This is a genomic window from Streptomyces pactum (genome assembly GCF_002005225.1).
Taxonomy (GTDB): Bacteria; Actinomycetota; Actinomycetes; order Streptomycetales; family Streptomycetaceae; genus Streptomyces; species Streptomyces pactum_A.
The window spans coordinates 6506837-6619993 of record NZ_CP019724.1 but is presented as its reverse complement, the minus strand read 5'-3'; the positions used below and the strand labels follow the sequence as shown (position 1 = coordinate 6619993).

The following is a 113157-nucleotide window of genomic DNA, read 5'->3' as shown; positions in this document are numbered from 1 at the left end:
GGGCGGTGGCGGCCAGGAAGCCCGCCGTACCGCCCGCGTACGGGCGTATGAGCAGGCCCGCGGTGATGGCGACCATGCCCGCGCAGACCACCGCACCGGGTCCGAAGCGGCGGGCCAGCCGCGGGGCGGTGACCCCGAAGACGGCGAAGCAGAGCGGGGGCACGGACGTGAGCAGCCCGGCCACGCTGCCGCTCATGCCGAGCCCGTCGCGGACCTCTTCCAGGAGCGCGCCCAGGCTCGTGATGGCGGGGCGCAGGTTGAACGCGGCCAGGACGATGCCGAGGAGGAGCAGGCGGGTCGTCCACGTCGTCCACGCGCGCGTGCCGGGCGTTGCGGGCGCGCTGCCGGGCACCCGGGCACCGGGCGCGGCCGGCTCGCCGGGGGTCGCGGACTCCGGGGATCCGGTCCGGGTGTCCGTCCGGGTGTCCGTCCGGGTGTCCGTACGAGTCTCCGTCCGGGTTTCGTCACTAGCCATGAGATCCATCATAGAATCATGGGATGATTGATTGTCCACTCGCGTGCGAAGGTGAGCCATGCCCCTGAGTCACCCGCGTCGTTCGGCGCTGTCCGAGCAGGTCATCGCGGCGCTGCGCCAGCAGATCGCCTCGGGTGAGTGGCCGGTCGGCTCCCGCATCCCGACCGAGCCCGAGCTGGTCGAGCAGCTCGGTGTCGCCCGGAACACGGTCCGCGAGGCGGTTCGCGCGCTGGCCCACAACGGCCTGCTGGACATCCGCCAGGGTTCCGGTACGTACGTCGTGGCCACCAGCGAGCTGGCGGGCGTGATGCAGCGCCGCTTCGCCGACGCCGACCCCCGGCACATCGCCGAGCTGCGTTCGACCCTGGAGTCCGCCGCCGCCCGGCTCGCCGCCGAGCGGCGCACGGAGAGGGACCTCAAGCAGCTCGACGCGCTGCTGGTACGCCGCGAGGAGGCCTGGGAGTCGGGCGACACGGAGACGTTCGTGACGGCGGACGCGACCTTTCACCTGGCCGTCGTGGCCGCCTCGCACAACGACGTGATGACCGCGATGTACGCGGACCTGGGCGAGGTGATGCGGGACTGGTTGCGCGTGGACGTCGGCAGCGTGCTGACGCCGGAGACGCACATGGACCACACGCGGCTGGTCGACGCGATCCGCGCGGGGGACGCCGTGACGGCCGCGGAGGAGGCGGCCGGCTATCCGTTCCAGTGCCGCCCGGGCAGGCTCAGCGCGCCCGCTGGTGGCTGACCCACGCCGCCTGGACGTCCTTCCAGCAGCGTCCGTCCAGCCGTACGGTCTGCGCGGGCCCGGCCACGACCGCCGGACCGTCGCCGTCTAGGTCCCACCAGCGGGCGCACTCGACGTGCAGACGCACGTGGTCGGTCTCGGGATACGGGTTGTGGCAGTAGGCGGTCACGTCGGACGCGTCGACGCGCACCCTGCACTCGGCGCCGAAGAGCCCTCCCGACGCGGCGCCCGCGGCGGGCACGCGCGCGTGGGACATCGCTTCGTTCGGCAGGATCAGCACGCACGCGAGGGCGACGGTCGCCGAGGCCAGGCGGGGAAACGGACGCACAAGGGACCTCCTCGGCCGTACTGGGGAGGAAAGCGCGTGGTGGAGACGTACTTCAGCGTGCGCCGCCGGTCGCCCCGCCGCCCGGCCGGCTGGGCCGAACGGGTGACACGCCAAGGGCCCGCGCCCGTGCGGGACGCGGGCCCCGAGAAGGCCGGCGGTCAGGCGCCGACGGCGTGCAGACCACCGTCGACGTGGACGATCTCGCCCGTGGTCTTCGGGAACCAGTCGCTCAGCAGCGCGACGACACCGCGGCCGGCGGGCTCCGGGTCCTTCAGGTCCCACTCCAGCGGGGCGCGGTTGTCCCACACGGAGGCCAGCTCGGCGAAGCCCGGGATGGACTTGGCGGCCATCGAGCCGATCGGGCCCGCGGAGACGAGGTTGCAGCGGATGTTCTGCTTGCCCAGGTCACGCGCCATGTAGCGGCTGGTGGCCTCCAGGGCGGCCTTGGCCGGGCCCATCCAGTCGTACTGCGGCCAGGCGTACTGGGCGTCGAAGGTGAGGCCGACGACCGAGCCGCCGTTCTGCATCAGCGGCAGGCAGGCCATGGTCAGCGACTTCAGGGAGTACGCCGAGACGTGCATGGCGGTGGCGACCGACTCGAAAGGCGTGTTCAGGAAGTTGCCGCCGAGCGCGTCCTGCGGCGCGAAGCCGATGGAGTGCACGACGCCGTCGAGGCCGCCCAGCTCCTCGCCGACGATGTCGGCCAGGCGCCCGAGGTGCTCGTCGTTGGTGACGTCCAGCTCGATGACCTTGGTGGGCTTGGGCAGCTTCTTGGCGATGCGCTCGGTCAGCGTGGGCCGCGGGAACGCGGTCAGGATGATCTCGGCGCCCTGCTCCTGGGCCAGCTTGGCGGTGTGGAAGGCGATGGACGACTCCATCAGCACACCGGTGATCAGGACGCGCTTGCCCTCGAGGATTCCGCTCATGGTGATCAGTGACCCATTCCCAGTCCGCCGTCAACGGGAATGACGGCTCCAGTGATGTACGAGGCGTCGTCCGAGGCGAGGAACCGCACCGTCGCGGCGATCTCCTCGGGCTGCGCGTACCGGCCCAGCGGCACCTGCGACACGATGTTCGACCGCTGCTCGTCGGTGAGCGCCTTGGTCATGTCCGTGTCGACGAAGCCCGGCGCGACGACGTTGAAGGTGAGGTTGCGCGAGCCCAGCTCACGGGCGAGGGAGCGCGCGAACCCGACCAGGGCGGCCTTGGACGCGGCGTAGTTCGCCTGCCCAGCGGAGCCGAGCAGCCCGACCACCGACGAGATGAGGACGACGCGGCCCTTCTTGGCGCGCAGCATGCCACGGTTGGCGCGCTTGACGACGCGGAAGGTGCCGGTGAGGTTGGTGTCGACGACGGAGGTGAAGTCCTCCTCCGACATGCGCATCAGGAGCTGGTCCTTGGTCACGCCGGCGTTGGCGACCAGGACCTCGACGGGGCCGTGCGCTTCCTCGACCTCCTTGTAGGCCTGCTCCACCTGCTCGCTGTCGGTGATGTCGCACTTGACGGCGAGGCAGCCCAAGTCGGTCAGGGCCGTCGGCGGCTCACCCGAGCGGTACGTGATCGCGACCTTGTCACCGGCGTCGGCGAAAGCGCGGGCGATGGCGAGGCCGATGCCCCGGTTGCCTCCGGTGACGAGAACCGAGCGGCTCAACGGATCACCCTTTCGATAGCGGTCTTGTACCCGCCCGAACACCCGGTTGACAGGCGGCGATGACAGGCGGCTTCCTCGAAAACCTATCGGTCCCCGCCCGTCCGCAGAGACTCGGGCACCCACAGTGGCTTACGGGACTGACTGTCGGGTCCCTACAGAAAGAGCCCGGCCGCGAGAGCCCGCTCGCGGCCCGAAAGGTGTGGTCCCCGTCCGGCCCGACGCGACATGATGCGGCGCAGCCCCCGGTGTCGCGGCAGACGACCGGTCACGTCGACAGAAAGAGACGCAGGTGCCTCATAGCATCGACGAAGCCTTCACGGCACTGCCCCTACGCGCCCTCGCCGACGCCGCCCTGGCCCGGGCGCGTGCGCTCGGTGCCGAGCACGCGGACTTCCGGCTGGAGCGGGTGCGAGGCGCCTCCTGGCGCCTCAGGGACGCCAAGCCCGCCGGGTCCTCGGACACCACCGGCCTCGGGTACGCGGTACGCGTGGTGCACGGCGGTACGTGGGGCTTCGCGTCCGGTGTGGACCTCACCATGGACGCCGCCGCCAAGGTGGCCTCACAGGCGGTGGCGATGGCGAAGCTGTCCGCGCGGGTGATCGCGGCGGCGGGGTCCGACGAGCGCGTGGAGCTGGCCGACGAGCCCGTGCACGCCGACCGGACGTGGATCTCGTCGTACGAGATCGATCCCTTCACCGTGCCGGACGCGGAGAAGTCGGCCCTGCTGGCCGACTGGAGCGCTCGGCTGCTGGCGGCCGACGGCGTCGACCACGTGGACGCCTCGCTGCTCACCGTGCACGAGAACAAGTTCTACGCCGACACGGCCGGGACCGTGACCACGCAGCAGCGGGTGCGGCTGCATCCGGTGCTCACCGCCGTTTCGGTGGACGACTCCAGCGGCGAGTTCGACTCCATGCGCACCCTCGCGCCGCCCGCCGGGCGCGGCTGGGAGTACCTGACGGGCACCGGCTGGGACTGGGACGCGGAGCTGGCCGCGATTCCCGGGCTGCTGGCCGAGAAGATGCGGGCGCCGAGCGTCGAGGCGGGCCTGTACGACCTCGTCGTGGACCCGTCGAACCTGTGGCTGACCATCCACGAGTCGATCGGGCACGCCACCGAGCTGGACCGCGCCCTCGGCTACGAGGCCGCCTACGCCGGCACCTCCTTCGCCACCTTCGACCAGCTCGGCAAGCTGCGCTACGGCTCCGAGCTGATGAACGTCACCGGCGACCGCACCGCCGAGCACGGGCTGGCGACCATCGGGTACGACGACGAGGGTGTCGAGGGCCAGTCCTGGGACCTGGTGAAGGACGGCACGCTCGTGGGCTACCAGCTCGACCGGCGCATCGCGCGGCTCACCGGGTTCGAGCGGTCCAACGGCTGCGCCTACGCCGACTCCCCCGCGCACGTGCCGGTGCAGCGCATGGCCAACGTGTCGCTGCGACCGGATCCCGGCGGGCTGTCCACCGAGGACCTGATCGGGGGCGTGGAGCGCGGGATCTACGTCGTCGGGGACCGGTCCTGGTCCATCGACATGCAGCGCTACAACTTCCAGTTCACCGGGCAGCGGTTCTTCCGGATCGAGAACGGGCGGCTCGCCGGTCAGCTACGGGACGTCGCCTACCAGGCGACGACCACCGACTTCTGGGGGTCCATGGCGGCCGTCGGCGGCCCCCAGACGTACGTCCTGGGCGGCGCCTTCAACTGCGGCAAGGCCCAGCCGGGCCAGGTCGCGGCCGTCTCGCACGGCTGCCCGTCCGCCCTCTTCAGGGGAGTCAACATTCTGAACACCACGCAGGAGGCCGGCCGATGAGCGCGCGTACGAGCAGGCCGCACGAGATCGTCGAGCGGGCACTGGAGCTGTCCCGGGCCGACGGTTGTGTGGTCATCGCCGACGAGGAGTCCACCGCCAACCTGCGCTGGGCGGGCAACGCGCTCACCACCAACGGCGTCACGCGCGGGCGCACACTCACCGTCGTGGCCACCGTGGACGGGCGGGAGGGCACGGCGTCCGGGGTCGTGTCGCGTTCGGCGGTGACCGTGGACGAGCTGGAGCCCCTGGTCCGCGCCGCGGAGGCCGCCGCGCGCGGCGCCGGACCGGCCGAGGACGCGCAGCCGCTGGTCACCGGCGTACCGGCCGCGCCGGACTACACCGACGCGCCCGCGGAGACCTCGTCCGAGGTGTTCGCCGACTTCGCGCCGGCCCTCGGGGAGGCGTTCGCACGCGCGCGGGCGGGCGGGCGGGAACTGTACGGCTTCGCCAACCACGAGCTGACGTCGACGTACATGGGTACGTCCACGGGGCTGCGGCTGCGGCACGACCAGCCGAGCGGGACGGTGGAGCTGAACGCCAAGTCACCGGACCGCACCCGGTCGGCGTGGGCGGGGCGCGCCACGCGGGACTTCAAGGACGTCGATCCGGCGGCGCTCGACGCCGAGCTGGCCGTACGGCTGGGCTGGGCCGAGCGGCGGGTGGAGCTGCCCGCGGGCCGGTACGAGACGCTGCTGCCGCCGACCGCGGTCGCGGACCTGCTGATCTACCAGTTGTGGTCGGCCTCGGGGCGGGACGCGGCCGAGGGGCGCACGGTGTTCTCCAAGCCGGGCGGCGGCACGCGCGTCGGCGAGCGGCTCGGCGAGCTGCCGCTGACCCTGCGCGGCGATCCGCACGAGCCGGGTCTTCAGTGCGCGCCCTTCGTGGTCGCGCACTCCTCGGGCGGTGACCAGTCGGTGTTCGACAACGGGCTGCCGGTCGGGGCCACCGACTGGATCCGTGCGGGCGAGCTGAACCGGCTGACGACCACCCGGCACAGCGCCGGGCTCACGGGACTGCCGGTGGCACCGGCGATCGGCAACCTGATCCTGGACGGCGGCACCGACCGCTCCCTGGAGGAGATGGTCGCGTCCACCGGGCGCGGGCTGCTGCTGACCTGTCTCTGGTACATCCGCGAGGTCGATCCGGCGACGCTGCTGCTGACCGGGCTGACCCGGGACGGTGTCTACCTCGTCGAGAACGGCGAGGTCGTCGGCGAGGTGAACAACTTCCGGTTCAACGAGTCACCGGTGAGTCTGCTGGGGCGGGCCACGGAGGCCGGGCGCACGGAGAAGACGCTGCCCAGGGAATGGGGCGACTGGTTCACCAGGGCGGCGATGCCCGCGCTGCGGGTCCCCGATTTCAAGATGAGCTCTGTCAGCCAGGGCGTATAACCTCGTAGTCGGCTGTCACCCGACTGCCCGAAGATCATGAGTACGTAGGAGACACGAGAACCGTGACGGACATCGTCGACGAGCTGCAGTGGCGCGGGCTGTTCGCCCAGTCCACCGACGAGGACGCTTTGCGCAAGGCTCTCGCGGACGGTCCCGTCACGTTCTATTGCGGTTTCGACCCGACCGCGCCGTCCCTGCACGTCGGGCACCTGGTGCAGGTGCTCACCGTGCGCCGGCTCCAGCAGGCCGGTCACCGGCCGCTGGCGCTGGTCGGCGGGGCCACGGGCCAGATCGGCGACCCGCGCCCGACCGCCGAGCGGACGCTGAACTCGCCGGAGACCGTCGCGGGCTGGGTCCAGCGGCTGCGCGGCCAGATCGAGCCGTTCCTGTCCTTCGAGGGTGAGAACGCGGCCGTGCTGGTCAACAACCTCGACTGGACCGAGGGGCTCTCCGCGATCGAGTTCCTGCGGGACGTCGGCAAGCACTTCCGGGTCAACAAGATGCTGACCAAGGACTCCGTCGCCCGGCGGTTGGAGTCCTCCGAAGGCATCAGCTACACGGAGTTCAGCTACCAGTTGCTGCAGGCCATGGACTTCCTCCAGCTCTACCGGAGGTACGGCTGCACGCTCCAGGGCGGTGGCAGCGACCAGTGGGGCAACCTCACGGCCGGCCTGGACCTGCTGCACCGGCTGGAGCCGGACGCCACCGTGCACGCCTACGCGACGCCGCTGATGACGAAGGCGGACGGCACCAAGTTCGGCAAGACCGAGGGCGGCGCCGTCTGGCTGGACCCGGAGATGACCACGCCGTACGCGTTCTACCAGTTCTGGCTGAACGCGGACGACCGGGACATCTCCAAGTACCTGCGCATCCTGTCCTTCCGGTCCCGCGAGGAGCTGGAGGAGCTGGAGCGGCAGACCGAGGAGCGTCCGCAGGCCCGGGCCGCCCAGCGCGCGCTGGCCGAGGAGCTGACGACGCTGGTGCACGGCGCCGATCAGACGGCCGCCGTGATCGCCGCGTCCAAGGCCCTCTTCGGCCAGGGTGACCTGACGGAGCTGGACGACCGGACGCTGGCCGCGGCCCTCTCCGAGCTGCCGCACGTCAAGGTCGCCGGGCTGGGCCCGGTCGTGGACCTGTTCGCCGAGGTCGGCCTGGTCGCCAGCAAGTCGGCCGCGCGCCGCACGGTCAGGGAGGGCGGCGCCTACGTGAACAACGCCAAGGTGACCGGCGAGGACGCGGTCCCCGCCGAGACCGACCTGCTGCACGGGCGCTGGCTGGTGCTGCGCCGCGGCAAGAAGAACCTGGCCGCGGTGGAGGTCACCGGCGCCTGAGCGCGCGTACGAGGGGTGGTCCCCGGTGCCTCACGGCCACCGGGGACCGCCCCTTCGCCGTGCGGGTCCGGGAGGGCGGTCAGGCCCGCTCGCGCATCTTCCTCTTACCGCGCACCGACATGTAGATCGCGTCACCGACGGCGACGATGATGACCGCGGCCACCAACTGGAACAGGTGCCGCCACCAGTCGATGCCGGAGGTCGACTCGACTCCGACGCCGCGCGCGACGGCGTTGCCCGCGATGGCGCCGAGTATGCCGAAGATGGTGGTCAGCCACAGGGGACTGTGCTGCTTGCCGGGAATGATCGCCTTGGCGATCAGACCGAGCACGAATCCGACGATGATCGCCCACAACCAGCCCATGACTGCCTCCTCGTACGGCTCCACGCGAGCATTACCGCAAGTGTTCGGCCGTACCGCGTACGGCGCATGCCGGGTACGGCCTAACGAGGTACCCGACTACGCGGTGCGGCGCACGCCGTGCGCGCGGCCCGGGGGTGCCCCGGTCTCGTAGCAGGCGCAGGTGCGGCGTAACGTGGAGAGTTGTCCGGGACCGGAGTCCCCGAGCGGCCGCGGACGAAAGCGGGGCGGGGACAGTCCGATGCGGGCGGATGGTGGAACGAGATGCGGAAGCAGAGTACCGGCGGCAACGTCGAGGTGTTCCGGATCACCGGGGCCCGGACGGGTCTCCAGGAGGATGTGCGCGGGCGCCAGCGCCGGTACATCATCTCGATGTCGGTCCGTACGGTGTCGGTGGTCCTCGCGGCCTGCCTGTGGAACGTGGAACGGCACGTCGCGATCGTGGCCCTGGTCCTCGGTGCGGTCCTGCCGTACATCGCGGTGGTGATCGCCAACGCCGGGCGGGAGAACGCGCCGTCGTTGCCGTCGACGTTCGTCACGACGCCGACTCCGCCGATGATCATGCCGCCGCGGGCCGACGACGGGTCCGCGGAATCCGTCCCGGACGATGTCGTGTCCGGCCCGGCGCCGGGTGGGGCGGGCGAGCCGCGCGGCAGATCGTGACCGCGGACGCCCCGCCGGAGCGGGCGTCGATTCCGCGCCAGGCCTGAGAAATCCTCAGATCAATCATGTTGTTCCGGTGCCGGGCCGCGGGTGACCCGTGACATACTTCGTACGCGCTCCGCATCCCCCGTCGGAGCGACGGACCGACGCCGGGCAGCTCCCCCCGTGGCTGCTCGGCGTCGCCTTGTTTGTGGACCTGTGAGACGAACCTGTGAGTGACGAGACCACCCCGATCTGCTCCGCCAAGGGCTGCCGTACCGCCGCCGTGTGGGTGCTGGCGTGGAACAACCCGAAGATCCACACGCCGGAGCGCCGCAAGACGTGGATCGCGTGCGAGGAGCACCGGGAGCACCTGTCCCAGTTCCTCGGCGTACGGGGTTTCCTCAAGGACGTGGTCCCGCTGGCGGACTGGGAGTCCGCCGGCAACGCCTAGGCCGCCCGGGCCCGGCCGGCCGTGGCGGCCGGGGCCTGTCGGCGGCTAGGCCCGTCGGCCCTAGCCGCCGATCGCCGACATCGGCCGGTCCGGCTGGACGAAGGCCGGGTCGTCGAGGCCGGCGCCGGCCTTCTTGCCCCACATGGCCAGCCGCCAGATGCGCGCGATCTCCTCGTCGGGGGCGTCGGAGCGCAGGGCGGCGCGCAGGTCGGTCTCCTCGCGGGCGAACAGGCAGGTGCGCACCTGACCGTCGGCGGTCAGGCGGGTGCGGTCGCAGGCCGAGCAGAACGGGCGGGTGACGGAGGCGATGACGCCGACGCGGTGCGGGCCGCCGTCCACGAGCCAGCGCTCGGCGGGGGCCGAGCCGCGCTCCTCGGAGCCCTCGGCGGTCAGCTCGAAGCGGGTGCGCAGGGAGGCCAGGATGTCACCGGCGGTGACCATGCCCTCGCGCTTCCAGCCGTGCTGGGCGTCCAGCGGCATCTGCTCGATGAAGCGAAGCTCGTAGTCGTGCTCGACGGCCCAGGCCAGGAGGTCGGGTGCCTCGTCGTCGTTGAGCTCCGGCATCAGGACGGAGTTGACCTTCACCGGGGTCAGTCCGGCCTCGCGGGCGGCCTCCAGGCCTTCCAGGACGTCCTTGTGGCGGTCCCGGCGGGTGAGGGTCTTGAACACGTCCGGGCGGAGGGTGTCCAGCGAGACGTTGACCCGGTCCAGGCCCGCGGCCTTCAGGGCCGGTGCCGTGCGCCTGAGGCCGATGCCGTTGGTCGTGAGGGACATCTGGGGGCGCGGCTCCAGGGCGGCGACGCGCTCGACGATGCCGGCCAGGCCGGGGCGCAGCAGGGGCTCGCCGCCGGTGAAGCGGACCTCCTCGATGCCGAGCGAGGTGACGGCGATGCCGATGAGGCGGACGATCTCGTCGTCCGTGAGCAGGTCGGGCTTGGCTAGCCACTGGAGACCCTCTTCGGGCATGCAGTAGGTGCAGCGCAGGTTGCAACGGTCGGTGAGCGAGACCCTCAGGTCGGTGGCCACTCGGCCGTAGGTGTCGATGAGCACGTGGGCCCCCTCCCTCGACGCGGATCGGTGGAGCACTTCTCTCCTCCGACACCTGCGAGCCTACGTGACCGGACCGACATCGACAGCGGCCCGATCCCACGACGGGCGACGCGGCCGCGTCGTAGGGATCTACGAGCGGCCGCGTCGCGGGGGCCTCAGCGGGTGGCCCCGGTATGGTCCGGCGCGTGGCTCAGTGCGCTCCGGTGCCGGTCAGGGACCGGACCTCCAGTTCCGCGTACTTCTTCACGTTGGGCTCCTCCTTCGACAGGACCGTGCCGAGCCAGCCCATGAGGAAGCCGAACGGGATGGAGATGATGCCCGGGTTCTTCAGCGGGAACCAGGCGAAGTCGACGTCCGGGAACATCGCCTTCGGGTCGCCGGAGACCACCGGCGAGAACAGCACGAGGCCGACGGCGACGATCAGGCCGCCGTAGATCGACCACAGGGCGCCCTGGGTGGTGAACCGCTTCCAGAAGAGGCTGTACAGGATGGTCGGGAGGTTGGCGGACGCGGCGACCGCGAAGGCCAGGGCGACCAGGCCCGCCACGTTCAGGTCCCGGGCGAGGGCACCGAGCGCGATGGAGACGATGCCGATGAGGACGGTCGCCCAGCGGGCCGCCCGCATCTCCTCCTTCTCGGTGGCCTTGCCCTTGCGGATGACGTTGGCGTAGATGTCGTGCGCGAAGGACGAGGACGAGGCGAGGGTGAGGCCGGCGACCACGGCGAGGATGGTCGCGAAGGCCACCGCCGAGATCGTGGCGAGCAGGATCGCGCCCCAGGCCGAGTCGACGCCGCCCACGTGCAGGGCGAGCAGCGGTGCGGCCGTGTTGCCGGAGGGGTTGGACGCGATGATCTCTTTCTGCCCGACCAGCGCGGCGGCGCCGAAACCGAGCGCGATGGTCATCAGGTAGAAGGCGCCGATGATGCCGATCGCCCAGTTCACGGACTTACGGGCGGCCTTGGCGTTGGGCACCGTGTAGAAGCGGATCAGGATGTGCGGCAGGCCGGCCGTGCCGAGCACCAGGGCGATGCCCAGGGAGATGAAGTCGAGCTTGGTGGTGCCGCTGGCGCCGTACTGGAGGCCGGGCTCCAGGAAGGCGGCGCCCTTGCCGCTGTTCTCGGCCGCCGTGCCCAGCAGGTCGGAGATGTTGAAGTTGAACTTCAGCAGCACCAGGAAGGTGATCAGGATGGTGCCGCCGATCAGCAGCACGGCCTTGACCATCTGGACCCAGGTGGTGCCCTTCATGCCGCCGATGGAGACGTACACGATCATCAGGAGACCGACGAGGGCGACGATCAGGATCTTGCCCGCGTCGGAGGTGATGCCGAGCAGCAGCGAGACGAGGATGCCCGCGCCCGCCATCTGGGCCAGCAGGTAGAAGATCGACACGACGATCGTGGAGGTGCCGGCGGCCGTGCGCACGGGACGCTGGCGCATCCGGTACGCGAGGACGTCGCCCATCGTGTAGCGGCCGGAGTTCCGCAGCGGCTCGGCCACCAGCAGCAGGGCGACCAGCCAGGCGACCAGGAAGCCGATGGAGTAGAGGAAGCCGTCGTAGCCGAAGAGGGCGATGGCGCCGGCGATGCCGAGGAAGGACGCGGCCGACATGTAGTCGCCGGAGACGGCGAGTCCGTTCTGGAAGGCGCTGAACTGGCGGCCGCCCGCGTAGAAGTCGGCGGCGTCCTTGGTCTGGCGGCCCGCCCAGACGGTGATGCCGAGCGTCGCGAGGACGAAGAGGGCGAAGAGCGTGATGATCAGCGGGCGGTGCTCGCTGGCCTCGTTGGCGGCGAGCTCGGCGGCGAGAACAGTCTGTGCGGGGCTCATGCGCCGCCCTCCATCCGGGACTTGATGGCCTCCGCCTTGGGGTCGAGCTTCGCGGCGGCGTACCGCGAGTACCACCAGGCGATGAGGAACGTGGTGACGAACTGGGCGATGCCGAAGACGAAGGCGACGTTGATGTTGCCGAACAGCTTGGTGCCCATGAAGCCGCCGGCGTAGTTCGACAGCAGCACGTACAGCAGGTACCAGGACACGAAGGCGATCGTCAGCGGGAAGGCGAAGGAGCGGAAGGAGCGGCGCAGTTCGGCGAACTCAGCGCTCTGCTGCACTTCGGAGAACTCCTCGGCGGACGGAAGTGGGCGTTCCTCTTTCGAGGGGGGCGGTGCGTCGGTGGCCACGGAGTCTCCTCGTACTACGGACATGACGGCTTGGACCTCGGTGTTCTCACAGGGGGCTGATCGGGCTCGGGCTCCCTGTCCAACGACACGGCGCCTCGCGGGCACCGGTTCAACTCCCGGGGCACTTTCCGAAGTCACCCGTGGCGGGTCATTGCTGGCCAGGGAGTGCGGGGGATAGCTTCGCCCTGCACCACTCCGTCATGTACCTGCCCGACCACCACCTGTGAGTCGGGCAGATCTCGGTTCCGGATGATGTGGAGACCCCATGGATCATCTGCACGCGCCGCGTTCGTCGCGGTCCCCGCGCTCCAGACGGCGGCTCGCCCTCGCCGTACCCGTCGTCCTGTCGCTGACCGCGTCGCTGGGCTTCCTGCCGGCGGCCGCCTCGGCCGCCCCTCGCGCGGACTCCGCCCAGGAAGCGGCACGGGCCGGCGGGGCCGCGGACGCGCCCCGCCTGGCCTACGTCGTCAACACGAGGACGGACCACCGCACGATCGCGTCGGTGCAGCGGGCGATAGCCGAGGCCGGCGGCAGTGTCGTCACCACGTACCGGAAGATCGGCGTGATCGTCGTCCACTCGTCGAACCCGGAGTTCGGTGAGCGGATACGCGAGGCGCGCGGGGTGCGATCGGCGGGCGCGACCCGTACCGCGCCGCTGACCGCCGCCGGCACGACGGACCAGGGCGCCGCCGAGATGCTCTCCGCCGAGCAGGCCGCGCGGACCGCGAAGGCGTCCGAGGCGGCGGGGGCCGGCGAACCGCTGGAAGCGGACCAGTGGGACCTGCGCGCGATCGGCGCCGACCGGGCCGCGGAGATCAATCCGGGCAGCTCCCGGGTCACCGTCGCCGTGATCGACACCGGCGTCGACGACACCCACCCCGACCTCGCCCCGAACTTCTCCGCCTCGCAGTCCGCCAACTGCGTCGGCGGCAAGGCGGACACCAGCGAGGGCGCCTGGCGGCCGTACACCGCCGACGACTACCACGGCACCCACGTGGCCGGGGAGATAGCCGCCGCCCGCAACGGCATCGGCGTCGCGGGCGTCGCGCCGGGCGTGAAGGTGTCGAGCATCAAGGTGAGCGACCCGGACAACGGGCTCTTCTACCCGGAGAACGTCGTGTGCGCGTTCATGTTCGCCGCCGACCACGGCGTGGAGATCACGAACAACAGCTACTACGTGGACCCCTGGCTGTACAACTGCATGGACGACCCGGACCAGCGCGCGATCGTCGACGCGGTCAACCGGGCCCAGTTGTACGCCCAGCGCAAGGGCACCCTGCACCTCGCCTCCGCCGGCAACTCCAACCACGACCTGGACTCCGACGCGATCGTCGACGACTCCAGCCCCGACGACTCCACGCCGGTGACGCGGACCATCGACCCGCACGAGTGCTTCGACGTGCCGACCCAGCTACCGGGCATCGTCACCGTCAGCGCCACGGGCGTCGACGAGGAGAAGTCCTACTACTCCTCGTACGGCAAGGGTGTGGTCGACGTCGCGGCGCCGGGCGGCGACGGGCGCTACCAGATCCCGGACACGCCGTCGAAGAACGGCCGCATCCTGTCGACCATGCCGAACAACGAGTACGCCTGGCTCCAGGGCACCTCGATGGCCTCGCCGCACGCCGCGGGCGTCGCCGCGCTGCTGAAGTCGAAGTACCGGCACGCCTCCCCGGCGATGCTCCAGGCACTGCTGAAGGCCCAGGCGGACAACCCGGGTTGCCCCGCCTCCTACGACCAGGACGGCGACGGGGCGCAGGACGCCACGTGCGAGGGCGGCGAGCGGAACAACGGCTTCTACGGCTTCGGCGTCGTCAACGCCCTGCGCGCGGTGAAGTGACCGGCACGTCCGGCTCCGGACGCCGCTCCTCCTTTCCCGAAGCCCTCGGACCGCTCGAACCACTCGAACCACTCCGACCACTCACCGCTGGAACCGCTGGAACCACTGGAACCACTGGAACCGCTGGAACCACTCGGTCCACTCACCGCTGGAACCACTCGAACCAACTGGAGACATCGCACATGACAGCGCCCCACCCGCGTCACCGTCGTGCCCTGGCGATCCCGGCCGGCATGGCCGTGGCAGCGTCCCTCGCCTTCCTGCCGGGCGTCCCGGCCTCCGCCGCGGAGGCCTCGGGGGCCGCTCAGGCCGCCCCCGCCGTCTCGGCCGACTCGGCGTCCTCGCTCAGCTACGTCGTCAACGTCCGCCCCGGGCACCGCCCTTCGGCGCACGTGAAGCGGGCGATAGCCAAGGCGGGCGGCGCGATCGTGACGTCGTACGACCGGATCGGCGTGATCGTCGTCCACTCCTCGGACCCGGACTTCGCCAAGAACGTCCGCAAGGTGCACGGCGTGCAGTCGGCCGGTGCCACCCGCACCGCGCCGCTGCCCTCGGCCGCCACGACCGACACCGGCGCGCCGAAGGTGCTCAGCAGCCGGGAGATCGCCGCCGCCCAGGCGGCCGAGGGGCAGGACCCGCTGCAGCCCCTCCAGTGGGACCTGCCCGCCATCAAGGCGGACCAGGCGCACGAGAAGTCGCTGGGCAGCAGCAAGGTCACGGTCGCGGTCATCGACACCGGTGTGGACGACACCCACCCGGACATCGCCCCGAACTTCGACCGGGACGCCTCCGTCAACTGCGTCTCGGGCAAGCCGGACACCACCGACGGCGCCTGGCGGCCGAGCGCGGCGGAGAGCCCGCACGGCACGCACGTGGCCGGGGAGATCGCCGCCGCCAAGAACGGCGTCGGCATGACCGGCGTGGCGCCCGGGGTGAAGGTCGCCGGCATCAAGGTGTCCAACCCCGACGGCTTCTTCTACACCGAGGCCGTGGTCTGCAGCTTCATGTGGGCGGCCGAGCACGGCGTCGACGTGACCAACAACAGCTATTACACCGATCCCTGGTACTTCAACTGCAAGGACGACCCGGACCAGAAGGCGCTCCTGGAGGCGGTCACCCGGGCCTCGCGGTACGCGGAGCGCAAGGGCGCGGTCAACGTCGCCGCGGCAGGCAACGAGAACTACGACCTGGCGGCCGACGAGATCACCGACCCGGTCTCCCCGAACGACTCCACGCCCTCGGACCGGGTGATCGACCCGTCCGAGTGCCTCGACATCCCGACCCAGTTGCCGGGTGTCGTGACGGTCGCGTCGACCGGCGCCAAGGACCTCAAGTCGTCCTTCTCCAACCACGGACTCGGCGTCATCGACATCGCCGCGCCCGGCGGCGACTCGACGGCCTACCAGAAGCCGGAGCCGCCCGCGACCAGCGGACTGATCCTGGGCACGCTGCCCGGTGGCAAGTGGGGCTACATGGCCGGTACGTCGATGGCGTCGCCGCACGTCGCGGGCGTCGCCGCCCTGATCAAGTCGACGCACCCGTACGCCTCCCCGGCCATGGTCAAGGCCCTGCTGTACGCCCAGGCCGACGCCACGCCGTGCACCAAGCCGTACGACATCGACGGCGACGGCAAGGTCGACGCGGTGTGCGAGGGCTCGAAGAACCGCAACGGCTTCTACGGCTGGGGCATGGCCGACGCGCTGGACGCGGTGACCTGGTAACCGCGGTCCCGGTGAACGCCGGCACTCACAAGCGCGCGTGAAGCGGGCCGGGAGCGACCTCCCGGCCCGCTTCCGCTTGCCGCCCGCGGCGGGACCCGCCACGCACGCGTACGGCACCCGCCCCGGACGCCGGAACCGGTCCGGCCGCGGTGGCGGCCGGCCCCTGCCGGGAGCACGCCGGGCGCGGCACGGCGCGGTGGTCGTGACGCGTTCCTCATCCTCCCTGGGGCCTTCCCGAACCGTACGGCGGCCGAGAACGTCCTCATGTGCGGAATGCCGGACCGCCAGTCGTTCTCCGGAACTTGCCCGGACCTGGGGAGCTGGTGAAGATCTCGAGGTGACCTTGACAAGACCCCCGTCCCGGGCCGCCGACACCGGACGGCACCCGCGGCCCGCCGGTACCGGCCGGACCGTGGCCGTGCTCGTGCTGGTGGTGCTGGCCGCGCTGATACCCCTCCTCGGCCCGTCCCCCGCCCTGCACGGCACCGGGGAGGCCGAGGCACCCGGCACCGGCGGCATAGCGTTGCTGCGTGCGGTGCTTTTCGCGGCGCTGAGCGTTCCGGTCGGCGAGCTCTTCGTGAACCGGCTGGCCCGGTCGCTCCCCGGCGCTCCCCCGGACCGGCCCCGCGACTGGTCGCCGTACGCGGCCGCCGCCGGTTTCGTCGCCGCGCTGGGTCTGGCGTCGGTCGTGGCCACGGGCAATCTGGTGCCGGACAGCGTCGCCGACATCGACGTCGGCGGCCTCTACGAATCCCGTGACGGCAAGCTCGCGCTCCTGGAGGTCAACGGCTTCCTCGCGGCCGGCCTGTGCGCCACCTCGCGCCGGCCGGGCCTCCAGATCCTGCCGCTGGGCGCCGTGATCGTCGCGGAGGCGCTGCGCGCGCACCCCACGACCGAGTACAGCCCGCTGATCGGCTCCGGTCTGACCCTCGTCCATCTGACGTGCGCTTCGCTGTGGGTGGGCGGCCTCCTGTACGCGCTGCGGACCCTGCGTCGGTGGCGGGGCACCGAGGCGGGTCCGGCGCTGCTGGGCCTCTACGCGCGCGTGGCGGCCGTTCTGCTCGCCGCCGTCACGGCGACGGGGGTGTGCAGTTCGCTGCGCCGGATGCCGGCGGGCACGATCCTGGACCAGTTGACGGACACGGCGTACGGGCGGGTCCTGCTCGCCAAGGTGATCCTCGTGGCCGCGGTCGCCGCGCTCGCCCTGTGGGCCAGGGTCCGGCTGAGCCGCGCGGCCGACCCGCTGACCGCCTGCCCGCCCGCGCGCGCGGAGGTCGTCTCCCTGGGCGTGGTGGTCGCGGTCTCGGGCCTCCTGACGGCCCTTCCGGTACCGATCCGGTGGTGACCCCTCGACCCCGTCCGAGCCAGTCCGGCCGCGTCCGAGCCCACCCCACCGCGTCCGCCCGTGCTCGTCCGCGCCCGCCTGTGTTCCTCCGTATCCGTCCGCTTCCGTCCGCGTGGCACCGCTACGCCCCGGCGACGTCCAGCAGGGAACCCGTCGCGTAGGTGACCGCCATGGCCAGGGCGCCGCCGGCCGTGTTGCGCAGGACCGCCCGGCCCGGTGGGGCCGCGCCCAGGCGGGCGCTGCCCCACCCCGTGAGGACGAGCGCGCCCAGCACGCAGCAGACGGTGACCGTCAGCCGCAGGCCGGCCGGGGGCAGCACGATCGCCAGCAGCGGCAGCAACGCGCCGACGGTGAACGCCAGGAAACTGGCCCAGGCCGCGTGCCAGGGGTTGGCCAGCTCGTCGGGGTCGATGCCGAGCTCCACGCGCGCGTGGGCCCGCAGCGCGTCCCGCCGGGTGAGCTGCTCGGCCGCCTCCCTGGCGACGGCACGGCTCAGCCCTCGGTCCGCCAGGAGGCCGACCAGTTCCTCGAACTCGGCCTCCGGCTGCTCGCGCAGCTCCCGTTTCTCCACCGCGAGCGCGGCCTTCTCGGAGTCCCGCTGGGTGGAGACGGACACGTACTCCCCCGCCGCCATCGACAGCGAACCGGCGAGCAGCCCCGCCAGGCCGGCCGTCAGCAGGGCGGAGCGGTCGTCCGTCGCGCCGGCCACACCCACGACCAGCCCCGCGGTGGACACGATGCCGTCGTTGGCGCCCAGGACCGCCGCCCGCAGCCAGTTGAGCCGGGTGCCGAGGGCACCGCCGTGGGCCTCGTCGTGCGTGGGTTGCGTCACGTGGCGGAGGATGCCACCCGGGGAGCGGGATGCCCCGGACCGACGCACCGCCGCCCTCTCCTCACGCCTCACCGCCGCAATCCCGCCCCGCCGCGCGGAACTTGACGGCAGGACCGTTTCACCGGGCGTCACGGGGCACCTGCGGGTCCGCGGTGTCAGTCGCGACCCGTATCCTCATGGACCATGCTCGAAGACCAGACGACCGCAGCGCCGTCCGCCACGGCGTGGCCGACCGCGTATCCGCAGGGATACGCGGTCGTTGACGTGGAGACCACCGGCCTGGCCCGCGACGACCGCATCATCTCCGCGGCCGTCTACCGGCTGGACGCCCGCGGTGAGGTCGAGGACCACTGGTACACGCTGGTCAATCCGCAGCGGGACCCCGGCCCCGTGTGGATACACGGCCTGACGAGCGACGCGCTGCGGGGAGCGCCGCTCTTCCCGGACGTCGCCGAGGAGTTCGCGGCCCGGCTGGACGGGCGGGTGCTCGTCGCGCACAACGCCGTCTTCGACTGGCAGATGATCGCCCGCGAGTACGCGCGCGCGAAGCGCGAGGCGCCGGTGCGGCAACGGCTGTGCACCATCGCGCTCTCCAAGGAGCTGGGCCTGCCGCTGCCCAACCACAAGCTGGAGTCGCTGGCCGCCCACTTCGGCGTCGTACAGCAGCGTGCGCACCACGCGCTGGACGACGCGCGCGTGCTGGCGGAGGCGTTCCGGCCGAGCCTGCTCGCCGCGGCGGCGGGCGGCGTGCGGCTGCCGCTGCACGAGTGCCGGCCGCTGACCGAGTGGTCGGACCGGCCCGCGCCCCGGATCGGGCAGCAGGCGGGCTACGGCGGTTACCGGCAGACCAGTTGGCGCCCCTCCCGCAAAAGGCCCGCATGCCCCTATCCCAACCCCGGTCGGTACGAAGAGGGCAAACGACTCAAGCAGGGCATGCGGGTCGCCTTCTCGGGTGACACCTCCGTCGAGCGGGACCTGCTGGAGGACCGTGCGACCGACGCCGGACTGCATGTCGCCACCAGCCTCTCCCGGCTGACCAGCCTGCTGGTCACCAACGACCCGGACTCCGGCACGTCGAAGGTGGTCAAGGCCCGCCAGTACGGCACGCCGGTGGTGGACGAGGCCGCGTTCGGGCAACTGCTCGCGGATGTCGAGCCCGCGGACGGCTGAGCCGTGGGTGAGTCGAGGCGCGGGTGGGCCGAGACGTACGCGGGCTGAGCCGTACGTGAGCCTACGGACGGGTGATTCCGGGCGACTCGCCCGCCGCCCGCTCGCCCGCGCCGCGGTGACGGCTCACCCTGTGGCGCATGGCGACATGTGAAGTCTGCGGCAACAACTACGGAATGACCTTCGAGATCCACGCCCAGGGAGCGGTGCACGTCTTCGACTGCTTCTCCTGCGCGATCCACCGGATGGCCCCCATCTGCGAGCACTGCCGGGTGCAGATCATCGGCCAGGGCGTCGAGGTCGAGGGCCACTGGTACTGCGGCGCCCACTGCGCCCGTGCGGAGGGAAGGGCGGGGATCGTCGACAAGGTCTAGAACCAATGCCGGTGACTTAAGTTCTGTCCTGCCGAGTGATGGTGACGGTGTCCGGTGCGGGTGGTGTCCAGTTGGAGTGCTCGGCCCGTTTGAGCGGCCAGTTGGACATCTTGCGTTTGATCACTCGGGGGCAGGTGCGGTGGCGGCGTGGGGGCAGGAGGCGTTCGGCGATCTCAGCCAGGGTGCGGGCCAGTGCCCGGGCGAGTCGGCCGGGGGGAAAACGCCGCCTGGGCCGGGACCTGGCGGCGCACGATCCGCAGGGACCGGGTGAAGGACAGGCGGTCAGGGTCCAGACCCTCGCGCAGGGCGCTTTGGTGCATCAACTGCCGGACGGCGTGGTGCACCAAGAGGAAGCCGTAGATCTCCTGCTCCACACCCCACGGGTATTTCGAGCGCAGGATGAGCTTCGGGCCGCGTTGGTGAGTCTTGATCTCGTCCAGCGTGGTCTCGATCTCCCACCGCTGGGCGTAGAGCGCGGCCAGCTCCCGCGCGGGTGCTTCCTCTGGATCGAGCAGGCTGGTCAGCAGGCGGTAGACGGTGGCGTCGCCGGTGCGGGCGAGGGTGTACTCGATCACCCGGACCACCACCGGGTTGCGGCGGCTCCTGCGGTCCTTTTCGGCATGGACCGTGCTGAGGTAGGAGCCATCGCCGAGGACCTGGGTGACAGGCAGGACCGCGCTCTTGCGCACGCGCCACAGCAGGTCCGCGCCGCTGTCCCGGGCGGCCTGCCACAACTCGAATCCGTAAAAGCCCCGGTCGGCGAGCAGGAGCATCCCTTCCTGAAGCTGGGGGAACAGCTGCCGGGAGAGTTTCTGCTCGCTCGCCGACTGCGGACCGATGACGGCCCCGAACACCGCGTGGGTGCCGCATTCCGCCAGCGCGACCAGCCGTGCCTGCGGGAACGCGGCTGCTCCGCGCGTCGAGGCATGGCGGCCGAAGAACTCCTCGTTGGCCGCCGTGTCCGCCACGTCCAAGGTCGTGCCGTCCACCGCGACCAGACGCCAGTGCCGGTACCAGGCACCCGCCGTCTCGGGCACGGCCACCGGCCGGCAGACCCGGGCGAACAATGCCCTCAACGGTTCTGTGCCCAGACGCCGGCGTGCCCGCCCGATCGCGGCGGTCGTCGGCACCCGCCACGACCGCCGCCCATCACCGAGCCCCTCGCCCAGCAGCCGGGCGACCTCCTCGTATCCCTGCCCGAAGAACAGGCACATCGCGAGAACGAAGTAGACCACCACCCGCGCCGGCAGCAGACGGCTGCGCTGCTCGGTCCGGCCGCTCTCGGCGATCACCTCATCGACCAGATGAGGCGGAAACGCCTGCGTCAGCACCCCGATCGCGATCCGGTCCGACAACCGCTCATCCGCAGGCGCCCTGACCTGCCCCACCCTCGCCACACAGCAGACAACGAGGCACAGCCGTCTAAGTCACCGGCATTGGGTCTAGAACGGCGGGCCCCGGCAGGACGGCGACACGAGGCCGCCGGACGGCGTCACAAGGCCGTACCCGACGCATCACACCCCACGACCGAGTTGTACCGTCGTGGGGTGTACCGGTTCCTGTTGTCCCGCCAGTGGGTGATCCTCACCCTCGTGGTCCTCGCACTCATCCCGACGATGATCGAGCTGGGTTTCTGGCAGTTGCACCGCCACGAGCGCAGGGTCGAGCTGAACGGGGAGATCGCCGATTCCCTGGCGGCCGCGCCCGTGCCGGTCGAGTCCATGACCTCGCCGGGAGCGAAGGTCGACGACGAGGACCGCTACCGCAGGGTGACCGCGAAGGGGCGCTTCGACCGGGCCGACGAGGTCGTCGTGCGCCGCCGCACCAACGCGGACGACCGGGTCGGCTACCACGTGCTGACCCCGTTCGTCCTGGACGGCGGCAAGGTGCTGATCGTCAACCGGGGCTGGATCCCGTCGAACGGCGCGAGCCAGACCGCCTTCCCGAAGATCCCGGCGCCCCCGGAGGGCGAGATCACCGTCACCGGGCGGCTGATGCCCGACCAGACGACCGAGGGCAGCGGTATCAAGAACGTCGAGGGGCTGCCCGACCGCCAGGTCATGCTGATCAACAGCGAGCAGCAGGCCGAGCGCCTCGGCAAGCCGGTCCTCGGCGGCTACGTCGAGCTGACCGAGCCCAAGCCCTCGGGCGACACCCCCGAGCTGATCGCCGAGCCCGACCACGACAGCATCGGCAACCACATGGCGTACGCCGTCCAGTGGTGGCTGTTCGCGGCCGGCGTCCCGGTCGGCTGGTTCGTCCTGGCCCGCCGCGAGGCCCGGGACCGGGCGACGGAGGACGAGCGGGAGGCCACGGAGGCGGAGCCCGCGGCGGTGTAGACCACGGTGGTGTAGACCACGGTGGGTGGCTCGTAGCGGAGTGGCCCGGAGTGGGTGGCCCGGAGTGGGTGGCCCGTGGCGGACCGGGCCGCGGCGGAGCGGCCCGCGGCGGAGCGGCCCGCGGCGGAGCGGCCCGCGGCGCGGTGGCCGGTACGGGGCCGTTCGGCGGGAGGGCGGCGGCGGATCCGAATCGCTCCGTCCCCACTCGGTCCGATTGCTCCGTCCCCACTCGGGAAGACGGAATCCCGTGCACCCCCAAATCGAGGACTACGCGCTCATCGGCGACCAGCAGACCGCGGCCCTGGTCGGCACGGACGGTTCCGTGGACTGGCTCTGTCTGCCCCGCTTCGACTCCGCCGCCTGCTTCGCCAAGCTGCTCGGCGACGAGGACAACGGCCACTGGCGCATCGCCCCCAAGGGCGCCGAGCGCTGCACTCGGCGCGCCTACCGCCCGGACACCCTCGTCCTGGACACCGAGTGGGAGACCCCGGACGGCGCGGTACGGGTCACCGACCTGATGCCCCAGCGCGACCGCGCCCCGGACCTCGTACGCATCGTGGAGGGCCTGAGCGGTGAGGTCACCGTGCACAGCGTGCTCCGGCTGCGCTTCGACTACGGCTCGATCGTCCCGTGGATGCGCAGGACCGACGGGCACCGCGTGGCCGTCGCCGGACCGGACTCGGCGTGGCTGCGCAGCGAGCCCGAGGTGCGTAGCTGGGGCCAGGATTTCGGGACGCACGCGGAGTTCACGGTCGCCGCGGGCGAGAAGGTCGCCTTCGTCCTGACCTGGCACCCCTCGCACGAGTCCCGCCCACCGCTGGTCGACCCGTACATGTCCTTGGAGCACAGCGTCGAGGACTGGCGCGCCTGGGTCGCGCACTGCCGCTACGACGGTCCGTACCGGGACGCCGTCGTCCGCTCGCTGATCACCCTGAAGGCGCTCACCTACCTGCCGACCGGCGGCATCGTGGCCGCCCCCACCACCTCGCTGCCCGAGGAACCGGGCGGCGTGCGCAACTGGGACTACCGTTTCTGCTGGCTGCGCGACTCCACCCTCACCCTGGGCGCCCTGTTGGCGGCCGGATATCTGGAGGAGGCCGAGGCCTGGCGCGACTGGCTGCTGCGCGCGGTCGCGGGCAACCCGGCGGACCTGCAGATCATGTACGGCCTGGCGGGTGAGCGGCGGCTGCCCGAGTTCGAGCTGCCGTGGCTGTCCGGCTTCGCCGAGTCCACGCCCGTACGGGTCGGCAACGACGCGGTGAACCAGCTCCAGCTTGACGTGTACGGCGAGGTCATGGACTCGCTGTCACTGGCCCGGCTGACGGGCATGCACCCCCGGCCGCAGATGTGGGAGCTGCAGTGCGCCCTGATGGACTTCCTGACCACGGCGTGGCGGCAGCCCGACGAGGGGCTGTGGGAGGTGCGCGGCGGACGCCGGCAGTTCGTGCACTCCAAGGTGATGACGTGGGTGGCCCTGGACCGGGCGGTGCGCACACTGGAGGAGCACCCCGAGCTGGGCGGGGGCGACCCGGACGGCTGGCGCGCGCTGCGCGAGGAGGTGCACCGCGAGGTGTGCGAGAAGGGCTACGACCCGGAGCGCAACACCTTCACCCAGTCCTACGGCTCGCGGGAGCTGGACGCCTCGCTGCTGCTCATCCCGCGCCTGGGCTTCCTGCCGCCGGACGACCCGCGGGTCGTCGGCACGGTCGACGCGATCGGCGAGGAGCTGACCCGGGACGGGCTGGTGCGCCGCTACAGCACCGAGGGGGACCCCGTCGACGGGTTGCCGGGCAGCGAGGGGACCTTCCTGGTGTGTTCGTTCTGGTACGCGGACGCGCTGCACGCGACCGGCCGGACGAAGGAGGCCCGGGAGCTGTTCGAGCGGCTGGTGGGGCTCGCCAACGACGTGGGGCTGCTGGCCGAGGAGTACGACCCGGTGGCCGGCCACCAGCTCGGCAACTTCCCTCAGGCGTTCAGCCACATCGGCCTGGTGAACACGGCCCTCGCCCTGTTCGGGGACCAGGGGGCAGGATAGGGCCATGGATCTTGGACTGAAGGACCGGGTGTACGTCGTCACGGGAGCCACCCGGGGCCTGGGCAACGCCGCCGCGCGCGAGCTGGCCGCCGACGGGGCGAAGGTGCTCGTCACGGGGCGGGACGAGAAGAGCGTCACCGACGCCGCGGCCGCGCTGGGCCCGGACGTGGTGGGGGTGGCCGCCGACAACGCCGACCCCGAGGCCGCCGGCCGGCTGATCGCGACCGCCCGCGAGCGCTTCGGCCGCTTCGACGGCGTACTGATCAGTGTGGGCGGACCGCCGCCCGGGTTCGTCGCCGACAACACGGACGAGCAGTGGCAGGCGGCGTTCGAGTCGGTGTTCCTCGGAGCGGTGCGGCTGGCCCGGACGGCGGCGGCGGAGCTGGAGGACGGCGGCGTCGTCGGCTTCGTGCTGTCGGGCTCGGTGCACGAGCCGATCCCGGGGCTGACCATCTCCAACGGCCTGCGCCCCGGGCTGGCCGGCTTCGCCAAGTCCCTCGCCGACGAGCTGGGGCCGCGCGGCATCCGTGTCGTCGGCCTGCTGCCGGGCCGCGTCGACACCGACCGGGTGCGCGAGCTGGACGGCCTGTCCGCCGACCCGGAGGCGACCAGGGCGGCCGCCGAGTCCCGCATTCCGCTGCGCCGCTACGGCGCCCCGGAGGAATTCGGCCGCGCGGCGGCGTTCCTGCTGTCCCCGGCGGCGTCCTACGTGACGGGCGTGATGCTGCCCGTGGACGGCGGAGTACGGCACGGGTTCTGAGCCCCGCGCTTCGCCGCGCCCCCGCGCTCGCCCCGCCCCCTGCCCCCGCACTCGTCCCGGCCGGGGCGGCGTACCACGTTCAGGCGCCCCGTTCACGCGGAGCCTGTTGGCGGCGGGACCCGCTCGGAGGGCCGCGCCCCGGCCGCGCGCACGGACCTCAGTTGACGGCCTCAGTTGACTCGCTCGGCCCGGTGTTTGACGCCCCAGAGGTGGACCTCCGCGGGAAGGGTCTCGAGGTTCGCCGAGGCACGGGCGTGGGTCAGGGCGCGGGTGGTGAGGTCGTCCAGCGCGGTGCCGGGGTCGACGTGGGGGGCCAGGAGCAGGCGGACGCGGGTCTCCGGGGCGGCGCGGCGGCCGGTGAGGCGGACCTTGGCCCGTTCGACCCCGTCCACCCGGTCCGCCTCCTGGGCGAGGACGGTCTCCAGGGCCCGGCCGCGCAGCACCGCGCCCTCGCCGTCCCCGGTGTCGACGAGGACCTCGGAGAGCCGACGGCGACGCACCACCGCGACCAGCCACCACAGGGCGAGCAGCAGCAGGACGGCGAGTGCCGCGATGACGACCGGCCACCACCACCCGGCGTCCCGCCACCGCGTCCGGTCGGCGGTGCTGAGCAGCACGTCGTCCGGCCCGTCGTGGAGCCACCAGGAGGGCGCCGGGGCGCCGAGCCCGATGGCGAGGACCGAACCGCCGAGGGCGAGCAGGATCAGGCCCACGAGGGCGAGCAGCACACGGTCGACGGTCCTGAGCACCGCCCTCACCCCTTTCGCCCCGGCCGCGCGACCCGCAGCGACACGGCGGGCGGCCGGGCCAGTCCCAGCCCGCGCACCGCGTCGTCGAGCACGCCGTCCAGATCGGTCCGTACGTCGTCCAGTTCACGGAAGTGCGACAGCGCCCGCACGCGGGCCTTCCGCCGGCGCATCCTGACCCGCGCGGACTGCACTCCGGCGACCTCCATGGCCCGGTCGCGCAGCACCGTGGCGGCGGCCTCCCGGTGGAGCCCCGCGCGTACGTCCGGCCGGGTGCGCCGCATCGGGAGCACCTTGCGCAGGCCGGGGGTGAGGGCCAGTGCGAGCAGCCAGAGGCCGAGGGCCGCGGCGACTCCCGCGCCGACCAGGACCCACGTGTCGTCGAGGGGCCGGTCGGCGAGCTGCCGCGCCAGTTCCCGGCGCCAGCCGAGGGCGGTACGGCCGGCCCGCACGGCGACGACGTCGTAGAGGAAGGCGCCCGAGACCAGCAGAATCAGCAGCGCGACGATGCCCGCGGGGACGCGGCGCGCGGACCAGAAGCGGCCGGAGCGCCCGCTGCTCGCGCCGGGGTCGGGCGGCGGCCCGGCGCCGGCCGGCGTCTGCTTCTCCATGGCGGGTTCCATGACGGGCAGGCGCCGCGTGCTGCCTTCGGAGCCCTGGGGCTCGCTCATCGCGTCCTCCCCTGTCTCGCGCCGTACTCCGCCGCCAGGTGCAGCCGCTCCACCTGGACGGCGACCTCCGGCACCGCCATCCCCACCAACGCGCGTACCCGCTGGACGACTTGATGACGCACCCGACCGCAGCGGGCACCGATGTCGCACGGGTAGTCGAGTTCGAGGTGGACCCGGACGTGCGCGGTGTCGTGGTGGACGACGACGGTGGCGTGCGGGCGCTCGGCGTCCGGGTGCAGCGGACCGGCCGCCTCGCGCGCCGCCTGCGCGGCGACCTTGGCCACGACCCGGTCGGCGATGCGCGTGGCACCGCGCTCGCGCGGCGGCACGGCCGGGACTTCGAGGAGCTCACCGGCCCCACTGCTCACGCCGGTCACCGCCGCCGGTCGTCTCGGGTCCGGAAGAAGTCACCGAGGTCCATGTCCCCCTCCACGAAGCGGCCGATGATGAACCCGACCGCTCCCAGGGCCGCCACCAGCAGGAAGGCTCCGAACCCACCGAAGTACCCGGCGAAACCCAGCGCCATGCCGGCGATCATGCCGGCCACGGCCATGCTCATCGTGCGCTCCCCTCAGTCACCGTTCGCCCAGTCACCGTCCGCGTCACTTGATCCGAGGCTCCGGCTCCTCGTCCTCCTCGTCGGGCAGCTTCACGTCGCTCACCGCGATGTTGACCTCGACGACCTCGAGGCCGGTCATCCGCTCCACCGCCGCGACCACGTTCTCCCGTACGTCCCCGGCCACGTCCGAGATCGACACGCCGTACTCGACGACGATCTCCAGGTCGAGCGCGGTCTGCCTCTCGCCGACCTCGGCCTTGACCCCGCGCGTCACCCCGGACTTGGTCCCGCCGGGCACCCGGTCGCGCACGGCGCCGAACGTGCGCGACATCCCGCTGCCCATGGCGTGCACACCGGCGACGTCGCGTGCCGCCATTCCGGTGATCTTCTCCACGACGCCGTCGGCGATGGTGGTGCGGCCGCGGTCGGCGGGGGCACCCCCACCGCGTCGGGCCCCTTGCCCACGCTGTGCGCCGGTCTCGGTTGTTTCCTTCTCCGTCAAGTCACTCATCGCCGCAGTCCCTTCCGGTACGTCCGTCTCCACCACCGTAAGCACGGTTGCGCGATCGCGCGCCGTGGATGCGGCAGGCTGGAGGAATGACGACGGCGGACCGGTGGACACGGACGGTGCGGGAACAGTTGGGGCTCGGCAGGTTGCTGCCGCTGGGCGGGCCACGGGACGGCGCGTGGATCGCCGAACGGGCGGCGCGTGAGGTGCTGCTGGCCGCGGCCCGGGATGTGACCGGCGTGCGTCCGGGCCGCGGCCTGCGTATCGGGCCCGCCGACCCGGACGACGCGCACGAGCCGGCCGTTCCGCCGCCGCCGAGTGCGCTGCCGCCCGGCCCGCTGCGGGTGACGGCCGACTTCGCGGCGACCGTCGGATCCGCGGCGACGGCCGAGCCGCTGCCGGCGACGGCCGCCCGCCTGCGCGCCGCGCTCACGGCGGCGGCGCGAGGGCTCGGCCTGACGGTGACCGACGTGGACCTGCGTGCGACGGCCCTGCTGGACGCGACCACGGATCCGGACACGACCACGGACTCGGACGCGACCCCGGCCGGGGCCGACGCCGGCGCTGGGGCCGCGGACGCGGGCCCGGACTCGGACGCGGGCCCGGACGCCGACGCGGGCCCGGACGCCGACGCGGGCCCGGACTCGGACACGACCCGGGAACCGGGTCCGGCCGCCGAAGGCCGCTCGTGGCGTCCCGCGGCCGTTGAGCCGGGCGACGGCGGCGAAAGTGCCGAGGGGCGCGTGGCCGCCGCCGCGCTGGCGGTTCCCGGCGTGACCCGGCTGACGACGACGCTGGGCCGTTCGGTGACCGTCACGGAGCTGCCGCAGGAGCAGGTCTCCCTGCCGCGCCGCCACGTTCGGGTGGAGCTGGCGGTGGACGCGGACCACCGGGCCGTGGAGGTGGCCCGACAGGTCCGCGCCGCGGTGACGGAGTCCCTGCCGGACCGACCCTCGGTCGCCGTGCTGCTGACGGCGATCACCTGATTCCGGCCGGAGCGCCGCCGGACCCTTCCGGGCCGCGATGTGAGGGTTACTCCCCCAGTCCGGCCAGGTCGCGCAAGCGGCGGGCCTGCGCGGCCCGCTCGGCGGCGCGCTGGGTCTCGTAGTCCCGGGTCTGGGCGCCCTGAAGCAGCGCCTTGGTCTCGATGACCGCGTCGCGCGGCGCCGCCAGGACCGCCGACACCAGGTCGCGTACGGCGCCGTCGAGCTGGTCCGCGGGTACGGCGAGATTGGCCAGCCCGGTGCTCACCGCCTCCTCGGCCGTGACGAAGCGGCCCGTCGCGCAGATCTCCAGCGCGCGGGCGTAGCCGACCAGGGACACCAGGGGGTGCGTGCCCGTCAGGTCCGGCACGAGGCCGAGGCTGGTCTCGCGCATGGCGAACTGGACGTCGTCCGCGACGACCCGCAGGTCACAGGCGAGGGCCAACTGGAAGCCGGCCCCGATGGCGTGCCCCTGCACGGCGGCGACCGACAGGATGTCGCTGCGCCGCCACCAGGTGAACGCCTCCTGGTACTCGGTGATGGTCGCGTCCAGCTCGGCGTCGCCACCCCGCGCGAGGTCGATGAACGACGGTTCGCCGTCGAAGCCCTCGGGCGTGAACGCCTGCCGGTCGAGCCCGGCCGAGAAGGACTTGCCCTCGGCACGGAGCACCACGACCCGGACGGATCCGGGCAGCAGCCGGCCGGCGTCGGTGAGCGCGCGCCACAGAGCGGGGCTCTGCGCGTTGCGCTTGGCCGCGTTGGTCAGCGTCACCGTGGCGATCGCGTCGTCGACGGTGAGCCGCACGCCGTCCTTGTCGAGTACGGGAGCGGGTTCGTGGGCGGGCGAAGCCATGGGGCGCCTCCGAAGGGTGCGGTCGTCGTCCCCGCCGTGCGCCGGCTTCGACGCCGTACGACGGCAGAGCTAAGTGACTGCACAGTAACCACCCGGACGGTCGGACGACCGGCCGGGTGGCCACCTTCACTTTCGGAGTCGAGGGGCCGCCCGGAGCATCAGGCCGATGTGGCCTTTTTGCCCCGGGTAGCCCCGCCACGCCCTCGGAGCGTGACACCCGACTCACTGAGCATGCGGTGCACAAAGCCATACGAGCGGCCGGTTTCCTCGGCCAACGCCCGGATGCTCGCACCGGCGTCGTACTTCTTCTTCAGGTCTGCCGCGAGCTTGTCGCGCGCGGCGCCGGTTACCCGGCTGCCCTTCTTCAGAGTCTCGGCCACCCGTGCCTCCTCATGGGAAGTGCGCTCTGGTCTCCTCATGATCACCCCTCCAGGGCTTCATGGCCACCCATTCGGCAAGGTCGATGAGACAAGGTTGTGACGACAGGAGCGAGTCCCCACATACGGAATCTTTGATTCCAGAGGATCGTGCGCGTACGGCCGAACGGGTTTTTCCGCGAAGTTCCAGGTCAGAAGGGCGTAACGGCCGGGCCCCCGGTGACTGGGGGCCCGGCCGCGAAATCGATGTACGACACACCTCGTGATGAGGAGATCTCACACAGATGGTGGATCACGGATCGGTCGAATGATCCATACCCAGTGGATCATCCATTCGATCAAGCCAGGGCGACGAGGTCCGCGTAGTCGGCGCCCCACAGGTCCTCGACGCCGTCCGGAAGCAGAATGATCCGCTCCGGCTGGAGCGCCTCGACGGCTCCCTCGTCGTGGGTGACCAGGACGACCGCGCCCTTGTAGGTGCGCAGCGCGCCGAGGATCTCCTCGCGGCTGGCGGGGTCGAGGTTGTTGGTCGGCTCGTCCAGCAGCAGCACGTTGGCCGAGGAGACCACGAGGGTGGCCAGTGCGAGGCGGGTCTTCTCGCCGCCGGACAGGACACCGGCGGGCTTGTCGACGTCGTCGCCGGAGAACAGGAACGAGCCCAGCGTCTTGCGGACCTCGACGAGGTCGAGGTCGGGGTTGGCGGAGCGCATGTTCTCCAGGACGGTGCGCTCGGGGTCGAGGGTCTCGTGCTCCTGCGCGTAGTAGCCGAGCTTGAGCCCGTGGCCCTCGACGACCTGGCCGGTGTCGGGCTTCTCGACACCGCCGAGGAGCCGCAGCAGGGTGGTCTTGCCCGCGCCGTTGAGGCCGAGGATGACGACCCGGGAACCCTTGTCGATGGCCAGGTCGACGTCGGTGAAAATCTCCAGGGAGCCGTACGACTTGGACAGGCCCTCGGCGGTCAGCGGGGTCTTGCCGCAGGGCGCCGGCTCGGGGAAGCGGAGCTTGGCGACCTTGTCGGACTTCCGCTCGGCCTCCAGGCCGGCCAGCAGCTTGTCCGCGCGGCGGGCCATGTTCTGCGCGGCGACGGTCTTGGTGGCCTTGGCGCGCATCTTGTCGGCCTGCGAATGGAGGGCGGAGGCCTTCTTCTCCGCGTTCTGCCGTTCGCGCTTGCGGCGCTTCTCGTCGGCCTCGCGCTGCTGCTGGTAGAGCTTCCAGCCCATGTTGTAGACGTCGATCTGCGAGCGGTTGGCGTCCAGGTAGAACACCTTGTTGACGACCGTCTCGACCAGGTCGACGTCGTGGGAGATCACGATGAAGCCGCCGCGGTAGCTCTTCAGGTAGTCGCGCAGCCAGACGATCGAGTCGGCGTCGAGGTGGTTGGTGGGCTCGTCGAGCAGCAGGGTGTCCGCGTCCGAGAACAGGATCCGGGCCAGCTCGATACGGCGGCGCTGACCACCGGAGAGCGTGTGCAGGGGCTGCCCGAGCACGCGGTCGGGCAGATTGAGCGCGGCGGCGATGGTGGCGGCCTCGGCCTCGGCGGCGTACCCGCCCTTGGTGAGGAACTCCGTCTCCTGGCGCTCGTACTGCTTGAGGGCCTTCTCGCGGGTGGCGCCCTGACCGTTGGCGATGCGCTGTTCGTTGTCGCGCATCTTGCGGATCAGGGTGTCCAGGCCGCGCGCGGACAGGACGCGGTCGCGGGCGAGTACGTCGAGGTCGCCGGTGCGCGGGTCCTGCGGGAGGTAGCCGACCTCGCCGGAGCGGGTGACGGCGCCGGCGGCGGGCTGGCCCTCGCCGGCGAGCACCTTGGTGAGGGTGGTCTTGCCGGCGCCGTTGCGGCCGACCAGGCCGATGCGGTCACCCTTGGCGATGCGGAAGGTGGCGCTTTCGATGAGGACGCGGGCACCGGCGCGCAGCTCGATGCCGGAGGCGGAGATCACGGTCAGACTCCTGGGCGGGTGGTTGGCGGGATGGGCGGCGAGGGGGGTGCCGCGCGCAGCGCGCCGTTCAAAGAGTGGTGGCGGGCGACGGGCGGGCGTTCCCGCCGTCTAATGCGCGAGGAGAATGGCCATGGGGGCCATTCTAACGGGGCCGTGCAACCGCTTTTCCCGGGTTCCGGCGTTCGCGGCCCCTTGTTCGGGGGTCCTGTGTTCGCACACGCGGGTCAGGAGCGTTGTCAGTGGTCGGTGCGAGACTGGGCGTCAGGGCTGGATTCCATGATTTTCCGGACTTCGCCGGTCTTCGTGGCGTCCACTCCTCCGGTACCGGCTCACAAAGGAGTGATCGGCATGGCAGGCATGGACGGCGGGCGTCCGAGCGTCTACCCGACGCTGCTGTACGCGGATGCCAAGGCGGCGGTCCGCCAGCTCACCCAGGCCTTCGGCTTCACGGAACTGGCGGTGTACGAGGGCGAGGACGGCTCGGTGGCCCACGCCGAGCTGGCCCAGGGCAACGGCGCGGTCATGCTCGGTTCGAAGGGCACGGGCAGCCGCTTCGACGAGGCGATGAAGAACGCCGGCCCGACGGGGGTGTACGTCGTGGTGGCGGACGTCGACGCCCATCACCGGCGGGCCGTGGAACACGGCGCGGAGATCCTGATGCCCCCGACGGACCAGGACTACGGATCGCGGGACTACATGGCCCGGGACCTGGAGGGAAACGTCTGGAGCTTCGGGACGTACGCGCCGGAGATCCGCGGGTAGCCTCCGGCGGTTCGCGGCCGGCCCGTGGGCGGATCGGTGTGCCGCCGCGGCACCGGACCGGTGTACCGCCGCGAGCGGCGCACCGGGCTGTGCACCGCCTGCTCGTCGCCCGTGCGGAGAGCGTCCGCGGTCGGTCGGGGCTGGTCGTACGCGTCCGGTTGTTCGCGGCCGACCGTGCGCGGTGGGCCGTGCGCGGCGGGCCGTGCGCGGTGGGCCGTGCGCGGTGGGCCGTGCGCGGCGGGCCGTGCGCGGTGGGCCGTGCGCCGCAGGCCGTGCGCGGTGGGCCGTGCGCCGCAGGCCGTGCGCGGTGGGCCGTGCGCGGCGGGCCGTGCGCCGCAGGCCGTGCGCGGTGGGCCGTGCGCGGTGGGCTACGTCGCGTGGGTGGTCCGGAGCCGGGGCCGGACGGGCGGCTGGGCACGGGGCCGGGCACGGGGCTCCGACCGGGCCTCGGGCTCGGATGCCCGGCGTGGTCAGCTACCTCCGGTGTGGACCTGGAAGGCCGCCCTGCGTACGGCCTTGGCCAGGGCGGGGTCGGGGTGCGCCGCGGCGAGGGCGACCAGGACCTGCACGGTGCGGGGATGGCCGACGGCCCGGACCTCGTCCAGCAGGGCCGGGACGGTGGCCTGCACCGCCGACTCCAGGTGCCGGACGAGCAGTGGCGCCTCGCCGTGGTCGGCGACGGCGGCCGCGGTGTCGACCCACAGCCACGTGGCCTCCTGGCGCGTGAGCACCTCGTGGGCGTCCTCGGGGTCGGCGCCGTCGTGCTCGGCCAGCCACAGCAGGGCGTACGGCCGCAGCGTCGGCTCGTCGAGGACGGCGCGGACATCGGGCTCGGCGGGGGCACCGACGACGCGCAGCGCCTCGAAGGCGAGGCCGCGCAGCAGGGCGTCCTCGCCGCGGGCGCCGGCGAGCAGCTCGGCGACGGCGCTGCCGACGGGGCGGGCGGCGAGCCAGGCCCGGTACTCGGCCCGGGCGGCGTTCGGGCGGAGCTGGGCGCAGCCGCGGAGCATGTCCTCGGCCGACTGCTCGATGTTCCCGGCCGGGCTCTGGGCGGCGACGCAGATCTGCTCCAGCTTGACCCAGACCGCCCAGCTCCCGAGCGGCGTGAGCGTGGCGTGGCCGTCGCCGCAAGTGAGGGCGCCGACGGAGGCGAGGGCGTGCAGGGCCCAGTCGAGGAGGGGGGCGAGCGGGGTGTCGGCGGCGGCGTCGGTGAGCGGTGCGGACGGCGGGGACTGCGGCGTGCCGGGCTCGAGACGGGGGCCGTAGGGCACCTCGCAGCGCTCGGTGCGCAGTTCGGTGACGCGCTGCTCCAGCAGGTCCAGGAGCTGCGCCACCGGGACGGGCCCGGCAGACAACTGGAGGAAGGAGAGCACCTGGGGCATCGCGGAGATGACCTCGGCCACGGCGGCGGGCTCCTGCCCGTCGGGCTCGGGGTGGGCCAGCGACCAGGCGTCGAAGAGGGCGACCCAGCCGCGCAGTACGGCGCTGTCGTCGCGGTTCCAGGCGCGCAGCCGCCAGCCGGGGCGGGCGCTGTCGCCGTGCACCTCGACCAGTCCGGCGAGTCGGGCGGTGTCCCAGTCGGCGCGGACCTTGGCCGCGGTCAGGCCCAGCTCCCGGGCCGCCTGGTCGGCGGTCGCGTCGGAGAGGGTGGCCTTGCCGTCCGCGGTCGCGCTGCCGCGGCCGGGGCCCAGGGCGGTGTCGGCCCAGCGGGCGACGCGGGCCGCGTCGGCCAGGCCGGAGCGCGCCATTCTGGCCAGCTCCGACCGGGCCGGTGTGCCCTCCGGAGGTCGCGGCGCGGCGCGGCGCGGTCGCCGCTGGTTCATCGCTTGGGGGGCGGCGGCCAGGGGTCGCGGGCGGACGAGTCGAAGCCTGGAGTCGCGCGGGATACGGGACGTCACGGGTGCAGTCTTCCGGTTGACGGTCCGAAAACCCAAACGGAATGCCACGGCCGGTGCCCGGGACGGTGGACGCGCCGGTCCGGTACGGCGTCGGGGCATCGGAACAGGCCAGTGGTACGACGCTAAACGGAACCGGAGCGGGGGGGGGGTGGGCCGGGGATGCTCGGGGGTCACACCAGTGGGGTCATGAAGCGGCGCAGGATCTCTTCGTAGTGGTCGGGGTCGGCGTTCCACATGGCGCCGTGCGGGGCGCCCTCGACCGTGTGGAGGGCGACCAGGCGCGGGTGGGTGTCGGCGAGGCGGCGGGAGAGCCGCCACGGGGCCACCACGTCGTCGGGGCCGTGGAAGATCAGGGTAGGGACCGCCGGGCGGTAGAGGCCCCCGGTGTGGACGTCGCTGTCGGCGTGCAGGCCGGCGCGGCCCTGGGCGGCGCGGACGGCGAGCGGGAGGAGGGCGCCCGGTGTGCGGCGGGCGGTGGCCAGGGCGCGCAGGGTGGTCTCCCAACTGAGGACCGGGGAGTCCAACACGAGCCCCGCGATGCGCTCGCGTACGCCGGAGAGCGCGGCGGTGCGCAGGGCCATGGTGGCGCCGGTGGACCAGCCGAGCAGAACGACCTGGCGGGCGCCGTGGTCCAGGGCGTAGCGGACGGCCGCGTCCAGGTCGCGCCACTCGGTCTCGCCGAAGTGGTGCAGGCCGTCCGGCGAGGGCGGGGCGCCGACATCGCCGCGGTAGGCGAGGGCGAGCACCGGGACGTGCCGGCGGCGCAGGGGTGCCATGAAGTTCATGGCGTGTTCGCGGGTGGCGCCCAGGCCGTGCACGGCGATGATCCAGGTCGGGCGGGAACCGGGCAGGAACCAGGCGGGCAGCGGGCCGAGTTCGCCGGGGACCTCGACGTCGGCGTACTCGAGGTCGAGGGCGGTGCCCGGGTTCCCGACGTACAGGTTCGGGGTGAACCACGCCCGGTCGCCGGCCGCGAGGGTGCCGTGTGTGACGCGTTCGAGGCGGCGGACGACTGTGTCGGCGTCGTGCTCGGCCGTGCCGAGGACCGGGCCGACCACCGCGTGCGAACCGTCGCCTGCGAGGCCGTAACGGCCGGGGCGCAGTGCGGCCAGATCCCGGGTGAGGGTGATCTGCCCGGCGGCGGTGCCGTGCACGGTGAGCCGGGGTTCGGTGGGCAGGGGCCGGCCGGGAGCCGCCTTGAGCGCGGCGTCGCTGGCGAGCCGGCCGGCGGCGACGCTCGCTGCACCGGCCGCCAGGGCTGCGGTGACGGCGGCGGCCGTTGCTGTGACAGTGCGCATGGGGCCAGTCTCCTGGTGGAGTCCTCGGGCGGCCAGTGGGCGATCGGCGGGGAGTGACGAGCCCCCGCCGGCCGTCCGGTCGGGGCCCGGAGCCATGAGTCGGTCCCGCTGCCGGTACCCCCGAAGCGGCGCGGTACGCGCCGAAGCCGACCGCGGCTTCGGCCGGCTTCCGCCGTCCGGGGCGCCGGTGGCGCGGGGACGCGCTGCCGGACCCGGCCCCCGTCGGCCAGGACGCCGACGGCACGGGCACGCCGGACTCCCGGCGCGCCGCGCCCACGCACCCCGCGCCCACGCACCCCGCGCCCACGCACCCCGCGCCCACGGCTCGAGCCGCACCGGCACCCCCGAGCCCCGAGCCCCGAGCCCCGAGCCCCGACGGCACAAAACCCGCGGGCACAGGTCCAGCACCCGGCACCGGGCGCCCCCGGAGATCCCGGAGGCGCCGAAAGCCCCGGAGATCCCGGAGATCCCGGAGATCCCGGAGATCCCGGAGATCCCGGAGATCCCGGAGATCCCGGAGATCCCGGAGATCCCGGAGATCCCGGAGATCCCGGAGATCCCGGAGATCCCGGAGATCCCGGAGATCCCGGAGATCCCGAAAGCCCCGGAGGCCCTGAAGGCCCCGAAAGCCCCGAAGGCCCCGAAGACCCGGGACGCCACGAGTCCCCGGCCCGGTGGGCAGCCGTTCCTCAGGGCCGCTGCCCGTACCCCCGGAGCCGTTCCGTCACCGCTGCCAACTGGTCGGCCGTCAGCAGGGACGGTGTGCGGCCCGGGACCGAGGCGGCCGTCAGCCAGAGGCGGGACATCCACTCCAGTTGGGCGGTGCGGTCGTAGGCCTGGTCGAGGGATGCGCCGTAGGTGATCGTGCCGTGGTTCTGGAGGAGGCAGCCGGTGCGGCCGGTGAGGGCGTCGAGCATGTTGCGGGCCAGTTCGTCGGTGCCGTAGGCCGCGTAGGGGGCGACCCGGACGGGGCCGCCGAGGGCGGCGGTCATGTAGTGGACCGGCGGCAGTTCGGGGACCAGGAGCGAGACCGCCGTCGCGTGCACGGCGTGGGTGTGGACGACGGCGCGGGCGTCGGTGGCGCGGTACACGGCGAGGTGCATGGGCAGCTCGCTGGTGGGCACCAGCCGGCCGATCACCTGCCGTCCGTCGAGGTCGACGCCGGTGATGTCACCCGGGGCCAGACGGTCGTAGGGCACACCCGAAGGGGTGACCAGCACCGTGTCGCCCACCCGCACCGAGACGTTGCCGGAGGTGCCGACCACCAGCCCCTCCGCCACCGTCCGGCGAGCCGTCGCGACGAGTGCCTCCCAGGCCCCCTCCTCGTCGGCGCCGGCCACCGGTCCGACCCACGAATACGTCACAGTCACCGTCTCCCCTCGGGCAGTTCCACACCCTCACGTCCCGCCGTCGGCCGGCCTCGCGACGATCCTGCCAGGCACGTCTCCGGAGAGCATCGGGCCGGGCACACAGAGGGAGGCGGCGGCACCGGTTCCGGTCACCGTGGCGCCCTGCCCAGTTCATCTTCCGTTCACTCTGGTTACCTACGTTCGTCCAGCCAATGACCTCGAACGATTGCCTGGGTAAATGGAAAGCTTCTCGCTGATCCTCGCGATTGTGGTAGTAACCGCACTCGCGTTCGATTTCACGAACGGTTTCCACGACACCGCGAACGCGATGGCAACGACCATTTCGACCGGTGCGCTCAAGCCCAAGGTGGCGGTGGCGATGTCCGCCGTCCTCAACCTTGTCGGCGCCTTCCTCTCGGTGGAGGTCGCCAACACGATCTCCAAGGGTCTCGTCGACGAGACCGGCATCCGTCCCGAGGTCATCTTCGCCGCACTGGTCGGCGCGATCCTCTGGAACCTGCTGACCTGGCTGGTCGGCCTCCCGTCCAGCTCCTCGCACGCCCTCATGGGCGGCCTGATCGGTGCCGCGGTCGCTTCGGCGGGCGTCGGCGCGGTCAACGGCGACGCCCTCGTCACCAAGGTGCTGATCCCGGCGATCGCCGCCCCGCTCGTCGCGGGCGTCGCGGCGCTGCTCGGCGCACGGCTGACGTACAAGCTCGGCCGCAAGGCCGACGGCAAGGCCGCCGCGAAGGGCTACCGCGCCGGGCAGATCGCCTCCGCCGGCCTGGTCTCGCTGGCCCACGGCACCAACGACGCCCAGAAGACGATGGGCATCATCACCCTCGCCCTGATCGCCGGCGGCGCCCTCGCCCCCGACTCCGACCCGCCCATGTGGGTCATCCTGTCCGCGGGCATCGCCATCGCCCTCGGCACCTACCTCGGCGGCTGGCGCATCATCCGCACCATGGGCAAGGGCCTGACCGACCTCCAGCCGCAGCAGGGCTTCGCCGCCCAGACCAGCGCCGCCACGGTCATCCTCGCCTCCTCCCACCTCGGCTTCTCCCTCTCCACCACGCACTCGGTCTCCGGCGCGGTGATGGGCGCGGGCCTCGGCCGCAAGGGCGGCGTGGTGCGCTGGTCCACGGCCACCCGGATGTTCGTCGCCTGGGGCCTGACCCTGCCGGCCGCGGCCCTGGTCGCCGCGCTCGCCGAGTGGGTGTGCGGCCTGGGCGACTGGGGCACCGCCCTCGTCGCGGTCTTCCTGGTCGCCTCCAGCGCCGCCATCTGGAAGCTCTCCCGGCGCGAGGTCGTCGACCACAACAACGTCGTCGACGAGCCCGAGCCGTCCGGTGTGGTGACCACGGCCATGGCCGCCGTCTCCCCGCCCCCGACGGGCGTGACCGAGGACCTGGCGGCGGCCGCCGCCCCGGGGCCCGGGTCCGGCTCCAAGGCCTCCTCGGCCACCACCTCCGTCTGATCCCGCGCCGCGGTACGAAGGAAAGCGAACCTCCATGAGCATCGACTGGGCAGCTCTCGGCTCCGTCTTCGGGGTCAGCCTCGTGGCCACCGTGGCCCTGGTGGGCCTGTTCACCCTCGGCATCGTCGGACTCTCCCGCCAGGAGCGGGCGACCGCCCAGGGCGGCTCCGCGGCCCTCGCGGTCACCGGCGCGTACGCCTGCTTCGCTGCCTGCGCGGCGGCGGTGGCGTACGGCATCTACCTGATCGTCGCCTGAGCGACCGCGCACACCACGCGCTCCCCTGAAGCGGGGCGCGGGACGGACTCGGACCGTCCCGCGCCCCGCTTCTTCTCGTGTTCTTCGCACGCCGGTGCACACCGCCCGCGTGTGGGCCTTCGCACACTCCCCCGTTGCAGGTCAACGCCAGGTTGACGGGTGTTCGCGGGCCGTGGTGGACTGCCGGAGCCAATGCGGCGGCAGGAGAGGAAGCCCGGTGCGAATCCGGCGCGGTCCCGCCACTGTGACCGGGGTGCAGACCCCGGGAGCCAGGAACTCTCACCGCCGGTCTCTTCCAACCAGGGCGCGGAAACCCTGAGTGAGGACATATCGCCATGCGCGGCCGCCGTTCCAGGTACACCAGCGACACGCTCCCCCGCCCCGCGGCCGGTTGAGCCGTGCGCGCCGAACGCGTCTTCGCGTACGGTGCCGCCGCCGGCCTTCTCGGTGACCTCCTCCTCGGCGATCCGCGCCGCGGACACCCGGTCGCCGCGTTCGGCCGTGCCGCCGGTGCCGTGGAACGGGTGCTGTGGCGGGACCACCGGGGCCGGGGTGCGCTGCACACCGCCGTGTGCGCCGGTGGCGCCGCCGCCCTGGGCACCGCCGCCGCCCGCGCCGTACGCCGCTCCCCCGCCGCCTCCGTCGCACTGACCGGCGCCGCCACCTGGGCCGTCGTCGGCGGCACCTCGCTCGCCCGCGAGGCCCTCGCCATCGGCCGGGCCCTGGACGCCGGGGACGTCGAGGCGGCCCGCGCACGGCTGCCGCACCTGTGCGGACGGGACCCGCAGGCACTGGACGCCGACGGGATCGCCCGGGCCGTCGTGGAGTCCGTCGCCGAGAACACCTCGGACGCGGTGGTGGGCGCCCTGGTGTGGGGCGCGGTCGGCGGAGTGCCCGGGCTGCTCGGCTTCCGGGCCGTGAACACCCTGGACGCCATGGTCGGCCACAAGTCCGCCAGGTACCGGCGGTACGGCTGGGCCTCGGCCCGGCTCGACGACCTCGCGGGCTGGCCGGGCGCCCGCCTGACCGCCGTCCTGGCCACCGTGGCCGGCGGCGATCCGCGCGGCGCCGTACGGGCCTGGCGCGCCGACGCCGTCCGGCACCCGAGCCCCAACGCCGGCCCCGTGGAGGCGTCCTTCGCGGGCGCCCTGGGCGTACGGCTCGGCGGGACGCTCTCCTACGGCGGGCGGGTGGAGCACCGCCCCGTCCTCAACGGGGCCGCGGGGCGCGCCGTCCGGGCCGCTTCCGGCGACATCGACCGGGCCGTCCGGCTCTCCCGGCGCGTGGGCTGGCTGGCGCTCGGCGTGTGCGCGGGCGCTCGGCTGCTCGCACGCGGGGCCCTCAGGAAGGGACGTACGTCATGAACGGTGGCCTTCTCGTCGCCGGAACCACCTCCGACGCCGGCAAGAGCGTCGTCACCGCCGGGATCTGCCGCTGGCTGGTGCGCCAGGGCGTCAAGGTCGCGCCCTTCAAGGCGCAGAACATGTCGCTGAACTCCTTCGTGACCCGCGAGGGCGCCGAGATCGGGCGGGCGCAGGCCATGCAGGCGCAAGCGTGCCGCGTGGAGCCCACCGCGCTGATGAACCCGGTGCTGCTCAAGCCGGGCGGTGAACGCAGCAGCCAGGTCGTGCTGCTCGGCAAGCCGGTCGGCGAGATGAGCGCCCGCGGCTACCACGGCGGGCGGCAGCGGCAGTTGCTCGGCACGGTGCTGGACTGCCTGGCCGAGCTGCGGGGCACGTATGACGCGGTGATCTGTGAGGGGGCGGGCAGTCCGGCCGAGATCAACCTGCGCCGGACCGACATCGTGAACATGGGGATCGCCCGGGGCGCCGGGCTCCCCGTCCTCGTCGTCGGCGACATCGACCGCGGGGGCGTCTTCGCCTCCTTCTTCGGCACGGTGGCGCTGCTGTCGCCCCAGGACCAGGCGCTGGTCGCCGGGTTCCTCGTCAACAAGTTCCGGGGCGACGTGTCGCTGCTGGAGCCCGGACTGGAGATGCTCCAGGGGCTCACCGGGCGGCGGACGTACGGTGTCCTGCCGTTCCGGCACGGGCTCGGCATCGACGAGGAGGACGGGCTGCGGGTCTCGCTCAGGGGGACGGTGCGGGAGTCGGTGGTGGCGCCGCCGGTCGGTGCGGAGGTGCTGCGGGTCGCCGTCTGCGCCGTCCCGTTGATGTCCAACTTCACGGACGTGGACGCGCTGGCCGCCGAACCCGGGGTCGTGGTGCGTTTCGTGGACCGGCCGGAGGAGCTCGCCGACGCCGATCTCGTCATCGTGCCGGGGACGCGCGGGACGGTCCGGGCGCTTCAGTGGCTGCGGGAGCGCGGGCTCGCGGACGCCCTCGCGCGCAGGGCCGCCGACGGCAGGCCCGTACTCGGCGTCTGCGGCGGGTTCCAGCTCCTCGGCGAGCACATCGAGGACGAGGTCGAGTCCCGCGCCGGGCACGTCGACGGGCTCGGGCTGCTCCCCGTGCGGGTGCGGTTCGCCCCCGAGAAGACCCTCACCCGGCCGGTGGGCGAGGCCCTCGGCGAGCGCGTCGAGGGGTACGAGATCCATCACGGGATCGCCGAAGTGACCGGTGGGGAGGCGTTCCTGGACGGCTGCCGGGTCGGACGGACCTGGGGCACGCACTGGCACGGTTCCCTGGAGTCGGACGGCTTCCGGCGGGCGTTCCTGCGCGAGGTGGCCGCCGCCGCGGGCCGCCGCTTCGTTCCGGCCCCCGACACCTCGTTCGCCGCGCTGCGCGAGGAGCAGCTCGACCGGCTCGGCGACCTGATCGAACACCACGCGGACACGGACGCGCTGTGGCGGCTCATCGAGTCCGGCGCGCCACAAGGACTGCCCTTCATTCCACCGGGAGCGCCCGCATGAGCACAGTGTTGTTGTTGTCGACCGCCGACACGGACCTGCTGGCGGCCCGCGCGTCGGACGCCGCCTACCGGATCGGCAACCCGACCCGGGTCGACGTACAGGAGGAGCTGCCGGGGCTCGTCGAGGGCGCGGACGTCGCCGTCGTACGCCTGCTGGGCGGCAAGCGCGCCTGGGAGGACGGGCTCGCCGCGCTCAAGGCCGCCGGCATCCCGACCGTCCTGCTGGGCGGCGAGAGCGTGCCGGACGCGGAGCTGATGGCGGAGTCGTCGGTGCCGGCCGGGGTGGTGGCGGAGGCGCTGCGCTACCTGGTCGAGGGCGGGCCCGCCAACCTCACCCAGCTCGCCCGGTTCCTCTCCGACACCGTGCTGCTGACCGGCGAGGGCTTCGACGAGCCGGAGAAGATGCCGGAGTTCGGCGTCCACGGCTCCCGTGCCGTCGTGGCGGGCCGCCCGACGGTCGGCGTGCTCTTCTACCGCGCCCACCAGCTCAGCGGCAACACCGCCTTCGTCGACACGCTGTGCGAGGCGATCGAGGCGCACGGCGCCAACGCCCTGCCCGTGTACTGCGGTTCGCTGCGCGGCGCGGACCCGGGGCTGTACGAGCTGCTGGGCCGGGCCGACGCCCTGGTCGCCACCGTCCTCGCGGCGGGCGGCACGCACGCCTCGCAGGCGTCGGCGGGCGGTGACGAGGAGGCCTGGGACATCGGCGCGCTGGCCGACCTGAACGTCCCGGTGCTGCAGGGGCTCTGCCTCACCTCCTCCCGCGCCGCCTGGGAGGCGTCCGACGCCGCGCTGTCCCCGATGGACGCGGCGATGCAGGTCGCCATCCCGGAGTTCGACGGGCGGCTGGTCACGGTGCCGTTCTCGTTCAAGGAGCAGGGCCCCGACGACGTCCCGGTCTACGTCGCCGACCCGGAGCGGGCCGGGCGGGTCGCCGGGATCGCCGTACGGCACGCGGCGCTCCGGCACAAGGCGAACGCCGACAAGAAGCTCGCGCTGGTCTTCACCGCGTACCCGACCAAGCACTCCCGCGTCGGCAACGCGGTCGGTCTCGACACCCCGGCTTCGGCGGTGCGGGTCCTGGACGCGCTCAGGGACGCGGGGTACTCGCTCACCGAGTACCCCTCCGGCGGCGACGAGCTGATCCACCGGCTCATCGAGGCGGGCGGCCACGACGTCGAGTGGCTGACGGAGGACCAGCTCTCGGCGGCGCCCGCGCGGGTGCCGCTGGCCGACTACCGGGCGTGGTTCGAGAAGCTGGACCCGGAGCTGCGGGACGCGATGACCGAGGCGTGGGGCGAGCCGCCGGGCTCGCTGTACGTCGACGGGGACGACATCGTGCTCGCGTCCCTGCGGTTCGGGAACGTCGTGGTCATGATCCAGCCGCCGCGCGGTTTCGGCGAGAACCCGATCGCGATCTACCACGATCCCGACATGCCTCCGTCGCACCACTACATGGCGGCCTACCGGTGGCTCGACAACAGCTTCGGCGCCGACGCGATCGTGCACATGGGCAAGCACGGCACGATGGAGTGGCTGCCCGGCAAGGGGCTCGGGCTGAGCGCCGGCTGCGCCCCGGACGCGGTGCTGGGCGACCTGCCGCTGATCTACCCGTTCATCGTCAACGACCCCGGCGAGGGCACCCAGGCCAAGCGGCGCGGGCACGCCACGGTGGTCGACCACCTCGTCCCGCCGATGGCGCGCGCCGACACGTACGGCGACCTGGCCAAGCTGGAGCAGTTGCTCGACGAGTACGCGCTCGTCTCCGACCTGGACCCGGTCAAGGCGCCGGCGGTCCGCGCGCAGATCTGGACGCTGGTCAAGGCGGCCGAGCTCCATCACGACCTGCACGTGGACGACCAGCCGGACGACGACGCGTTCGACGAGTTCGTCATGCACATCGACGGCTACCTGTGCGAGATCAAGGACGTGCAGATCCGCGACGGCCTGCACATCCTGGGCGGCGGCCCGGTCGGCGAGCCGCGCGTGAACCTCGTCCTGGCGGTGCTGCGGGCCTCGCAGGTGTGGGGCGGGCAGGCGAACGCGCTGCCCGGCCTGCGGGCCTCGCTGGCCGAGCACTTCGGGCTGGTGGAGAAGGACCTGCTGGCCGAGCCGGGCGCCCCGGTGAAGGTGCCGGTGGAGCTGACGGACCTGGTCGAGGGGCCGGCCCGCAGCGCCGCCGACGCGATCGACCTGCTGGAGCAGCTCTGCCGGCGGATCGCCGAGGGCATGGAGGAGCGCGGCTGGGCGGTCGCCGAGAGCGCCCCCCTCGTACGGGAGGTGCTGCGCGCCGAACTCCCCGAGGCGGTGGCCGTGCTGGAGTTCGCCTGCACCGAGGTCGTGCCGCGGCTCGCCCGGACGACGGACGAGATCGGGCACATCCTGCGGGCCCTGGACGGCGGTTACGTCCCGGCCGGACCGTCCGGTTCGCCGACGCGCGGTCTGGTCAACGTGCTGCCGACCGGCCGGAACTTCTACTCCGTCGACCCCAAGGCGATCCCGTCCCGGCTGAGCTGGGAGGTCGGCCAGTCCCTCGCGGACTCGCTGATCCAGCGCTATCTGAGCGACACCGGCGAGTACCCGAAGTCCGTCGGCCTCACGGTGTGGGGCACGTCCGCCATGCGCACCCAGGGCGACGACATCGCCGAGATCCTGGCGCTGCTGGGCTGCCGTCCGGTGTGGGACGACGCCTCGCGCCGGGTCACCGGCTTCGAGATCGTGCCCCCGGCCGAGCTGGGCCGGCCGCGCGTCGATGTCACGGTGCGTATCTCGGGCTTCTTCCGGGACGCGTTCCCGCACGTCGTGGGGCTGATCGACGACGCGGTGCGGGCGGTGGCGGAGCTGGACGAGCCCGCCGAGTCCAATTTCGTGAAGGCGCACGCCGACGCGGACACCGCCGAGCACGGCGACCGGCGCCGGGCCACCGCGCGCGTCTTCGGCTCCAAGCCGGGCGCGTACGGCGCCGGTCTGCTGCCGCTGATCGACGCCCGCAACTGGCGCTCCGACGCGGACCTCGCCGAGGTGTACGCGGTGTGGGGCGGCTACGCCTACGGGCGCGGGCTCGACGGGCGCGCCGCGCGCGGGGACATGGAGACGGCCTTCCGGCGGATCGCGGTCGCCGCGAAGAACGTGGACACCCGCGAGCACGACCTCGTCGACGCCGACGACTACTTCCAGTACCACGGCGGCATGGTCGCCATGGTGCGGCACCTGACGGGGGCCTCGCCCGAGGCGTACGTCGGCGACTCGGCCACTCCCGACCAGGTGAAGACCCGGACGCTGGGCGAGGAGACGCACCGGGTGTTCCGCGCGCGGGTGGTCAACCCGCGCTGGATGGCGGCGATGCGGCGGCACGGCTACAAGGGCGCCTTCGAGATGGCGGCCACCGTGGACTACCTCTTCGGGTACGACGCCACGGCCGGGGTCGTGGACGACTGGATGTACGAGAAGTTGTCGGCGGAGTACGTGTTCTCGCCCGAGAACCAGGAGTTCATGCGGAAGTCCAACCCCTGGGCCTTGCGCGGCATCACGGAAAGGCTCCTGGAGGCGGCAGACCGCGGGCTGTGGGCGGAGCCGGACCAGGAAACCCTGGACCGACTCCGGGCGACCTACCTCGAACTCGAGGGAGATCTGGAGGGAGATGCGTGATCTCCCTGGATACCCCCGCGAGTGCGGGAAGCACACCGAGTACGTCTTGGACCCGGAGAAACGGGACGGACCATCCCCGCATCGGCGGGGAGCAGGCATTCACCATCGCTGATCGACATGTGAGTCGCGCGCGTTTCTCGACTGAGCTACCCGAAGGAGTGATCATCGCGTGAGCACGCCCTATCCCTTCACCGCCCTGGTCGGACAGGACGACCTCCGCCTGGCCCTGCTCCTGAACGCGGTGAGCCCGGCCGTCGGCGGTGTGCTGGTGCGCGGCGAGAAGGGCACCGCCAAGTCCACGGCGGTGCGTGCGCTGTCGGCGCTGTTGCCGGAGGTGGACGTCGTCTCCGGGTGCCGGTTCTCCTGCGCCCCGGACGCACCCGACCCCGGCTGCCCGGACGGCCCGCACGAGCCGGGGGCCTTCGCCTCCCGCCCCGCGCGGATGGTGGAGCTGCCCGTCGGTGCCTCCGAGGACCGGCTGGTCGGCGCGCTCGACATCGAGCGGGCACTCGCGGAGGGCGTGAAGGCCTTCGAGCCGGGCCTGCTGGCCGACGCGCACCGCGGGATCCTGTACGTCGACGAGGTCAACCTGCTCCACGACCACCTGGTCGACCTGCTGCTGGACGCCGCCGCGATGGGCGCCTCCTACGTCGAGCGCGAGGGTGTGTCGGTGCGGCACGCCTCGAAGTTCCTGCTGGTCGGGACCATGAACCCGGAGGAGGGCGAGCTGCGTCCGCAGCTCCTGGACCGCTTCGGGCTGACCGTGGAGGTCGCCGCCTCGCGCGAACCCGACCAACGTGTGGAGGTCGTACGGCGCCGGTTGGCGTACGACGACGACCCGGCCGGTTTCGCCGCGCGCTGGGCCGACGAGGAGGCCGCCGTACGGGCGCGGATCGTGGCGGCGCGGCAGTTGTTGCCGTCTGTGTCGCTGGGCGAGGGGGCGTTGCGGCAGATCGCTGCCACATGCAGCGCCTTCGAGGTGGACGGCATGCGGGCCGACATCGTGATGGCGCGGACCGCGACCGCGCTGGCGGCGTGGGCCGGGCGGACGGACGTACTGGCGGAGGACGTGCGGCAGGCGGCGCTGCTGGCGCTGCCGCACCGGCGGCGGCGCAACCCGTTCGACGCGCCGGGGCTGGACGAGGACAAGCTCGACGAGACGCTGGAGGAGTTCGGCGGGCAGGACGGGGACGGCGGCGGGGACGACGATCCGGACCCGGGTCCCGACGGTCCCGGTGGCCCCGGTGGCCCCGGTGGGCAGCCGGAACCCGACGACGCCCCGCAGGGCGACGGGGACGCCGCCGCGCGCCCCGAGGCCGGGGAGGGCGGGGAGCCCCAGCCCACCGGCGGTGCCGGTGAGCAGTCCCCCGCACGGGCGGCCGAGCCGTTCCGCACCAAGGTGCTGAGCGTGCCCGGGCTCGGCGAGGGCGCCGCCGGGCGGCGTTCGCGGGCGCGGACCGAGCACGGGCGGACCACCGGCGCCCGCCGGCCCCGGGGAGCGCTGACCAAGCTGCACCTGGCGGCGACGGTACGGGCGGCGGCGCCGCACCAGCGGGCGCGGGGCCGCTCGGGGCCCGGTCTGGTGGTCCGCCGGGACGACCTGCGGCAGGCGACCCGCGAGGGGCGTGAGGGCAACCTCGTGCTGTTCGTCGTGGACGCCTCCGGGTCGATGGCGGCGCGGCAGCGGATGAGCGCCGTGAAGGGTGCCGTGCTGTCGCTGCTGCTGGACGCCTACCAGCGGCGGGACAAGGTGGGGCTGGTGACCTTCCGGGGTTCGGCCGCCGAGGTCGCGCTGCCGCCGACCTCGTCGGTGGACGCGGCGGCGGTCCGGCTGGAGTCGCTGCCGACGGGCGGGCGGACGCCGCTGGCGGCCGGGCTGCTGAAGGCGCACGAGGTGCTGCGGGTGGAGCGGCTGCGGGACCCGGCGCGGCGGGCGCTGGTCGTGGTGGTGACGGACGGGCGGGCCACCGGGGGCCCCGAGCCGGTGGCGCTCGCGGGGCGTGCGGCGCGGCTGTTCGCGGCCGAGGGCACCGCGTCCGTGGTCGTGGACTGCGAGTCGGGACCGGTGCGACTGGGGCTGGCCGGGCAGCTCGCCGGTGAGCTGGGCGGTACGGCGGTGACGCTGGACGAGCTGCGGGCTGACTCGATCGCCGGTCTGGTGAAGGACGTTCAGGGCAGCAGGAGGGCCGCGTAATGCCGCAGGGCAAGCCGAGTGTCGTACCGGACGACGGACTGACGACGCGTCAGCGACGCAACCGGCCGCTGGTCGTGGTGCACACGGGCATCGGCAAGGGCAAGTCCACCGCCGCCTTCGGGCTGGCGCTGCGGGCCTGGAACCAGGGCTGGCCGATCGGGGTGTTCCAGTTCGTCAAGTCGGCCAAGTGGAAGGTCGGCGAGGAGAACGCGCTGCGGGTGCTGGGCGCCAGCGGCGAGGGCGGGTCCGTCGACTGGCACAAGATGGGCGAGGGCTGGTCCTGGGTCCAGCGCGACGCGCAGATGGACAACGAGGAGAAGGCCCGGGAGGGCTGGGAGCAGGTCAAGCGGGACCTCGCCGCCGAGACGTACAGGCTCTACGTGCTGGACGAGTTCGCCTACCCGATGCACTGGGGATGGGTCGACACCGACGAGGTCGTGTCCGTGCTGCGGGACCGGCCCGGGACCCAGCACGTCGTGATCACCGGGCGGAACGCTCCGGAGAAGCTGGTGGACCTCGCCGACCTGGTGACCGACATGTCCAAGGTCAAGCACCCGATGGACGCGGGGCAGAAGGGGCAGAGGGGAATCGAGTGGTGACCTCCTCCGTCCCCCGGCTGGTCATCGCCGCGCCCTCCTCGGGCAGCGGCAAGACCACCGTCGCCACGGGGCTGATGGCCGCGCTCGCCGCGCGCGGACTCGCCGTGTCGCCGCACAAGGTCGGGCCGGACTACATCGACCCCGGGTACCACGCGCTCGCCACCGGGCGGGTGGGGCGGAACCTGGACGCCTACCTGTGCGGGGCGGAGCTGGTGGCTCCGCTGTTCCTGCACGGGGCGCGCGGATGTGACATCGCGGTCGTCGAGGGCGTGATGGGGCTGTACGACGGGGCCGCCGGGGAAGGTGAGCTGGCGTCCACCGCGCAGGTCGCGAAGCTGCTGCGGGCGCCGGTGGTGCTGGTCGTGGACGCCTCGTCGCAGTCGCGGTCGGTGGCGGCGCTGGTGCACGGGTTCGCGTCCTGGGACCCTCAGGTGCGGGTCGGGGGCGTGATTCTCAACAAGGTGGGGTCGGATCGGCACGAGGCGCTGTTGCGGGAGGCGCTGGAGTCGGCCGGGGTGCCGGTGCTGGGGGTGTTGCGGCGGGCCGCTCAGGTCGAGACGCCGTCGCGGCATCTGGGGCTGGTGCCGGTCGCCGAGCGGGGCGCGCAGGCGGTGGAGGCCGTCGCGGCGATGGCCGCGCAGGTCTCCGGCGGGTGTGATCTGGAGGCGTTGGCCGGGCTGGCGCGGGCTGCCGGGCCGTTGCCGGGTGGCTTGGCCCCCTGGACCCCCGAGCCCCTGCCCGCCGACCGCCCGACCCGGTCGGTCGAGAAGTCGCCGCCGCGCGTCGCCGTCGCCGGTGGGGCCGCGTTCACGTTCTCCTACGCCGAGCACTCCGAGCTGCTCGCCGCCGCCGGGGCAGAGGTCGTCACCTTCGATCCGTTGCGGGACGAGGAGCTGCCGGAAGGCACTCGGGGGCTCGTCGTCGGGGGCGGGTTCCCCGAGGTGTACGCCTGCGAGCTGTCCGCCAACGAGCCGCTGCGCAAGGCGGTCTCCGAGCTGGCCCTCGGCGGGGCGCCCGTCGCCGCCGAGTGTGCCGGGCTGCTGTATCTGTGCCGGGAGCTGGACGGGTTGCCCATGTGCGGGGTGCTGGACGCCTCCGCGCGGATGTCGGAGCGGCTGACGCTGGGCTACCGGGACGCCGTGGCCGTGTCCGACAGTGCGCTGGCCGTCGCGGGGACGCGGATGCGGGGGCACGAGTTCCACCGGACGGCCGTGGAGCCGGGGTCCGGGGCGGCGCCGGCGTGGGGGATGCGGGCGCCCGAGCGGCGCGTCGAGGGATTTGTGGAGCGCGGTGTGCACGCGAGCTATCTGCACACGCACTGGGCGTCCGAGCCCGGTGTCGCCCGTCGGTTCGTGGAGAGGTGCCGGACGTCATGAGCAGCAGGCTGACCGGGGTGGGGGTCGGGCCCGGAGACCCCGAGCTGGTGACGGTCAAGGGGGTCAACGCGCTGCGGGCCGCCGAGGTCGTCGTCGTGCCCGTCATGGACACGGGCGAGCGCGGGCGGGCCGAGGCGACCGTGCTGCACTACGTGGGCGCCGAGAAGGTCGTACGGGTCGTGTTCGCGTTGAACGAGCGCACCGACCGGGTCCGGCGCGAGGCGGCCTGGGACGCGGCCGGGGAGCGGGTGGCCGGGCTGCTGAGGGACCACGGCCACGTCGCCTTCGCCACCATCGGCGATCCCAACGTGTACTCGACCTTCACCTATCTCGCGCAGACCGTCGGCGAACTCGTGCCGGGCACCGCCGTGGAGACCGTGCCGGGCATCACCGCCATGCAGGACCTCGCGGCGCGGTCGGGCGCCGTGCTGACCGAGGGCACCGAGCCGCTGACGCTGGTGCCGGTCACCGCGGGGGCCGCCGTGCTCAAGGACGCGCTGAACGGGCCGGGCACGGTCGTCGCCTACAAGTTCGGCCGGCAGGCGGCCGAGGTCGCCGAGGCGCTGCGGGAGACCGGGCGGCTGGGCGACGCCGTGTGGGGGTCGGCGCTGGGGCTACCGGAGGAGTCCGTGCGGGCGGCGGCGGAGCTGGACGGTGCGCCGCTGCCCTATCTGTCGACGCTCATCGCGCCCGCGCGGCGCGAGGGCGGGCGGGGCGGCAAGTTGTGAGCGGGGGTGCCTCATTCGGCGACGCCCACCACCAGCCAGATGAACGCCGCGCCGGCGACCGTGCACAGCAGGGTCGAGCGGGCGGGGTGCTCGTGGTGGGCCTCGGGGAGGATCTCGGCGGCGGCGAGGTAGAGCAGTACGCCGCCGAACAGGCCGAGATACGCGCCGAGTACGCCCTCCGCGATGGTGAAGAACAGGGTGGACGCGGCCCCGGCCACGGGAGCCAGGGCATCGGCGACCAGCATCGCGATCGCGCGGCGGCGGGCGTTCCCGTACAGGCTGGTGAGCGTGTAGGTGTTGAAGCCGTCCGCGAAGTCGTGGGCGATCACGGCCATCGCGACCGCCACGCCCATGCCGCCGCCGACCTGGAAGGCCGCGCCGATCGCCACGCCGTCCATCGCGCTGTGCCCCACCATCGCGGCGGCGGCCGTCAGGCCCACCTGGGGCGAACGCTGTCCGTGCTCGTCGGCGCCGTGCGCGGCGCGACGGGCGGCCAGCAGCCGCTCCACCATGTGCGCGAGCAGGAATCCGGCGACGAAGAGCAGCAGTGCCTCGGGCACGCCGAACACCTCGTCGCCCGCCGCTTCCAGCGCCTCCGGCAGCAGGTCGAGGCCGACCACGCCCAGCATCAGGCCGCCGGCCAGGCCCAGGACCAGGTGGCGCCGGTCGGTCACGCGCTGTGCCGTCCAGCCGCCGGCCAGCGTCATCAGGAACGCGCCGAGCGCGACGAAGACCGCCATGCGCCCTTGCTATCCGATCCGAGCGCGCATCCGTGCGCACGACAGCGACAACCGCAGTAAATATGCGTAGGAGAGGACCGATTTCCATGGCTTCCGAGGCCCCCGTGGCTCCCGAGGTTTCCGTGGCTTCCGAGGCTTCAGCGGCCGAGGGCCCCGCCGGCAGGGTGACCTTCGTCGGTGCCGGGCCCGGCGCGGCCGACCTGCTGACCTTCCGCGCGGCGCGTGCCATCGGCGAGGCCGACGTCGTGATCTGGGCGGCGAGCCTGGTCCAGGCGGAGGTCCTCCAGCACGCCCGCGAGGACGCGGAGGTCCTGGACTCGGCGACGATGTCGCTGGAGGAAGTCGTCGCCGTCTACCGGCGGGCCCGCCAGGAGGGGCTGCGGGTGGCCCGCATCCACTCCGGCGACCCGGCCCTGTGGGGCGGTACGCAGGAGCAGGTGGACCGGTGCGCGGAGATCGGCATCGCGACCGAGATCGTGCCGGGCGTCTCCGCCTTCTCCGCGGTCGCCGCGCTCGCGCGGCGGGAGCTGACCATCCCGGAGGTCGCGCAGTCCGTCGTGCTGACCCGGCTCGGCGGCGGCAAGACGCCGATGCCGCCCGGGGAGGAGGTCCGCGAGTTCGCGAAGCACGGCACCACCATGGCGATCTTCCTGTCGGCGGCCCGCAGCGGCCAACTGGTGCGGGAGCTGCTGGAGGGCGGCTACCCGACCGAGACGCCGGTCGTCGTCGCCTACCAGGCCACCTGGCCGGAGGAGCTGGTCGTGAGGTGCACGATCGCCACGCTGGAGGAGACGGTCAAGGAGCACAAGCTCTGGAAGCACACCCTCTTCCTGGTCGGCCCGGCCCTCGACGCGCACGGCACCCGTTCGCACCTGTACCACCCGGGGCACTTCCACGGCTATCGCAAGGCCGACCCGAAGGCGCGCCGGGAGCTGCGCACGCGGGGTGCGAGCACGTGATCACGGTGGTGGGCATGGGGGCCGGGACGCCGCCTGCCGAGGACGTCGCCGCCGGTGCCGAGCTGGTCGTCGGCGGACGGCGCCACCTGGACGCCGTACGGCTGCCCCGGGGGGCCGAGCGGATCGTCCTCGGGGCGTTGGCGCCCGCCCTCGACACGGTCGCGGAGTACGTCGCCGAGCAGCGGCGGGTGGTCGTACTGGCCTCCGGTGACCCGGGGTTCTTCGGGATCGTGCGGGTGCTGGCCGAGCGGTTCGGGCCTCGGCGGCTCGACGTCCGGCCCGGCGTCTCCTCCGTCGCCGCCGCCTTCGCGCGGGCCGGGCTGCCGTGGGACGACGCCGTGGTGGCCAGCGCGCACGGGCGGGACCTGCGGACCGCGGTGAACCTGTGCCGGGCGCACCCGAAGGTCGCCGTGCTGACGGGGCCCGGGGCGGGGCCGGCGGAACTGGGGGCCGCGCTGGGGGACGGGCCGAGGGTCCTCGTCGTCGCGTCCGCGCTGGGCTCCGCCGAGGAGCGCGTGGAGCGGGTCACGCCCGCCGAGGCCGCCGTCCGGGACTGGGGGGCGGCGGTGAGCGTGGTGCTGTGCCTGGACGAGGCGCGGGCGCTGGGGCCGGTGCGGACGATCGCCGGACCGCGTCCCGGGCGGGCGGGGCGTGCCCTCTCCGCCGGGCCGGCCGGACATGACCCGCGTGGCGAGCCGGCCCGGTCGGCCACGGCGAGCGGACCCGACGGACGGGCCGGACGCCGCGAGCCGGACGAGTGGGCCGGATGGGCGCTGGACGAGGCCGAGTTCACGCACCGCGACTCGATGATCACGAAGTTCGAGGTGCGGGCGCTGGCGCTGGCCCGGCTCGGGCCCCGCCCCGGTGACCTGGTGTGGGACGTCGGGGCGGGCTCCGGGTCCGTGGCCGTGGAGTGCGCGCGGCTGGGCGCCGCCGTCACCGCCGTCGAGAAGACGCCGGACGGTGTCGAGCGCGTCCGCGCCAACGCCGCCGCGCACGGCGTCGACGTGCGGGTGGTGCAGGGGGCGGCGCCCACGGCGCTGTCCGACCTGGGCGAGGACCCCGACGCCGTGTTCGTCGGCGGTGGCGGGCGCGAACTGCCCGCGATCGTCGCGGGGTGCGCGCGCCGGGCGCGGCGCACCGTGGTCGTCGCCATGGCCGCGCTGGACCGGGTGCCGGCGGCCCGTCAGGCGCTGCTCGACGCCGGGCTGGAGTGCGACGGGGTGCTGCTGCAGTCGTCCCGGCTCGCGCCGCTGCCGGGAGACGTGACCCGGCTCGCGGCCACCAATCCCGTCTTCCTGCTGTGGGGCGTGAGGCCGCACAGCCGTACCGAAGGAGTTGCCCCTTGATCGGCCTCATTTCCGCCACCGCGGCGGGAGCGGCCGCGCGGGACCGGCTGGCCACGGCGTGGCCCGACCGCACGCGCGTGTACGAGGGTCCCGTCGCGGACGCCGTGCGGACCGCGTTCGCCGAGTGCGAGCAGCTCGTCTGCTTCCTCGCCACGGGGGCCGTGGTACGGCTCGTCGCGCCGCTGCTGGACGACAAGCGGACCGATCCCGGTGTGGTCTGCGTCGACGAGGGCGGGCGGTTCGCCGTGTCGCTGGTCGGCGGCCACGGGGGCGGCGCCAACGACCTCGCCCTCGCGGTCGGTGGGGTGCTGGGAGCCGAGCCGGTGGTGACGACGGCGACGGACGCCGTGGGCCTGGCCGGCCTGGACACGCTCGGGCTGCCCGTGGAGGGCGATGTCGCCGGGGTCTCGCGGGCCCTGCTGGACGGCGAGCCGGTGGCGCTGCGGGCGGAGGTGAGCTGGCCGCTGCCGCCGCTGCCCGTCACCGGGGAAGGGGCGTACACGGTACGGCTGACCGACCGCCTGGTGGAGCCGGCCGAACGTGAGGCCGTGCTGCGTCCGCCGTCCCTGGTCGTCGGCGTCGGCGCCTCCAGGGGCGCGCCGCTCGACGAGGTGCTCGGGCTGGTGGAGGGGGCCCTGCGGGACGCCGGGCTGTCCGCCGCGTCGGTCGCCGAGCTGGCCACCGTGGACGCCAAGGCCGAGGAGCCCGGCATCGTCGGGGCGGCCGAGCGGCTCGGCGTGCCCCTCGTGACGTACTCCGCCGGGGAGCTGGCGGACGTCGCGGTGCCCAACCCCTCGGACGCCCCGCTCGCGGCCGTGGGCACCCCGTCGGTCGCGGAGGCGGCGGCGCTCGTGCGCGGCGGTGAACTCCTCGTGCCCAAGCGCAAGTCGGCGGCGCGTCCCGCGATGGCGACGTGTGCCGTCGTGCGGCGGCCGGGGCGCGGGCGGCTCGCGGTGGTCGGGCTCGGGCCGGGCGCCCGGGACCTGGTCACGCCGCGCGCGCGGGCGGAGCTGCGGCGGGCCTCGGTGCTGGTCGGTCTCGACCAGTACGTCGACCAGATCCGCGACCTGCTGCGGCCGGGCACACGGGTCCTGGAGTCGGGGCTCGGCGCGGAGGAGGAGCGCGCGCGGACCGCGGTCGAGGAGGCCCGGCGCGGACACGCCGTCGCGCTCATCGGCAGCGGGGACGCGGGGGTGTACGCGATGGCCTCCCCCGCGCTGGCGGAGGCGTCCGACGACATCGACGTGGTCGGCGTGCCCGGGGTGACGGCGGCCCTGGCGGCCGGCGCGATCCTGGGGGCACCGCTCGGCCACGACCACGTGTCGATCAGCCTGTCCGACCTGCACACGCCGTGGGAGGTCATCGAGCGCCGGGTGCGGGCGGCGGCCGAGGCGGACATCGTCGTGACGTTCTACAACCCGCGCAGCCAAGGCCGCGACTGGCAGTTGCCCAAGGCGCTGGCGATCCTCGCGGAGCACCGGGAGCCGGCGACGCCGGTCGGGGTCGTACGCAACGCGTCGCGGGCCGACGAGTCCAGCCGCCTGACCACGCTCGCCGCTCTCGACCCGGCGACGGTCGACATGATGACGGTCGTGACGGTGGGCAACACCGCGACCCGTCAAATCGCCGGGCGCATGGTGACGCCGCGCGGCTACCGCTGGCAGGAGGAGCCGAAGTGAGCCGTGTCGTGCACCCCATCGAGCAGGAGTCCTTCCGGCGGCTGCGCGCCCGGCTGGACACCTCGCGCTTCCCGCCGCTGACCCGGGCGGTGGTGGAGCGGGTCATCCACTCCGCCGCCGACCTGGAGTACGCGTCCGACCTCGTCATGGACGAGGACGAGCTGGCGGCGGCGCATGCCGCGCTGCACGCCGGGGCGCCGGTCGTCGTGGACGTGGAGATGGTCGCGGCCGGGATCACCCGGCGGCCGACCGTCTGCCGGCTGAAGGACGCCGTCGCCGGTCCCGGGCTGACGCGTTCGGCGCACGCCGTGCGGCTCGCCTACGAGCAGGTCGGGCCCGGTGCGCTCTGGGTGATCGGCTGTGCGCCGACCGCCCTGGAGGAGCTGCTCACCCTGGACGCCTCCCCCGCGCTCGTCGTCGGGCTGCCCGTCGGCTTCGTCGGGGCGGCCGAGTCCAAGGCCGCGCTGCGGGAGAGCGGGCTGCCCGCCGTGAGCAACGTGTCCGAGAAGGGCGGGTCGGCGGTGGCCGCGGCCGCGCTGAACGCCCTGCTGTACCACCACCCCGAGAACCACGCCGTGCCCGAGAACCACGCCGTGCCCGAGAACCACGCCGTGCCCGAGAACCACGCCGTGCCCGAGAACCACGCCGTGTACGAGGACGACGCCGTGTCCGAGAACGCCGTGTCCCAGAAACCCGAGGAGAACCTGTGACGACCCCGCCCGCCCTGCTCATCGCCGGACACGGCACCCGGGACGAGGCCGGAGCCGAGGCCTTCCGCGACTTCGTGCGCGAACTGGGCCGCCGCCACCCCGCACTGCCCGTCGCGGGCGGCTTCATCGAGCTGTCCCCGCCGCCGCTGGGCGAGGCGGTCGCCGAACTGGTCGAGCGCGGTGTGCGCCGGTTCGCCGCGGTGCCGCTGATGCTGGTGTCCGCCGGGCACGCCAAGGGCGACATCCCGGCGGCGCTGTCCCGCGAGAAGGAGCGGCACCCCGGCATCACGTACACCTACGGGCGCCCGCTCGGCCCGCACCCGGCACTGCTGCGGGTGCTGGAGCGGCGGCTGGCGGAGGCGGTCGACCCGTCCTGGGACCCCTCCGAGGTGACCGTGCTGCTGGTCGGGCGCGGGTCGACGGACCCGGACGCCAACGCCGAGGTGTTCAAGGCGGCGCGGCTGCTGTGGGAGGGGCGCGGTTACGCGGCCGTGGAGACGGCGTTCGTGTCGCTGGCGAAGCCGGACGTGCCGGGCGGCCTGGACCGGTGCGTGCGGCTGGGGGCGCGGCGGGTGGTGGTCCTGCCGTACTTCCTGTTCACCGGCATCCTCCCGGACCGCGTCCGGCACCAGACCGAGGAGTGGGCGGCGGCGCATCCGGAGACCGGGGTGCGGTCGGCGGACGTCATCGGGCCCGAGCCGGAGCTGCTCGACCTGGTGTGGGAGCGGTACGAGGAGGCCGTCAAGGGCGATCTCCGGATGAACTGCGACTCGTGCGTGTACCGGATCGCGCTGCCCGGCTTCGAGGACAAGGTGGGGCTGCCGCAGCAGCCGCACTTCCACCCCGACGACGACGGCGATCACCACCACGGGCACCATCACGGGCATGGACACGCACACTCCCATGCACACTGAGGCCGGGGGGCACGGCCCCGACCTGCGGCATCACGGGGACGCCGAGGTCCGCGACGACGGCTCGGCGCTGGTGGACCTCGCGGTGAACGTCCGAGCGGACACGCCCCCGGCCTGGTTGCGCGAGCACGTCGCCGCCTCGCTCGGCTCCCTCGCGGCCTACCCGGACGGGCGGGCCGCGCGGGCGGCGGTGGCGGCGCGGCACGGCCTGCCGGTGGAGCGGGTGCTGCTGACGGCGGGCGCGGCGGAGGCGTTCGTGCTGCTGGCGCGGGCGCTGAAGGTGTGCCGGCCGGTCGTGGTGCACCCGCAGTTCACCGAGCCGGAGGCGGCGCTGCGGGACGCGGGGCACCCGGTCGACCGGGTGCTGCTGCGGGAGGCGGACGGCTTCCGGCTGGACCCGGCGGCCGTCCCGGAGGACGCCGACCTGGTGGTGCTCGGCAACCCGACGAACCCCACCTCGGTGCTGCACCCGGCGGCCGCGCTCACGGAACTGGCGCGCCCCGGGCGCACGCTGGTCGTGGACGAGGCCTTCATGGACGCGGTACCGGGCGAGCGGGAGGCGCTGGCCGGGCGGACGGACGTACCGGGGCTGGTCGTCCTGCGCAGCCTCACCAAGACGTGGGGGCTGGCCGGGCTGCGCGTCGGTTACGTGCTGGCGGCCCCGGAGACGATCGCGGAACTGGAGCGCGCCCAGCCGCTGTGGCCCGTGTCCACGCCCGCGCTGGCGGCCGCCGAGGCGTGCGTGGCGCCGCGGGCGCTGGCGGAGGCCGCCCACGCGGCCCACCGCATCGCCGCGGACCGGGCCCATCTCGTCGCCGGACTGGCGCGGTTCGCCGGCGCCGGACTGCGCGTCGCCGGCCCCGCCGAGGGCCCCTTCGTCCTCGTCCGCCTGCCGCACGCCGCCGCCGTACGCCACCGGCTGCGCGACCTCGGGTACGCGGTACGGCGCGGGGACACGTTCCCGGGTCTGGGCGAGGAGTGGCTGCGGCTGGCGGTACGGGACCGGGCGACGACGGACGGCTTCCTGCGGGCGCTGGGGCGGGCGGCGGCGGGAACGGTCTGAGGCTCACGGTCCGACGGGGGGCCGGGCACCGCCGGGTCGGTCCCGATCGCTTGAGCCCTCCGGTGTCTTCGCCACTCGGTCCCGCGTGTGCCCGCCCGGCCCGGCCCGCGCCCGCGCCGGCCCCACCCGTCCGGGCCACCCGCCCGGCCCGCTCGTCAGCCGTGCCCGCGGCCCGGGAGGAGGGGAGACGGTCGGCGGGGAACCCCGCGGCCGCGGCCGCCACCGGGGACAGCGCGGTCGCGGCCGCCCCGGGCCGACGGCCGACCGCACTTCCCGCGGCCGGCCGCCCTCGTTCCCCCGGTCGGCGCCCCCCCCTCGCTCCCCCGATCCGGTTTCCGCCCGTCCTTTCGCATGTCACGGCGCGGGTGCTCCCCGGCGGCCCCCCTGTCGGTCAACCGACGACCCGCCCGTTCAGCACCACCCGGCGCGGAGCGGCGAGCGCGCGCACGTCCGCGCGCGGGTCCGCGTCGAACACCACGAGGTCCGCCGGTGCGCCCTCGTCCAGGCCGGGACGTCCGAGCCACCGCCGGGCGGCCCAGGTGGTCGCGGCGAGGGCCTCGACGGGCGGGATGCCTGCGGTGACCAGCTCCGCGACCTCCGCCGCCGCCAGGCCGTGGGCCAGGGAGCCGCCCGCGTCGGTGCCGACGAAGACCGGGACGCCGGCGTCGTAGGCGTCGCGCACGGTGTCGTAGCGGCGTTCGTGGAGCCGGCGCATATGGGCCGACCAGCGCGGGAACCTGGACTCGCCGCCGTCGGCGAGCGCCGGGAAGGTGGCGATGTTGACGAGGGTGGGCACGATGGCGACGCCCCGCTCGGCGAAGAGCGGGATGGTGTCGTCCGTCAGGCCCGTGGCGTGTTCGACGCAGTCGATGCCGGCCTCGACCAGGTCGCGCAGGGAGTCCTCGGCGAAGCAGTGCGCGGTGACGCGGGCGCCCAGCCGGTGGGCCTCCGCGATCGCCGCCTCGACGGCGCCGCGCGGCCAGCACGCGGACAGGTCGCCGAGGTCGCGGTCGATCCAGTCGCCGACCAGCTTCACCCACCCGTCCCCGCGCCGGGCCTCCTGGGCGACGTAGGCGACGAGGTCCTCGGGCTCGACCTCCCAGGCGTAGTTGCGGATGTAGCGCCGGGTGCGGGCGATGTGCCGGCCGGCCCGGATGATCTTCGGGAGGTCCTCGCGGTCGTCGATCCAGCGGGTGTCGGAGGGGGAGCCCGCGTCGCGGATGAGGAGGGTGCCCGCCTCGCGGTCGGTCAGCGCCTGCTTCTCGGCGACGTCCTCGGGGACGGCCCCGTGCTGGTCGAGGCCGACGTGGCAGTGCGCGTCGACCAGGCCGGGCAGGGCCCAGCCCTCGACGGTGCGGACGTCGGCGGCCCCGGCGGGGCGGTCGTACGAGATCCGGCCGTCGATCACCCACAGCTCGTCGCGGACGTCCTCGTCCCGCGGCCCGACGAGCACCCGACCCTTCACGTGCAGCACCGTGCGATCGCTCATGCCCGCACCTTAGACCGGGCACCGGGAGGGTTCGAAGGCCCGGTCTACCGGGCCTCCTTCCGTGCTGCCGCGCGGGCGCGGGACTCGGTCGCGTACCCGGCCGCGACGGCGCCCGCCGCGGCGGTCAGGGCGAGGACGGCGACGCCGGGGTTGACGTAGCCGGGGACGTTGTCGGAGTCGTATCCGTCGCCGTCGGCGGTCTCGCAGCGGAAGCGGAGGGGCAGGTAGGAGGCCGAGTAGTCGACGATCCGGGCGGACAGCTCCGGGTGCTCACTCGTGCGGCAGGGCCGCAACGGCGCCGATCCCGTGCCGCCGTCCTCCGCCTCCATGACCGCGAACGCCACACACAGCGCGCCCCAGGCGTACAGCACGGCGGCGGCCGCACCGGCGCACCCCGCCAGTACGCGGAACCCCCCACCGGGGCGGGCGGGCGCGGGAGCGGCGTCCTCGGGGGCGGTGCGGGCGTACGTCCCGGCGCGGCGGCCGAGGACGACGGCGGTCACGACCGCCACGAGGACGAGCAGCAGAAGAGCGAACACGGGTCCGAGTCCACCAGCCCGACGATCATCACCGCTGTGGCGGAAGCCACAATTCCGGGCGTGGGGGTGTCGCAACGGATGCCCTCCGGCGCGAGTGGCGGCTGGGGCCGTGGTTACTCTCGACTTCGTACGTGCCGTACACCTGCCCGTGAGCGAAGAGAGCACCACAGTGACCCACCCCTTCCTGGACCTCGCCCCGCTGAGCGCCGGCCGTTTCGCCGCGATCGAGGACCAGGTCGCGGGCCTGCTCGGCACCGGCCAGGACGTCGTGATCATGCAGGGCGAGGCACTGCTGCCGCTGGAGGGCGCGATCCGCGCCGCCGCGGGGCCGGGCACCGTCGCGCTGAACGTCGTCACGGGGCCGTACGGGCAGACGTTCGGGGACTGGCTGCGGGACTGCGGCGCGACCGTGCACGACCTCTCCGTGCCGTTCCACACGGCCGTGTCCGCCGAGCAGGTCCGCCAGGCCTTCGCCCGGCACCCGGAGATCGACTTCGTGTCCCTGGTGCACGCCGAGGCGGCGACCGGGAACACCAACCCGGTCGCGGAGATCGGCGAGGTGGTCCGGGCGCACGGCGCGCTGTTCTACCTGGACGCCGTGGCCTCGGTGGGCGCCGAGCCGGTACTGCCGGACGCGTGGGGGGTGGACCTGTGCGTCATCGGCGCGCAGAAGGCGATGGGCGGTCCGGCCGGGGTGTCGGCGGTGTCGGTGAGCGAGCGGGCGTGGGCGCGGATGGCGGCGAACCCCGGGGCGCCGCGCCGCTCGTACCTCTCGCTGCTGGACTGGAAGGAGCGCTGGATCGACGGCGGGCGCAAGGCGCTGCCGCACGCTCCGGCGCAGTTGGAGATGCTCGCGCTTCAGGCGTGCGTGAAGCGCATCGAGGCCGAGGGCCCGCAGAGGGTGATGGCGCGGCACGCGTCGGCCGCCGCGGCCACCCGGGCCGGCGCGCTCGCGCTGGGGGTCCTGGAGCCCTACGTGTACGAGGCCCGGGACGCGGCGCCGGTCGCGACGACGCTGCGGACGCCGCCGGACGTCGACGCCTCGGAGCTGGTCGCCCGGGCCCTGGAGTCCGACCCGGCGCTGCCGCTGGCCGCGGGCGGGGGCGCGCTGGCCGGGGAGATGATCCGCGTCAACCACTACGGTCCGGGCGCGACGCGCGGGGCCGTGCGGGGCTGCCTGGCGGCACTGGGTGCCGTGCTGGCCGAGAAGGGGCTGAAGGCCGATCCGGAGGCGGCTCGGCGGGCCGTCGAGGACGCCTGGGCCCGGCCCGCGGGACCCGGCCTTTCGGAAGCGTGAATTCAGGGAATTCCCGAAGCTCACACAAACAGAATTAAGTAATTACGCTCAGCACAGCTTCCCGTATTCTTCTGCCCGCTTTCCCGAGACCTAAACACAAAGATTTCACGAACCTCGACCTTCGCATTTCGGGCACGTCTCGCACGGGTTACGCGATTGTGACCCGATCCACATGCTGCCCGTTTTGCGGCCTATGACCAGGTCAAATTATGACACATCGCCGCCACCTCGCGCGGCGGCACGCGCCCGCGTGATAACACATGACGCGCTCATACGTAACCCCATCCGGCGATGCAATTTCAAATTTCGCTGGGTAAATTTTATTTGCATGACTGCCGCGCAAGCAGACCTGCAAATCGACCGTCCGAGAGTGGCCGACGGGGCCGCCCTGTGGCGGATAGCAAGGGATTCGAAGGTCCTCGACCTGAACTCGTCCTACAGCTATCTGCTCTGGTGCCGGGACTTCGCCGCCACGTCGGCCGTCGCCCGGGACGAGCGCGGTGAGCCGGTCGGCTTCGTCACCGGTTACGTACGACCGGACCGGCCGGACACCCTGCTCGTGTGGCAGGTGGCGGTGGACCAGGCGTACCGTGGACGGAAGTTGGCCGCCGCCCTGCTCGACGGGCTGGCCGCCCGGACCGTGTCGGAGTGCGGGCTGACCACCCTGGAGACCACGATCTCGCCCGACAACACCGCCTCCCAGCGACTGTTCACCTCGTTCGCCGAGCGGCACGGCGCCCGACTGGAGCGCGAAGTGCTGTTCGACACGGACCTCTTCCCCGACGGGCCCCACGAGCCCGAGGTCCTGTACCGCATCGGGCCACTGCCCGCCGCCGCCCACTGACCGACCGGTCGCCCGGACGGCCCGGCACCCCGTGCCAGTCCGGCCCTTCAGACTTCCCGGCCGGGACCGCACCGGTCCCCCGGATCCGTACGACCTTCCTCTCCCACCCTCACCCAACGAGGAGCGATTCGTCGTGACCATCACCCAGCCCGACCTCAGTGTCTTCGAGACAGTCGAGTCCGAGGTGCGCAGCTACTGCCGCGGCTGGCCCACCGTCTTCGACCGTGCGCTCGGCAGCCGCATGTACGACGAGGACGGCCACGAGTACCTCGACTTCTTCGCCGGAGCGGGCTCGCTCAACTACGGGCACAACAACGCCGTACTGAAACGCGCACTGATCGACTACCTGGAGCGGGACGGCGTCACGCACGGGCTCGACATGTCGACCACCGCCAAGCGCCGCTTCCTGGAGACGTTCCAGAACCTGGTGCTCCGGCCGCGTGACCTGCCGTACAAGGTCATGTTCCCGGGCCCGACGGGCACCAACGCCGTGGAGTCCGCGCTCAAGCTGGCGCGGAAGGTGAAGGGGCGCGAGTCGATCGTCTCGTTCACCAACGCCTTCCACGGCATGTCGCTGGGCTCGCTCGCCGTGACCGGCAACGCCTTCAAGCGGGCCGGCGCCGGCATCCCGCTGGTGCACGGCACGCCCATGCCGTTCGACAACTACTTCGACGGCACCGTCGAGGACTTCCTGTGGTTCGAGCGGCTGCTCGAGGACCAGGGCTCCGGCCTGAACAAGCCGGCCGCCGTGATCGTCGAGACCGTGCAGGGCGAGGGCGGCATCAACGTCGCCCGGACCGAGTGGCTGCGCGCCCTGTCCGAGCTGTGCGAACGCCAGGACATGCTGCTCATCGTCGACGACATCCAGATGGGCTGCGGCCGTACCGGCGCCTTCTTCTCCTTCGAGGAGGCGGGCATCACGCCGGACATCGTCACCGTCTCCAAGTCGATCAGCGGCTACGGCCTGCCCATGGCGCTGACCCTGTTCAAGCCGGAGCTGGACGTCTGGGAGCCGGGCGAGCACAACGGCACCTTCCGCGGCAACAACCCCGCCTTCGTCACGGCGACCGCCACGCTCGAGGCGTACTGGGCCGACGGGTCGGCGATGGAGAAGCAGACCCGCGCCCGCGGTGAGCAGGTCGAGCAGCACATGATCGCCATCACCGAGGAGAACCTCGCCGACGTCAAGGAGTACCGCGGCCGCGGTCTGGTCTGGGGCCTGGAGTTCCACGACAAGGACCGTGCGGGCAAGGTCGCGGGGCGCGCCTTCGAACTCGGGCTGCTCATCGAGACGTCCGGCCCCGAGAGCGAGGTCGTCAAGCTGCTCCCGGCGCTCACCATCACGCCCGACGAGCTGGACGAGGGCATGAAGACCCTCGCGCGGGCCGTGCGCGAGACCGCCTGACAGCACCTACTTCCGGCGCCTTCGGCCCATGCGGCCGAAGGCGCCGGGGACCCTTGCACACCCTTCACCTAGGAGGCATCGCAACACCGTGATCGTCCGTTCGTTCAAGGAGATCGAAGGCACCGACCGGCACGTGAAGTCGGCGTCCGGCACCTGGGAGAGCAAGCGCATCGTCCTCGCGAAGGAGAAGGTCGGCTTCTCCGTGCACGAGACGATTCTGTACGCGGGTACGGAAACGTCCATGTGGTACGCGAACCACATCGAGGCCGTCGTCTGCACCAAGGGCGACGCCGAGTTGACCGACCGCGAGACCGGGAAGACGTACCACATCACCCCGGGCACGATGTACCTCCTCAACGGCCACGAGCGGCACACGCTCAAGGTCAAGGAGGACTTCCACTGCATCTGTGTCTTCAACCCGCCCGTGACCGGACGGGAGGATCACGACGAGAACGGCGTCTACCCGCTGCTCACCGAGGAGGTGTGAGTCACCGTGACCATCACGACCACGAACGTCACCGATCTCTATCCCACCCGCGGCGCCACCGAGGTGGCGACTCCCCGGCAGGACCCGGTCGTCTGGGGCTCCCCGGACACGCCCGGTCCCGTCTCGGCCGGTGACCTGCAGGCGCTGGACCGCGACGGCTTCCTCGCCATCGACCAGCTCATCGGACCGGACGAGGTCGACGTCTACCGGCGCGAGCTGGAGCGGCTCACCACCGACCCGGCCATCCGCGCGGACGCGCGCTCGATCGTGGAGCCGCAGTCCAAGGAGATCCGGTCGGTCTTCGAGGTGCACAAGATCAGCGAGGTCTTCGCCAAGCTGGTGCGGGACGAGCGCGTGGTCGGGCGCGCCCGGCAGATCCTCGGCTCGGACGTCTACGTCCACCAGTCCCGGATCAACGTCAAGCCGGGCTTCGGGGCCAGCGGCTTCTACTGGCACTCGGACTTCGAGACCTGGCACGCCGAGGACGGCCTGCCGAACATGCGGACGATCTCGGTTTCGATCGCGCTCACCGAGAACTACGACACCAACGGCGGTCTCATGATCATGCCGGGGTCGCACAAGACGTTCCTCGGGTGCGCGGGGGCCACGCCGAAGGACAACTACAAGAAGTCCCTGCAGATGCAGGACGCGGGGACGCCGTCCGACGAGGCGCTGACGAAGATGGCCTCGGAGTACGGCATCAAGCTGTTCACCGGCAAGGCCGGCTCGGCGACCTGGTTCGACTGCAACTGCATGCACGGTTCCGGCGACAACATCACGCCGTTCCCGCGCAGCAACGTGTTCATCGTGTTCAACAGCGTGGAGAACACGGCGGTCGAGCCGTTCGCGGCACCGATCCGGCGGCCGGACTTCATCGGGGCGCGGGACTTCACACCGGTGAAGTGACCCGCATCTGATCTCGGGCAGGGGCCTTTTCGTGTGGGACGGGAGGCCCCTGCCCGATACTGTCCCGGCCCATTCACGGCGCCCTTCCGGCGCTTCCCCGACGCCCCTGCGGCGCTTTCCGGGCACCGGAAGCGCGCGGAAGGAAGCCGGACCGAAGGGCGCCGGAAGGGCGCCGGAACCGTCTCAGCCCGCCAGCACGTCCAGCAGCCGGTCGACGTCCGCCGCGGAGTTGTAGACGTGGAACGCGGCCCGCAGATTGCCCGCCCGGTCGGAGACCTGCACGCCGGCCCCGCTCAGCTCGCCCTGCCGGTGGCCGAGTCCGGGCACGGACACGATCGCGGAGCCCGGCGCGGGCACCGGCTCGTGGCCCAGTGAGCGCACTCCCTCCCGGAACCCGTCGGCGAGCGCGGTGTCGTGGGCGTGCACCGCGGCCACGCCGAGCTCCTCGATCAGGGCCAGCGAGTGCCGGGCACCCGCGTAGGACAGGAGAGCCGGGCTCTCGTCGAAACGCCGTGCGGAGTGCGCGAGTTCCTCGACGGGGCCGTAGCAGCTCTCCCAGGGACGCTCACCCGACGCCCACCCCGCGAACAGCGGGGTCAGTCCGGCAGCCGCTCCCAAGTCCTCGGGTACGACGAGGAAGGCGACGCCGCGGGGACAGAGCACCCACTTGTAGGCGACGGCGGCCACGTAGTCGAAGTCGTCCGCGGCCAGCGGCAGCCACCCGTTCGACTGGGAGGCGTCGACCAGCGTCCGCGCGCCGTGCGCCCGGGCGGCGTCCCGCAGCGCGGCGAGGTCCGCGATCCGCCCGTCGGCGGACTGGACGGAACTGACCGCGACGAGCGCGGTGTCCGGTCCCACCGACTCGGCGATCCGCTCCAGCGGCACGCTGCGCACCTTCAGGTCCCAACGCGTGTGCAGGGGGTTCACCAGGGAGCTGAAGTCGGCCTCCGCGGTGAGGACTTCGGCGCCCGCGGGCAGCGAGGCGGCGACGAGCCCGCTGAACGTGGCGACCGAGGCGCCGGCCGCGACCCTGGTGGCGGGCACCCCCACGAGCCGGGCGAAGGCGGAGCGGCACGCCTCGACGTCGGCGAACATGTCGAACGGCTGCCCCGCGGCCGCGGACGCCGCCGCGTCACGCATCGCGGCGAGGGTCCGGGCGGGCAGCAGGCCGGTGCCGGCGGTGTTCAGGTACGTGGTCTTCGGGGCGAACTCGGCACGGACGAGGTTCTCGAAGCTCTCCATGGGCACCACTGTGCGTCCCCGCGACCTCCCCGTCCATTGCGTATTTCTACGCGATTCCTCCAAGCAACGCTTATGGACGGGCTCCCACCTGCGCATTCTCAGTTCCGGGGCACCGCGCACCCGTCCGGGCCGCACGCCTCGGCGTCCCCGTCGTCGATCAGCTTCAGCGGTGTGCGCTCGCCCCACGCCTGCGTCAGCGCCTGGTCGAAGACCTCGGCGGGCTGGGCGCCCGAGACGCCGTACGCCCGGTCGAGCACGAAGAACGGCACCCCCGTGGCGCCGAGCTGCGCGGCCTCGCGCTCGTCGGCGCGCACCTCGTCGGCGTAGGCGGTGGCGTCGGCGACCACCTCGCGCGCCGCGACCGCGTCCAGACCGGCGGTGACGGCCAGCTCCACGAGCCGCTCGTCGTCGTTGAAGACGGAGCGCTCGTCGGCGAAGTTGGCCCGGTAGAACGCGTCCAGCAGCGCCTCCTGCCGGCCCCGCTCCTTGGCGAGGTGCAGCAGCCGGTGCATGTCGAAGGTGCTGCCGTGGTCGCGGTCCCGGGTGCGGTAGTCGAGTCCCTCGGCGGCGGCCTGCGCACCGAGGTTGTCCTCACCGGCCCGCGCCTGCGCCTCGCTCATGCCGTACTTGGCGGTGAGCATCGTCAGCACGGGCTGGACGTCGTCCTTGGCCCGCCCGGGGTCCAGCTCGAACGAGCGGTGGACCACCTCGACGCCGTCACGGTGCGGGAAGGCCGCCAGCGCCTTCTCGAAGCGGGCCTTGCCCACGTAGCACCACGGGCAGGCGATGTCGCTCCAGATCTCGACGCGCATGTCTCGGCTCTTCTCCAGGTCGTACGGGTGCGAAGGCCCTCTTCGCCTCGTACGGGAACGTCCGGGCGGCGGGCCTCATTCCCGTGTCATCGCGCCGGCACGCGGAAGCGCAGGAACAGGTGGTGGTCGCCCTCGGCGGGCGGGTACTCCGGGTCGGGGACCCAGCCCCGGCGGGCGTAGAAGGCCTGGGCGCGCAGGTTGTCGACGTGCACGTCCAGGACGGCCGCCCGCCTGCCGTCGGCCCGCCACTGATCGACGCAGGCCGAGTGCAGGGCGGTGCCGACGCCGGTGCGCCAGTGGTCGGGGTCGACGTGGAACTGGAACAGCTTGACCGTCTCCGAGGGGCCGTCGTCCGGCACCCGGAAGGAGGCGATGCCGACGAGGCCGCCCCGCTCCACGGCGCACAGCACGTGCGCGTCGGCCCGCTCGGCGGCGCGGCGCCAGACGGCCACCCAGTCGAAGCCGTCGTCGGGGAGCCCGTCCGGGTAGTACGTCGCCCTGGCCCGCCGGTGCAGGGCGGCGACGGTCTCCGCCTCGGCGGGCAGGACGGTACGGATCACGCGGATTCCGGTCACACGTTCGTCGATCACGCAACACAGGACGCGGGATCCGGACCGCCCGGTTGCGTCAGCCGCCGTCGCGCAGGTCCGCCGGCCAGGCCGGCCGGAACTCCAGGTGGTCGTACGTCACCTCGCACCCCTGCCCCGTCGGCGCCTGGGCCATGAAGCCGACCAGTGCCGCGCCGGTTTCCTTCTCGTCCCCCAGGGTGAACAGCCGGACGAAGGTCCAGCGCTCGCCGTCGAGGGAGGCGTGGAAGGCGAAGGCCCGTCCGGCCCGGCTGACCCGCAGCCAGACGGAACTCCCCTCCACCGTGAAGGAGTTGCAGTCGTCGGAGTGTCCCCGGGTGACCACCGTGCAGACGGTGGGCACGTCCGGGGAGTACTCCAGGCAGAGCTTGGCCCAGGCCCGCTCGCCGACGTGGACGTAGAGGACCCCGGCGTCGAAGGCGCCGTTGAAGCCGACCGTGACACGGGCGATCAACTGGAAGTCCCCGTCCGGAGCGCCCAGCAGCCGGGGCGCGTCGGACGCGGACTCCAGCGCCTCGCCGGTGGGCGGCACGAACCGGTCCTGCCGGGGACCGGCGGTTCCGGTGAGGACGCCGTCCTCGTAGGACCAGTTCCCCTCGGGGCCGTGGACGCGGAGGGGAAAGGGCAGTTCGGGCAGTGCGAGATCCATCAGGTGATCCTCTCAGGACCGGTGGACGTCCCAGGGGCGCGGGGAACCGCGCGACCGGCCGCGCGCAGCCCGCAGCGCGCAGCGCGCAGCCCGCAGCCCGCAGCCCGCAGCCCGCAGCCCGCAGCCCGCAGCCGCGACCGACCCGCGCCCCCACTGGGTTACCGCTCCAGAACCCCGTTGAACCGGCGAGGAAGCCCCAGCGGATTGCCGTCCCGCAGCTCGAGCGGCAGCAGCGCTTCAGGCGTCCCCTGGTACGCGACCGGCCGCAGCCACCGCTCGATCGCCGTACCGCCGACCGACGTGGACGTCGACGTGGTGGCCGGGTAGGGCCCCCCGTGCTGCTGCGCCGCGGCCACGGCGACCCCGGTCGGCCAGCCGTTCACCAGCACCCGTCCGGCCAACGGCGTCAACTCGGCGAGGATCTCCGCCCCGCGCCCCCGGCCCGCCGCCTCGTCGGCGGAGAGCTGCACGGTCGCCGTGAGGTTGCCGGGGAGCCGGGACAGCACGCCCCGCACCTCGGCCTCGTCCTCGTAGCGGGCCACCACGGTGACCGGCCCGAAGCACTCCTCGAGGAGCAGGTCGTGCTCGCCCTCCGCCGTCAGCCGCCCGGCCGGCACGGTCAGGAACCCGGCGGCGACGGTGTGCTCGCCGCCCGAGCCCGGCGTCACCGGGGAGTCCACGTCGGGCAGCGCCGCGCGCTCGGCGACCCCGGCGACGAAGTTGTCCCGCATGCGGTGGTCGAGCAGCACCCCGGCGTCGGTGTCGCTGACCGCGTCGGTGAGGGACTTGACCAGACCGTCACCGGCGGCGCCCGCCGGCACCAGGACCAGGCCGGGCTTCACGCAGAACTGGCCGACGCCCAGCGTCATCGAACCGGCCAGGCCCGCGCCGATCGCCTCCGCCCGCTCCGCGGCCGCCGCCTCCGTGACGACGACCGGGTTCAGCGAGCCCAGCTCGCCGTGGAAGGGGATCGGGACGGGGCGGGCGGCCGCCGCGTCGAACAGCGCGCGGCCACCGCGTACGGACCCGGTGAAGCCGGCCGCCGCGACCAGCGGGTGCTTGATCAGTTCGACGCCGGCCTCGAAGCCGTGCACCAGGCCGAGGACGCCGTCCGGGATGTCGTGCCGGGCCGCTGCCCGGCGCAGCACCTTGGCGACCAGCTCGGACAGGCCCGGGTGGTCGGGGTGGGACTTGACGACGACCGGGCAGCCGGCCGCGAGCGCGCTCGCGGTGTCGCCGCCCGGGACGGAGAAGGCGAAGGGGAAGTTGGAGGCCGAGTAGACGGCGACGACGCCGAGCGGCACCTTGTAGCGGCGCAGGTCCGGGATCGGCGGGGTCGCGGTGTCGTCGGGGTGGTTGACGACCACGCCGAGGAACTCGCCCTCGTCGACGATGTCGGCGAAGGCCCGCAGTTGGTAGCAGGTGCGGGCGAGTTCACCGGTGAGCCGGACCGGGCCGAGCGCGGTCTCCGCGTCGGCCACCTCGACGAGGGTGCTCTCGGCCGCCTTCAGCTCGTCGGCGGCGGTGCGCAGGAACGCCGCGCGCACGGTACGGTCGGCGAGCGCGTCCCGGGCGGCGTGCGCGGCGCGGACGGCGGCGTCCACCTCCTGGGCCGTGGCTTCCACCGCGACCTGTTCACGCTGCTTCCCGGTACGGGGGTCGACACTCCAGACTGGTGCTGCTGCCACCGCGGGTCCCTCCACGTGCTCTGCATCGGAACGTGCTCCGGAGCGTGCTCCGCATCGGAGTCGTTCGATATACTGAACGCTGTCTCTGATGATGAATATGCTGTTGGAGACTATTTCCCGTCGAACGAAGGGGTCAAGGGCGATGTCGGCTGTCGAGACGGGGGGCGGAGCGCAGGTCAAGTCCGCGGTGCGGACGGTTGAGCTGCTCGAGTACTTCGCCGGACGCCCCGGTATGCACTCCCTCGCGTCGGTCCAGGAGGCCGTCGGTTACCCCAAGTCCAGTCTCTACATGCTGCTGCGCACGCTGGTGGAGCTGGGCTGGGTGGAGACGGACGCGACGGGCACGCGGTACGGCATCGGTGTGCGGGCGCTGCTGGTCGGCACGTCGTACATCGACGGCGACGAGGTGGTCGCCGCGGCGCGGCCGACGCTGGACCGGCTCTCCGACGACACCACGGAGACCATCCACCTCGCGCGCCTGGACGGCACGAACGTCGTCTACCTCGCCACCCGCCAGTCGCAGCACTACCTGCGGCCGTTCACCCGGGTCGGCCGCCGGCTGCCCGCGCACTCGACGTCGCTGGGCAAGGCGCTGCTGAGCACGTACACCGACGAGCAGGTCCGCAAGCTGCTCCCGGAGACGCTGCCCGCGCTGACCGAGCACACCATCACCGACCGGGAGAAGCTCATCGAGGAGCTGCACCAGGTGCGGGAGCAGGGCTTCGCCGTCGACCGCGAGGAGAACACCCTGGGCCTGCGCTGCTTCGGCGTGGCGGTCCCCTACCGCACCCCGGCGCGGGACGCGATCAGTTGCTCGGTGCCGGTGGCGCGGCTGACTCCCGCGCACGAACAGATGGTGAAGGACGCGCTGTTCGACGCGCGCGACCGGCTGACACTGGCCACGCGTAGGCTCTGACCATGCACATCGCTCTGCGCGAGGTACACGACAGCGACCTGCCCGTCTTCTTCCGGCAGATGAACGATCCCCAGGCCCTGCGCATGGCGGCCTTCACGCCCGAGGACCCGGCGGACTGGGACGCTTTCGAGACCCACTGGAGAAAGATCCGGGCCTCGGTCGACGTCGTACGGACGATCCTCGGCGACGGTGACGTCATCGGCAGCGCGGCGGTGTACGGGGAGCCGGGCGAGCGCGAGGTGACGTACTGGGTGGACCGGGCCTACTGGGGCCGGGGCGTGGCCACCGCGGCGCTGCGGGTCCTGCTGGCCGAGGTACCGGACCGCCCGCTGTACGCGCGGGCGGCGGCGGACAACACCGGGTCGCTGCGCGTCCTGGAGAAGTGCGGATTCGAGCAGAGCGCCCACGCCCGGGGGTTCGCCCCGGCGCGGGGCGAGGAGATCGACGAGGTCGTGCTCCACCTCGCGGGCTGACCCGTTCCGCCGCGCGGCGGAGGCGGATCGTCGGTGCGCAGGAGGCGCCCGGGGGTGTCCGCGCGGGAGCGTGGAGGCATGACGCAGACGCTCGCACCCACCCCCGCCCGCGCCGCCTCGCCCGCCCGGACCCGCCGGCTGCTCCGCGCGGTCGCCGTCCTCGCCTGCCTGCCGTACCTCGGGCTCAAGGCCGCCTGGATCGCGGGGAGCGAGGCGGGTATCCCGGCCGACAGCGTGCTGCTGGACCACCGGGTGACGATGATCATCGCCAACGGGGTCTCGGTCCTGCTGGACAGCTTCGTCATCGTCCTCGCGCTGGTGCTGACCCGGCCGTGGGGCCTGCGGCTGCCCGCGTGGCTGCTGGCGTTCCCGGTGTGGGTCGCCACCGGGCTGCTCGCGCCGATCATGGCCGGGTTCCCGCTGCAGCTCCTGGGCAGGGCGCTGACCGACGACGGCGGGGCCGCGTCCGTGTCGGGCCGTGCGGCCTTCCTCCACGAGTGGGTCTTCGCGGTCGTCTACACCGGCTTCATCGTGCAGGGGCTCGCCCTCGGCGCCCTGTTCGTGCTCTACGCCCGCGACCGCTGGGGGCGTCTGTGGCGCGGGCGGATGTGGGATCTGCCGGTCGCGGTCACCGGGAGGGCCTCGAAGGCCACCGCCGCGGCGGCCGCGGTGCTCGCGCTGTTCCCGCTCGCCGTCCGGCTGTTCTGGGCGTGCGGCGGCACCGCCGGGCTCAGCGAGGGCCGGGCGGCGGACCGCACCAGTGACTTCTACGTGCTGGAGGGCCTGTACGTCGTCTTCCTCGTCCTGGCCGTCACCGGCGGCCTGCTGCTCGCCCTGCGCCGCGCACGCGTCCTGCCGGTGACGGTGCCGCTCGCCGTGACGTGGGTCTGCTCCGGTGCGGTGGCCTGCTGGGGCGGCTGGATGCTCCTCGCCTCGGTGATCGGGCCGGACGAACCCGCCGACCGCCCGACACAGCTCATGATCCTCACCTACGCTGCCCAGATGATCGTCGGCTTCCTTCCCGCCGCCGTCGGCGCGCGGTTCCTCATCGCGCGGTCGGCCGCCGTCGGTACCCGGCCGTGACCGCACTCGCCCGGTTCCTGTTCGGCCGGCGGGCGCGCCTGCGGTGGATCCACCTGATCCTCGGCGGCGCGCTCGCCATGCCGTACGTCCTCGTCGGCTCGGTCGTCGTCGGCCCGGTCGCCGGGGACGCGGACGTCTTCCGCTCCCTGTCCCTGCAACTGGCCTCGTTCGCCCTCGGGTTGCCGCTCGCCGCCGTCACCTCGCTGTTCCCGCTGACCCGTCCCCTGGAGTCCGGCGTCGTGCGGTGGCTGTGCGGTGTGGCGGCCGACGGGCTCGCCTACGGGCCCGCCCGGACCAAGGGCGAGAAGGGGCGGACGGCGGCCTGGTTCACCCTGCATCTGGGGACCGGCGGGATCATCGCGGGGATGTCGCTGGCGGTGCCGCCGTTCGCGGTCGCGCTGATCGTCCTGCCCTTCGTGCCGGCACTGCGCGACGACGGGAGAGGGCTGCCCGGTGTCCTCCACCACGCCTGGGCGCTCGCGCTCGCGCCGGTCGCCGGCGCCGCCATGCTGGTCGCGCTCGCCGGTTGCGCCGCCGGGTGCGGCGCGCTGCTGGCCCGCTGGGCGCCCGCGCTGCTGGGCCCGTCCCCCGGGGACCGGGTCGCGGCGGCCGAGGCCCGCGCGGCCGACCTCGCCGTCCGCAACCGGCTCGCCCGCGAGCTGCACGACTCCGTCGGCCACGCCCTGAGCGCGGTGACCCTCCAGGCCAGTGCCGCCCGCCGGGTCCTGGACACCGACCCGGAGTTCGCCCGCGAGGCGCTGGCCGCGATCGAGGACACCACCCGCCGCACGGTCGGTGAACTCGACGCCGTACTGGGCGTCCTGCGCGACGGCGACGCGCCCGGCACCGCGCCGGCGCCGACGCTCGCCGCCGACCTCGACGGCCTGCTGCGCCGCACCCGCGCGGGCGGACTGCGGGTGACGTCCACCGTCGCCACCGACCCGGAGGGGCTGCCGCCGCTGGTCTCCCGCGAGGCGTACCGCATCGTGCAGGAGGGGTTGAGCAACGCGCTCAGGCACGCGGGCGGACAGGTCACCGTGGCGCTGCGCGTCGACATGCTGGACGATCACCTGCGGATCACCGTCGAGAACCCCCTCCGCGCGGACGGCCCGCACGGCCGGGACGGTGAGAGCGGTGACACCCGGCGCCCGGGCGGCGGCCACGGCCTGCGCGGCATCGCCGACCGGGCCCGCCTGCTGGGCGGCGCGGCCGAGGCGGGCACCGTCGAGGGGATCTGGCGGCTCCACGTCCGGCTGCCGCTGAAGGGCAACGCGTGACCCCCGCCCGGGGAAAGCCGAGGCCCGGTACGCCACCCGCCCGAAGAAGACCGAGCCCCGCGCCCCGCCGGCCGCAAGAAACCGGAAGCCCTGTGCCCCACCGGACCCAAGAAGACCGGGAACCCCGCACCCCGCCCGACCCAAGAAGACCGGAAGCCCTGCACCCCGCCCGACCCAAGAAGACCGGAAGCCCCGCGCCCCGCCCGACCCAAGAAGACCGGAAGCCCCGCACCCCGCCCGACCCAAGAAGACCGGAAACCCCGCACCCCGCCCGACCGAAGGAGACCGTGTGACCCGCCCGCTGAGGACCCCGTGACCCGTCCCGCGATCCGCGTCGTCCTGGCCGACGACGAACGCATGGTCCGCACCGCCCTGCGCGCCATCCTCTCCGCCGAACCGGATCTGGAGGTCGCCGGTGAGGCGGCCACCGGGGCCGAGGCCGTGTCCCTCGTGCGGGAGACCCGGCCGGACGTGGTCCTCATGGACGTCCGGATGCCGGAGGTCGACGGCATCCGGGCCACCGAGCAGATCCTCGCCACACTCGACGCACCACCCCGCATCGTGGTCGTGACCACCTTCGAGAACGACTCCTACGTCTACGACGCCCTGCGCGCCGGGGCCGCCGGTTTCCTGCTCAAGCGCGCCGACGCCGACACGCTCGTCCGGGCCGTACGGCTGGTGGCGCACAGCGACACCCTGCTGTTCCCGTCGGCGGTGCGGACGCTGGCGGCCGAGCACGCGCGCGCCCACCCCGCCGCACCCGCCTGGGTGGCGCGGCTCACGGAACGCGAGGGCGAGGTGCTGCGCCTGATGGCGACCGGGCTGACCAACGCGGAGATCGCCGGGCGCATGCGGGTGGGGCCGGCCACGGTGAAGACCCATGTGGCGTCGGTGCTGGCGAAGACCGGCGCCCGGGACCGCACCCAGGCCGTCATCCGGGCCTACGAGGCGGGTTTCACCAAGCCGGTCTCGTGACGCCGGCTTCATGAACGGAAGATGAGAAATCGGGGCGCACGGAACGATTCGCTCCGTCCCGTTCGTCCTCCCAGCGGGATGAACAAGACGATCAGGCGCGCATCGGTCTTCACGCTGCTCCTGGTGTTCGCTCTGCTGATCAGGGCGACCTGGGTGCAGTTCTACGAGGGCCGGGCACTCGCGGACGACAAGGAAAACCGGCGGAACGCGATCGAGACCTACGCGGAGCCGCTCGGGAACATCATCGTGGCCGGCCGGTCGATCACCGGCTCGGCGCCGACGGAGGGCGGTGACCTCGCCTACAAGCGAACGTACGAGAACGGCAGGCTGTACGCGGCGGTGACGGGTTACGCCTCGCAGGCGTACGCGCCGACGCAGTTGGAGGGCATCTACCAGGACGTGCTCAACGGCACCGACCCGCGGCTGAAGACCGTGATGGACACGATCACCGGTACGCGGGCCGAGCCCGGCAACGTGGTGACGACGATCGATCCGGACGTGCAGAAGGCCGGCTTCGAGGCGCTGGGCGAGACCAAGGGCGCCGCCGTCGCGATCGACCCGAAGACGGGCAGGATCCTGTCGGTCGTGTCGACCCCCTCCTACGACCCGACGTCGCTGACCGACGCCAACACCGCCGGTGCGGCCTGGGAGAGATTGACCAGCGACCCGGACAAGCCGCTGACCAACCGCGCGCTGCGCCAGCCGCTGCCGCCGGGCTCCACGTTCAAGCTGGTCGTGGCCGCCGCCGCGCTGGAGGACGGGCTGTACGGGTCGGTGGACGAGAAGACCGACAGCCCGGACCCGTACACCCTGCCGGGCACCGTGACGGACCTGACGAACGAGAACCCGAACGCGCCCTGCGAGGACGCCACGATCCGTACCGCGCTGCAGTACTCGTGCAACAACGTCTTCGCGAAGATGGCCGTCGATCTCGGCCAGGACGAACTGCGGGCGATGGCGGAGAAGTTCGGCTTCAACGACGCGTCGCAGGACGTGCCGGTGCGGGCCTACACGAGCGTGTACCCGAAGGACATGAACAAGTCCTCGACGGCCCTGACGGGCATCGGCCAGTTCGACGTGACGGCGACCCCGCTGCAGATGGCGATGGTGTCGGCGGCGCTCGCCAACGGTGGCGAGCTGGTCTCCCCGCACATGGTGTCGCAGATCACCGACAGCGGCGGCGACGTCCTGGAGGACCACACCGACCCGGACTCGAAGCGGATCGTCAGCTCCTCCACCGCCGAGCAGTTGCAGTCGGCCATGGAGACCGTCGTCGACAAGGGCACGGGGACGAACGCGCAGATCCCCGGCGCGACCGTGGGCGGCAAGACGGGCACCGCCCAGCACGGCGAGAACAACAGCAAGACCCCGTACGCCTGGTTCACCTCGTACGCCAAGTCCGACGCGTCGGACAAGGAGGTCGCCGTGGCGGTCATCATCGAGCAGTCCGACGCGGCCCGTTCCGAGGTCAGCGGCAACGGCCTGGCGGCCCCCGTGGCCAAGGCGATGATGGAGGCGGCCCTCAAGGGCTAGTGCGACGACGGCGCCGGCTGAGACCCTCGGCGGGTTCGGTCTGCCATACGGCGTTCGACGCACCGCACAGTCGGTGCGTCGAACGCTGCTACAGTTCCGGATTCCGGCCCGGCGCACGGCTGTTCGACGCCGGGGAAGCCGCTGCGAGGAGAGTCCGCCCGTGGGGACAGTCGTCGACGACGCCGCCTCCGTGGAGTTCCACGCCTTCTTCGAGCGCCACTACGCCGAACTCTCCCGGCTGGCCCATCTGCTGACCGGCGAACCGGACGCCGCCGACGACCTCGCGGCGGACGCGTTGCTGGCCCTGTGGCACCGCTGGGACCGGGTCCGCGCGGCCGACCATCCGGCGGCGTACGCGCGCGGTGTCGTCGCCAACCTCGCCCGCACCCGCGTCCGCACCGCCGTGAGGGAGCGCAGGCGGATCGCCCTGTTCTGGTCGCAGCGCGAGGAGAGGACGGAGAATCCGGACGTCGCGGGTGTGGTGGACGTCCGGGAGGCGCTGCGCGGGCTGCCGTTCCGCAAGCGGGCGTGCGTGGTGCTGCGGCACGCGTTCGACCTCTCCGAGAAGGACACGGCGCTCGCCCTGGGCGTCTCGGTGGGTACGGTGAAGAGCCAGACGTCGAAGGGAATGGCCGAACTGCAGCGGTTGCTCGGGACACAGGCGGCTCCGAAGCAGGTGCACGCGGCGATCGCGCGCAGCGGCGAGGCCGCGGGAAGGAACCGATGACCGGGCAGCGGGACCGGGACGAGGAGCTGCGCGCCAAGCTGCACGAGGCGGCCGGGGCGCACGAGCCCGACCGGGCGCGCATCCTGGCCCGGGTCGAGCGCGGCATGGCGGGCCAGGACCAGGACCGCCTCGCGCAGCACCGGGCGACGCGTCCGCCGCTGCTGGGCTGGGCGCGGGTGGCCGGTGCCACGGCCGCGGTGGCGGGAGTCCTCGCGGTCGGCGGCTACGCGGTCGCGTCCGCGGTGAAGGACGACGCTCCCCCGCAGCGCTCGGTCGCCACCTCCCCGACCCCCACACCGTCACCGGACGGCACCCCGGCCCGGCCGCCCGCCCCGCCGTCCGGCACCGCTTCCGGGTCCGGGACGCCCGACGCCCCCGCGTCCTCCCGGCCGCCGACCGCGACCGCGACCGGGACCGCCCGGCCGCCCGCCTCCGCCGTCGAGGACGGCCCGCTGTGGTCGGACGGTTCGGTGGACCCGCACAGCAACGACTTCTGGGCGCAGAGCAACGTCACCCTCAAGACCGGTGAGCCGCTGACCGCGCTCACCGTCGAGCTCAGGGTGGCGCAGACGGGCGGGGTCACGTCCACCGGCGCCTGGCGGTCGCTGCCGGAGGAGGACTTCACGTTCACGGTGGAGGAGCGGGACGGTTTCCTCGTCCACCGGTGGACGCTCAAGCAGGGCCGTACGGTCCCGGCGGGCGAGTGGATGTTCGCCGGCCAGTACAACCACGAACGCGGCGGCCGGGACGCGGGCGGCGACCGCTACACCGCGACGGCCACGGCCACCGCCACCTCCGAACGGCTCTCGGTGCGGGGCGACTTCGCGCCCCGCGACGGCGGCTCGTGACGGCGGCCGGTGACGGCGGTCCGTGAAAAACCTCTGAAGACGCGGCAACCCTTTCTCCCCCGGTGGCGACCAGGAAGCGCACAGATCCTCTCCCCACGCAAGGAACATGGGCATGACTGCACGAGCCGAACAGCGCGTCCGCCACCGCCGCCGGGTCACCAAGCGGCGGGCCGTGATCGCCGGAGCCACCGCCTTCGGCCTCACCGGAGCGGCGATCGTCACCACGACGATGCTGTCCACCGCGGGTGCCGCGTCGTCCTGGCCCACGGACACCGGCAGCAAGCCCGTCTCGTCGACGATCCCGGTCAAGGGGACGTACGACGGCGGGATGAAGAAGTTCTACGGCACCGGCGCCCTGGGCGGCGACGGCCAGGACGAGGGCCAGGACCCGGTCTTCGAGCTGGCGGACGGCGCCGTCCTGAAGAACGTCGTCATCGGCACCCCGGCCGCCGACGGCGTCCACTGCAAGGGCTCCTGCACCCTGCAGAACGTGTGGTGGCTGGACGTCGGCGAGGACGCCGCCAGCTTCAAGGGCACCTCGCCCTCGGCGGTGTACAAGGTGTACGGCGGCGGCGCGAGGAACGCCGACGACAAGGTGCTCCAGTTCAACGGCGCGGGCAAGCTCGTCGTCTCGAAGTTCCAGGTCGAGAACTTCGGCAAGCTGGTCCGCTCCTGCGGCAACTGCGGCAAGCAGTACAAGCGCACGATCATCATCAACGACGTGGACATCACCGCGCCCGGCAAGTCGATCGTCGGCGTCAACCAGAACTACGGCGACACGGCGGCCCTGCGCAACATCCGCATCCACGGCGACGGCAAGAAGAAGATCGAGACCTGTGTCCGGTTCGAGGGCAACGACTCCGGCGACGAGCCCGAGGAGCTGTCCCCGGTCGGCCCGTACGGCAAGACGTGCGACTTCACCGGCTCGGACATCACCTACGAGTGACCGCCCCGGGCGCACCCTGATCCACCGGTCCGCCCCCCGGACCGGTGTGTGCCGTCCGAGCCCCCACTCGGCCGGCCCGTCGAACGCCCCCGCCGGTGACGACCGGCGGGGGCGTTCTCCTGCCGGGGTCCGCCGTCAGCGAACCGCGAAGGCCCGAAAGTTTCGGCCCTCGCCGTCCCGTTGACGCCCCGACTCCCAGTGGTGACACTCCGAGGGCACACCGTCCAACAGAATCCCTCATACTCCCCCAGGAAGTGTCATGCGCCGCCACACCGCTCGCCGCACGCTTCTGGTCCCCTTCCTCGCTCTCCTCCTCGCCCTGCTCGCCGCCCCGCCGGGCGCCGCGCATCCGGGCGCACCGCCCGCGAGCCCCGCCGAGTCCCCGAAGTACGCGGGGTATCTCTTCGCCTACTTCACCGGCGAGGGCACCGCCGACGGTGAACAGATCCGCTACGCCCTCAGCCGCGGCAACGACGCCCTGCACTGGCGCGAACTGAACGCGGGCGAGCCGGTGCTGACGTCCACGATCGGCGAGAAGGGACTGCGCGACCCGTTCGTGATCCGCTCGCCCGAGGGCGACAGGTTCTACATGATCGCCACCGACCTGCGGATGTACCGCAACAGCAGCGGCAGTTGGGACGAGGTCCAGCGGCACGGCAGCAAGTCGATCATGGTGTGGGAGTCCACCGACCTGGTCCACTGGACCGACCAGCGCCTGGCGGAGGTGTCCCCGGACAACGCCGGCAACACCTGGGCGCCGGAGGCCTACTGGGACGACGAGCTCGACGCGTACGTCGTCTTCTGGGCGTCCAAGCTGTACGCCGAGGACGACCCGGACCACACCGGTTCGACGTACAACAGGATGCTGTACGCGACCACGAAGGACTTCCGCACCTTCAGCGAGCCGAGGATCTGGAACGACCCGGGCTACTCGGTCATCGACTCCACGGTCGTCGAGCACGACGGCACGTACTACCGCTACACCAAGGACGAGCGCGACCCGTCCTCCGGATCGCCCTGCTCGAAGTTCATCACCGGCGAGAAGTCGACGTCCCTGACCGACACGTCGTACGACTTCGTCGCGGACTGCATCGGCCGCGGCGCGATGGACCGCGGCGAGGGACCGACGGTGTTCAGGTCCAACACCGAGAAGAAGTGGTACCTGTTCGTCGACGAGTACGGCGGCCGGGGATACCTCCCCTTCGAGACCACCGACCTCGACTCGGGCGAGTGGACGCCGTCCACCGGCTACCAGTTGCCCGCCAGCCCGCGGCACGGCACGGTGATCCCGGTGACGCGGGCGGAGTACGACCGGCTGCTGGGTGCCTACCCGGCGAGCCCCGCCTCGCTCGTGGACGCCACGGCACGCGGGCAGCAGGGGTACGCGATCGTCAGCGAGGAGACGAGCAGGGTCGTCCTGCCGATGGGGCCCCGGACGAACCTGCGCGGCCTCGCCCCGAAGCTGTGGGCCGGCGAGGGCGCGACGGTCAGCCCGAGGTCCGGCACGCGCCGCGACTTCCGCGAGCCGCGGACCTACACGGTGACGGCCGCGGACGGCACCAGGCGCACCTGGACGGTCGAGGCGGTGGTGCCGGCCGCGGAGCCGCTCAGCCGGGTGCGGCGGTGACCGACTCCAGCCAGGCGAAGGCCTCCTCCTGCATGCGCCACGGGAAGGCGTGCCCGACGTCCGGCCAGGTCTCGGTGCGCAGCCGGTCGGCGGCGCCGCGGGAGTGCCAGACGGCGCGCAGCCTCTCGTAGGCGGTGCGGACGCCCTCGGCGGTGAACAGGTGGTCCCGCGCACCGCCGAGGAACAGCATCGGCTTCGGTGCGGCGATGCTCGCCACGTCGGGGATGTCGAGGTGCCGGGCGAGGCCGGGGTGGAGCATGTGGAACGCCGACTGCCCGCGCAGGCTGTTGTCGCCGGCCACCAGCATCTGCTTCAGACCGGTCATCCAGCACACGCTCACCGCGGCGGCGACGTCGTCGCTGAGGGCTGCGGTCTGCCAGGCGCGGTAGCCGCCCATGGAGAAGCCGGCGGCCGCGATCCGCCGGGCGTCCACCCGGTCCAGCCCGGCCAGGAAGCCGGCGGCGCGCTGGTCCTCGCGGGCCAGGAGCCCGGCGAGCGAGCTGCCGAGGTGGAAGAGGCCACTGGCGAGGGCCTGCTGCCGCTCGTAGGTGAGCGGTTCGCGGTCGCCCCAGCCCAGGGCGTCCGCACAGAAGACCACGTACCCGCGCCGGGCCAGCTCGTCACCGAGGAAGCGCCCGTCGAAGTGCCGGTCCGCCCACTGCCCGGCGGCGGCGAGCCGGGTGTCGTCGTACCAGGGCCGGACCGCCTTCTCCTTGCCGATGTCGAAGCGGGAACCGTGGTCGTGCAGGAGCAGGACGGCCGGGAAGGGCCCGGCGCCGTGCGGGGTGAGCAGGGCGCCGCGGACCCGTCCGTAGCGGGTGAGGGAGAGGGTGACCAGCTCCCGCGTGTACCCGTCGCCGTCCGAGCGGGCGGCGAACTCCGGGGCGTACGGCGTGCCGTCCTGACGGTCGACGAGGAGGTGCTCCTCGACCGTCGCGCGGGCCGTCCGCCGCCACGCCCCGAAGTCCCGGACCGGTGAACTGCCCCAGGCGAGCGGGAAGACCAGTTCGTCCTTGAGCGCCGGGTGGAAGCCGGGCAGCGCGCCGTACGGGCGCCCGGCCGGGTCGTCCGGCAGGTCAGCACCGGCGGTCATACGGCCGCCAGTCGCCCAGGTACGCCTTGCGGGTGTGCGACGCGGCCTCGGCGCGGGTGAGCTGGGGCCGGTTCTCGGGGACGGTGATCGCGGCGCCGGGGCCGGTGTTGCGGTACTCCCGGAACCGCTGCTCCTGCCAGGGGTGGGCGTCCCGCATGTTGGCGTAGGGCGCGGCCGCGTCGATGCCCGCGCCGAGGTGGGTCTCGCGCACGGTGAGCATCGGGCGGGCGGTGGTGTCGGAGCTGGGCACCCAGGGGCGGGCCAGCTTGTAGTAGCCGTCGGGGGCCTCGCTGCTGACGCGGCCGTGCGTGACGAGGTAGCCGCGCGGGTTCTCGCCGACCGTGGACGGCGCGAACACGAAGCCGTGGGGGGCGCCGGACAGGTCGGTGCGGACCAGGGTACGGAAGTGGCAGCGCTCGTAGACGGCCGTCGCCCGCCCGAAGACGAAGTCGACGTCGCCCTCGACGTAGCAGTGGGCGTAGTACTGGCGGGCGAAGAGACCGCGGTCGCGGGAGTCGGCGTAGAGGGTGTCCTGGTGGCCGAGGAAGCGGCAGTGGTGGAACGCCGACCGGTCGCCCTGGACCTTGATCGCGACGGCCTGGGTGCCGCTGAAGTCGGGGTGGTCGGCGCGCAGCCAGTCGTTGGCGAAGGTGATCCGGTGGGCGGTGAAGCCGTCGGCCCGCACGGTGGTGGTGGCCGAGCCGCTGGTGCCGTGGTTGCCGGAGCCGTCCGGCTTGGGGGTGCCGGCCGCGTTGTCGTAGACGATGACGACGTCGCGCGGGTCCTCGCAGGCGCCGATCCAGGTCGCCTCGGTGCGGTCGGCGTCGACGAAGACCGTCTCGCGGTAGGTGCCGGGGGCCAGGACGAGCGTCCAGCCGGGGCCCTCGGCGGCGGTGACGGCGGCCTGGACGGAGGTGAAGTCACCGCGGCCGTGCGGGTCGACGTACAGGGTCCTGGGGGTGCGGCGGGCGGCCGGTGAGCCGTACCGGCCGAACGGGCGCGGGCGCGGTCGGGTGCCGGCGACGGCGGGGCCGGCCGTGAGAGCGAGGGCGGCGCCCGCGCCCGCGGTCGTCAGGAGGAAGCCTCTGCGGGACAGGGCGGGTCGGTGCATGCGGGTGCTCCTTCGGAGTGTGGAGGGACCGGGGGGAGGGACGGGGGGCCGGGGCGGTGCGGGCGCCCCGGCCCCCCGGTTCGGGGTGGGCGTCAGCGCAGGCGGCCGGCGCCCGCGCCGTGGTCGACGATGAAGGGAACCGCCCAGGCCGGGAGGACCTTGGTGCGCAGGGTGGGCGTCCAGCCCGCGCCGGACCGCAGGGGCGTGTCCGGGTTCTCCGCGTTGTGCGCGGCGATCAGGTCGGCGGCGCGGCCGTTGACGCGGTTGTGGGCGGCGGTGAGCGGCGAGTCGTTCCACCGCTTCAGCACCTTCGCGGGGCTGACGCCGTCCGGCAGGGTGAACGCGTTGTGCTCGGCGACGAGCTGGGACTCCTTGCCGATGCCGAAGCTGTAGGAGTAGTCCTCGCCGGCCACGAAGTGGTTGTTGTAGACGTCGACCTGGCCGAACCGCACCCGGGGCGCCCGCTCGACCAGGTCCTCGAAGCGGTTGTGGTGGAAGGTCGTCTTCAGGTGGCCGCGGTCGACCGCGGCGGTCGACTCGCTGTCGCTGTTGCCGATCAGGATCGTCTTGTCGTGCTCGGTGAAGACGTTCCAGGAGGCGGTGACGTAGTCGGCACCCTTGACGATGTCGAGCTGGCCGTCGTGCTGCTGGTACAGCATGCCGAAGTGGGTGGGTGCCGCGCTGTCGGGGTGCTCGCCGTCGGTGAAGGTGTTGTGGTCCAGCCACACGTGCGTCGACCCGTACACGACGGCGCTGTCGTACTCGGAGTTCCAGTTGCCCTTGTCGCCGTCGGTGGGGTCCCACTGCGGGAAGCAGTCCACGGGGCTCTCGAAGGTCAGGTTGCGGACGATGACGTTGTCCACGCCCTTGATCTGGAGGCTGGCGCCCTTGAGCCCGGCGTTGCGCCCGACGCCGATGATGGTGGTGTCGGCGGGGACGTTCGCCTTGATCGCCCCGTCCTGCCGGGCGGCGGAGGCGCGGCGCAGCCCCTCCGGGCTGTCGTCGGGCTCGTCGCTCAGGTCGGTCTCCCTGCCCCAGTTCTCGGGCGAGTACCTCTCCAGGTACGCGTCGAAGTCGTAGCCGGGGACGGCGAAGGTTCCGCAGCCCTCGGAGACGGCGTCGATCGTGCCCTTCACCTTGATGATCCGCGGCGCGGTGCCCTCCGCCGCGAGGGCGGCCTTGAACTCGGCCCAGGTGGAGACGGTGAACACCCGCTCCTCGGCGGCCGCGGCCCCGCCGGTGGTGCCGGTGCCGTGGGAGGCCCAGCCGTCGTTGGCCGGCAGGGTCTGCCGGGCGGTGTCGCGGGGGTGGTGGTGACCGGGACGGGCCTGCGCGGTGGCCGCGGTCAGGCTCAGTACGAGGGCGGTGCAGCCGACGAGCGCGGCGGTTCTCTTTATGGCATGCCCATGCCATCTCGATGTGCTCATGGTGCGGCTCTCCTTTTCCGGAAGTGCGGAAGTCTGGAAGTCTGGGGACGTTACGCGGTGCCCGGCGCGGGCCAGTCGATCCAGGACTCGGGGATCTCCTCGTCCAGCCGGCGCACGTCCCGGTGCGCCAGCACCCGCGTGCGCAGCGACTCCCGCGCGACGAGCCGGGCGACGGCGATCGCGCCGGGCGGGTTGAAGTGGGTGTTGTCCTGCTCGGTGGCGGTCCAGTTGAAGTACGCCTTGGTCCCCTCGGCACCGAGCCGCTGCCACAGCGCGAGCGACAGCGCCTGTACGTCGAGCAGTGCCACGCCCTCCTCCCGCGCGAGCGCCCGCATCGCCGCCGGGTACTCCCCGTGGCTCGGCCTCGCGTCGCCCGCGGCGTCGAACCGCCGCCGCTCGACGGGCGTGGCCAGCACCGGCCGCGCCCCGCGGGCCCGGGCGCCGTCGACGTACAGCCGCAGGTGGTCCCGGTACGTCGTCCAGGGCTCGGTGTAGCGGGTGGGGTCCTCGTCCTTCTCGTCGTTGTGCGCGAACTGGACGAGCAGGAGGTCGCCGGGCCGGAGCGCGTCGAGGACGATGTCCAGCCGCCCTTCGTCGACGAAGCTCTTGGAGCTCCGTCCGTTCACGGCGTGGTTGGCGACGCGGAGGTCCTTGCGGAGGAAGAAGGGCAGTGCCATGCCCCACCCGGTCTCGGGCGCGGCGTCGGCGTACTTCTGCGCGGCGGTGGAATCACCGGCGATGTAGAGGGTCCGGGGGCGGCGTCCGCCGGCTTGCGCGGTGCCGGTGGCGGCGAACGCCAGGGGGACGGAGGCAAGCGCTGCGGTAGTGATCTGTCTTCGGGTAACGGACACGCCGGCACACCTTTCGGGAGCGGTGAGGGGATCGACCAGGGGCGCGGGGCTGGATCGGCATGCGGCCGCGCCGCGTGGGCGCGGCCGGTCGGGGACGGCCCGCAGCCCGCGCACCACGGACCGTCCCACGGCGAAACCCGGAACCGGCTAACCCATCTGCTCGGTCCACTCGGCCTGCGCCTCGTTCAGCTTCTCGGCCAGCCCGTCCAGGAAGTCCTTCGCGCTCATCTCACCGAGCAGCACCTTCTGGAACCCCGGCTCGCTCTCCGACTTGGACAGCGTGTTCCAGTCCGGCAGGTAGTACGGGAGCTGGACGATGGTCGTGGACCCGTCGTTCAGCGCCTCGGCCGCCAGCTTCGTCGGCTCCGCCTTCTGGATCCACTCGTCCTTCGCGGCCTCGGTGTTCGACGGCACCTGCCCCGCCGACTCGTTGAACCTCGAGTTCTGCTCGGGCGAGGTGGCGAACTCGATGAACTTCCAGGCGGCCTCCTTGTTCTCGGAGCTCTTGAAGACGCCGAGCCCGTCGACCGGGTTGGACACCTGCACCCGCTTGCCGGAGGCACCGACCGGCTGCGGGATACCGCGGAACTTCTCGACGCCGAGCGCCTTCACGTGGTCCTGGTAGGAGCCCAGGTTGTGGTTGAGCATGCCGATCGTGCCGGAGTCCCACTGGGCGACCATCTTGGCGAAGTCGTTGTTGACGTCGGCGGCCGGCGTGGCCTTCTTGTAGAGGGCCGCGTACTTCTCCAGCGCCTCGACGTTCTTCGGGTCGTTGACGGTCGTCTTCTTCTTGCCGGCGTCCCAGAACGAGGTGATGCCGGACTGCCCGTACATCGCGTCGAGCGCCTGGGCGATGGAGCCGGAGCCGCCGCGGATGGTGTAGCCGAACTCGTTCTCGTCCTCGTCGGTCAGCTTCTCGGCGGCCTCGTAGAACTTGTCCCACGTCGTCGGCGCGTCCAGCCCGGCCTTCTCGAACAGGTCGGTGCGGTAGTACAGGACACCGTTGTTCGCGGAGGTCGGCACCGAGTACAGCGTGCCGTCACCGCCGCCGGCCGCCTTCAGGGACTCGACCATGTCCTTGTTGAGCTTGCCGCTCAGGGACGACTTGGCGAGCCGGTCGTCCAGCGGCTCCAGCGCCTTCTGGGCCGAGAACCCTGCGAGCATCGCCGCGCCGACACCGCCGACGTCCGGCAGGCCGCCGCCCTGGATGGCGGTGTCGACCTTGGACTGGTACTCGGTGGCGGCGATCCCGACGTACTGCACGTCGATGTCCGGGTTCGCCTTCTCGAAGTCGGCGATGATCTCCTTCCAGACGGCCGTACGGATACCGCCGTTGTTGTCCCAGAAGACGATCTTTCCCTTGCCGCTGCCCTCGGCACCCTTGTCGCCGCCCGCCCCGCTGCCGTCGTCACCGCAGGCGGTGGCGGTCAGCGCGAGCACGGCCCCCAGGGCGACGACGGCGGATGTCCGGCGCCCGCCTGTCCTTCTGCTGCTGCTGCGATTGCTGATCTTCATTGGTCGGCTCTCTTCTTCTGGATCCAACGGAGCGGTGAACGGAGTGTGGGGGAGTCAGTGGGCACCGAGCTGCTGCTGCGGCCCGGAGAAGCGCTTGACCAGCGCCGGAACGGCGGCTGCCGGGTCGAGCCGGTAGTCGTAGAAGTCGCGGGGTTCGAAGGCGTCGCCCCAGGCGTCGTGCCGGCCGGCCGTGTCCTTCAGGATCGATCCGCGCTGCACCAGTTCCGCGGTGGCGTCCGCCTGGTAGGGGTGCTGGACCCCGTCGTAGTAGCTGTTCTCGATGACCATCCGCGTCGCGCCGCGCGCCCAGTTCCCGTACGTCCACAGCGGGTCGCCGTCGGCGACCTGGGCGGAGAGGTAGTTGTTGTACAGGTGCGCGTAGGCGCAGTTGTCGGCGGACGGGTTGCGCTGCTTGGTGCCGGTGAACCAGTTGTGGTCGATGGTGATCTGGGTGCGGACGTTGTCCGTCCAGCCGATGCCGAGCGCCTTGTTGTGGTTCTCGAAGCGGTTGTAGGAGACGGTGACGTACTCGCTGTCCTTGCGGATGTCGAGCAGGCCGTCGCCCATGTGCGTGAGGCGGTTGTGGTCGATCCAGACGTGGTGGACGGAGTCCATCTGGATCGCGTCGAAGTCGGTGGTCTTGCCGTCCCAGTCGCCCTCGACGTAGCTGTCGCGGATCGTGAGGTTGCGGATGATCACGTTGTGCGTGCCGGGGTTCAGGTGCAGCTCGCCGTGGACGATCTCGCCGGTGTCGCCGACGCCGATGATCGTCTTGTCGGAGCCGACCACGATGTCCGAGCCGAAGGGCGCGACCGCGATCGAGCCCGCCACCCGGATGACGTACGGCTCCTTCGCCGCCGCGTACTTCGCCAGCGCGGCCTGGTCGGTGACGGTGACGACCTCGCCGCCCGCGCCGCCGGTGGTGCCGCCGGCGAGGGAGGCGAAGCCGTGCGCACGGTCGGAGTGACGAGGCGCCCCCGTCTCATGGGCCGGGGCGGCCTGGGTCTCGCCGACCGTCCCGAGGGCCAGGGCGGCGACCAGGCCGAGGACGGCGGCCAGGGTCCTGCCGGTTCCTGGCAAGCGCTTGCTACGGAGGTGCGTCATTGCGGCTCCCAACAGGCGTACGGGTGAGGTGGGTCAGCGGGGTCCGATCCGGAACCGCGTGAAGGTGGCCGCGCCGGCGTGTCCCTGGCCGGCGGGCGCGAGTGCGAACAGGCCGATCAGGGCGCCGACCCAGCGCCACGGGGTGGCGGCGAACTCCTGGCCGGTGGGGCGCGGCCCGTCGCCGAGGTCGTAGGAGAAGCGGCAGCGTGCCCCGGGGGCGGCCTCGATCCGCAGCCGTACCCGTCCCCCCGGTGCGGGGCGGGGGTGGTCGGCGTCCCGTTCGGCCCGGGCCACCGGCTCGGCGAACCGGTGCACCAGGTGCACGGTCCCGTCCGCACCCCGCTGGAGCCCGATCCAGCGGTAGGCGTCGCCGAGCACCGCGAGCCCGGCCCGCGCGCCCGGCTCCTCGCTGTCCAGGCGCAGCTCCACCTCGATCACCGCGGGGCCGCCGGGCAGCCGCTGCGTGAGCACGCTCGGCAGTCCGCGCAGGTCGTGCGCGTCGGCCGAGCGGACGCAGGCGAGCCGCAGTCCGTCCCCGGAGTGCTGGGTGGCCCAGCCGTCGCGGGGGTTGGCCGTCCACGACCACTGGCGGCCGAACCGTCCGCCGGGGAAGTCGTCGTCGGTCGCGGGTGCGGCGGGCGGCTGCGGCGGCAGCGCGGGGCGCGCGTGCTCGGTGACCGGGGCGCCGTCCCGGCCGAGCACCGGCCAGCCGTCCGTCCCCCACCTCATCGGCTGGAGGTGGACCACCCGCCCGTACGCGCCACGCTGCTGGAAGTGCAGGAACCAGTCCTCGCCGGCCGCCGTGCGCACCCAGCCGCCCTGGTGGGGGCCGTTGACGTCGGTGTCCTTCTGCTCCAGGACGACCTTCTCCTCGTACGGGCCGAAGAAGCCGCGGGAGCGGAAGGCGCCCTGCCAGCCGGTCTCCACGCCCCCGGCGGGTGCCAGGATCCAGAACCAGCCGTCGTGCCGGTAGAGCTTGGGGCCCTCCAGGGTGAACCAGCCGGGCAGGCGGTCGGCGTCGACGATCACCTTGCCCTCGTCGAGGAGTCCGGTGCCGTCGGGGTGCATGCGGTGGCCGGTGAGGCGGTTCTTGATACCGGAGCGGGACCTGGCCCAGGCGTGCACGAGGTAGGCCTCGCCTTGCTCGTCGTCCCACAGGGGGCAGGGGTCGATCAGGCCCTTGCCCGGTTTCACCAGGTGCGGCGAGGTCCACGGGCCGCGGATCTCGGGGGCGTTGACCTGGAAGATCCCGTGGTCGGGGTCGCCCCAGAAGATCCAGAAGCGGCCCGCGTGATGGCGCAGGGACGGGGCCCAGACGCCGCAGTCGTGGCGGGGCGCCGCGAACGCCGCCGCCGGTTCCAGGCGGGGCAGGGCGTGCCCGACCAGGGACCAGTTGACCAGGTCGCGGGAGTGCAGGAGCGGCAGGCCGGGGACGCGGCCGAAGCTGGAAGCGGTGAGGTAGAAGTCGTCGCCGACGCGGACGACGTCCGGGTCGGACCAGTCGGCGTTCAGGACGGGGTTGGTGTACGTCTCCGCGATCTCGGGGGTCACGGGCTCACCGCCTTTCGTACGAGGGTCGCGGCGCCGTCGGCGTCGAGCCGGCCGTCGGCGACGACGGTGACGATCCGGCGCACGACGGTGTCGCCGGGGGCGACCGCCAGCCGTTCGTCGTGGGCCAGGGAGGAACCCACGCCCGGGTACTCCTCGGTGCGCACGAACCACGGGTCGCGCCGCGTGCGGTCCGTGGCCCCGGCGAACACCAGCGTCCAGGTCTCCCCGGTCAGGGCGAGCCAGTCGGCGCGGGTCCCGTGGACCGCCCCCTCGCCCGCTCGGTCGGCGGTGAAGACCCCGGGGGCCGCGCTCTCCTTGCGGGCGCGCCAGAAGAAGCCGCCGTAGGCCGCACCGGGGCGCCCGTTGGTGGCGGGGCTGCCGATGGTGAGCGGGTCCGGGGTGACGTTGGTGAGGGAGAAGGTGAAGTCCAGCGCCCAGGCGGTGGCGGTGAGTCCGGTGGCGGCGACGGTGCGGCGCTCGCGCAGCAGTTCGCCGCCGGCGGCGACCCAGCGCAGCTCCTCGACGAAGCCGTCGGGGTCGCGGAGCTGGAAGGCGCTGTGCCGCTGCGCGCCGTGGTTGTCCAGCTCGGTCGGCCCCCGGCCTCGCACGTAGGTGCGCCCGCCCCAGAAGTTGTGCCCCTCGACGTCGGGAACGGCGACACCGACGCCGAGGTGATGGAGGTGGTCGGCGGGACCGAACTCGGTCACGGCCGTGCCGGCCAGGGTGGTGACGGGGTGCAGGTAGGGGCGCGGGGACAGGCGGGTGGGCAGTTCGGGTCGGGTGACGTACCGGCCCACGGGACGGCCCGCCACGCGCAGCACCGGGGTGTCGTTGCCGGTCATCGGGTGCTCACCTCGTTCAGCGGGCGCTCCGTGCGCGGCGCCCAGGGCGCGCCCAGCTCGGAGTAGAGGGACAGGGTGTCGGCCGCGGCGGCCACCAGGCCGTCGATGCCGGGGACCACGCGGCGGCGCTCGCCGGGGACGCGGTGCCAGGCGGCGTCGGGCAGCGGCTCGGGGTCGGGTGCCCGGCGGATCGCCTCCACGACCCGCATGAAGGCGCCCGTCTCGTCCGGCGGGACCAGCAGGGCGGCGCCGGTGGTGAGGTGTCCGACCAGGTTCTCCAGCAGGTCGGTGCGGTCGTGGTGGTACTCCTCGGGACCGTGGCCGCCGCGCTGGAGCAGGACGCGGTCCTGCTTGTACCAGAAGGTGATGCGGCCGCTGCTGCCGTGCACCAGGACGTACGGCTCCTCGGGCCGCTCGGCGCACAGGGTGGCGGCCACGGTGACGCGGTGGCCGCGCGCGGTGGTGATCCGGACGCAGGAGGTGTCGTCGGCCTCGATGTCGTTGGCGTGGCTGAGCTCGGTCTCGATGCCGGTGACGTCCTCGGCGCGGGTGGAGCCGCCGAGCGCGAGGGCGGTGGCGACGGCGTGCGCGAGGGGGTTGGTCAGCGCCCCGTCGATCACGTCGGCACCGTCCAGGCGCCGTCGGCCCGACCAGGGTGCCCGGCGGAAGTAGGCCTCGTCGCGCACCCACGCCCCGGCCCCGCCGATGCCCGTCACCTCGCCGACCGCGCCCTCGGCGATCAGCTCGCGGACGGCCGGCACGGCGTGCGAGCCCAGCGACTGGAAGCCGACCTGGCAGGCGACACCGGCCTCGGCGACCCCGTCGGCCATGCGGCGGAACTCCGCGTACGAGGGGGCCGGGGGCTTCTCCAGCAGCAGGTGCACGCCTTTGCGGGCGGCGGTCAGGGCGAGGTCGGTGTGGGTCGGGATCGGCGTGCAGATCACGGCGATCCGGGCGCCGGTGGAGTCGAGCAGGGCGCCGAAGTCGGCCGACTGCTCGGGGAGTTCTCCGCCGGCCTCCTCCTCGGTCAGCGGTGTGAGTTCGCAGACGCCGGCCAGCCGGACGAGTCCCGCCCGCTCCAGGCGGCGGATGTTGGCGACGTGCCAGCGGCCGTGGCCGCGGGCGCCGGCGAGGACGACGGGAACCCGGCTCATCCCTTCACCGCCCCCGCGCTGAAGCCGGTGATCAGCCACTTCTGGATGAAGGCGAAGACCAGTACCACGGGTACGGCCGCGATGATGCCGCCGGCGGCGAGCGCGCCGAGGTCGACGCTGTCCGCGCTCATCAGGGTGTTGAGGCCGACCGGGATGGTCTGCTTGTCCTGGTTGTTGAGGAACATCAGGGCGAACAGGAAGTGGTTCCAGGAGTGCACGAAGGCGAAGGAGCCGACGGCGATCAGGCCCGGCCGCAGCAGCGGGAGGACGACGACCAGGAAGGCCCGCATCCGGCCGCAGCCGTCGACCCAGGCGGCCTCCTCCAGGGAGTACGGCACGTTCTTGATGAAGTTGCTGATCAGGATCATCGACAGGGGGAGCTGGAAGACCGTCTCGGCGATGATGACGCTGCCCAGCGAGTTGATCATCTGGAGTTCGGCGAAGATCTCGAAGAGCGGGACCAGCAGCAGCGCGCCGGGCACGAACTGGGAGCACAGCAGGGCGAGCATGAAGGCCCGCTTGATCTTGAAGTCGAACCGGGCGAGGGCGTATCCGCCGGCCAGGGCGACGAGGGTGGTCATCACCAGGGTCGCGAGGCCGACGTACACGCTGTTCTCGAAGAAGGTGCCGAAGGCGCGGTCGGTCCACACCTTCTCGAAGTGGTCGAAGGTCATCGGCCAGGGCACGAGCGAGGTCGAGCCGGCCGGGCGCAGCGCGAAGAGCAGGATCCAGTAGAACGGGATCAGGGTGAAGACCAGGTAGACGCCGAGCGGCAGGTAGATCTGCCAGCGGGGGACCTCGTCCCAGGCGGGGCGGTGCTTCTTCGCCTGCCGCGGCGGTTCGTGGCCGGCCGGCGCGGGCGCGGGGGCGGGCGCGGGGGCCTCCTTGGTGATCACTTGTTCTCGCCTCCGAACTTGCTCAGCCGCAGATAGACGATCGAGCAGAAGAGCAGGATCACGAACGCGACCGTGGTGAGGGCCGACGCGTAGCCGAAGTCGTGGGCGTCGACGCTGGTGTTGGCGATGTACAGCGGCAGTGTCGTGGTCACTCCCGCGGGTCCGCCGCCGGTGAGGGTGTAGAGCAGGTCGACGTTGTTGAACTCCCACACCGCGCGCAGCAGCGTGGACAGGATGATGGCGTCCTTCAGGTGCGGCAGCGTGATGTGCCAGAACTGCTTGAACCGGCTCGCCCCGTCGACCTCGGCGGCCTCGTACAGGTCCTTCGAGACGGACTGGAGGTCGGCGAGGATGAGGATCGCGAAGAAGGGGACGCCTCGCCACAGGTCGGCGACGACCGCCGCCGAGAACACGGTCGAGGTGTCCGACAGCCAGCTCGTGCCGTAGTCGCCGATGCCCATGTCGGCGAGGTAGCGGGTGATGCCCGTCTGGGAGTTGTAGAGCAGCACCCAGATAGCGGAGGTCAGCACGCCGGAGACGGCCCACGGGGAGAAGACCAGGGCGCGCCCGATACCCCGGCCCACGAAGGTCTGGTTGACGATGAGCGCCAGGGCCAGACCGAAGAGCAGTTGCAGTCCGACCTCGACGAAGACCCACTTGGCGCTGAAGACGAGGGTGTCCCAGAAGACCGGGTCGTCGGTGAAGATCTTGACGAAGTTGTCGAAGCCCGCGAAGCCGTTCCGCCACGGCTTGGTGGGGTTGTACTCCTGCAGGCTGTAGTAGAAGACGCTGATGACCGGGTAGGCGATGAAGCCCAGCATCAGCAGGGCGGCCGGCCCGATCAGCAGGTACGGGAGCCTGCGCGGCGTGGCGGAGGCACGGCGCCGCCGGGGTGGCGCGGGCGGTTTCGCCACGGCTGCGGCTTGGGCCATGACAGTTCTCCGTTCTGGTACGTCGTGCGTGGGTCTTGCGGGAAGCGCTTTCTCGACGGGCAGGGGCGTACCCCCGGTCTGCCGTGTGGTTCAGCCGGCGTACGGGTCGCGCACCTTGCCCGGCCGGGCCAGGAACTCGAAGTCGCAGCCGGTGTCGGCCTGGGTGATCTGTTCGTTGTAGAGCGCGCCGTAGCCGCGTTCGTAGCGGGCGGGCGGCGGTGTCCAGTCGGCCCTGCGGCGTTCCAGCTCTTCGTCGTCCACGTTGAGCCGGAGGGAGCGCGCCTCGACGTCGAGGGTGATCGAGTCGCCGGTGCGCACCAGGGCGAGCGGTCCGCCGACGTACGACTCGGGGGCCACGTGCAGCACGCACGCGCCGTAACTCGTGCCGCTCATCCGGGCGTCGGAGATCCGGACCATGTCCCGCACCCCTTGCTTGAGCAGGTGGTCGGGGATGGGCAGCATCCCGTACTCGGGCATGCCGGGACCGCCCTTGGGCCCGGCGTTGCGCAGCACCAGCACGCTGTCCGCGGTGATGCCCAGTGCCGGGTCGTTGATGGTGCGCTGCATGGTCCGGTAGTCGTCGAAGACGACCGCGGGCCCGGTGTGCTTGAGCAGGTGCGGCTCGGCGGCGATGTGCTTGATGACGGCGCCGTCGGGGCAGAGGTTGCCGCGCAGGACGGCGACCCCGCCCTCGTCCGCGACGGGGTTGTCCCGGGTGCGGATGACGTCGTCGTGGTGGACGAGGGCGCCTTCGAGCTGCTCGCGCATGGTGTCGTGCGAGACGGTGGGCCGGTCCAGGTGGAGCAGGTCGGGGATGCGGGAGAGGAAGCCGGGCAGTCCGCCGGCGAAGTGGAAGTCCTCCATCAGGTACGTCTGTCCGCCGGGCCGGACGTTGGCCAGCACCGGGACCGTGCGCGCGACGCGGTCGAAGTCGTCCAGGGTGAGGGCGACGCCCGCGCGGCCCGCCATGGCGATCAGGTGGATCACGGCGTTGGTGGAGCCGCCGAGGCCGAGGACCGTGGTGACGGCGTCCTCGAAGGCGTCGGCCGTGAGGATGTCGCTCAGCTTCCGGTCCTCGTGGACCAGCTCGACGATGCGCAGACCGGCCGCCGCCGCCATCCGGTCGTGACCGGAGTCGACGGCCGGGATGCTGGACGCGCCCGGGACCGTGACGCCGAGGGCCTCGGCGGCGGCGGTCAGCGTGGACGCCGTACCCATCGTCATGCAGTGGCCGGGCGAGCGCGCCAGGCCGCTCTCCAGCTCCTGCATCTCGCAGTCGCCGATGAGTCCGGCCCGCTTGTCGTCCCAGTACTTCCACATGTCGGTGCCGGAGCCGAGGGTCGCGCCGCGCCAGTGACCGGGGAGCATGGGTCCGGCGGGTACGAAGACGGCGGGCAGGTCGACGCTGGCGGCGCCCATGAGCAGGGCGGGCGTGGACTTGTCGCAGCCGCCCATCAGGACGGCACCGTCGACCGGGTACGAGCGCAGCAGCTCCTCGGTCTCCATGGCGAGCAGGTTGCGGTAGAGCATCGGGGTCGGCTTCTGGAAGGTCTCGCTGAGCGTGGAGACCGGGAACTCCAGCGGGAAGCCGCCCGCCTGCCACACCCCCCGCTTGACCGCCTGGGCGCGGTCGCGCAGGTGGACGTGGCAGGGGTTGATGTCGGACCAGGTGTTGAGGATCGCGATGACGGGCTTGCCGAGGTGCTCCTCGGGCAGGTAGCCGAGCTGGCGGGTGCGGGCGCGGTGGCTGAAGGAGCGCAGGCCGTCCGTGCCGTACCACTGGTGGCTGCGGAGGTCCTCGGGGCGCTTGCGGGCGGCCTTGCCCGGTGTGCCCGTCATATCGACCACCCCGCGGCGATGGCGGCGACCTCGGCTCGCTCGTCCTCGGGCAGCGGCTTGCTCGGCGGGCGGACCTCCCTGCGGCACAGGCCGAGTGAGGCGAGGGCCTCCTTGACCACGGTGACGTTGTTGGCGGAGCCGTTGGCGGCACGCAGTTCCTCGAAGCGGCGGATCTGCTCCCAGACCTTCATGGCCCCCGCGTAGTCGCCGGCACGAAGTGCTTCGATCATGTTCAGCGAAACGGCCGGGGCGACGTTGACCAGCCCCGAGGTGAAGCCGGTGGCGCCCGCGGAGAAGTACGAGGGCGCGTACGGCTCGGCCAGCCCCGCGACCCAGACGAAGCGGTCGAGGCCGGCGTCGCGGGCGAAGGCGGCGAACCTGGCGGCGTCCGGGACGGCGTACTTCACGCCGATGACGTTGGGGCAGGCGTCGGCGAGTTCGGCGAGGCGGGCGCCGGTGAGCTGGGGGTTGCGGAGGTAGGGCACGACGCCCAGCGCGGGCACGGCCTCGGCGATGGCGCGGTGGTAGTCGACCCAGCCGCCCTGGGAGACGTAGGGGTGGACGGGCTGGTGGACCATCACCATCGAGGCGCCCAGGTCGCGGGCGTGCCGCGCGGAGGCGACCGCGGTCGGCACGTCGTGGCCGACGCCGACCAGGACGGCCGCGCGGTCGCCGGCCTCCTCGACGGTCAGCTCGGTGACGAGGCGGCGCTCGGCCGGTGTGAGGGCGTAGAACTCGCCGGTGTTGCCGTTCGGGGTGAGGGTCGTGACGCCACCGTCGAGGAGACGACGCAGCAGGGCCCGGTAGGTGGCGGGGTCGACGGTGCCGTCCGCGGCGAACGGCGTCACCGGGATCGCCACCACGTCGGCCAGGGCCGCCCGCTGGGTCTCGAACGTCGCTGTCATGCCTGACCGTCCTCTTCCTGGGCCCGGGCTCCCGTTTCGGGAAAGGCCCGCTCGACGAACGACGCGATGTGCGCGTGCAGCGCGCGGGCGGCACCGTCCGCGTCACCGGCGAGGGCGAGGCGCAGGATCTCCTGGTGCTCGCCGGCCTCCCGCTCCCAGGAGGGGTCGGCGGCCCAGGCGACGGCGGAGACGAGGGCCGCCTGGTCCCGGACCTCGTCGAGCATCCGGCCGAGCAGCGGGTTGCCGCACGGCACGTACAGGGCGCGGTGGAACTCCCGGTTGGCGAGGGACCGTTCGGCGGTGTCCGTGGCCTGGTCGGCGCGGGTCAGCGCGTCACGGGCGGCGTCCAGGGAGGCGCCGCGGCGCACGGCGCGCTTGAGCGCCTCGGGCTCCAGGAGCAGCCGGACGTCGTAGACCTCGCGCGCCATGTCCGCGTCCACCATGCGCACCGTGACGCCCTTGTACTGGCTCATCACGACCAGTCCGGTACCGGCCAGCGTCTTGAGCGCCTCGCGCACCGGTGTCTTGGACACCCCGAACTGTGCGGCGAGGTCGGTCTCGACCAGGGCCTGGCCGGGGGTGAGCCGGCCGGTGAGGATGCGGCGTTTGATCTCCTCCAGCACGTACTGCGTGCGGGAGGGGATCGGCGTGGGCACAGAGGTCATGCGCGCCTCTCGGAATCTCGCGTCGGATGCGCGGACCTCGGATATCCGATCTCTGATATCCGATCTCGCGTATCGCGTCTCATATATGACGTACGGAGTACGACGCGTTGAAGGTAAGAGGGGCGCACGGCCACGTCAATGCTTCTGACAGAGGAAGTCGAGGTTGTTCGCCGCTTGTTGTAAGCGCTTGCTGTAAGCGCTTGCCGCGGCGCGGGCCGTAAGCGCGTGCTTCAGCCGCTCGCCGACCGCCCTACGCGGGCCGCGTCCAGGCGGGGTCGCGCCCGCTCAGTCCGACCGCCCGGTCCAGCAGCGGGGCGCCGGCGGGGACGGGGACGACGGGGCCGAACATGCCCGCGTCCCGTTCGGACTCCTCGGCGGAAGCCGCGAGCAGGCCGTACGACACCTGGAGGGCGGCCGGGTCGGGTTCGTACTCCTGGCCGGTCGCGCGGGCCAGGTCCCAGCCGTGGATCACCAGTTCGTCGGCGGCGACGGCGCCGGCCACCTCGCCGGGCAGGTCGACGCCGCCCGCCCGGGTCATGCCGGTCCAGGCCCGCGGCTCGCGCCATGCCTCGGCGAGTTCGCCGAGCACCTTCGGGAGCTCCTCGCGCCAACCGGGGCCGATGTCCGGCACGGTCGCTTCGGGGCTGGTGTCGGTGGTGGGGCCCAGGTCCTTGCGCGCGGCGTCGCGGAAGGCCGCGGCGAGGCCGGTCAGATGGCCGAGCAGATTGCGGACCGCCATGTCCGGGCACGGTGTCGGGTCCTCGAGCCGCGCGTCGCTCACTGACTCGGCCAGGCGCGCGAGGACTCGCGCCTGCGGTCCGAGGTCGAGGGTGGTGGTGTCGTGGGTCATCGGTTGCTCCTCGGGAGGGCGTGGCAGGCTCTGTCGGGAGGTAGACCGATCACGGCCGCGGAACTCATCGGCCGCCGGGCCCGCTTCCACGGCATCCGCCCGATGCCGGCCCTCGTGCCTTAGACCCACGATGACCAGGCATGACGCCAAGGAACACGCGGACGAGGAAGACGACGGGCGGGGCCTGGCCCGCGACCCGTGTCCTGCGCGACCGCAACGCGGGCCTGTATCTCGCGGGCGTGGTGGTGTCCGGCTTCGGCGCCTCGGCGCTGTGGCCGGCGTCCGGCGTCCGGGTCAAGGACCTCACCGGCTCGGACGGACTCGCGGCCCTGTGCGGGCTCGCTGGCGCCGGTGATACCGCTCGCCCGACGACCGGCCACCACCGACGGCCTCGCCCGGCGGGCACCGTCGGCCACCGACCCGGCATGAGGATCCCGGGGCCCGTCGGCCCACCGACCCGGCATGAGGCGCCCGCTCCCCCGTCAGCCACCCACCCGGCATGAGGTTCCCGCGCCCCGTCGGCACCGGCGCCGTGCAGGCCTGCGACATCGTGCGGACGCCCGCGCCCCGTCGACCACCCGCCCGGCATGAACCCCCCGCACCGCGCCGGCCCCACCCACCCGGCACGAGGCGCGCGCCCCGTCAGCCCACCGACCCGCCACGGGCCCGGCATGAGACTCCCGAGGCCCGCCTTACCCACCGCGCGGCACCCGACGCACCGCACCGCTTCCACACCACCCCGCTCTCACCGCCCCGCAAGCCCCGACCGCACCGCCTCGAGGTCACCGTCCGACGCCAACCCGGCGTGATACAGGCGCAGTTCCGTCGCGCCCAGTGCGCGGGCGCGGGCCGCGTCCCCGGCGAGGGTGTCCGGACGGCCGCCCATGCCCGCGACCACGGTGAGGTTGGCGGCCAGGACCGCCCCGGGGCGGCGCTGCTCGGCGAAGGGCGTGAGCAGGCCCGCGCCGCCCGTGCAGGGCACGACCACACCGTCCGCGACGGACAGGATGTGCGCCGGGTCGACGCCGGCGTTGGCGCCGCAGTGGTACGAGACGGGGTCGGCGTGCAGCAGGACCTGGAAGCCGTCGGGCGCGGCGGCGCGTACGGCCGCGACCGCCGCCTCCTGGAGGGTGCGGGCGGTCTGGTCGCGCCACGCGCGCGTGGCGTTCGCCGGCGTCTCGCCGAGCAGCTTCGACACGCCCGCCCAGCCCCCGTCCGACGGCGCCGTGCCCCGCCAGACCGGCTCGAGCGCGGCGCGTACGGCGGCGGCCAGTTCGCCGGCGTCGAGGCCCTGTCCGCCGTAGCCGGCCCGGCAGTCGGGGCAGAAGCACAGCGACATCAGGTACTGCCCGGCGTCCCCGAGGCCGACCCCGCCGGTCTTGTCGTGGGCGTGCAGGTGGGCGAGCCCGTACCAGCCGAGGGACTCCAGCTCGGTGCCGCGCGCCCCGGGCCGCACCGCCGCCTCGGCGGCCAGGTCGGTGAGGTACGCGCGCGTGGCGGGCTGCGCGATACAGGGCGCCCAGGGGTAGCGGTCGCCGTAGGCGTTGACGACCGAGGTGTGCGGATGCTCGGCGCCGAGGCGGGAGTTGTGGGCGAGGACGACCCAGGTGTGCACTTCCAGCCCGGCGTCCGCGAGGGCGGCGGCGGCCTCGCCCCACGCGTCGCCGGGCGCCCAGTCACCGGCCTCGTACGGGCGCGGCTCCCGTCCCCGCCAGCGGGCGTCCGGCGGGTAGAGGACGGCGGCGTACTCGGCGGTGACGACGCGGTGGCGCGGGTGGCGGGGGGTGAGGGCCCGGGTGGAGTGGTAGGCGGCGGCGAGCGTCACCTGCTCGACGCCGAGCCCCGCGACGGACGCGGGCGCGTCCGGGTCGCCGTTGACGTCCCAGGGGTAGACGAATGCCGACGTCTTCACTCGGCGCCCTCCTCGGCCACGCCGTCGAGCAGCGCGTAACCCCGCTCGATCACCTGGGCGAGCTGCTTGACATGCTCCTCGGTCGGCTCCTGCAACGGCGGCCGCACCTCCCCCACGTCCAGGCCGCGCAGCCGTACGCCCGCCTTGACCAGGGCGACGGCGTACCCGCGGCCCCGCGCGCGGAGTTCGACGAACGGCCGGTAGAAGCCGTCCAGCAGGCGGTGCACGGTGGCCTCGTCGCCCGAGCGCAGCGCCCGGTGGAAGGCGAGGGCGATCTCGGGGGCGAAGCAGAACGCGGCGGACGAGTAGAGGGTGACGCCGAGCGCGCGGTAGGAGAGCTGGGTCTGCTCGGCGGTCGGCAGCCCGTTGAAGTAGAGGAAGTCGCCGCCGGGGGCCTCGGTGCGCACGGCGCTGATGATCCGCTGCATGAGGTCGAGGTCGCCGAGCCCGTCCTTGAGGCCGACGATCCGGTCGGTGCGGGCCAGTTCGACCACGCTCTCCGGTGTGAACACGGCGTTGTCGCGCTGGTAGACGACCACGGGCAGGGAGGTCGCCGCGGCCACCTCCCGGTAGTGCCGCAGCAGCCCCTCCTGGCCGGCCAGCACCAGGTACGGCGGCATGGCGAGCAGTCCGTCGGCCCCGGCCTCCTCGGCGAGGCGGGCGTAGCGCACGGCGAGGGCGGTGCCGTAGCCCGCGCCCGCCAGGACGGGCACCCGCCCCGCGGTCTCCTCGACGGCCGCCCGGACGCAGGCCTGGAACTCCTCGGGGGTGAGCGCGTGGAACTCGCCCGTGCCGCAGCAGGCGAACACGGCGGCGGCCCCGGCCTCGACCCCTCGGCGCACGTGCGCGCGGTAGGCGTCGAGGTCGGTCTCACCGCCGGGGCCGTAGGCCGTGACGGGGAAGAACAGCGGTCCGCCGGGTCTGGTGAGCCGGGCGGCGAGAGGGGCTGAGGTCACGGGCGCTCCCCATTCCATATCCATGGTCTGTGTCATATTCATGATCTGTGTCCATATTTCTGAACGCGACCACGCTAAGCCGCCCCGCGAACACCGTCAAGCAGGCCGCCTCTTGACGGGTGACCACCGGTTCTTTAGCGTGTCCACGCATATGAACGCCAGCCGCTCACACATACGGCTGACACACGGCCGCCGATTCGGCGGACCTCCAGACGTTCAGCCGGACCCACAGGAGACCTAGGAGTCCCGAGGATGCCCGCTCCCCGCACCGTCCTGCTCACCGGCGCCGCCGGCGGCCTCGGCACCCTGATGCGGGACCTGCTGCCCGACCACGGGTACACGCTGCGCCTGCTCGACCTGCGCCCGATCGAGGGCGAGCCGGACGCCGTCGTCGCCGACCTCGCCGACCGGGCCGCCGTGCGCGAGGCGGTCCGGGGCGTCGACGCGATCATCCACCTGGCGGGCATCTCCCTGGAAGCCCCCTTCGAGAAGATCCTGAAGGCCAACATCGAGGGGACGTACAACCTCTACGAGGCCGCCCGCGAGGAAGGCGTCGGACGTATCGTCTTCGCCTCCTCCAACCACGCCGTCGGCTACACCCCGCGCCCTGGGGGCGACGACCCCCTCATCCCGGTCGACACCCCGCGCCGCCCGGACACCTTCTACGGCCTGTCCAAGTCCTTCGGCGAGGACCTCGCCCAGTTCTACTGGGACAAGCACGGCATGGAGACCGTCTCGGTCCGCATCGGCTCCTGCTTCCCCGAGCCGACCAGCGTGCGCATGCTCTCGGTGTGGATGAGCCCGGCCGACGGCGCCCGTCTCTTCCACGCCGCCCTGACCGCCGAGAACGTCGGGCACACCGTCGTCCACGGTTCCTCCGCCAACACCCGGCTGTGGTGGGACCTCACCTCCGCGCGGGCGCTCGGTTACGAACCCCGGGACGACTCGGAGCCGTACGCCGAGAAGCTCATCGCCGAGCAGGGCGACCTCGACCCGGACAACCCGGCGCACGCCCGCCTCGGCGGCCACTTCGTGACCGACCCCCCGATCTGGCCGTACTGACCGGATCCGGTCGATCACGAGGCGGGGCGGGCACCGAACGGGCCCGCCCGCTTCGGTATACGGGCATCCGCACTGCCCGTTCTCACGCGCCGCACCGCTGACTGCCAGGTCCGCGACGGGCGCCCGCCGGCCACAACGGGCACAATCGGGCAGTATCGGGTCCGCAACAGGCCTGGTCAGTGCCGCACGGCCGCTGTAGAACTTCCCCCATGGGCCCCACGGGCCCGAACGGGCAAGAACGCGGCGACGAGGCGGTGAGGCAGGTGTTCGGCATGGGCACGAGGACGGCGGAGGAACGCCAGCGCGAGATCGTGCGGGTCGCCCGCGCCACCGGCTCGGTCGACGTCACCGCGCTCGCGGCCGACCTGGGCGTCGCCAAGGAGACCGTACGACGCGACCTGCGCGCCCTGGAGGACCACGGCCTGGTCCGCCGCACCCACGGAGGCGCCTACCCCGTGGAGAGCGCCGGGTTCGAGACCACGCTCGCCTTCCGCGCCACCAGCCAGGTGCCCGAGAAGCGCCGGATCGCCGCCGCGGCGGCCGAACTGCTCGGTGACGCGGAGACGGTCTTCGTCGACGAGGGCTTCACCCCCCAGCTCATCGCCGAGGCACTGCCCAGGGACCGGCCGCTGACCGTGGTCACCGCCTCCCTGCCGGTCGCCGGCGCGCTCGCCGAGGCCGGCGACACCTCCGTCCTGCTGCTCGGCGGCCGGGTCCGCTCGGGCACGCTCGCCACCGTCGACCACTGGACGACCAAGATGCTGGCCGGTTTCGTCATCGACCTGGCGTACATCGGTGCCAACGGCATCTCCCGGGAACACGGCCTCACCACACCCGACCCGGCGGTCAGCGAGGTCAAGACCCAGGCGATCCGCGCCGCCCGCCGCACCGTGTTCGCGGGCACGCACACCAAGTTCGGGGCGGTCAGCTTCTGCCGGTTCGCCGAGGTCGGCGCCCTGGAGGCGATCGTGACCAGCACGCTGCTGCCCACGGCCGAGGCCCACCGCTACTCCCTGCTCGGCCCGCAGGTCATCCGCGTCTGACGGGCCGAACCACGTCACTGGAGGGCACCCACGCGCCCACCCCTGCCCCATAACTCCCGATAACTCCCCTTCACTCCCCATTACTTCCCCACATGTTCAGGAGCGATCCATGCGAACCCAGAGCCGATGGAGGCCGCGAGCCACGCTCGCCATGGCCGCCGCAGGGACGCTGCTCGCCCCGCTGCTCTCCGGCTGCTGGGTCGGGGCGGGCGGCGCCGGGTCCGGCGGCAACGCCATCAACGTCCTGATGGTCAACAACCCGCAGATGGTCGAGCTGCAAAAGCTCACCGCGGACCACTTCACCGAAGAGACCGGCATCAAGGTGAACTTCACCGTCCTGCCGGAGAACGACGTCCGCGACAAGATCAGCCAGGACTTCGCCAACCAGGCGGGCCAGTACGACGTCGCCACCCTCTCCAACTACGAGATACCGATCTACGCCCGCAACGAGTGGCTGCAGCCGATGGACTCCTACGTCGCCGAGGACCCGGCGTACGACGAGAAGGACATCCTGGGGCCGATGCGCGAGTCCCTCACCGGGGACGACGGCAAGCTCTACGGCCAGCCCTTCTACGGCGAGTCCTCCTTCCTGATGTACCGCAAGGACGTGTTCGCCCAAGAGGGCCTGACGATGCCCGAGCACCCCACCTGGACCCAGGTGGCCGACCTCGCCGAGAAGCTCGACGGGGCCCAGCCGGACATGAAGGGCATCTGCCTGCGCGGCCTGCCCGGCTGGGGCGAGCTGATGGCGCCCCTGACGACGGTCGTGAACACCTTCGGCGGCACCTGGTTCGACACGGACTGGCAGGCGCGACTGGACTCCCCCGAGTGGCAGAAGGCGACGAAGTTCTACGTCGACCTCGTCCGCGAGCACGGCCAGTCCGGCGCCGCCCAGTCAGGTTTCGCCGAGTGCCTGAACAACATGACGCAGGGCAACGTCGCCATGTGGTACGACGCCACCTCCGCCGCCGGATCCCTGGAGTCGGCCAACTCCCCCGTCAAGGGCAAGATGGGCTACGCGCCCGCCCCCGTGGAGAAGACCGAGTCCTCCGGCTGGCTCTACACCTGGGCCTGGGGCATCCAGAAGGCCTCCCGCAACGCCGACAAGGCGTGGGAGTTCGTCTCCTGGGCGTCCAGCAAGGAGTACGAGCAGCTCGTCGGCGACGAGATCGGCTGGTCCAACGTGCCGGCCGGCAAGCGCGCGTCGACGTACGAGAACCCGGCCTACCGCGAAGAGGCCGCCGCCTTCCAGGAGATGACCCGGGAGGCCATCGAGGGCGCCAGGCCCGGTGATCCGGGCGTGCAGCCGCGCCCCGCGCCCGGCATCCAGTTCGTCGGCATCCCCGAGTTCACCGACCTCGGCACCAAGGTCTCCCAGGAGATCAGCGCGGCCATCGCCGGACGTCAGTCCGTCGAGGAGGCCCTGAAGAAGTCCCAGCAGCTCGCCGAGAAGATCTCCGAGGAGTACGAGGGACGATGACCGCCACCACAACGGCCCCCTCGGCCGCACCCGATCACACCCGCCCCACCGTCCGCCCGCCGTCCTCCCGGCTGAAGGGCTGGGCCACCCGGGCCCCCCTCCTCCCCGCCCTGATCTTCATGATCGTGGTCACCCAGCTCCCCTTCGTGGCGACCCTGGTGATCTCCTTCTTCGACTGGAACGCCCTCTACCCGGACGCCCGGCACTTCACCGGATTCGGCAACTACGGCGACGTCCTGTCCGACCCGGCCCTGCGCAAGTCGGTGTGGACGACGATCCTGCTGACGGTGGGGGTGGTCCTGGCCAGCCTGGTCCTCGGCCTGGCACTCGCCCTGCTGCTGGACCGCAGGTTCAAGGGCCGGGGCGTGGTGCGCACCCTGCTGATCGCCCCGTTCCTGGTGGTCCCGGTGGCGGCGGCGCTCCTGTGGAAGCACGTCCTCTACAACCCCGAGTACGGCCTGCTCAACGGCCTGTTGCACTACGTCGGCGGCCCGCAGCCGGACTGGATATCCAACACCCCGCTGCTCGCGGTCGAGGCCTCACTGGTGTGGCAGTGGACGCCCTTCATGATGCTCATCCTGCTGGCCGGGCTGCAGAGCCGGGACCAGCAGCAGATCGAGGCCGCCCGGGTGGACGGCGCGAGCGACTGGCAGATCTTCGTCCACCTCACCCTCCCCCACCTGCGCCGCTACCTGGAACTCGGCGCCCTGCTCGGCTCGATCTACATCGTCCAGAACTTCGACGCGGTCTTCACGATCACGTCCGGCGGCCTGGGCACGGCCAACCTGCCCTACACCGTCTACCAGAGCTTCTACCAGGCCCACGAGAACGGCCTCGCCTCGGCCGCGGGCGTCCTGGTGGTCATCGGCTCGATCATCATCGCCACCTTCGCGCTGCGCGTGGTGTCGTCCCTGTTCCGCGAGGAGGTTGGCCGCGCATGAGTGCCACCGCCGTACGACCCGCCACCACCGCCACCACCGGCACCACCGGCGCCAAGCCCGCACGAGCCCGCCGCAAGGCGGGGGCCGGACTGGGCCTGGTGGCCTGGCTGGCCGGCATCGTCTTCTTCCTGCCGATCGCGTGGATGGCGCTGACCTCCTTCCACTCGGAGGAGGACGCGGCCACCAACCCGCCGTCCTTCGCGGCCTCCCTCACCCTGGACGGCTACCGCGAGTTCTTCGGCGCGGGCGGTGGCGCGAGCCCCTGGCCGGCGCTGATCAACTCGGCGGTGGCGTCCATCGCCTCGACCCTCTTCGTCCTGGTCCTGGCCCTGCCCGCCGCGTACGCCCTGTCCATCCGCCCGGTGAAGAAGTGGACGGACGTCCTGTTCTTCTTCCTCTCCACCAAGATGCTGCCGGTGGTGGCGGGCCTGCTGCCGATCTACCTGTTCGCCAAGAACACGGACATGCTGGACAACATCTGGCTGCTGGTCCTCCTCTACACCTCGATGAACCTGCCGATCGCGGTCTGGATGATGCAGTCCTTCCTGGCCGAGGTCCCGGTCGCGATCATCGAGGCGGCCCGGGTGGACGGCGCGAGGCTGCCGACGATCCTGGCGCGGGTGGTCGCCCCGATCGCCCTCCCCGGCATCGCCGCGACCTCGCTCATCTGCTTCATCTTCAGTTGGAACGAACTGCTCTTCGCCCGGGTGCTGACGGGCGTGGTCGCCGAGACCGCCCCCGTCTTCCTGACCGGCTTCATCACCAGCCAGGGCCTCTTCCTGGCCAAGGTGTGCGCCGCGTCGCTCGTCATCTCCCTGCCGGTGCTCGCCGCGGGGTTCGCCGCCCAGGACAAACTGGTCCAGGGCCTGTCGTTGGGAGCCGTGAAATGAAGGCCGCCGTCATCGAGTCCGTGGGCCGCGCCGTCGTCACCGAGGTCCCGGACCCGACGCCAGGGCCGCGCGAGGTCGTCGTGGAGGTCGCCGCCTGCGGCCTGTGCGGCACGGACCTGCACATCCTCCAGGGCGAGTTCGCGCCCAAGCTCCCGATCGTGCCGGGCCACGAGTTCGCCGGCGAGGTGGTCGGCGTCGGCGCCCAGGTCACGGAGGTGTCGCTCGGCGACCAGGTCGCGGTGGACCCCTCCCTCTACTGCTACGAGTGCCGCCAATGCCGCACCGGCCACAACAACCTCTGCGAACGCTGGGCGGCCATCGGTGTGACGACGGCGGGCGGCGCCGCGAAGTACGCGGTGGCGCCGGTGGCGAACTGCGTGAAGCTCCCCGAGCACGTCCGCACCCAGGACGCCGCCCTGATCGAGCCCCTGTCCTGCGCGGTCCGCGGCTACGACGTCCTCCAGTCCCGCCTCGGCGCGCACGTCCTGATCTACGGCTCCGGCACGATGGGCCTGATGATGCTGGAGCTGGCCAAGCGGACCGGCGCGGCCGGCGTCGACATGGTCGACGTCAACCCGGCCCGCCTGGAGACGGCCCGCGCCCTCGGCGTCTCCGCGTCGGCCGCGAACCCGGACGAACTGGACCGCCCCCAGGGCTGGGACCTCGTCATCGACGCGACGGGCAACGCGGCGGCCATCCAGGACGGCCTGGGGCGGGTCGCCAAGGCGGGCACGTTCCTCCAGTTCGGCGTGGCCGACTACGCGACGCGCGTGCAGATCGACCCGTACCGCATCTACAACCAGGAGATCACCATCACGGGCTCCATGGCCGTCCTGCACAGCTACGAGCGCGCGGCCGAGCTCTTCGCGAACGGCGTCCTCGACCCGGACGTCTTCATCAGCGACCGGCTGCCCCTCGACCGGTATCCGCAGGCACTGGAGCAGTTCGCCTCCGGCGTCGGCAGGAAGATCGTCGTACTCCCGTGAGGAGTGCCCGGTAGGGCCGCCGCGTCCCCTGGCCGCGGCACGCGCCGTCGCGGCCCGGGGACGCGGCGGCCGCCGGCCGGCTCGGTGGATCACCGCTCGCCGTTCTCGGGGACGCGGCCGTGCAGGACGTGTGTGGCGGCCAGTTCGCGGTAGGCCGCGCTGGTGGCGAGAAGCCGGTCGTGCCGGCCGGAGGCCACCGTGCGGCCGTCTTCGAGGACGACGATCCGGTCGGCGTGCCGCACCGTGGAGAGGCGGTGCGCGATGACGAGGACCGCGCAGTCCCGGGTGACGTCGCTCAGCGTCCGGGTGAGTGCCGTCTCGTTGACGGCGTCCAGGTGCGAGGTGTGTTCGTCGAGCAGGAGCAGCCGCGGACGGGCGAGCAGGGCACGGGCCAGGGCGACGCGCTGGCGTTCTCCCGCGGAGAGCGTGCCGCCTTGATCGCCCAGCCTGCCGTCCAGCCCCCCGGGCAGCCGCCGCACCACGTGCTCGAGGCGGGTCAGCCGTACGACGCGGAGGATGTCGTCGTCGGTGGCGTCGGGGACCGCGTAGGTGATGTTCTCCCGGAGCGTGCCCTCCAGTACGTGGGTGTTCTGGTCCACGAGGGCGATGCCCGCGCGGCACTGCCGGCGGGTCAGGGCCGTCGCCGGGCGGCCGTCGAACCGGATGCTCCCGGCGTCGGGGTCGTAGAGGCGCGCGATCAGTGAGAAGAGAGTGCTCTTGCCGGCTCCCGAGCGGCCGACGAGGGCCACGAGTCCGTGGTGCGGCACGGTGAAGGTCGCCCCGCGCAGGACCGGCCGGTCCGGGACGTAGGCGAAGCGGATGTCGGTCAGTTCCAGCGCGTGGGCCGGGGACCGCGGGGTGGCCGGCGGTGTGCCGGGGAGCGCCGGGCCGGGCTCCTGCGCGGGTTCCTGGGGAAGGGCGAGGGCTTCGTCGATCCGCAGGTAGGCACCCGCGCCGCGCTGGATCAGGCCGATGGCGCGGAACACCGACGACAAGGGCATGACCAGGTACGACGCGTACAGCAGGAAGGCGACCAGGTCTCCGAGGGAGTCCGCTCCCCCGCTCCCGACCCGCATGCCGCCCACGACCAGGACGAGCAGGAAGGAGCCCTGGACCGCGAGTTCGACGGCGCTGCTCATGACCGCGGCCAGTTTCGCCGCCCGGACGCCCGACCGGTGGGCCGAGTCCACCCGCTCGCCGATGCGGCGCGCCTCGCGCTCCTCGGCCCGGTACACCCGCACCACCGGCAGGGCGCCGAGGGCGCGCTCCAGTTCCGCGGCGATGGTGCCCACGGAGGACTGCATCTGCTCCGACGCCGCCCGCATGCCTTTCAGGAGCGTGCTGACGACGACCGCGGCGAGGGCGACCGTCACCACGACGAGGAGCAGCAGCAGGGGGTCCAGCCACAGCATCAGCAGCAGCGCCCCGGCCGACACCAGACAGCCGGTGAGGAGGTCGACCAGTGCCTGTGACACGACGTCCCGCAGCAGGGTGGTGTCGGCGGTGACCCGGGAGACCAGGTCGCCGCGGCGGCGCCGGTCCGCCTCCCGCATCTCCAGCCGCAGCAGCCGCGAGACGAGTCCGTGACGCACCATGCGGATCACGTCCTCGCCCATGCGGTCCAGCAGGAACCGGCCGGTCGCTCCCGCGGCGGCCTCGGCGACGAAGAGCCCGGACAGGAGCAGCAGGAACGGCCACAGCACCTCGCCGCGGACGCTGGAGTCCACGACGTGCTTGGCGACGAGCGGCTGGGCGAGTCCCAGCGCCGACGCGGCCAGGGTCAGCCCGGTCGCCACGGCGATGCCGGGCCGGTGACCGGACGTCAGACGGAACAAGGAGGCGACCGAGCCCCTCGTCGTCCGACTCGCGGACGGCGCGGAAGGCTGCGCCCCGCGGCCTGCCGGGCCGGTGCCGGCCGGGGCGTCGTCCGCGACGACCGTGTCGCTCACGGCCCCGCCCGCCGCACCGCGGCCACCGTCACCAACCGCGCGAAGTAGTCGTCCGGGACGCCCTCCCCGACGGGTCGGCCGCCGGCCTCGATCCAGGCGTGGGCGGAGAACGGCGGCACTTTGCGCACCCCGGTGCACCAGGTGGGCCAGACGCCGTGCAGCCGGCACAGCAGGGCTGCCCCCAGCGACCGCGGCAGACAGCCCCGCGGCCCGGCGCAGCGCAGGCTCACCGCGCACAGCGCCTCCCGGGCCGCCGCCGCCTGTGCCGGGGTGGCGGGCCGCGCGCCACGGCGCACCCGTTCCAGTACGGCGCGGATGTGCCGCGGCGGCAGGAACGACAGGGCCAGCGCGGGGACGAGGACGAGGCGGGCGGCAAGCCGCCGGGCGAGGGGGACTCCGGTGGGCCGGTCCAGGGCGCTGGGCGTGGTCATGAGACCAGCCCCGCGGCCCGGAGGTCGCCCACCAGTGCCGTCACGTCCTGCTCCGCGCGGTCGCGGTCGATCTCGAACCGCGCGACGAGCGCCGTGACGGCGGCGGCCTCGTCGCCGCCGTCCAGGAGGGTTCTCACCACCAGCGCGCCCGTGGGGTTGAGTTCCCAGTACTCACCGCTGCGCTGGTCGAGGAGCACGGTTCCGTACTCGGTCTCCGCGGTGGCGACGTCGGTGTCGAATCGGAGTGTCATGGCGTCGGCGCCTTTCTGCTGTCGTCCGTCATCCGACGGCGGCTCCGGGATGCGCCGCGCGGTCCCGGGAGCGCAGCCACACCTCGCAGGCGATGGTCGAGTAGAGGATCGCGTCCCGCAGGCCCGGCGCGGAGGGCCGCTGCGCGAGCCGGCGCAGTTCCCCGCCGTCCACCAGGCCGAGGCCTTCCAGGTGGGAACCGGTCCACAGAGTCATCAGGTCGCCCCGGTGGCGACGCAGTCCGTCCGACGCGTCCATCGACGCCTCGGCCTTGTTGGCACGCCGCAGGCACTCCTCCGGGACGACACCGCGCATCGCCTCGGTGAGCAGCGGTTTGTACCGCCACGGCGTGACGCGCTCGTCCGGCCGCACCGCGAGGCAGGCCTCGATCACGCGGTCGTCCAGGTACGGCGACGCCATCGGGAGTCCCGCCCGGGCCGCCATCCGCTCCCACTGGCGGATGATGCGCGTGCAGGTGCGGATCAGCTCCAGGTCGGTGTGCAGGCCCCGGTCCGCGTGCAGCGGCTCGGCCCGCGCGGCCGCGTCCAGCAGGGCTCGGCGGGCCAGCCGCTCCGCCTCGGAGGTCATCCAGGGGAACAGGCGGGGGGACATCCCCCAGCCGAGACCCGCGGTCACCGAGGTCTCCGGCATGGGGGCGCGCAGCCGGCCGGCGGAGTGCGCCAGCCAGTCCGGGTAGGCGCGGGAGTCGGCGAGGGCACGCGCCGTCGCGCCGAGCGGCCAGTTCCACAGGGCGCGAAAGCCCCGCAACTGGCGCATCGCGAACAGCGGGCGGGTACGCAGCAGTCCGTGGTAGTACGCCTCCGAGCACCAGGCGACGTGGTCGCCGCCGATGCCGGTGAGGTGCACCCGGCTGCCGCGTGCGGCCAGCCACGGCAGGTGCTGCAGGACGCGTGAGCGGTCCATCACCCCGATGGTCGGCTCGTCGAGCAGGTCGTCGATGCCGAGCAGGTCCGAGTAGACCAGGGCGGACCCCTCCGCGTCCCAGACCACGTGGTCGACCTTCGGCAGGTGCTCCGCCGCCTGCCGGGCCCAGGCCAGGTCGGTGTCCGCGGGGTCCCGTCCGGGCCAGGTCGCGGCCACCACGGAGGCGTCGGAGCGGGCGGCCAGGAAGCAGACGGAGGTGGAGTCCAGTCCGCCGGACAGGTCGCAGCTCACCACGCCGCCCGGCCGGGTCCGGACGTCCACGGCCTCGGCCAGCGCCTCGCGGACGGCCGGCGCGCCCTGCGCCAGGGTGCGGGTCGGCTCCGGGGGCCGCCACCAGCGTGACCTGCGGACCCGGTGTCCGTCCGCGGAGACGATCAGGGCCTCCTCCGGGGAGACCGCGTCGACTCCCTCCCAGACCGAGGTCTCGTACAGCGGATGCGGCACCGGCCACAGGAGCCGGACTGCCAGTCGACCGGTGTCCGGCCGGCTGCCCAGGGCCGTGGCGAGCAGGTCCGCGCTGGTCGCGGCCACGTGGACACCGCCGATCCGCGCGTGGAAGACCAGCCGCAGCCCGGAGGCGGTGCCCTGCATCCTGAGCTGCCCGTCGTGGGTGGCCACCAGGTGGAAACTGCCCGGCAGGGACCGGGCCAGGGCGTCGAGTTCGGTGAGGTCGCGCATTCGGGCGGCCTGGCGTTCGAGCCGCTGTCGGTCGGCCGGGCACCACCCGACGGTGGCGAGGGCCGTTCGGCCGGCCCGGGCCGTGGTGATCTCCGTGCCGGACCAACGGCCGATCAGCCAGGGCCGGCCCGAGGCGTGGGCCAGGACGCGGGTACCGGGTCGGCGGAAGAAGCGGGCCGCGGCGGCCGCCTCCTCGCAGTCGGGAAGGACCGCGAAGTGGGCGTCGCCGCGGCCCGGTTCCGCACTCTCGTGCACTTCGGACATGAAATCGCTACGTGCCGGCCGCCGTCAGTTCTTGCTGAGGATCAGACGGTCGTTGCCGTTGCGCTGCAGCAGCCCGGTCTTCTGCCGGAACGACCCCAGCCGGACGAGCGTCGGGGCCTCGTACGCCTTCTTCATGCCATCACCTCGATGTGAGTGGTGCCGTCGGTCTTCCTTTCGGCCGGCGGCGGTGTCACCAGCTAGCGGGGCGGCGCGTGACGCGGACAAGACGTCCGGCACAAGTCATATCAACAGACCTCAAAGGGCCTGAACGGGGCGGCATGCGCGCTGCCGGCCGCCTTCGTCGGAATCGAAGGGGGGTGGCGTGGGGAGGCGAAAAGCCGGCGGACACCTTCCGACCTGCGCACTTCGGTCGGCGCACCGGTCAGGGCGCCGACCGGACCGTGCACGCGGGGTGTGGGGGCGCCGCCCGGCGCACACCGCGCCAGGGACGCAACCGCCGGCACCGGAGACGGGTGCGGTGCACCGCTCCCGGCGCGTGGTTCCTCGCCCGGGCCCGCCGGGCCTCCCGGCCGCCACCCGCCCGGTCGGCCCCCGGAGACGGGGACGGGAAGGAGGCGGCGCGGGCGAAAACCCCTGGGCCCGCCGCCCCCGCCCCTCCTACGATCCCCGCATGCCCCGACCCCATGGCTTCGCCTACACCGCCACCGCGAACGGCACCGTCCACATCACCCACCACCAGCACTCCGCCACCACACTGAACGGCCCCCGCGCCGCCCGCTTCCTCGAAGAGGTCGCCACCGGCGACCCCCAACTGGTGATGGCCCGCTGGACGGGCAACTACAAACACGGCAACGAACGCACCGCGCGAAACCACCCCCGCAACCGCCGCTGACCGCACCGCCCGGGCCCTGACCCGATTGGCGGCCGGGTAAGGGAACGGTAAAACGCCCTCGCTCGTTCACCCGGCATGACAGCTATGACCCCCGGCTCGAACATCCCCCTCTCCGCCGCCCGCGTGACGGTGGACGTCGCCGCGCCCGTGCGGCTCGACGTATCGGGCCTGCTGCTCACCGCCGACGGCAAGGTGCGCTCCGACGACGACTTCATCTTCTACAACCAGCCCACCGGCCAGGGCGTGACCTACCGCTCCGGCGGCGGCACCGCCCCGGACGCGATCGTGGTCGACACCTCCGCCGTGCCGCCGGGCATCGAGAAGATCGTCGTCACCGCCAGCCCGGACGCCGCCGGGCAGACCTTCCAGGGCGTCGAACCGACCGCCACCGTCCGCAACGCGGACGACAACTCCGTCCTCGCCACCTTCACGCCCCCGCAGCTCGGCAGCGAGACCGCGCTGGTGATCGTGGAGGTCTACCTGCGCAACGGCGTCTGGAAGGCCCGCGCGGTCGGCCAGGGCTACTCCAACGGACTGGCCGGCATCGCGACGGACTTCGGCGTCACGGTGGAGGAGCCCGCCGCCCCGGCCGCCCAGCCTGCCCCGCCGCAGCCCCAGGCGGTCACCCCGCCGCCCCCGCCCGCCGCCGCGCCCACGATGCCCTCCGCTCCCCCGACGGCGCCGGCCGCCCCGCCGGCCCCCGCCCCGGGCGCCGGGAAGATCAACCTCGACAAGGGCCGGGTCAGCCTCCAGAAGAACCAGACCGTCTCCCTCGTCAAGGGCGGCCGCCCGATGCTCTCCCAGGTCAAGATGGGCCTCGGCTGGGAGCCGGCGTACCGCGGCAAGGACATCGACCTGGACGCCTCGGTCATCGCCTACGGCCCGCAGCGCAACCACATCGACAGTTGCTACTTCGGCAAGCTGTCCATCGTCGGCGGCGCCGTCAAGCACTCCGGCGACAACCTCACCGGCGAGGGCGGCGGTGACGACGAGGTGATCACCGTCGACCTCGGCCGGCTTCCGCAGGAGGTCAGCGGCCTGGTCTTCACGGTCAACTCCTTCTCCGGTCAGAAGTTCACCGAGGTCGCCAAGGCCTACTGCCGCCTCATGGACGCCGCGACCGGCGAGGAACTGGTCCGCTTCGACCTCACCAGCGCCGAGCCGCAGACCGGCGTGATGATGGCGAAGCTGATCCGCCAGTACTCCGGCGAGTGGGAGATGACCGCCATGGGCGACTTCGTCAAGTCCCGCACGGTCCGGGGCATGGTGAAGCCGTCGGCAAAGGCGCTGTAAGCGGCCGGTTCGGTGGGGCGCCCCCGGCACTGCGGGCGCCCCACCGCGGCCGTCTACGCCCGCAACCCGCCCCACACCAGCGACAGAAGCCGGCGTACGGACTCCCCGTCGCCCCCGGCCGCCCCCTCGGCCGACTCGGACGCCGTCACCACCCCGTGCACCAGCCGCAGCACCTCGATCGGCTCGACGTCCCGCCGCAGCGCCCCCGCGTCCCGCGCCGCCCGCACCAGCCGGCCGGCCGCGCCCCGCACACAGTCGCCGCAGGCCGTGTCCACCGCCGAGCCACCGGCCGTCACGGCGGTGCCCAGCAGGGCTTTCATCCCGCGCACCTGGATCATCCCGGCCGCGAGTTCGTTCAGCCACTCCAGCAACGCGTCGCCCGGCGCCCGTTCAGCCGCGATCAGGTCGGCCCGCGCCGCGATCGCCTCGATCCGGTCCAGGTAGGCGGCCTCCAGCAACGCCTGCCGCGTCGGGAAATGCCGGTACAGCGTGCCGGTCCCGACTCCCGCCCGCTTGGCGATGTCGTCCAGGGAGGCACCCTCCCCGTGCTCCCCGAACGCCACCGCCGCGGCTTCCAGCAACCGCTCGTGGTTTCGGCGGGCATCCGCGCGCATGGGCCTGACCTGCGCCATCCCACTACTCCCTGCCCACAGAGGATTCTCGCCGCACCCTACCGCGCGCCCGCGCGCCACTGCCGTGCCCTGCCCTGCCCTGCCCGCGCGAACGGCCCGCCCGGACGGGAGGGGAGCCCCTTCCGTGCGGGCCGGATCTCCTGCCCGTCGACGATGACCTCGGTGTCGCCGG

At 72.8% G+C, this 113157-nt stretch carries 104 protein-coding genes, 3 pseudogenes and 1 riboswitch (1 of these 108 running past the window's edge); of the genes and pseudogenes, 55 read left to right on the top strand and 52 right to left on the bottom strand.

The window, feature by feature from the left end:
* A protein-coding gene (locus tag B1H29_RS28420; RefSeq protein WP_199832269.1) for a CynX/NimT family MFS transporter crosses the window boundary here: on the bottom strand, positions 1-487 show its start. 968 nt of this gene lie to the left of the window's left edge; the window shows 487 of its 1455 coding nt (coding positions 1-487); it begins with the start codon at positions 485-487; the stop codon falls past the left edge of the window.
* Positions 488-533: 46 nt separating this feature from the next.
* Between B1H29_RS28420 and B1H29_RS28415 the strand changes: the two genes are divergently transcribed.
* The gene (locus B1H29_RS28415) at positions 534-1226 is read left to right on the top strand and encodes a FadR/GntR family transcriptional regulator (protein WP_055416223.1); all 693 of its coding nucleotides are present in this window, start codon (positions 534-536) and stop codon (positions 1224-1226) included.
* On the opposite strand, the gene B1H29_RS28410 is transcribed toward B1H29_RS28415, so the two are convergent.
* The 3 genes from B1H29_RS28410 to fabG form a co-directional block, all read right to left on the bottom strand.
* Positions 1204-1554 (bottom strand): hypothetical protein, encoded by a 351-nt coding sequence (locus B1H29_RS28410; protein WP_055416224.1) that lies wholly within the window; start codon positions 1552-1554, stop codon positions 1204-1206. The two genes, B1H29_RS28415 and B1H29_RS28410, sit on opposite strands and share 23 nt — an antisense overlap.
* Before the next feature lie 158 nt (positions 1555-1712).
* Positions 1713-2480, bottom strand: a complete 768-nt coding sequence (fabI, locus tag B1H29_RS28405; protein ID WP_055416225.1) for an enoyl-ACP reductase FabI — start codon at positions 2478-2480, stop codon at positions 1713-1715.
* 5 nt (positions 2481-2485) lie between these two features.
* On the bottom strand, positions 2486-3205 hold the full coding sequence (gene fabG, locus B1H29_RS28400) for a 3-oxoacyl-[acyl-carrier-protein] reductase (protein ID WP_055416226.1): 720 nt from the start codon (positions 3203-3205) through the stop codon (positions 2486-2488).
* 289 nt (positions 3206-3494) lie between these two features.
* Here fabG and B1H29_RS28395 point away from each other — a divergent pair, with 289 nt between their 5' ends.
* The 3 genes from B1H29_RS28395 to tyrS all read left to right on the top strand — a co-directional run bounded on the left by B1H29_RS28395 (position 3495) and on the right by tyrS (position 7740).
* Entirely contained in the window at positions 3495-5018 is a 1524-nt protein-coding gene (locus B1H29_RS28395; RefSeq protein WP_055416227.1) for a TldD/PmbA family protein, read from the top strand.
* Positions 5015-6409 (top strand): metallopeptidase TldD-related protein, encoded by a 1395-nt coding sequence (locus B1H29_RS28390; RefSeq protein ID WP_055416228.1) that lies wholly within the window; start codon positions 5015-5017, stop codon positions 6407-6409. The genes B1H29_RS28395 and B1H29_RS28390 overlap by 4 nt, the downstream gene beginning before the upstream one ends.
* Positions 6410-6471: 62 nt before the next feature.
* Positions 6472-7740, top strand: a complete 1269-nt coding sequence (gene tyrS / locus B1H29_RS28385) for a tyrosine--tRNA ligase (RefSeq protein WP_055416229.1) — start codon at positions 6472-6474, stop codon at positions 7738-7740.
* A 79-nt stretch (positions 7741-7819) separates the two neighbouring features.
* Here tyrS and B1H29_RS28380 read toward each other — a convergent pair whose 3' ends face one another.
* Positions 7820-8104 carry a GlsB/YeaQ/YmgE family stress response membrane protein gene (locus tag B1H29_RS28380; RefSeq protein WP_055416230.1) on the bottom strand — a complete coding sequence of 95 codons (285 nt, stop codon included), beginning with the start codon at positions 8102-8104 and terminating at the stop codon, positions 7820-7822.
* Between the two features lie 261 nt (positions 8105-8365).
* Here B1H29_RS28380 and B1H29_RS28375 point away from each other — a divergent pair, with 261 nt between their 5' ends.
* Together B1H29_RS28375 and B1H29_RS28370 are read left to right on the top strand one after the other, a co-directional pair.
* Positions 8366-8764, top strand: a complete 399-nt coding sequence (locus tag B1H29_RS28375; protein ID WP_199832270.1) for a DUF3099 domain-containing protein — start codon at positions 8366-8368, stop codon at positions 8762-8764.
* A 211-nt stretch (positions 8765-8975) separates the two neighbouring features.
* Positions 8976-9197, top strand: a complete 222-nt coding sequence (locus B1H29_RS28370; RefSeq protein WP_055416232.1) for a hypothetical protein — start codon at positions 8976-8978, stop codon at positions 9195-9197.
* A gap of 60 nt (positions 9198-9257) precedes the next feature.
* Here B1H29_RS28370 and moaA read toward each other — a convergent pair whose 3' ends face one another.
* The 3 genes from moaA to B1H29_RS28355 form a co-directional block, all read right to left on the bottom strand.
* Complete coding sequence (moaA, locus tag B1H29_RS28365; RefSeq protein ID WP_055416233.1) at positions 9258-10247, bottom strand: GTP 3',8-cyclase MoaA; 990 nt, start codon at positions 10245-10247, stop codon at positions 9258-9260.
* Positions 10248-10437: 190 nt separating this feature from the next.
* The gene (locus B1H29_RS28360) at positions 10438-12072 is read right to left on the bottom strand and encodes a solute symporter family protein (protein WP_055416234.1); all 1635 of its coding nucleotides are present in this window, start codon (positions 12070-12072) and stop codon (positions 10438-10440) included.
* Complete coding sequence (locus B1H29_RS28355) at positions 12069-12425, bottom strand: DUF485 domain-containing protein (RefSeq protein ID WP_055416235.1); 357 nt, start codon at positions 12423-12425, stop codon at positions 12069-12071. The genes B1H29_RS28360 and B1H29_RS28355 overlap by 4 nt, the downstream gene beginning before the upstream one ends.
* A gap of 265 nt (positions 12426-12690) precedes the next feature.
* Here B1H29_RS28355 and B1H29_RS28350 point away from each other — a divergent pair, with 265 nt between their 5' ends.
* The 3 genes from B1H29_RS28350 to B1H29_RS28340 all read left to right on the top strand — a co-directional run bounded on the left by B1H29_RS28350 (position 12691) and on the right by B1H29_RS28340 (position 17331).
* On the top strand, positions 12691-14265 hold the full coding sequence (locus B1H29_RS28350; RefSeq protein WP_055416236.1) for a S8 family peptidase: 1575 nt from the start codon (positions 12691-12693) through the stop codon (positions 14263-14265).
* A 182-nt stretch (positions 14266-14447) separates the two neighbouring features.
* Positions 14448-15986, top strand: coding sequence for a S8 family peptidase (locus B1H29_RS28345; RefSeq protein ID WP_055416237.1), 1539 nt, complete (start codon positions 14448-14450; stop codon positions 15984-15986).
* A gap of 337 nt (positions 15987-16323) precedes the next feature.
* Positions 16324-17331: a CopD family protein gene (locus B1H29_RS28340; RefSeq protein ID WP_055416238.1), complete on the top strand. Its 1008-nt coding sequence runs from the start codon at positions 16324-16326 to the stop codon at positions 17329-17331.
* Between the two features lie 121 nt (positions 17332-17452).
* Here the strand turns inward: B1H29_RS28340 and B1H29_RS28335 are convergent, their stop codons facing one another.
* Entirely contained in the window at positions 17453-18163 is a 711-nt protein-coding gene (locus B1H29_RS28335) for a VIT1/CCC1 transporter family protein (protein ID WP_055417666.1), read from the bottom strand.
* A gap of 183 nt (positions 18164-18346) precedes the next feature.
* On the opposite strand from B1H29_RS28335, the gene B1H29_RS28330 reads away from it, so the two are divergent.
* Positions 18347-19333 (top strand): DEDDh family exonuclease, encoded by a 987-nt coding sequence (locus B1H29_RS28330; RefSeq protein WP_055416239.1) that lies wholly within the window; start codon positions 18347-18349, stop codon positions 19331-19333.
* A 137-nt stretch (positions 19334-19470) separates the two neighbouring features.
* The gene (locus tag B1H29_RS28325; protein WP_079160512.1) at positions 19471-19704 is read left to right on the top strand and encodes a hypothetical protein; all 234 of its coding nucleotides are present in this window, start codon (positions 19471-19473) and stop codon (positions 19702-19704) included.
* A gap of 173 nt (positions 19705-19877) precedes the next feature.
* Here the strand turns inward: B1H29_RS28325 and B1H29_RS28320 are convergent, their stop codons facing one another.
* Positions 19878-21101 carry an IS4 family transposase gene (locus B1H29_RS28320; RefSeq protein WP_055416240.1) on the bottom strand — a complete coding sequence of 408 codons (1224 nt, stop codon included), beginning with the start codon at positions 21099-21101 and terminating at the stop codon, positions 19878-19880.
* Positions 21102-21251: 150 nt separating this feature from the next.
* On the opposite strand from B1H29_RS28320, the gene B1H29_RS28315 reads away from it, so the two are divergent.
* The 3 genes from B1H29_RS28315 (at position 21252) to B1H29_RS28305 (ending at position 24838) form a co-directional block, all read left to right on the top strand.
* Positions 21252-22043, top strand: a complete 792-nt coding sequence (locus B1H29_RS28315; RefSeq protein WP_055416241.1) for an SURF1 family cytochrome oxidase biogenesis protein — start codon at positions 21252-21254, stop codon at positions 22041-22043.
* 247 nt (positions 22044-22290) lie between these two features.
* Positions 22291-24078, top strand: coding sequence for a glycoside hydrolase family 15 protein (locus B1H29_RS28310; protein ID WP_055416242.1), 1788 nt, complete (start codon positions 22291-22293; stop codon positions 24076-24078).
* Between the two features lie 4 nt (positions 24079-24082).
* The gene (locus tag B1H29_RS28305) at positions 24083-24838 is read left to right on the top strand and encodes an SDR family oxidoreductase (protein ID WP_055416243.1); all 756 of its coding nucleotides are present in this window, start codon (positions 24083-24085) and stop codon (positions 24836-24838) included.
* A gap of 170 nt (positions 24839-25008) precedes the next feature.
* On the opposite strand, the gene amaP is transcribed toward B1H29_RS28305, so the two are convergent.
* The 5 genes from amaP to B1H29_RS28280 are packed head-to-tail and all read right to left on the bottom strand — an operon-like array spanning position 25009 to position 27325.
* Entirely contained in the window at positions 25009-25596 is a 588-nt protein-coding gene (gene amaP, locus B1H29_RS28300) for an alkaline shock response membrane anchor protein AmaP (protein ID WP_055416244.1), read from the bottom strand.
* Positions 25593-26255, bottom strand: a complete 663-nt coding sequence (locus B1H29_RS28295; RefSeq protein ID WP_055416245.1) for a DUF6286 domain-containing protein — start codon at positions 26253-26255, stop codon at positions 25593-25595. The genes amaP and B1H29_RS28295 overlap by 4 nt, the downstream gene beginning before the upstream one ends.
* On the bottom strand, positions 26252-26632 hold the full coding sequence (locus B1H29_RS28290) for an Asp23/Gls24 family envelope stress response protein (protein WP_055416246.1): 381 nt from the start codon (positions 26630-26632) through the stop codon (positions 26252-26254). Before B1H29_RS28290 ends, B1H29_RS28295 begins: the two co-directional genes overlap by 4 nt.
* Positions 26629-26814 carry a hypothetical protein gene (locus B1H29_RS28285; RefSeq protein WP_055416247.1) on the bottom strand — a complete coding sequence of 62 codons (186 nt, stop codon included), beginning with the start codon at positions 26812-26814 and terminating at the stop codon, positions 26629-26631. Before B1H29_RS28285 ends, B1H29_RS28290 begins: the two co-directional genes overlap by 4 nt.
* 43 nt (positions 26815-26857) lie before the next feature.
* Positions 26858-27325: an Asp23/Gls24 family envelope stress response protein gene (locus B1H29_RS28280; protein WP_055416248.1), complete on the bottom strand. Its 468-nt coding sequence runs from the start codon at positions 27323-27325 to the stop codon at positions 26858-26860.
* 86 nt (positions 27326-27411) lie between these two features.
* Here B1H29_RS28280 and B1H29_RS28275 point away from each other — a divergent pair, with 86 nt between their 5' ends.
* The gene (locus B1H29_RS28275; RefSeq protein ID WP_055416249.1) at positions 27412-28308 is read left to right on the top strand and encodes a hypothetical protein; all 897 of its coding nucleotides are present in this window, start codon (positions 27412-27414) and stop codon (positions 28306-28308) included.
* A 46-nt stretch (positions 28309-28354) separates the two neighbouring features.
* On the opposite strand, the gene B1H29_RS28270 is transcribed toward B1H29_RS28275, so the two are convergent.
* The 3 genes from B1H29_RS28270 to B1H29_RS28260 form a co-directional block, all read right to left on the bottom strand.
* The gene (locus B1H29_RS28270) at positions 28355-29158 is read right to left on the bottom strand and encodes an enoyl-CoA hydratase/isomerase family protein (protein ID WP_055416250.1); all 804 of its coding nucleotides are present in this window, start codon (positions 29156-29158) and stop codon (positions 28355-28357) included.
* A 158-nt stretch (positions 29159-29316) separates the two neighbouring features.
* Positions 29317-29538, bottom strand: coding sequence for a helix-turn-helix domain-containing protein (locus B1H29_RS28265; protein ID WP_003976983.1), 222 nt, complete (start codon positions 29536-29538; stop codon positions 29317-29319).
* Between the two features lie 335 nt (positions 29539-29873).
* Positions 29874-31472: an ABC-F family ATP-binding cassette domain-containing protein gene (locus B1H29_RS28260; RefSeq protein ID WP_055416251.1), complete on the bottom strand. Its 1599-nt coding sequence runs from the start codon at positions 31470-31472 to the stop codon at positions 29874-29876.
* 348 nt (positions 31473-31820) lie between these two features.
* On the opposite strand from B1H29_RS28260, the gene B1H29_RS28255 reads away from it, so the two are divergent.
* A complete protein-coding gene (locus tag B1H29_RS28255; RefSeq protein WP_055416252.1) occupies positions 31821-32234 on the top strand; it encodes a VOC family protein in 414 nt (137 codons plus the stop codon).
* 470 nt (positions 32235-32704) lie between these two features.
* On the opposite strand, the gene B1H29_RS28250 is transcribed toward B1H29_RS28255, so the two are convergent.
* From B1H29_RS28250 to B1H29_RS28235, 3 genes are all read right to left on the bottom strand, one after another.
* A complete protein-coding gene (locus tag B1H29_RS28250; protein WP_199832271.1) occupies positions 32705-34132 on the bottom strand; it encodes a hypothetical protein in 1428 nt (475 codons plus the stop codon).
* A gap of 170 nt (positions 34133-34302) precedes the next feature.
* Complete coding sequence (locus B1H29_RS28245; RefSeq protein ID WP_055416254.1) at positions 34303-35430, bottom strand: alpha/beta hydrolase family protein; 1128 nt, start codon at positions 35428-35430, stop codon at positions 34303-34305.
* A gap of 689 nt (positions 35431-36119) precedes the next feature.
* The gene (locus B1H29_RS28235) at positions 36120-36794 is read right to left on the bottom strand and encodes a class II aldolase/adducin family protein (RefSeq protein ID WP_055416255.1); all 675 of its coding nucleotides are present in this window, start codon (positions 36792-36794) and stop codon (positions 36120-36122) included.
* A gap of 223 nt (positions 36795-37017) precedes the next feature.
* On the opposite strand from B1H29_RS28235, the gene B1H29_RS28230 reads away from it, so the two are divergent.
* From B1H29_RS28230 to cobI, 9 genes are all read left to right on the top strand, one after another.
* Complete coding sequence (locus B1H29_RS28230) at positions 37018-38256, top strand: inorganic phosphate transporter (protein ID WP_055416256.1); 1239 nt, start codon at positions 37018-37020, stop codon at positions 38254-38256.
* 34 nt (positions 38257-38290) lie between these two features.
* Positions 38291-38512 (top strand): hypothetical protein, encoded by a 222-nt coding sequence (locus B1H29_RS28225; RefSeq protein WP_055416257.1) that lies wholly within the window; start codon positions 38291-38293, stop codon positions 38510-38512.
* A 159-nt stretch (positions 38513-38671) separates the two neighbouring features.
* A riboswitch (cobalamin riboswitch) is annotated at positions 38672-38810 on the top strand.
* Between the two features lie 100 nt (positions 38811-38910).
* Complete coding sequence (locus tag B1H29_RS28220; protein ID WP_055416258.1) at positions 38911-39876, top strand: cobalamin biosynthesis protein; 966 nt, start codon at positions 38911-38913, stop codon at positions 39874-39876.
* The gene (locus tag B1H29_RS28215) at positions 39873-41381 is read left to right on the top strand and encodes a cobyric acid synthase (RefSeq protein WP_055416259.1); all 1509 of its coding nucleotides are present in this window, start codon (positions 39873-39875) and stop codon (positions 41379-41381) included. The genes B1H29_RS28220 and B1H29_RS28215 overlap by 4 nt, the downstream gene beginning before the upstream one ends.
* Complete coding sequence (gene cobN, locus B1H29_RS28210) at positions 41378-45028, top strand: cobaltochelatase subunit CobN (protein ID WP_055416260.1); 3651 nt, start codon at positions 41378-41380, stop codon at positions 45026-45028. The genes B1H29_RS28215 and cobN overlap by 4 nt, the downstream gene beginning before the upstream one ends.
* 169 nt (positions 45029-45197) lie before the next feature.
* Positions 45198-47222, top strand: coding sequence for a putative cobaltochelatase (locus tag B1H29_RS28205; protein ID WP_055416261.1), 2025 nt, complete (start codon positions 45198-45200; stop codon positions 47220-47222).
* Positions 47222-47821, top strand: a complete 600-nt coding sequence (cobO, locus tag B1H29_RS28200; protein ID WP_055416262.1) for a cob(I)yrinic acid a,c-diamide adenosyltransferase — start codon at positions 47222-47224, stop codon at positions 47819-47821. The genes B1H29_RS28205 and cobO overlap by 1 nt, the downstream gene beginning before the upstream one ends.
* The gene (locus B1H29_RS28195; protein ID WP_055417667.1) at positions 47818-49197 is read left to right on the top strand and encodes a cobyrinate a,c-diamide synthase; all 1380 of its coding nucleotides are present in this window, start codon (positions 47818-47820) and stop codon (positions 49195-49197) included. The genes cobO and B1H29_RS28195 overlap by 4 nt, the downstream gene beginning before the upstream one ends.
* Positions 49194-49925, top strand: a complete 732-nt coding sequence (gene cobI, locus B1H29_RS28190) for a precorrin-2 C(20)-methyltransferase (protein ID WP_055417668.1) — start codon at positions 49194-49196, stop codon at positions 49923-49925. The genes B1H29_RS28195 and cobI overlap by 4 nt, the downstream gene beginning before the upstream one ends.
* Positions 49926-49936: 11 nt before the next feature.
* Here cobI and B1H29_RS28185 read toward each other — a convergent pair whose 3' ends face one another.
* Positions 49937-50665 carry a ZIP family metal transporter gene (locus B1H29_RS28185; protein ID WP_055416263.1) on the bottom strand — a complete coding sequence of 243 codons (729 nt, stop codon included), beginning with the start codon at positions 50663-50665 and terminating at the stop codon, positions 49937-49939.
* Between the two features lie 86 nt (positions 50666-50751).
* On the opposite strand from B1H29_RS28185, the gene cobM reads away from it, so the two are divergent.
* From cobM to cobC, 6 genes and pseudogenes are all read left to right on the top strand, one after another.
* Positions 50752-51624 (top strand): precorrin-4 C(11)-methyltransferase, encoded by an 873-nt coding sequence (gene cobM / locus B1H29_RS28180; RefSeq protein ID WP_234392936.1) that lies wholly within the window; start codon positions 50752-50754, stop codon positions 51622-51624.
* A complete protein-coding gene (locus tag B1H29_RS28175; RefSeq protein WP_055416264.1) occupies positions 51621-52973 on the top strand; it encodes a bifunctional cobalt-precorrin-7 (C(5))-methyltransferase/cobalt-precorrin-6B (C(15))-methyltransferase in 1353 nt (450 codons plus the stop codon). Before cobM ends, B1H29_RS28175 begins: the two co-directional genes overlap by 4 nt.
* Positions 52970-54652: a precorrin-3B C(17)-methyltransferase gene (gene cobJ / locus B1H29_RS28170; RefSeq protein ID WP_055416265.1), complete on the top strand. Its 1683-nt coding sequence runs from the start codon at positions 52970-52972 to the stop codon at positions 54650-54652. Before B1H29_RS28175 ends, cobJ begins: the two co-directional genes overlap by 4 nt.
* Positions 54649-55209 (top strand): annotated as a pseudogene (locus B1H29_RS28165) (precorrin-8X methylmutase); the annotation flags it as partial. The gene cobJ and the pseudogene B1H29_RS28165, both read left to right, overlap by 4 nt.
* Before the next feature lie 149 nt (positions 55210-55358).
* On the top strand, positions 55359-56276 hold the full coding sequence (locus B1H29_RS28160; protein ID WP_055416266.1) for a sirohydrochlorin chelatase: 918 nt from the start codon (positions 55359-55361) through the stop codon (positions 56274-56276).
* Entirely contained in the window at positions 56248-57336 is a 1089-nt protein-coding gene (gene cobC / locus B1H29_RS28155; RefSeq protein ID WP_234392938.1) for an Rv2231c family pyridoxal phosphate-dependent protein CobC, read from the top strand. Before B1H29_RS28160 ends, cobC begins: the two co-directional genes overlap by 29 nt.
* Before the next feature lie 391 nt (positions 57337-57727).
* Here cobC and B1H29_RS28150 read toward each other — a convergent pair whose 3' ends face one another.
* Positions 57728-58825 carry an amidohydrolase family protein gene (locus B1H29_RS28150; protein WP_055416268.1) on the bottom strand — a complete coding sequence of 366 codons (1098 nt, stop codon included), beginning with the start codon at positions 58823-58825 and terminating at the stop codon, positions 57728-57730.
* Positions 58826-58869: 44 nt separating this feature from the next.
* On the bottom strand, positions 58870-59364 hold the full coding sequence (locus tag B1H29_RS28145) for a hypothetical protein (protein WP_055416269.1): 495 nt from the start codon (positions 59362-59364) through the stop codon (positions 58870-58872).
* 169 nt (positions 59365-59533) lie between these two features.
* Between B1H29_RS28145 and B1H29_RS28140 the strand changes: the two genes are divergently transcribed.
* The 5 genes from B1H29_RS28140 (at position 59534) to thpD (ending at position 64303) form a co-directional block, all read left to right on the top strand.
* Positions 59534-60661, top strand: coding sequence for a pyridoxal-phosphate-dependent aminotransferase family protein (locus B1H29_RS28140; protein ID WP_055416270.1), 1128 nt, complete (start codon positions 59534-59536; stop codon positions 60659-60661).
* Between the two features lie 328 nt (positions 60662-60989).
* Positions 60990-61505: a diaminobutyrate acetyltransferase gene (gene ectA, locus B1H29_RS28135; RefSeq protein ID WP_055416271.1), complete on the top strand. Its 516-nt coding sequence runs from the start codon at positions 60990-60992 to the stop codon at positions 61503-61505.
* A gap of 133 nt (positions 61506-61638) precedes the next feature.
* Entirely contained in the window at positions 61639-62910 is a 1272-nt protein-coding gene (ectB, locus tag B1H29_RS28130) for a diaminobutyrate--2-oxoglutarate transaminase (protein ID WP_055416272.1), read from the top strand.
* An 88-nt stretch (positions 62911-62998) separates the two neighbouring features.
* The gene (locus B1H29_RS28125; protein ID WP_043374438.1) at positions 62999-63397 is read left to right on the top strand and encodes an ectoine synthase; all 399 of its coding nucleotides are present in this window, start codon (positions 62999-63001) and stop codon (positions 63395-63397) included.
* 6 nt (positions 63398-63403) lie between these two features.
* Positions 63404-64303 carry an ectoine hydroxylase gene (thpD, locus tag B1H29_RS28120; protein ID WP_199832272.1) on the top strand — a complete coding sequence of 300 codons (900 nt, stop codon included), beginning with the start codon at positions 63404-63406 and terminating at the stop codon, positions 64301-64303.
* A gap of 183 nt (positions 64304-64486) precedes the next feature.
* Here the strand turns inward: thpD and B1H29_RS28115 are convergent, their stop codons facing one another.
* From B1H29_RS28115 to B1H29_RS28095, 5 genes are all read right to left on the bottom strand, one after another.
* Positions 64487-65545: an aminotransferase class V-fold PLP-dependent enzyme gene (locus B1H29_RS28115; RefSeq protein ID WP_055416273.1), complete on the bottom strand. Its 1059-nt coding sequence runs from the start codon at positions 65543-65545 to the stop codon at positions 64487-64489.
* A gap of 98 nt (positions 65546-65643) precedes the next feature.
* Positions 65644-66357 carry a DsbA family oxidoreductase gene (locus B1H29_RS28110; protein ID WP_055416274.1) on the bottom strand — a complete coding sequence of 238 codons (714 nt, stop codon included), beginning with the start codon at positions 66355-66357 and terminating at the stop codon, positions 65644-65646.
* 86 nt (positions 66358-66443) lie between these two features.
* Positions 66444-66947, bottom strand: coding sequence for a GNAT family N-acetyltransferase (locus tag B1H29_RS28105; protein WP_199832273.1), 504 nt, complete (start codon positions 66945-66947; stop codon positions 66444-66446).
* Positions 66948-66984: 37 nt separating this feature from the next.
* Positions 66985-67593 carry a DUF1349 domain-containing protein gene (locus B1H29_RS28100; protein WP_055416275.1) on the bottom strand — a complete coding sequence of 203 codons (609 nt, stop codon included), beginning with the start codon at positions 67591-67593 and terminating at the stop codon, positions 66985-66987.
* Positions 67594-67751: 158 nt separating this feature from the next.
* Positions 67752-69281, bottom strand: a complete 1530-nt coding sequence (locus B1H29_RS28095) for an aldehyde dehydrogenase (NADP(+)) (RefSeq protein ID WP_079160873.1) — start codon at positions 69279-69281, stop codon at positions 67752-67754.
* A gap of 142 nt (positions 69282-69423) precedes the next feature.
* On the opposite strand from B1H29_RS28095, the gene B1H29_RS28090 reads away from it, so the two are divergent.
* From B1H29_RS28090 to B1H29_RS28045, 10 genes and pseudogenes are all read left to right on the top strand, one after another.
* Entirely contained in the window at positions 69424-70197 is a 774-nt protein-coding gene (locus B1H29_RS28090; protein WP_055416277.1) for an IclR family transcriptional regulator, read from the top strand.
* A 2-nt stretch (positions 70198-70199) separates the two neighbouring features.
* Positions 70200-70670, top strand: a complete 471-nt coding sequence (locus tag B1H29_RS28085; RefSeq protein WP_055416278.1) for a GNAT family N-acetyltransferase — start codon at positions 70200-70202, stop codon at positions 70668-70670.
* A gap of 78 nt (positions 70671-70748) precedes the next feature.
* Positions 70749-71753 (top strand): hypothetical protein, encoded by a 1005-nt coding sequence (locus tag B1H29_RS28080; RefSeq protein ID WP_055416279.1) that lies wholly within the window; start codon positions 70749-70751, stop codon positions 71751-71753.
* A complete protein-coding gene (locus B1H29_RS28075; RefSeq protein WP_055416280.1) occupies positions 71750-73030 on the top strand; it encodes a sensor histidine kinase in 1281 nt (426 codons plus the stop codon). Before B1H29_RS28080 ends, B1H29_RS28075 begins: the two co-directional genes overlap by 4 nt.
* A 312-nt stretch (positions 73031-73342) precedes the next feature.
* Positions 73343-74005 (top strand): response regulator transcription factor, encoded by a 663-nt coding sequence (locus B1H29_RS28070; RefSeq protein ID WP_055416281.1) that lies wholly within the window; start codon positions 73343-73345, stop codon positions 74003-74005.
* A 78-nt stretch (positions 74006-74083) separates the two neighbouring features.
* Positions 74084-75538, top strand: a complete 1455-nt coding sequence (locus tag B1H29_RS28065; RefSeq protein ID WP_055416282.1) for a peptidoglycan D,D-transpeptidase FtsI family protein — start codon at positions 74084-74086, stop codon at positions 75536-75538.
* Positions 75539-75698: 160 nt separating this feature from the next.
* Positions 75699-76265: a SigE family RNA polymerase sigma factor gene (locus tag B1H29_RS28060; protein WP_055416283.1), complete on the top strand. Its 567-nt coding sequence runs from the start codon at positions 75699-75701 to the stop codon at positions 76263-76265.
* Complete coding sequence (locus B1H29_RS28055; protein WP_055416284.1) at positions 76262-77113, top strand: hypothetical protein; 852 nt, start codon at positions 76262-76264, stop codon at positions 77111-77113. The genes B1H29_RS28060 and B1H29_RS28055 overlap by 4 nt, the downstream gene beginning before the upstream one ends.
* A 112-nt stretch (positions 77114-77225) precedes the next feature.
* On the top strand, positions 77226-78059 hold the full coding sequence (locus B1H29_RS28050; RefSeq protein WP_055416285.1) for a pectate lyase: 834 nt from the start codon (positions 77226-77228) through the stop codon (positions 78057-78059).
* A 259-nt stretch (positions 78060-78318) separates the two neighbouring features.
* Positions 78319-79668: pseudogene (locus tag B1H29_RS28045) on the top strand (family 43 glycosylhydrolase); the annotation flags it as partial.
* Here B1H29_RS28045 and B1H29_RS28040 read toward each other — a convergent pair.
* The 15 genes from B1H29_RS28040 to B1H29_RS27970 all read right to left on the bottom strand — a co-directional run bounded on the left by B1H29_RS28040 (position 79667) and on the right by B1H29_RS27970 (position 96421).
* Positions 79667-80779, bottom strand: coding sequence for a dienelactone hydrolase family protein (locus tag B1H29_RS28040; protein ID WP_055416286.1), 1113 nt, complete (start codon positions 80777-80779; stop codon positions 79667-79669). The pseudogene B1H29_RS28045 and the gene B1H29_RS28040 sit on opposite strands and share 2 nt — an antisense overlap.
* Positions 80763-81890 carry a pectinesterase family protein gene (locus B1H29_RS28035; RefSeq protein ID WP_055416287.1) on the bottom strand — a complete coding sequence of 376 codons (1128 nt, stop codon included), beginning with the start codon at positions 81888-81890 and terminating at the stop codon, positions 80763-80765. Before B1H29_RS28035 ends, B1H29_RS28040 begins: the two co-directional genes overlap by 17 nt.
* A gap of 92 nt (positions 81891-81982) precedes the next feature.
* Complete coding sequence (locus B1H29_RS28030) at positions 81983-83317, bottom strand: pectate lyase family protein (protein WP_055416288.1); 1335 nt, start codon at positions 83315-83317, stop codon at positions 81983-81985.
* A 50-nt stretch (positions 83318-83367) separates the two neighbouring features.
* A complete protein-coding gene (locus tag B1H29_RS28025) occupies positions 83368-84168 on the bottom strand; it encodes a rhamnogalacturonan acetylesterase (protein WP_055416289.1) in 801 nt (266 codons plus the stop codon).
* A gap of 147 nt (positions 84169-84315) precedes the next feature.
* A complete protein-coding gene (locus B1H29_RS28020; protein ID WP_055416290.1) occupies positions 84316-85683 on the bottom strand; it encodes an ABC transporter substrate-binding protein in 1368 nt (455 codons plus the stop codon).
* 54 nt (positions 85684-85737) lie between these two features.
* A complete protein-coding gene (locus B1H29_RS28015) occupies positions 85738-86787 on the bottom strand; it encodes a pectate lyase family protein (RefSeq protein ID WP_055416291.1) in 1050 nt (349 codons plus the stop codon).
* Between the two features lie 33 nt (positions 86788-86820).
* On the bottom strand, positions 86821-88338 hold the full coding sequence (locus tag B1H29_RS28010; RefSeq protein ID WP_055416292.1) for a glycoside hydrolase family 43 protein: 1518 nt from the start codon (positions 88336-88338) through the stop codon (positions 86821-86823).
* A complete protein-coding gene (locus B1H29_RS28005; RefSeq protein WP_055416293.1) occupies positions 88335-89180 on the bottom strand; it encodes a PmoA family protein in 846 nt (281 codons plus the stop codon). The genes B1H29_RS28010 and B1H29_RS28005 overlap by 4 nt, the downstream gene beginning before the upstream one ends.
* Positions 89177-90334 carry a Gfo/Idh/MocA family protein gene (locus B1H29_RS28000; protein ID WP_055416294.1) on the bottom strand — a complete coding sequence of 386 codons (1158 nt, stop codon included), beginning with the start codon at positions 90332-90334 and terminating at the stop codon, positions 89177-89179. Before B1H29_RS28000 ends, B1H29_RS28005 begins: the two co-directional genes overlap by 4 nt.
* A complete protein-coding gene (locus tag B1H29_RS27995; protein WP_055416295.1) occupies positions 90331-91230 on the bottom strand; it encodes a carbohydrate ABC transporter permease in 900 nt (299 codons plus the stop codon). The genes B1H29_RS28000 and B1H29_RS27995 overlap by 4 nt, the downstream gene beginning before the upstream one ends.
* Positions 91227-92162, bottom strand: coding sequence for a carbohydrate ABC transporter permease (locus B1H29_RS27990; protein ID WP_055416296.1), 936 nt, complete (start codon positions 92160-92162; stop codon positions 91227-91229). The genes B1H29_RS27995 and B1H29_RS27990 overlap by 4 nt, the downstream gene beginning before the upstream one ends.
* 90 nt (positions 92163-92252) lie before the next feature.
* Entirely contained in the window at positions 92253-94001 is a 1749-nt protein-coding gene (gene araD / locus B1H29_RS27985; protein ID WP_055416297.1) for an L-arabinonate dehydratase, read from the bottom strand.
* Complete coding sequence (locus B1H29_RS27980; RefSeq protein WP_055416298.1) at positions 93998-94906, bottom strand: dihydrodipicolinate synthase family protein; 909 nt, start codon at positions 94904-94906, stop codon at positions 93998-94000. Before B1H29_RS27980 ends, araD begins: the two co-directional genes overlap by 4 nt.
* Positions 94903-95571, bottom strand: a complete 669-nt coding sequence (locus tag B1H29_RS27975; protein WP_055416299.1) for a GntR family transcriptional regulator — start codon at positions 95569-95571, stop codon at positions 94903-94905. The genes B1H29_RS27980 and B1H29_RS27975 overlap by 4 nt, the downstream gene beginning before the upstream one ends.
* Positions 95572-95821: 250 nt before the next feature.
* On the bottom strand, positions 95822-96421 hold the full coding sequence (locus B1H29_RS27970; RefSeq protein ID WP_055416300.1) for a TIGR03086 family metal-binding protein: 600 nt from the start codon (positions 96419-96421) through the stop codon (positions 95822-95824).
* 140 nt (positions 96422-96561) lie between these two features.
* Between B1H29_RS27970 and B1H29_RS39530 the strand changes: the two are divergent.
* Positions 96562-96765, top strand: a pseudogene (locus B1H29_RS39530) (MFS transporter); the annotation flags it as partial.
* Between the two features lie 401 nt (positions 96766-97166).
* Here B1H29_RS39530 and B1H29_RS27960 read toward each other — a convergent pair.
* Positions 97167-98333 carry a hypothetical protein gene (locus B1H29_RS27960; protein WP_055416301.1) on the bottom strand — a complete coding sequence of 389 codons (1167 nt, stop codon included), beginning with the start codon at positions 98331-98333 and terminating at the stop codon, positions 97167-97169.
* Positions 98330-99289, bottom strand: a complete 960-nt coding sequence (locus B1H29_RS27955; RefSeq protein ID WP_055416302.1) for a 5-dehydro-4-deoxyglucarate dehydratase — start codon at positions 99287-99289, stop codon at positions 98330-98332. The genes B1H29_RS27960 and B1H29_RS27955 overlap by 4 nt, the downstream gene beginning before the upstream one ends.
* Before the next feature lie 252 nt (positions 99290-99541).
* Between B1H29_RS27955 and B1H29_RS27950 the strand changes: the two genes are divergently transcribed.
* The 6 genes from B1H29_RS27950 to B1H29_RS27925 all read left to right on the top strand — a co-directional run bounded on the left by B1H29_RS27950 (position 99542) and on the right by B1H29_RS27925 (position 105691).
* The gene (locus tag B1H29_RS27950; RefSeq protein ID WP_055416303.1) at positions 99542-100351 is read left to right on the top strand and encodes an NAD-dependent epimerase/dehydratase family protein; all 810 of its coding nucleotides are present in this window, start codon (positions 99542-99544) and stop codon (positions 100349-100351) included.
* Between the two features lie 272 nt (positions 100352-100623).
* Entirely contained in the window at positions 100624-101394 is a 771-nt protein-coding gene (locus B1H29_RS27945; RefSeq protein ID WP_055417672.1) for a DeoR/GlpR family DNA-binding transcription regulator, read from the top strand.
* Positions 101395-101503: 109 nt separating this feature from the next.
* Positions 101504-102874, top strand: coding sequence for an ABC transporter substrate-binding protein (locus tag B1H29_RS27940; protein ID WP_055416304.1), 1371 nt, complete (start codon positions 101504-101506; stop codon positions 102872-102874).
* Complete coding sequence (locus B1H29_RS27935; RefSeq protein ID WP_055416305.1) at positions 102871-103815, top strand: carbohydrate ABC transporter permease; 945 nt, start codon at positions 102871-102873, stop codon at positions 103813-103815. Before B1H29_RS27940 ends, B1H29_RS27935 begins: the two co-directional genes overlap by 4 nt.
* Entirely contained in the window at positions 103812-104705 is an 894-nt protein-coding gene (locus B1H29_RS27930) for a carbohydrate ABC transporter permease (RefSeq protein ID WP_079160510.1), read from the top strand. The genes B1H29_RS27935 and B1H29_RS27930 overlap by 4 nt, the downstream gene beginning before the upstream one ends.
* On the top strand, positions 104702-105691 hold the full coding sequence (locus B1H29_RS27925; protein ID WP_055416306.1) for a zinc-dependent alcohol dehydrogenase family protein: 990 nt from the start codon (positions 104702-104704) through the stop codon (positions 105689-105691). Before B1H29_RS27930 ends, B1H29_RS27925 begins: the two co-directional genes overlap by 4 nt.
* Positions 105692-105780: 89 nt before the next feature.
* Here the strand turns inward: B1H29_RS27925 and B1H29_RS27920 are convergent, their stop codons facing one another.
* The 5 genes from B1H29_RS27920 to B1H29_RS37650 all read right to left on the bottom strand — a co-directional run bounded on the left by B1H29_RS27920 (position 105781) and on the right by B1H29_RS37650 (position 110342).
* Positions 105781-107526 (bottom strand): ABC transporter ATP-binding protein, encoded by a 1746-nt coding sequence (locus tag B1H29_RS27920; RefSeq protein WP_055417674.1) that lies wholly within the window; start codon positions 107524-107526, stop codon positions 105781-105783.
* 110 nt (positions 107527-107636) lie between these two features.
* On the bottom strand, positions 107637-108071 hold the full coding sequence (locus B1H29_RS27915) for a lasso peptide biosynthesis B2 protein (RefSeq protein ID WP_055416307.1): 435 nt from the start codon (positions 108069-108071) through the stop codon (positions 107637-107639).
* Positions 108068-108322 (bottom strand): lasso peptide biosynthesis PqqD family chaperone, encoded by a 255-nt coding sequence (locus B1H29_RS27910; protein ID WP_055416308.1) that lies wholly within the window; start codon positions 108320-108322, stop codon positions 108068-108070. Before B1H29_RS27910 ends, B1H29_RS27915 begins: the two co-directional genes overlap by 4 nt.
* A gap of 28 nt (positions 108323-108350) precedes the next feature.
* Positions 108351-110207: a lasso peptide isopeptide bond-forming cyclase gene (locus B1H29_RS27905; protein ID WP_055416309.1), complete on the bottom strand. Its 1857-nt coding sequence runs from the start codon at positions 110205-110207 to the stop codon at positions 108351-108353.
* A gap of 24 nt (positions 110208-110231) precedes the next feature.
* The gene (locus B1H29_RS37650; protein ID WP_107095211.1) at positions 110232-110342 is read right to left on the bottom strand and encodes a keywimysin-related RiPP; all 111 of its coding nucleotides are present in this window, start codon (positions 110340-110342) and stop codon (positions 110232-110234) included.
* A 496-nt stretch (positions 110343-110838) separates the two neighbouring features.
* Here B1H29_RS37650 and B1H29_RS27900 point away from each other — a divergent pair, with 496 nt between their 5' ends.
* Both B1H29_RS27900 and B1H29_RS27895 read left to right on the top strand, forming a co-directional pair.
* Complete coding sequence (locus B1H29_RS27900; RefSeq protein ID WP_055416310.1) at positions 110839-111060, top strand: hypothetical protein; 222 nt, start codon at positions 110839-110841, stop codon at positions 111058-111060.
* Between the two features lie 84 nt (positions 111061-111144).
* Entirely contained in the window at positions 111145-112353 is a 1209-nt protein-coding gene (locus B1H29_RS27895) for a TerD family protein (RefSeq protein WP_079160509.1), read from the top strand.
* Between the two features lie 53 nt (positions 112354-112406).
* On the opposite strand, the gene B1H29_RS27890 is transcribed toward B1H29_RS27895, so the two are convergent.
* Complete coding sequence (locus tag B1H29_RS27890) at positions 112407-112985, bottom strand: TetR/AcrR family transcriptional regulator (protein ID WP_055416312.1); 579 nt, start codon at positions 112983-112985, stop codon at positions 112407-112409.
* Between the last annotated feature and the right edge of the window lie 172 nt (positions 112986-113157).

What these genes read in the sequence shown, in the direction of transcription:
- B1H29_RS28415 (WP_055416223.1), top strand. Translation starts at nt 534, where the DNA reads ATGCCCCTGAGTCACCCGCGTCGTTCGGCGCTGTCCGAGCAGGTCATC.
- fabI (WP_055416225.1), bottom strand. Translation starts at nt 2,480, where the DNA reads ATGAGCGGAATCCTCGAGGGCAAGCGCGTCCTGATCACCGGTGTGCTG.
- B1H29_RS28390 (WP_055416228.1), top strand. Translation starts at nt 5,015, where the DNA reads ATGAGCGCGCGTACGAGCAGGCCGCACGAGATCGTCGAGCGGGCACTG.
- B1H29_RS28380 (WP_055416230.1), bottom strand. Translation starts at nt 8,104, where the DNA reads ATGGGCTGGTTGTGGGCGATCATCGTCGGATTCGTGCTCGGTCTGATC.
- B1H29_RS28375 (WP_199832270.1), top strand. Translation starts at nt 8,366, where the DNA reads ATGCGGAAGCAGAGTACCGGCGGCAACGTCGAGGTGTTCCGGATCACC.
- B1H29_RS28360 (WP_055416234.1), bottom strand. Translation starts at nt 12,072, where the DNA reads ATGAGCCCCGCACAGACTGTTCTCGCCGCCGAGCTCGCCGCCAACGAG.
- B1H29_RS28350 (WP_055416236.1), top strand. Translation starts at nt 12,691, where the DNA reads ATGGATCATCTGCACGCGCCGCGTTCGTCGCGGTCCCCGCGCTCCAGA.
- B1H29_RS28345 (WP_055416237.1), top strand. Translation starts at nt 14,448, where the DNA reads ATGACAGCGCCCCACCCGCGTCACCGTCGTGCCCTGGCGATCCCGGCC.
- B1H29_RS28330 (WP_055416239.1), top strand. Translation starts at nt 18,347, where the DNA reads ATGCTCGAAGACCAGACGACCGCAGCGCCGTCCGCCACGGCGTGGCCG.
- B1H29_RS28325 (WP_079160512.1), top strand. Translation starts at nt 19,471, where the DNA reads ATGGCGACATGTGAAGTCTGCGGCAACAACTACGGAATGACCTTCGAG.
- B1H29_RS28305 (WP_055416243.1), top strand. Translation starts at nt 24,083, where the DNA reads ATGGATCTTGGACTGAAGGACCGGGTGTACGTCGTCACGGGAGCCACC.
- B1H29_RS28295 (WP_055416245.1), bottom strand. Translation starts at nt 26,255, where the DNA reads ATGAGCGAGCCCCAGGGCTCCGAAGGCAGCACGCGGCGCCTGCCCGTC.
- B1H29_RS28285 (WP_055416247.1), bottom strand. Translation starts at nt 26,814, where the DNA reads ATGAGCATGGCCGTGGCCGGCATGATCGCCGGCATGGCGCTGGGTTTC.
- B1H29_RS28280 (WP_055416248.1), bottom strand. Translation starts at nt 27,325, where the DNA reads ATGAGTGACTTGACGGAGAAGGAAACAACCGAGACCGGCGCACAGCGT.
- B1H29_RS28275 (WP_055416249.1), top strand. Translation starts at nt 27,412, where the DNA reads ATGACGACGGCGGACCGGTGGACACGGACGGTGCGGGAACAGTTGGGG.
- B1H29_RS28270 (WP_055416250.1), bottom strand. Translation starts at nt 29,158, where the DNA reads ATGGCTTCGCCCGCCCACGAACCCGCTCCCGTACTCGACAAGGACGGC.
- B1H29_RS28255 (WP_055416252.1), top strand. Translation starts at nt 31,821, where the DNA reads ATGGCAGGCATGGACGGCGGGCGTCCGAGCGTCTACCCGACGCTGCTG.
- B1H29_RS28245 (WP_055416254.1), bottom strand. Translation starts at nt 35,430, where the DNA reads ATGCGCACTGTCACAGCAACGGCCGCCGCCGTCACCGCAGCCCTGGCG.
- B1H29_RS28230 (WP_055416256.1), top strand. Translation starts at nt 37,018, where the DNA reads ATGGAAAGCTTCTCGCTGATCCTCGCGATTGTGGTAGTAACCGCACTC.
- B1H29_RS28225 (WP_055416257.1), top strand. Translation starts at nt 38,291, where the DNA reads ATGAGCATCGACTGGGCAGCTCTCGGCTCCGTCTTCGGGGTCAGCCTC.
- B1H29_RS28215 (WP_055416259.1), top strand. Translation starts at nt 39,873, where the DNA reads ATGAACGGTGGCCTTCTCGTCGCCGGAACCACCTCCGACGCCGGCAAG.
- cobN (WP_055416260.1), top strand. Translation starts at nt 41,378, where the DNA reads ATGAGCACAGTGTTGTTGTTGTCGACCGCCGACACGGACCTGCTGGCG.
- cobO (WP_055416262.1), top strand. Translation starts at nt 47,222, where the DNA reads ATGCCGCAGGGCAAGCCGAGTGTCGTACCGGACGACGGACTGACGACG.
- cobI (WP_055417668.1), top strand. Translation starts at nt 49,194, where the DNA reads ATGAGCAGCAGGCTGACCGGGGTGGGGGTCGGGCCCGGAGACCCCGAG.
- B1H29_RS28185 (WP_055416263.1), bottom strand. Translation starts at nt 50,665, where the DNA reads ATGGCGGTCTTCGTCGCGCTCGGCGCGTTCCTGATGACGCTGGCCGGC.
- cobM (WP_234392936.1), top strand. Translation starts at nt 50,752, where the DNA reads ATGGCTTCCGAGGCCCCCGTGGCTCCCGAGGTTTCCGTGGCTTCCGAG.
- cobC (WP_234392938.1), top strand. Translation starts at nt 56,248, where the DNA reads ATGGACACGCACACTCCCATGCACACTGAGGCCGGGGGGCACGGCCCC.
- B1H29_RS28150 (WP_055416268.1), bottom strand. Translation starts at nt 58,825, where the DNA reads ATGAGCGATCGCACGGTGCTGCACGTGAAGGGTCGGGTGCTCGTCGGG.
- ectA (WP_055416271.1), top strand. Translation starts at nt 60,990, where the DNA reads ATGACTGCCGCGCAAGCAGACCTGCAAATCGACCGTCCGAGAGTGGCC.
- B1H29_RS28115 (WP_055416273.1), bottom strand. Translation starts at nt 65,545, where the DNA reads ATGGAGAGCTTCGAGAACCTCGTCCGTGCCGAGTTCGCCCCGAAGACC.
- B1H29_RS28110 (WP_055416274.1), bottom strand. Translation starts at nt 66,357, where the DNA reads ATGCGCGTCGAGATCTGGAGCGACATCGCCTGCCCGTGGTGCTACGTG.
- B1H29_RS28100 (WP_055416275.1), bottom strand. Translation starts at nt 67,593, where the DNA reads ATGGATCTCGCACTGCCCGAACTGCCCTTTCCCCTCCGCGTCCACGGC.
- B1H29_RS28090 (WP_055416277.1), top strand. Translation starts at nt 69,424, where the DNA reads ATGTCGGCTGTCGAGACGGGGGGCGGAGCGCAGGTCAAGTCCGCGGTG.
- B1H29_RS28085 (WP_055416278.1), top strand. Translation starts at nt 70,200, where the DNA reads ATGCACATCGCTCTGCGCGAGGTACACGACAGCGACCTGCCCGTCTTC.
- B1H29_RS28080 (WP_055416279.1), top strand. Translation starts at nt 70,749, where the DNA reads ATGACGCAGACGCTCGCACCCACCCCCGCCCGCGCCGCCTCGCCCGCC.
- B1H29_RS28065 (WP_055416282.1), top strand. Translation starts at nt 74,084, where the DNA reads ATGAACAAGACGATCAGGCGCGCATCGGTCTTCACGCTGCTCCTGGTG.
- B1H29_RS28055 (WP_055416284.1), top strand. Translation starts at nt 76,262, where the DNA reads ATGACCGGGCAGCGGGACCGGGACGAGGAGCTGCGCGCCAAGCTGCAC.
- B1H29_RS28050 (WP_055416285.1), top strand. Translation starts at nt 77,226, where the DNA reads ATGACTGCACGAGCCGAACAGCGCGTCCGCCACCGCCGCCGGGTCACC.
- B1H29_RS28040 (WP_055416286.1), bottom strand. Translation starts at nt 80,779, where the DNA reads ATGACCGCCGGTGCTGACCTGCCGGACGACCCGGCCGGGCGCCCGTAC.
- B1H29_RS28035 (WP_055416287.1), bottom strand. Translation starts at nt 81,890, where the DNA reads ATGCACCGACCCGCCCTGTCCCGCAGAGGCTTCCTCCTGACGACCGCG.
- B1H29_RS28030 (WP_055416288.1), bottom strand. Translation starts at nt 83,317, where the DNA reads ATGAGCACATCGAGATGGCATGGGCATGCCATAAAGAGAACCGCCGCG.
- B1H29_RS28020 (WP_055416290.1), bottom strand. Translation starts at nt 85,683, where the DNA reads ATGAAGATCAGCAATCGCAGCAGCAGCAGAAGGACAGGCGGGCGCCGG.
- B1H29_RS28015 (WP_055416291.1), bottom strand. Translation starts at nt 86,787, where the DNA reads ATGACGCACCTCCGTAGCAAGCGCTTGCCAGGAACCGGCAGGACCCTG.
- B1H29_RS28005 (WP_055416293.1), bottom strand. Translation starts at nt 89,180, where the DNA reads ATGACCGGCAACGACACCCCGGTGCTGCGCGTGGCGGGCCGTCCCGTG.
- B1H29_RS28000 (WP_055416294.1), bottom strand. Translation starts at nt 90,334, where the DNA reads ATGAGCCGGGTTCCCGTCGTCCTCGCCGGCGCCCGCGGCCACGGCCGC.
- B1H29_RS27990 (WP_055416296.1), bottom strand. Translation starts at nt 92,162, where the DNA reads ATGGCCCAAGCCGCAGCCGTGGCGAAACCGCCCGCGCCACCCCGGCGG.
- araD (WP_055416297.1), bottom strand. Translation starts at nt 94,001, where the DNA reads ATGACGGGCACACCGGGCAAGGCCGCCCGCAAGCGCCCCGAGGACCTC.
- B1H29_RS27980 (WP_055416298.1), bottom strand. Translation starts at nt 94,906, where the DNA reads ATGACAGCGACGTTCGAGACCCAGCGGGCGGCCCTGGCCGACGTGGTG.
- B1H29_RS27975 (WP_055416299.1), bottom strand. Translation starts at nt 95,571, where the DNA reads ATGACCTCTGTGCCCACGCCGATCCCCTCCCGCACGCAGTACGTGCTG.
- B1H29_RS27970 (WP_055416300.1), bottom strand. Translation starts at nt 96,421, where the DNA reads ATGACCCACGACACCACCACCCTCGACCTCGGACCGCAGGCGCGAGTC.
- B1H29_RS27950 (WP_055416303.1), top strand. Translation starts at nt 99,542, where the DNA reads ATGCCCGCTCCCCGCACCGTCCTGCTCACCGGCGCCGCCGGCGGCCTC.
- B1H29_RS27945 (WP_055417672.1), top strand. Translation starts at nt 100,624, where the DNA reads ATGGGCACGAGGACGGCGGAGGAACGCCAGCGCGAGATCGTGCGGGTC.
- B1H29_RS27940 (WP_055416304.1), top strand. Translation starts at nt 101,504, where the DNA reads ATGCGAACCCAGAGCCGATGGAGGCCGCGAGCCACGCTCGCCATGGCC.
- B1H29_RS27935 (WP_055416305.1), top strand. Translation starts at nt 102,871, where the DNA reads ATGACCGCCACCACAACGGCCCCCTCGGCCGCACCCGATCACACCCGC.
- B1H29_RS27930 (WP_079160510.1), top strand. Translation starts at nt 103,812, where the DNA reads ATGAGTGCCACCGCCGTACGACCCGCCACCACCGCCACCACCGGCACC.
- B1H29_RS27925 (WP_055416306.1), top strand. Translation starts at nt 104,702, where the DNA reads ATGAAGGCCGCCGTCATCGAGTCCGTGGGCCGCGCCGTCGTCACCGAG.
- B1H29_RS27915 (WP_055416307.1), bottom strand. Translation starts at nt 108,071, where the DNA reads ATGACCACGCCCAGCGCCCTGGACCGGCCCACCGGAGTCCCCCTCGCC.
- B1H29_RS27910 (WP_055416308.1), bottom strand. Translation starts at nt 108,322, where the DNA reads ATGACACTCCGATTCGACACCGACGTCGCCACCGCGGAGACCGAGTAC.
- B1H29_RS27905 (WP_055416309.1), bottom strand. Translation starts at nt 110,207, where the DNA reads ATGTCCGAAGTGCACGAGAGTGCGGAACCGGGCCGCGGCGACGCCCAC.
- B1H29_RS37650 (WP_107095211.1), bottom strand. Translation starts at nt 110,342, where the DNA reads ATGAAGAAGGCGTACGAGGCCCCGACGCTCGTCCGGCTGGGGTCGTTC.
- B1H29_RS27900 (WP_055416310.1), top strand. Translation starts at nt 110,839, where the DNA reads ATGCCCCGACCCCATGGCTTCGCCTACACCGCCACCGCGAACGGCACC.
- B1H29_RS27895 (WP_079160509.1), top strand. Translation starts at nt 111,145, where the DNA reads ATGACCCCCGGCTCGAACATCCCCCTCTCCGCCGCCCGCGTGACGGTG.
- B1H29_RS27890 (WP_055416312.1), bottom strand. Translation starts at nt 112,985, where the DNA reads ATGGCGCAGGTCAGGCCCATGCGCGCGGATGCCCGCCGAAACCACGAG.